Origin of the sequence: Duganella sp. CY15W (genome assembly GCF_009857555.1) — a bacterium.
Classification (GTDB): Bacteria; Pseudomonadota; Gammaproteobacteria; order Burkholderiales; family Burkholderiaceae_D; genus Rugamonas; species Rugamonas sacchari.
The window spans coordinates 510,004-622,118 of sequence record NZ_WWCQ01000003.1; the positions used below are offsets into that span (position 1 = coordinate 510,004).

A 112,115-nucleotide genomic window follows, 5' to 3' on the forward strand; every position below is an offset into this window, starting at 1 on the left:
TGTAAACGAATTTTTCCCATCCCCGATGAAGGAGAACTAAACATGGCAACCGCCGCAAAGAAACCAGCAGCCAAAAAAGCTGCACCAGCAAAGAAACCTGTAGCCGCTAAAGCCGCTGCCAAACCAGCAGCAAAAGCTGCCGCCAAACCAGCTGCCAAGCCAGCGGTTAAAAAAGCAGCTGCCAAGCCAGCCGCTAAACCAGCAGTGAAAAAAGCCGCTGCCAAGCCAGCAGCAAAAGCCGCCGCTAAACCAGTCGTGAAAAAAGCCGCCGCTAAACCAGCAGCCAAGCCAGCAGTGAAAAAAGCTGCCGCTAAACCAGCAGCGAAGAAAACCGTCGCCAAGGCAGCCGCCAAACCAGCAGTGAAAAAAGCTGCAGCCAAACCGGCAGTAAAGAAAACCACCGCTAAAGCAGCAGCGAAACCAGTCGCTAAAAAAGCCGCAGCCAAGCCAGTAGCGAAGAAAGCCGCTGCCAAACCAGCAGCGAAAAAAGTCGCCGCTAAAGCAGTCGCTAAACCAGTAGCGAAAAAAGCCGCCGCCAAGCCAGCAGCCAAGAAAGCCGCTCCAAAAGCAGCTGCTAAACCAGCCGCTAAACCAGCTGCCAAAAAAGCTGCGCCGAAAGCCGCTGCCAAGCCAGCAGCTAAAAAAGTAGCAGCCAAGCCAGCCGCTAAAGCAGCTGCCAAAAAACCAGCAGCTAAAACGGCAGCCAAACCGGCTGCAAAGGTAGCGGCTAAGCCAGCAGCAAAAAAGCCAGTTAAAGCAGCTGCGAAGCCTGCAGCTGCCAAGAAGCCAGCAGTAAAAAAAGCCGCTAAACCAGCTGCCAAGCCAGCCGCTAAACCAGCAGCTGCTCCAGCTGCCGCACCAGCAGTAGCTGCAGCACCAGCCGCTAAACCAGCAGCCAAGCCAGCCGTAAAAAAAGCCGCTCCTAAAAAAGCAGCTCCGAAGAAGGAAGCCGCTAAGCCAGCAGCTCCAGCCGCCGCCGCTCCAGCAGCGCCAGCAGCTCCAGCCGCCGCGCCAGCAGCAAAAACCGTACTGGCTCCGGCCGCCGCATGGCCGTTCCCAACCAGCACCCGTCCTTCCTAAGTCTTAAACGCTTAGAAGCCTGCTGAGGCAATGGCCGCTGTGTGAGACAATCACACAGCGGCTTTTTTATTGGAGGGGTTTCGTGCTGAGTATTCTTAAGTTGATTGTCGACGCCATCGCTACGCTGTTGGGCGCGGCCTTGTTGCTGCGTTTCTGGATGCAGGCGATCCGCGTGCGGCCACCGTCGTCGGTAGCGCAGTTCACTTTCCAACTGTCGGACTGGCTGGTGCGTCCGTTGCGCCGCATCGTGCCGGGCGTGGGCGGCTATGACTGGGCCAGCCTGATCGGCGCTTTCCTGATCGTGCTGGCGGCATCGTCGATCTATTTCCTGAATGGCTGGCCGGGACCGGCGGTCCTGCTGATGGCTTGCCAGCGCTTCCTGGAGTGGATTCTGTATGGCTTTATGGCCTTGCTGGTGATCGAGGCGATCTTCAGCTGGGTGAACCCGCATGCGCCGCTGGCGCCGTTCGTGCGCGCGCTGAACGAGCCTATCCTGCGGCCGCTGCGCCGCGTGGTGCCGCTGGTGGGGAATCTGGACCTGTCGCTGCTGGTGGCGCTGATCCTGCTGCAGATCGCGCAGCTGCTGTTGGGCATGGCCTTCGCTGGCCGTTAGGCTGACCGCAGCGCTAAAAACAAAGGCAGGCCTGTGGCCTGCCTTTTTACATTGCGCGGTTGAGCCAGGACTTATCCCCGGATGAAGCCGGGTCTGACCCCGTACGGGGTCAGACCCGTGTATGCCGTTGTGCGGGTTAGAAGCGGTAGCCGAACGCCGCTTCGAACTGGTCGGCGATCTGCGCCGCGGTGAAGCTGTGGTTCTGCGCGCCCTTGTGGGCGATCTTGATGGCGCCCAGCAGGCTGGCCAGACGGCCGGTGGTTTCCCAGTTCCAGCCCCGGGTGATGCCGAACAGCAGGCCAGCACGGTAGGCGTCGCCGCAACCGGTCGGGTCCAGCGCGGCGGTCACCGGCACGGCTGGGATGTCGATGCGCTGGCCCTTGGTGTGGATCTCCGAACCCTGCTCGCCACGGGTGACGATCAGCGCTTCCACGCGGCTGGCGATATCGGCCAGCGACAGGCCGGTACGTTCGATCAGCAGCTCGATCTCGTAATCATTGGTGGTGACGTAGGTGGCCTTGTCGATGAAATCGATGAGTTCTTCGCCATTGAACATCGGCAGCTGCTGGCCCGGGTCGAAGATGAACGGGATGTGCAGCTTGGACAGGTCTTCCGCATGCTTCTTCATGCCCAGATGGCCGTCCGGCGAGATGATGGCGATGCGCGCCGGTCCTGCCTTGGCGACCTCATTCTCATGCGCGTACGACATGGCGCCCGGGTGGAAGGCGTTGATCTGGTTGTTGTCCTGGTCGGCGGTGACGAAGCACTGGGCGTTGTAGGCATCCTGCTTGATGAGGATGTTGTCGGTGGCCAGGCCCAGTTTGCGGAAGCGCGCCATATACGCCGCGTTGTCCTGGCCCATGACGCCAACGATGCGCGGTTCGCCGCCCAGCATTTGAAGGTTGTAGGCGATGTTCGGCGCGCAGCCGCCGAATTCCGTCCGCATGGTCGGCGCCAGGAAGGAGACGTTCACCTTGTGCAGCTGGTCCGGCAGCAGGATGCTGTCAAAACGGTTGGGGAATTGCAGGATGGTGTCGATGGCGATCGAACCGCAAATCAAAGAAGTCTGGGTCATGATAGGTCTTTATGGATAGAAGACTGCGATGTGATAGCCGGATGCTTTCAGCTCGCGTAATTCAAAGTAAAGTTTAACGGCTTGTTCCGTATGTGGGGCAAAACCTTTGTCGAATGCCACGTCCTGGTGCAGATAATCGCGTGGCCCGAACACACGGCGTAGCACGCGTTTGTCCTTGTCGTCCTCCAGCGTCAGTTCAATCGACGGCCAGGCCTGCGCGGTGGCGCTCTGGTTGCGCAGCAGGGTGGTGAACGAGAAGGTGGTGTCGCTCAGGGTCTGCAGTTCACCCTGTTCGATGGTCAGGTCGTCGATCTGGGTTGGCAGTTCGATCTTGCAACCGAGCGTCTGGCAAGCCGCAGCCAGCGCCGGCTTCAGCGCGGGAACAGTGGCGGCGATTGAATTGCGGAAGGTGGTCACGGCTTGCATGAGCAGGGCGCCCACCAGCAGCACCGAGCCCAGGCTCATGGTGATGGTGGCGGCCTTGCCGAATTTCTGGCGCTGGCGGTCGCGTTTGACGAAACCCGGTTCTTCCGGCTCGGCGTGGGCTTCGTAGGCTGGCGCTTCTTCCGCCGTGGCGGTGTGCAGGTAGGCGTGGGCGCGCGCCGATTGCGCTTCGTTCAGGCCGGCGCTGGACAGCTGGACCAGCGCTTCTTCATCGACTTCATCAAGTTCGTCGTCGCGCTGCGGGCGGGATGGCGCAAGCGCCGGCTCTGGCTCCGGCTCGGCCGGTGCGGCTTCGGCTTCGCCGAGGAAGCTGGCCAGGTCGGCGTCGATGACGTGCGGCGTGGCGGCAGGCGGGGCCTCCGCGTCGCTGTCTTCGACTTCGTCGTCGGCGGAGAAGATAGCGGCATCGGCGGCCGCGAAGGCGTGGTCCAGCGCGGGACCGGCGCCGGCTTGCGGCTCGTCGAGCGGCGCCTCGTCCCAGGTCGGTTCGATGCGTCCGCCTGACATATTGGCGTAGGCGTCTTCCGTAATCGGTTGGCCGTCAGCGTCGTGCTGCACGTCGGCCAGGGTCTGTTCCATGGCTTGCAGTTCGGCCTCGAGCGCGGCTTCCAGTTCTTCTTCGCCCAGGCTTTCCAGGTCGTCCAGCACGGCATCGCTGGCGGGCACGGCGGCAATTTCCGGCTCGCTGCTGGCTTCCAGGTCGGGTTCGGATTCGATGTTCAGGTCGAGGTCGAACAGCGCTTCTGTATTGGGCGGCAGGGTCGCCAGTTCGGCCGGCAGCGGGATGGGCGCAGCGCTGGCGACCGCCTCGTCGTCGAGATCGATGTCGAATGCGGGGGGCGGTTCAAGTTCGGGTTCAAGCTCCGGTGCGGCGGGCTCGGGTATTGCGTCCAGTTCCAGCGCGGGTTCGGGGGCGGCGCTGGCCAGCACTGCTTCGGCGCGCGTGTCGAGCGCGGCCATTTGCTGGTCGAAGGGAATCGAGGCGGGGAGAGGGGCAGGCGGCTCCAGCAGGGCCGCGTTGCCATCAAAGACTTCATTGCAGGAGCCACAGCGCACTATGCCCCCACGTAATTTCAGCTGGTCATGTGCGACCCGAAATACCGTGTTGCAGTGGGGGCATTTTGTGGCGAGCGCCATTGCCAGGTTTAACGCGCAGCCGGAACGGTGTCGCTACCCAGGCGGCCATGCAGCGCCACCCAGCCTTCTTGCTCGGCCCAGACGCCCAGCTTGATGAACGGGGCGTAAGCGGCAGCCACTTCTTCGGCCTGGCGTGCCAGCACGCCGGACAGGATCAGCGCACCACCGTCGGCGACGCGGCCGGACAGCATCGGCGCCATCAGTTTCAGCGGGCTGGACAGGATGTTGGCCACCACGATGTCAAAGCGCTGCGTCGCGTGCTGCGACTCGGCGAAGGTATCGGGCAGGAAGTAGCTGATGTCGCAGTTGTTGCGGGTGGCATTGTCGGCTGCCGATTCGATCGCTTGCGGATCGATGTCCACGCCCACCACTTCGCCAGCGCCGGTCTTCTTGGCCACCATGGCCAGGATGCCGGAACCGCAGCCGTAGTCCAGCACGGTCTTGCCTGGCGCCGGATGCGCCTCCAGCCACTCCATGCACAGACGGGTGGTCGGGTGGCTGCCGGTGCCGAAGGCCAGGCCTGGGTCCAGTTCCAGAATCAGCGCATCCGGATTTGGCGCTTCGTGCCACGAAGGCACCACCCAGATGTTCTTGCCGATATGAATTGGCGCAAACTGCGATTGGGTCAGACGCACCCAATCCTGCTCCTCCACCTTGCGGGTGGTGAATTTCGGCAGGGTGGTCAGGCCGATCTGGCCGGCCGCAGCCGCGACGATCACCGCCTGGTCGTCATCTTCGTCGGTCAACGCGACAACGCGGCTGTGGTCCCATGCTGCTTCGGTAGGCTCCATGCCCGGCTCGCCGAACAGCGGTTTTTCCGCGTCGGTGCCTTCATCCGCGTCTTCCACGGAAACCGACAGGGCGCCCACATCCATCAGCGCCTCGGACAGGGCTTCGGCGTGGTCGCGCGCGATTTCGATGACGATTTCAGTCCAGCTCATTATTAAACCTTTGAATTAAGCTTTGTTACTCAAGCTCAGTTTGTGCAGATCTGGCATGTCAGCCAGCTTCTGCTCCAGATAGTGAATATTGGTGCCGCCTTCGATGAAGCGGGCATCAACCATCAGCTCGCGGTGCAGCGGGATGTTGGTCGAAATGCCTTCGACGACCATTTCCGACAGCGCGATCTGCATGCGGCGGATGGCCTGCTCGCGGGTGGCGCCATAGGAAATGACTTTGCCGATCATCGAATCATAGTGCGGTGGCACATAATAACCCGCATACGAGTGCGAGTCGACGCGCACGCCTGGACCGCCCGGCACGTGCCAGGAGGTGATGCGGCCTGGCGACGGCGTGAACTTGAACGGGTCTTCCGCATTGATGCGGCACTCGATGGCGTGGCCGGACAGCATGACGTCGCGCTGGCGGAAGCGCAGCTTCTCGCCGCAAGCGATGCGGATTTGTTCCTGCACGATGTCGATGCCGGTGATCATTTCGGTGACCGGGTGTTCCACCTGCACGCGGGTGTTCATCTCGATGAAGTAGAACTCGCCGTTTTCGTACAGGAACTCGAAGGTGCCCGCACCACGGTAGCCGATCTTGCGGCAGGCTTCGGCACAGCGCTCGCCGACTTTTTCAATCAGCTTGCGTGGAATGCCTGGCGCCGGCGCTTCCTCGATCACCTTCTGGTGGCGGCGCTGCATCGAGCAGTCGCGTTCGCCCAGCCAGACGGCGTTTTTGTGTTCGTCGGCGAGGATCTGGATTTCCACGTGGCGTGGATTTTCCAGGTACTTCTCCATATAGACTTCCGGATTGCCAAACGCAGTACCGGCTTCGGTCTTGGTCATCTGCACCGCGTTGATCAGCGCCGCCTCGGTATGCACTACGCGCATGCCGCGGCCGCCGCCACCGCCGGCCGCCTTGATGATGACCGGATAGCCAACTTTACGGGCAATTTGCACGATGGCTTTCGGATCGTCCGGCAGCGCGCCTTCCGAACCTGGTACGCATGGCACACCCGCCTTGATCATGGTCTGCTTGGCGGTCACTTTGTCGCCCATGGTGCGGATCGATTCCGAACGCGGGCCAATGAAGACAAAGCCGGATTTTTCCACGCGCTCGGCGAAGTCGGCGTTTTCCGACAGGAAGCCGTAGCCTGGGTGGATCGCTTCAGCATCGGTCACTTCAGCAGCGCTGATGATGGCCGGCATGTTCAGGTAGCTGAGCGACGACGGCGCAGGACCGATGCAAACGGATTCATCGGCCAACTTCACGTATTTGGCGTCTTTGTCTGCTTCCGAGTGGACCACGACCGTCTTGATACCCAGTTCGCGGCAAGCGCGCTGAATACGGAGGGCAATTTCGCCACGGTTGGCAATGAGGATTTTTTCAAACATGATAGGTTCGCTATGTCTGTGAGCGCCGATGATGGGCTGCGTCAGGTGAGGAGGGATTGCGGACCAAGCAGGCGCGCCCGTCGCCGATGGGGAGGGCGCTGGCCTGTCTTAGCCGATCACAAACAGCGGTTGGCCGAATTCGACCGGTTGGCCGTTCTCGACCAGGATCTGGGTGATGGTGCCGGACTTGTCGGCGTCGATCTCGTTCAGCAGCTTCATCGCTTCGATGATGCACAGGGTGTCGCCTTCCTTGACTACCGCGCCCACTTCCACAAAGGCTGCGGCGCCTGGCGCCGACGAGCGGTAGAAGGTGCCCACCATCGGCGATTTCACGATGTGGCCGGTCGGTTCAGCAGGGGCTGCTGCTGCGGCAGCCACCGGTGCGGCGGCTGGTGCGGCGCCAGCAGGCGCTGAATGGTATTGCGGGATGGCCTGCGGCTGCATCATCACCATTTGGTTTTGCGCCAGTGCGGACGACTTGACGATGCGGACTTTGCTCTCGCCTTCGGTCACTTCGAGCTCGGCGATGTCCGATTCTGCGACCAAATCAATCAAGGTCTTCAGCTTGCGTAGATCCATGTAACCCCCAGGAATGTCTTGTTTGTAAGATTATGCGGTGGCGCCTTGTGGGCGGAACCGGTCTAAATTGCGCGCAGATCGCGTAGGTTATCGCTTTTTAAGCACGAAGTCGATGGCAAACCGATATCCTTCGATACCCAGTCCGCAAATGGTCCCTATTGCAATCGCGCTAAGAAATGAGTGATGGCGAAACGACTCGCGCTGGTAAATATTCGAAATATGCACTTCCACAAACGGGATTGCCACCCCGGCCAGCGCATCGCGCAACGCGACGCTGGTGTGGGTCAGACCACCCGGATTGATGACGATGGCGTCCACGCCTTCCGCTCTGGCGGCATGGATGCGATCGATCAGTGCACCTTCGTGGTTGCTTTGGAAGCAGGACAAGCTCGCACCCGCTGCCTGGGCCTGTGCCTGGGCAGCTTGTTCGATGTCGGCCAAAGTGCTTGCGCCGTAGACCTCGGGCTCGCGCGTTCCCAGCAAATTCAGGTTGGGTCCGTTGAGCAGTAGGAGGTTTTTTGCCATGATTCCTGAGCCTTCTCCGCGAAAGATCCGCATTTTGACGCTAAGTGCAGACATTTGGCAAGAGAAAAAAACTTGTGAAACTACTTACAGAGTTGCTAAATCTTTGCGCAGCTCGTCAAATTTGAGTCGGCCCAGGTACGTCTTCTTGACCTGGCCATCGGCGCCGATCAGGACCGTGTAGGGCAGGCCGCCGCCGCTGTTGCCAAACTGGCGCGACAGCTCGGTGCCGCTCATGCCGGCCACGAAGACCGGATAGCTGATTTTGAATTTGTCGCTAAATTCGGCGATATTTGTTGGTGAATCAATACCAATTCCGATAACTTGCAGCTTCTTGCCTTCTTCTCCGGCGGCCAGCGCCGACAGTTCCGGCATCTCCTGCACGCACGGGCCACACCACGGCGCCCAGAAATTCACCAGCATGGCCTTGCCTTTATATTTGGCCAGCGCGGTCGACACCCCTTTTGCATCGGGCAGCGTCTGTTTATAGAGTTCCTGCACCGGACCGGTCACACCGGCTGGCTGGGTGGTGGTCAGCGGCGGCGTTTGCGGCGTATTTTGTTTTTGATAACCGACATAGGCGCCCGAGGCGGCAAATAGCAGGCCGACAACAATATAAGCTTTCAGGTGTTTTGGATTCATGGCGTTGGTGGATGGGTACTGTTAACTAATAGGGCGCGCACGGCGGTAATGTCGGCCCGGGCCAGTTTGCCGTCGCCGCGGGTTTTGACGGCGCCGCGCAAATCGTCCAGTTCATAAATGGCGGCGTGCACGCCTTCCTTGTGCCACATGAAGCTGACCGTCTCGACCACACCGTAACGCGGGCCTTTGAAATGGGGCGTTTCCGAAATGTCGATTTGTACATTCCGGTTCAGCAGGAAGATCTCAACCTCCTTGGCGCTGTCGGCAAACAGCTGCAGGTGGATGTCATCATGCGGGCCGGCAGTGCCATTTAATACGGCGCCAGTTAAATAGGGCTGAAATTTCTCCAGGCCTTCCATGATGTCCACCGCCAGCGTCCGCAGGCGGAACAGGCGGGCTGGCTGGGTGTTGGCATGGAATAACGATTGATAGAGGCGGACTTCGGCCTCGATCTGCGCATTGTCCGGCAGCAGGTTGAGCGGCGGCTGGGTGTCGCCGAGGATTTGCCTGGCCGCCTTGCGTTTGGCTGTGTTGTAGTCGGCTCCGTCTTCGGCGATCAGGCGCGCGGCGGCCGCCGCGATCTCGGCACGCAGGAGCTGGAGTTCTTCATTAACATTCGGCGTCATGGACGAGATAATACTCTGAACCGGGAAAAGCGCGGCGGGTCGGGTAAAATCGCGTATTCAGTCAGCTTGTCGTCTTTGTTTACTATGCACATTCACATCCTCGGTATTTGCGGTACCTTCATGGGCGGCCTGGCCGTCCTGGCCAAAGAAGCGGGCCATCGCGTCACCGGTTGCGACGCCAACGTTTATCCGCCGATGAGCACCCAGCTCGAAGCGCAGGGCATCGAACTGATTACTGGCTTTGGTCCGGAGCAGATCGGACTGCAGCCGGATTTGTACGTGATCGGCAATGTGGTCACGCGAGGCAATCCGCTGATCGAGGAAATCATGAACCGCGGCCTGCCGTACGTCTCCGGCCCGCAGTGGATCGGCGACCATATATTAAGAGACAAATGGGTGCTGGCCGTGGCCGGCACGCACGGCAAGACCACCACCTCCGCCATGCTGACCTGGATACTGGAAGACGCCGGCTACGCGCCCGGCTTCCTGATCGGCGGCGTGCCGATGAACTTTGGCGTCTCGGCGCGCATGCAGGGCGACAAGGATTCGATCTTCTTCGTGATCGAGGCGGACGAGTACGACACCGCCTTCTTCGACAAGCGCAGCAAGTTCGTGCACTACCACGCCAAGACCGCCATCCTGAACAACCTGGAATACGATCACGCTGACATCTTCCCTGATCTGGGCGCGATTGAAACCCAATTCCATCATCTGGTCCGCACCGTGCCGGGCATTGGCCGCGTCATCTATAACGGCGATGAAGACCCGCTGCAGCGCGTGCTCAAGCGCGGCTGCTGGAGCGAGAAGGAAAGCTTTGGCCGCAGCGAGGGTACGGATTGGGCGATGAACGAACACGATGACGGCACGTTCGACGTCATCTTCCAGGGCAAAGTGGAAGGCCGCGTGGCATGGCAGCTCACCGGCAAGCACAACCGCGCCAACGCGCTGGCGGCGATTGCTGCCGCGCGCCATGTGGGCGTACCGATTGCGCAGGCGGCCAAATCGCTGGCGGCGTTTGACAGCGTCAAGCGCCGCATGGAAGTGCGCGGCGTGGTCAACGACATCACCGTGTACGACGACTTCGCCCACCACCCGACCGCAATTGCCACCACCGTGGGCGGCCTGCGCCAGAAGGTTGGCGCCGCGACCCGCATCCTGGCGGTGCTGGAGCCGCGCTCCAACACCATGAAACTGGGCGCGATGAAAGACGCGCTGCCGGGCAGCCTGAAAGAGGCTGATCTGGTGTTTGGCTACGGCGTCGAAAAATCGCTGGGCTGGAGCGTGGGCGCGGCGCTGTCACCGCTGGGCGATATTGCCAGCGCTTACGAAGACATCGACACGCTGGTGGCCGCCATCGCCAAGGCCGCCCAGCCGGGTGACCATATTATTGTGATGAGCAACGGCGGCTTCGGCGGCATTCATGACAAGATACTGAAAGCGCTGGCCTGATGATTCTTTACCTCCACGGCTTTCGCTCTTCGCCGCAATCCATGAAGGCGCGCCTGGTCGGCGAGCGCATGGCGGCGCTGGGCCTGGCCGATCAACTGATCTGCCCGCAGCTGCCGGCCTCGCCCAGGCTGGCAATGGCACTGGCGCTCTCTCTAGTAGAAGGCATTCCGGCGCAGCAATTGAGCATCGTCGGCTCCTCGCTGGGCGGCTATTACGCCACCTGGCTGGCCGAACGCATCGGTTGCCGCGCGGTGCTGCTGAATCCTGCCGTGGTGCCAAGCCTGGACCTGGACCGGCACGTCGGCGTGACCACGCAATACCACTCTGACGAGCCGTTTGAATTCAAGCGCGAATATATTGATGAGCTGCGCGCACTGGAAGTCGCGCACATCAGCCATCCTGAGCGCTACTTCCTGATCGCCGCCACCGGTGACGAAGTGCTGGACTACCGCGACATGCTGCGTCACTATCAGGGCGCGCGCCAGCATGTGATTGAAGGCAGCGACCACGCGATTTCCGAATTCCCGCAATATCTGGATGCGATACTGGCCTTCTGCGGTATCGAGGCGCGGTCTTGAACGCGCGGCGTGGTGCCTCGCTGCGGCAGACGCAGTGGCAGCCGCATGTGCTGGCGGTGAACGCGCCGTCAGCCTATGTGCCGTGGCTGATGGAAGGTGGTTCGCTGACCGCACGCCTCAAGGCGCATAGCCAGGCTTTTCGCGTGCAGCGGCTGCATCAGCGCAGCGCGATATGCCTGACCGACGAGGCCGCAAGAATCGGCATGCATCGGCCGGGCCGGGTCTGGGAAAGGGATGTGCTGCTGAGATGTGATAATACGCCTGCGGTGTTTGCGCACACGGTGGTGCCGATGTCGGCCACGGCCACGGATTGGCCGCTGTTCAGTGCGCTGGGCGAGCGCTCGCTGGGCACCACGCTGTTTGGTGATCCGGTGGTCCGGCGTGGTGTGTTGGAATTTGCAAGATTGCGGGAAGGGCATCCTTTGGCGCAACGCGCGCGGGCGGCGCTGATCGCCAACGGCGTGGCGGCTCCGGACGCCCACATATTATATGCACGGCGCTGTCTCTATCAGCGCCGGCAAGGTACCCTGCTGGTGACGGAAGTGTTTCTGCCTTCTGTCCTGGAACTGATTAAAACGAGCACGAATAAACGATGAATGTATTTTTTGAAGAATCCGGCGATTTCAAGGTCGGCAGTGTGATGACGCAAGCGGGCGAGGCCTATCAGGTGGAGATGGCCAGCGGCAAGCGCACCAAGGTCAAGGCCAAGGATGTGCTGCTGCAGTTCGAGAAGCCGTCACCGGCCGATCTCATGGAGCAGGCCAAGGCGATTGCCGCCGACATCGACCTGGAATTCCTGTGGGAAGTCGCCGGCGAAGAAGAGTTTGGCTTTGCCGAACTGGGCGCGGAATACTTCGGCCATGCGCCGCAGCCGGCGGAAGCGGCCGGCCTGATCCTGAGCCTGCATTCGTCGCCGGTCTATTTCTACAAAAAAGGCCGTGGCCGCTACAAGGCCGCGCCCGAGCAATCGCTGCGCGCGGCGCTGGCCGGCATCGAGAAGAAGAAACAGCAGGCGCTGGTGCAAGCATCCTATGTGGACGAGCTCAAAGCCAACCAGCTGCCGGAGTCGATGCACAACATCGTCATGCAGCTGCTGTTCAAGCCGGACAAGAATTCCATCGAGTACAAGGCGCTGGACGCCGCGTGCACCGAGCTGCACACCAATCCGCAGCGCCTGATGCTGGCGGTCGGCGGCGTGCCGTCGGCCAAGGCGCTGCACATGGCCAAGTTCCTGTTCGAGAACTTCCCGAAAGGCGCGGGCTTCCCGGAGGTGCTGGTGCCGGTGCCGCCCACCAACCTGCCGCACGCGGACGTCAAGGCGTTCTCGATCGATGACGTGACCACCACCGAGATCGATGATGCGTTCTCGGTCACCCATCTGGCCGACGGCAACGTCAAGGTTGGCATTCACATTGCCGCGCCTGGCCTGGCCATCAAGCCCGATGACGCAGTGGACAAGCTGGCGCGCAGCCGCATGTCAACTGTCTACATGCCTGGCGATAAGATCACCATGCTGCCGGATAACGTGGTGGAGGCGTTCACGCTGGCCGAAGGCAAGACCTGCCCGGCGCTGTCGCTGTACGCCACGCTGAACCCGGCCGACTGGAGCGTCGTGGCCACGGAAACCCGCGCCGAGATGGTGCCGATCGCGCACAACCTGCGCCATAACGACCTCGACGACCTGGTCAACGAAGAAACCCTGGCCAGCGGCGTCGGCGAGTATCCGCACAAGGACGACCTGTGCCTGATCTGGAAGTGGGCGCAAGTGCTGGAAGCGGCGCGCATGGTCAAGCGCGAAGGCTTTGGCCTCAAGCCGGAACAGAACAACCGCGTCGATTACAACTTCTACGTGGAAGACGACGTCGTCAGCGTCACCCGCCGCAAGCGCGGCGCGCCGCTGGACAAGATCGTCGCCGAGCTGATGATCTTTGCCAACAGCAGCTGGGGTAAGATGATGCACGACAATGGCGTACCGGGTATCTACCGCAGCCAGGGCCGTGGCGTCGGCGGCTGGAACGCCAAGATGCAGGTCCGCATGCTGACCCACGCCGCGCCGCACGAAGGTCTGGGCGTGGACCAGTACGCATGGAGCACCTCGCCGCTGCGCCGCTATACCGACCTGGTCAACCAGTGGCAGATCCTGGCCTGCGCCGAGAAGGGCGTGATGGCGCCGTTTGTTGCGCACTTCAAGCACAAGGATGCGGAGCTGTTTGCGATCGTGTCGCAGTTTGATGCGGCGTACGCGGCCTATGCGGATCACCAGTCGAATATGGAACGCTACTGGTGCCTGCGCTGGCTGGGCCAGGAAAACGCCCGTCAGGTGGAGGCGGTGGTGCTCAAGGACGAAGTGCTGCGCCTGACCGATATTCCGCTCATCATCCGTCTGCCGGGCATGCCGTCGGTGGCGCGTGGCGCCCAGGTCAAGCTGGACATCCTGCGCTGGGACGAGGTGGATCTGACGGTGGAAGCGCGCATCCTGGAGATTCCGGCCGATGTGGCGGCCAGCGATGTGGACTTCGAAGAAGACGAGGTCGAAGACGCGCCGGAAGAAGCGGTCGATGCACCGGAAGTGGCGGTGGAAGCCACTGCCGAGTCAGCCGGCCAGCAGCCAGCGGCGGAATGACGTGTAAAATCAGTCCCATCTCTTTCGTCCGGCCATCGAGTGAAGTCTTTTAAAGAAAATCGCTTGCTGTACCTTGCCCTCGGCATTTCGCTGGTGGCCCACGGCGCCATGCTGGCGGTGCACTTTGCGGCGCCAGCGCCGACGCCGGCGCAAGCCACGGACCCGGGGCTGGAAGTGATCCTCGTCAACGCCAAGCACAACAAGGCGCCGCTCAAGGCGGACGCCGTGGCGCAGGCCAACCTGGACGGCGGCGGCACGGTCGACCAGGGGCGCTCCAAATCGCCGATGCCGGACATGCGCAAGACCGAGATGGGCGATAGCGTCAAGGCCAGCAAACGCCGCATCCGCGAGCTGGAAGAGCAGCAAAAGAATCTGCTGACCCAGGTGAAATCCAGCGCGTCGATAGAGGCGCCGCCGATCACCGAAAAAAACAAGCCCGATCCGACGCCGACCGGCGCCGATCTGCTGGAATCGAGCAAGGCCATTGCCCGCCGCGTGGCGGAGATCAGCGAGACTATCGAGGAACAGAACAAGCGGCCGAAGAAGACCACGATCACGCCCAGCACGCGCGAGGCTGGCTACGCCACGTATTACAAGACCATGCAAAAGCGTATCGAAGATTTCGGCACGCTCAACTTCCCGAATAACAACGGCCACAAGCTGTATGGCCAGCTGATGCTGTTGATCCCGGTGTTCCAGGATGGCACCATCTACGAGAAAGATGGCGGCATCAAGGTCGAGCGCAGCTCCGGCAATCCGGCGCTGGACGAGGCGGCCATACGCATCGTGCGGCGCTCGGCGCCGTTTGGTAAATTCCCGCCGAATATGCGCTCGAGCGACCGCGATGATTTGTGGGTCATCATCACCACCTTCAGATTCACCCGTGACGATAAATTACAAGCCGATTTAAGCGGCGGAGGACGTTAAGAATATGGACCGCTACTGCGTGTTCGGCAACCCGATTGCCCATAGCAAGTCGCCCGAAATCCACACCGCGTTTGCAGCGCAGACCGGACAGGAGCTGGAATACGAGCGCCGCCTGGCGCCGCTTGACGGCTTTGCCGATGCGGTGCGCGCCTTCATCGCGCAAGGCGGCAAGGGCGCCAATGTGACGGTGCCGTTCAAGCTGGAAGCCGTCAAGCTGGCGCAGGCGCTGACCATCCGCGCGCGCGCCGCAGGCGCCGTCAATACGCTGGTGTTCAGCGACGACGGCATCATCGGCGACAACACCGATGGCGCTGGCCTGGTGGCGGACATCGTCAACAATGCCGGCGTGCCGATCACGGGCAAACGCGTGCTGCTGCTGGGCGCGGGCGGCGCGGTGCGCGGCGTGGTGTTGCCGATCCTCGAGCATCGTCCGGCCAGACTGGTGATTGCCAACCGCACCGTGGCCAAGGCCGAAGAGCTGGTTGAGCAGTTTGCCGCGCTGGGCGGCGAGGGCGTGGTGTCGGCGTGCGGCTTTGCCGAGATTGAAGGCGACTACGACATCATCATCAACGGCACGGCAGCGAGCCTGAGCGCGGAGCTGCCGCCGATTTCGCCATCGGTATTTGCGCCTGGCGCTTTGGCGCTGGACATGATGTACGGCGCTTCCCCCACGGTATTCTTGCAGTTCGCGGGCCAGCACGGCGCACAGTTGCGTGACGGCCTGGGCATGCTGGTGGAGCAGGCGGCGGAAGCGTTCCAGCTGTGGCGCGGCGTGCAGCCAGCCACGGCCGATGTGCTGCACAATCTGCGGACCAGGCTATGAGCAGGATCGCGACCAAATCCGCCGGCAAATGGCGCTGGGTGAAGTGGGTCTTTATCCTGCCCATCCTGCTGGTGCTGGTGGTGCAGCTGTACTTCTTCCTGCAGATCTGGTGGTGGGTGGACCACAACCCCTCCATGACCAGCTTCATGCGCGAGCAGCAGGCGACGCTGCAGGAAAAAAATCCCAAGGCGAATATCCAGCAGATGTGGGTGCCGTACAACCGCATCTCGAATAACCTGAAGCGCGCCATCATCGCCTCCGAGGACGCCAACTTCTCCGACCACGACGGCGTGGACTGGGAAGCCATGCAGAAGGCCTACGAGAAGAACAACAAGAAGCACAAGGTGGTATCGGGTGGTTCGACCATCACCCAGCAGCTGGCCAAGAATCTGTTCCTGTCCGGCTCGCGCAGCTATGTGCGCAAGGGGCAGGAGCTGGTCATCACCTTCATGCTGGAGACGCTGATGGACAAGGAGCGCATCTTCGAGATCTACCTCAACGTGGTGGAATTCGGCACCGGCACCTTTGGCGCCGAGGCGGCGGCACGCCACTATTATGGCGTCAGCGCGGCCGGCCTGAGCGCCGTGCAGGCGGCGAAATTGGCGGTGATGCTGCCAAATCCGCGCTATTTCGACAAACATCGCGACTCCAACTATCTGGCCCGCCGGACCGCCGTGATCCTGCGCCGTATGGGCTCGGCGGATTTGCCCTAACAAGCTGGTCTCAGCCCGGCTTTGCGGGTACACTTGCGCTGTTTCCAAAGGCGCGTGTACTCATGATTAATGTTTTCGTTCTCCAGAATGGCCGGCTCAACCAGGTACCTATCGACACGCGCGAAGACCTGGAAAAGGCTGAACCGGTCTGGGTCGACCTGACCGACCCGACGGATGACGAACGGGCCTGGGTCAAGACGATTTATGGCGTGACCCTGCCGGGCGAAGACGAAGTCAAGGACATCGAAGCCTCGGCCCGTTACTACGAAGCGGAAAACGGCGACCTGCACCTGCGCACCGACTTCCTGCTGGAAGAAGAGGACGGCCCGTCGCGCATCGTCACGGTGGCCTTCATCCTGGCGCGCAAGATGCTGTTCTCGGTGCACACCGACGACCTGCCCGTGTTCCGCCTGGTACGCATGCGCGCGCGTTCGCGCCCCGGTTCGATCGTCGATTACATGGACGTGCTGCTGGACCTGTACGCCACCGATGCCGAGTACTCGGCCGACGCGCTGGAAGGCATCTACCAGAACCTGGAAGAAGTCAGCGGCCGCGTGCTGCAGAAAGAATTCACCGACCAGGACGCCGCTGCCGCGCTGAACGCCATCGCCCACGAGGAAGACTTGAATGGCCGTATCCGCCGCAACATGATGGATACGCGCCGCGCGGTCAGCTTTTTGATGCGCGGCCGCCTGCTCAATTCGGAACAGTTTGAAGAAGCGCGCCAGATTCTGCGCGATATCGAATCGCTGGACGGCCACACGTCCTTCCTGTTCGACAAGATCAACTTCCTGATGGACGCCACGGTGGGTTTCATCAACATTAACCAGAACAAGATCATCAAGATCTTCTCGGTGGCCAGCGTGGCCTTCCTGCCGCCGACGCTGATCGCGTCCATCTACGGCATGAACTTCAAGTGGCTGCCAGAACTGGAGTGGGACCTGGGCTACCCGCTGGCCCTGGTCATGATGCTGGCCAGCGCCATCGCCCCGTTCCTCTACTTCCGCCACCGCGGCTGGCTCAAATAATCAGACTGGCTGCGGGTTGAATTCCAGCGACAGGGTGCTGTAGTAGGGCGCCGCGTGCCATTGCTCATGCAGGGCCAGGGCGCGGTCGTAGAGCATTTCCTTGACATTCATTGCCAGCTGGCTGAAGTCGAACGGCGGCTTGTTGCGCGCGGCGCAGGCGGCTGCGGCGCCGGCCAGGAAAGCCGCTTCATCAAACGCGCCGGACCAGAGCTGCGCCTGCAAGCCTTCGACGATCGCTTCGGCCTGCACCGCCTCGGTTTGCACATGCGGATTACTCTTGTCGTGCACCGACTCCATGACGAACTGCGCATCGGCGCCGCGCGCGAGCAGGCTCAGAAAGCCATGGCGCAGCGGCAGCGCCGACTCCACCACGTAGTGCACCAGGTCGTGCGGTAAGATGCCCTGACGTGGCATCAGCGCGTCCGTGCAGCTGCCATTGTTGCGCACAAAGCGCAGCACATCGTACTTGTCGGTCCGGGACCGCTTTTCGGCTATCAGTTTCATAGCTGGCAATTATATATTAGGTAACTTTCACGAATGTAATATATTCGTCGTAATAATCTATTAGAATGGCGCTGGCTAAAAAAGCTCCCTCCTTTGATCTCCACGCGATACCTCCTGTCGCTTTGAGAAAGTAAATGCAATGAACAAGAAACGGCAATTTTTCCCCCGCCAGGTGGTGGAAGCCGGCGGTAACCGCTGGGACTGGGCCTTGCTGCCCATCGTGCTCGCGATCTTCGTGTTGATGGCTTATGGCAGCCAGCAGATGGCGCGTCCGTATGAACTGGGCCAGACCTTGCCGATGACGCTGGATCCCTGGTATCTGCCGTACTACCTGCTGCGCACCACGCTGCGCATGTTTATCGCCATGGGCGCGTCAGTGGTCTTCAGCTGTGTGTTTGCCGCGCTGACCACCAAGTACCGCACCGCGGAAAAGGTCATGGTGCCGATGCTCGACATCCTGCAATCGATACCGATCCTGGGCTTTTTGTCGATTACCGTGACGGCGTTCATCGCACTGTTCCCCGGGAATCTGCTGGGCGTGGAATGCGCTGCCGTGTTTGCGATCTTTACCTCGCAGGCGTGGAATATGGCGTTCTCCGCGTACCAGGGCTTCCGCACGGTGCCGGCCGAATTGTCGGAGGCGGCCAAGGTGTTTCAGCTGTCCGGCTGGCAGCGCTTCTGGCGCCTGGAACTGCCGTATGCCATGCCTGGCCTGCTGTGGAACATGATGATGTCGATGTCGGGCGGCTGGTTCTTCGTGGTGGCGTCGGAAGCCATCGTGGTGTCCAACCAGACCATCAAGCTGCCGGGCATGGGTTCCTACATCGCGCTGGCGATCGAACAGAGTAATCTGGGCGCGATTGGCTGGGCCATCTTTGCCATGCTGATCGCGGTGCTGCTGTATGACCAGCTGTTCTTCCGTCCACTGCTGGCGTGGGCCGACAAGTTCCGTTTCGAGGAAACCGGTAGCGATACTGCGCAGTCGTCGTGGCTGCTGACCTGGCTGCGCCGCACCGACCGCACGCAGCAACTGGTGGAATGGTTTGGCAACCAGCTGTCGCGCTCCATCGCCGTGTTCCGCCTGTCGCATGACGGCACCTCGATCCGCGCGCGCCGCGACCAGCCGTCGGTGGTGCCGCAACGGGTGTGGGATGCGGTGATTGCCGCCGTGGTGTTCTATGCCTTATGGAGTCTGGTGCACTTCATCCGCACCGAAGTCGGTTGGAGCGAGGTAGGGCATGTGCTCATGCTGGGCGTGTACACCATGCTGCGCGTGGTCGTGCTGCTGGCGCTGGCGGCGCTGGTGTGGGTACCGGTCGGAATCTGGATCGGCATGAACCCGCGCTGGGCATCGCGCACCCAGGCCGTGGCGCAGTTTTTGGCCGCATTCCCGGCCAACCTGGTGTTCCCGGTGGCGGTCATCATCATCGTGCGCTACCACCTGAATCCGGACATCTGGCTGTCGCCGCTGATGATCCTGGGCACCCAGTGGTACCTGCTGTTTAACGTGATTGCCGGCGCCTCGACGATACCGACCGAGCTGCGTCATGCCGCCAAAAACTTCGGCCTCACGGGCTGGCTCAAATGGCGCCGCTACCTGCTGCCAGCCATCTTCCCAAGCTTTGTGACGGGCGCGATTACCGCCTCGGGCGGCTCATGGAATGCCGCCATCGTCTCAGAGTTTGTGAGCTGGGGACCGACCACCTTGAAGGCGCATGGCATCGGCAGCTATATCGCCGAGATGACGGCCACTGGCGACTTCCCGCGTATCGCGCTGGGCATCGGCATCATGTGTATTTTCGTGATGGGCTTTAACCACTTCGTCTGGCGCCGTTTGTATACTTTGGCCGAAAGCCGGCTGCATTTCTAGGAACAGAATCATGAGCACTCCTATCGTTGAACTGAAAGCCGTCGGCAAGCATTTCCGTGGCGCCGATGGCTCCGCGCGCTCGGTGCTGGAAGGCGTGGACTTCACGCTGCGCGAAGGCGAGATCGTCGCGCTGCTGGGCCAATCGGGTTCCGGCAAGTCGACCATGCTGCGCATCATGGCGGGCCTGATCCAGGCCGATGAAGGCCAGGTGCTGTATCGCGGTATGCCTTTGTATGGCACGGCGCGCGGGATCCGCATGGTATTCCAGTCGTTCGCGCTGTTCCCGTGGCTGACGGTGCAGAAGAATGTGGAACTGGGCCTGGAAGCGCAGGGCATGCCGCCGGAAGAGCGCGCGCGCCGCGCCGAGAAGGTGATTGACCTGATCGGCCTGTCCGGCTTTGAAGGCGCGCTGCCGCGCGAGCTGTCGGGCGGTATGCGCCAGCGGGTCGGCATCGCCCGCGCGCTGGTGATGGAGCCGGAAGTGCTGCTCATGGACGAGGCGTTTTCGGCGCTGGACGTGCTGACCGGCGAACGCCTGCGCGAAGAAATCCTGGAGCTGTGGCAGTCCGGCCAGATCCCGACCAAGGCCATCCTGGTGGTGTCGCACAATATCGAAGAGGCGGTGATGATGGCCGACCGCGTGCTGATCTTCGCCAGTGATCCGGGCCGCGTGCGCGCCGAGCTGCCGATCTCCTTGCAGCAGCCGCGCAAGGCGGAGAGCGCGGAAGTGCGCCAGCTGATCGACAAGGTGTATGAACTGATGACCGCCAGCTCTGGCCGTCGCGGCAGCGGCGGTGGTCTGATCAGCGAGCGCGAAGTGAAGCTGCAACTGGGCGACCGCCTGCCGCAAGCCGATATCGCACACATGGAAGGTATCCTGGAGCTGCTGGCCGAAGAACCATTCCATGGCCGCGCCGACCTGCCGAAGATCGCCGAAGAAACCGAGTTGACTGACGCCGAATTGCTGGAAGTGCTGAACGCGCTGATCCTGCTGGGCTTTGCCTACCTGACCAACGGCGACATCCTGCTGACGGAGCTGGGCGGGCGTTATGTGAAAGCGGAGAACGCCGAGCGCCAGGCCATGTTCGGCAAACAGCTGCTGGAACACGTGCCGCTGATCGCCTACATCTGCCACGGCCTGGAACAGGACAAATCCGGCGATCTGCCGGAAGACCTGTTCCTCAAGCTGCTGCGCTTTACGCTCAGCGAAGAAGAGGCCGAGCGCGCACTGCGCGTGGCCATCGAGTGGGGCCGCTACGGCGACCTGTTCGAGTACAACTTCAACACCGGCGTGATTCAGCGTTCCGAAGAGGACGAAGAAGAACCTGACTGACGTCACTCCCGCTTTCGCGGGAATGACGGAGATTAAAGCTTGGCGAAGACGCGGCGGGCGGCGGCGATGGTTTCGTCGATGACGTCGTCGGTGTGCTGGGCGGAGACGAAGCCGGCTTCAAACGCCGCCGGCGCGAAGTACACGCCTTCATCGAGCATGCGGTGGAAGAAGACGTTGAAGCGTTCGCGGTCGCCGGCCATCATCTCGGCGTAGTTGTTCGGCGGCGTGACGCTGAAATACAGGCCGAACATGCCGCCCACCGAATCCGCGCAGAAGGCGATGTTGGCGTCTTTGGCCGCAGCCGTCAGGCCAGCCGCCAGGCGCGCTGCCGATGCGCTCAGTTTGTCGTAGAAGCCAGGCTCCTGGATCAGCTTGAGCGTGGTCATGCCCGCTGCCACTGCCACCGGATTGCCCGACAGCGTACCGGCCTGGTAGACCGCGCCCAGTGGCGCCATCTTGCTCATCAGCGCCGCGCTGCCGCCGAACGCTGCCACCGGCAGGCCGCCGCCGATCACTTTGCCCAGCGCCGTCAGGTCCGGCTTGATGCCATACAGTTCCTGCGCGCCGCCCAGCGCCACACGGAAGCCGCACATCACTTCATCGAAGATCAGCACTGCACCGTGTTTGGTGCACAGTGCGCGCAGCGCTTGCAGGAAGGCTTCCGAGGCCTTGATCAGATTCATATTGCCGGCCACCGGTTCCACGATGACGCACGCGATTTCGTCGCCGAAGTTGGCAAAGGCCTCTTCGATCTGCGCCACGTTGTTATAGTCCAGCACCAGCGTGTGCTTGACGAAGTCCTCCGGCACACCCGCCGACGTCGGGTTGCCGAAGGTGAGCAGGCCGCTGCCCGCCTTGACCAGCAGCGAATCCGCATGGCCGTGGTAGCAGCCTTCAAACTTGACGATCTTGTCGCGGCCCGTGGCGCCGCGCGCCAGGCGCAGCGCGCTCATGGTCGCTTCCGTGCCCGACGATACCAGGCGCACCTGCTCGATCGATGGCACCAGGCGCACGATTTCTTCCGCCATCTCGATTTCCGCTTCGGTCGGCGCACCAAACGACAGGCCGCGCGCAGCGGCTTCCTGCACCGCTTTCACCACGGTCGGATGGGCATGGCCGACAATCGCCGGCCCCCAGGAGCCGATGTAGTCGATATAGCGCTTGCCATCCGCGTCCCAGAAGTACGGGCCTTCGGCGCGGGTGATGAAACGCGGCGTGCCGCCCACCGAGCGGAAGGCGCGCACCGGCGAATTGACGCCGCCCGGCGTGGTTTTCTGGGCGCGTTCGAACAGCTGGTCGTTTTTGGAAATCGTAGTCATGATGGCATCTTCTTAATTTTTATTGCATGTCCTCGGCGGACTGCAAATGGAAAAAGCGGTTGGGCACAAATTTGCCCATCCCGTAGCGCTGCGCATGCGCCAGCGCGCCGACAGTGTACTCCTGTGCGGCCGCCACTGCTTCTGGGGCGTCGGCGCCGCGCGCCATGAAGGCGGTCATTGCTGCCGACAGCGTGCCGCCGGCGCCGATAAACGGCCCCGCCAGATGCTGCCAGGCGTCGTGGCTGATGACGCCATCGGCGCCGTACAAGGTATTGGCCAGCGTGTTGGGCGCCGCCGGATCGCCCGCATTGCCGGACGAGGTACCGGTGACCAGCACAAATTCGCAGCCCAGGGCCAGTAAATGCTCGACATCCGACTCCAGCGTGTCCTCGCCGGCCTCGCGCCACGTTTCCGCCAGGCGTCCCAGCTCAACTTGCGATAGCATGACCACCGTGGCCTGTGGAATCAGCAATTGGCGCAGGGCGGTCAGCAGGTCTTCCGCATCGTCTTCGGGCGGCTGCGGCAGGCGTGAACTGAAGGGGTCAAGCACCAGCGGGGCATCGGGATAATCGGACAGGATTTCGGCGATCGCGGCCACCTGCTCGATATTGGTGATGGCGCCGACCTTGAAGGCGGCCATGGTCATGTCTTCGAGCAGCACGCGGGCCTGGTCGGCCACCCAGTCCGGGTCGATGTCCTGGAGATCTTCAACGCCAGCGCTGTCGCCGATCAGCAACGCAGTGGTGACCGCTGTGCCGGTACAGGACAGGGCCGAAAAAACCGCCAGGTCGGCCTGGACACCGGAGGCGCCAGCCGGATCGGCAGCACCGAAGCTCAATATAAGAGGAGAAGTTTGGTTTTGCACGGCGGGTAGATTAAGATACCTAATTCAGCATTTTACTAGATTGAGGGTGGCAAAACGTGAGTAGCAACGAAACAACGCAGGAGTTCCAGACCTGGATGTGCCTGATCTGTGGCTGGATCTACGATGAAGCAGCCGGCCTGCCGGATGAAGGCATTGCTGCCGGCACCCGTTGGGCTGACGTCCCGATGAACTGGAGCTGCCCGGAATGCGGCGCCCGCAAGGACGATTTCGAGATGGTAGCCATCTGATTTTAACGCGCCGCCCGGCCTAGCGACTATGAACTCTGCTCTGAAAATCATGGTGATCGACGACAGCAGCACCATTCGTCGCTCCGCTGAGATCTTCCTGACCCAGGCCGGTTATCAGGTGGTGCTGGCCGAGGATGGCTTTGACGCCCTCGCCAAAATCAACGATCACCACCCGGCGCTGGTCTTCTGCGACATCCTCATGCCGCGCCTGGACGGCTATCAGACCTGCGCACTGATTAAAAAAAGCGCAAAATTCCATGCCACGCCCGTGTTGATGCTGTCCTCGAAGGATGGCCTGTTCGACCGCGCGCGGGGCAGCATGGTCGGCGCCGTTGCCTATCTGACCAAACCTTTTACCAAAGACAGCCTGCTGGCCGCGGTGCGCGAGCACACCGGCGGCGCTGCTGGAATACCAGAATAAGAAAGCCCCAGGGGGAAATATGGCCATACAACGCATTCTGATCGTCGATGATTCGCCCACGGAGCGCTATTACCTCAACGATATCCTGACCAGGAATGGCTACACCGTGACGGTGGCCGAAAGCGGTGAGGAAGCGCTCATCAAGATCAAGACCGACAAGCCGGAGCTGATCCTGATGGATGTGGTGATGCCGGGGGCGAACGGCTTCCAGGTCACGCGCTCCATCGCGCGCGACCCCGAGTTGAAGGATGTCCCCATCATTATCTGCTCCAGCAAAAACCAGGAGACTGACCGCATCTGGGGCCTGCGCCAGGGCGCCAGGGACTATCTGGTCAAGCCGGTGGATGCGGCTGAACTGCTGGCCAAGATCGCGGCCCTCGGCTAACGATGAGCGGCCCTACGCCAGGGACAGAACGCCGCAGCCGCCTGCGCCAGTACCAGGTGCAGCTGCTGGAGCGCATGCAGGCCGCCAAGACCGGCGCGCCGGAAGGCGGGCGTGAACTGGGTGTGCTGATCGGCGGGCATCAGTGCCTGCTGGACCTGACGCAGATCAGCGAGATCGTACCACTGCAGACCGCGACGCCAGTGCCGCTGACGCAGGACTGGTATCTGGGCCTGGTGAATATCCGCGGCCACCTGACCGGCGTGATCGACCTGGCGCGCTATCTGCAGCAGTCTGCGGGCGATGCCGCATTGTCGGAACGGCGGCTGATTACCTTTGCGCCCCCACTGGGCTTCAACTGCGCGCTGCTGGTGGAGCGCGTGCTGGGCCTGCGCAAGCTGGCTGACATGGAAGCGCTGCCGTCGGATGCGTTCCGCGACAGCGAAGGGCAACAATGGCGGCGCATCGACCTGGCGCAGCTGGTGCAGGAAGCAAGGTTTGTACAAGTAGGGCTGGTATAGCAGGCAAACACTAATCCGGAGAGGGTGTATGGCTTTTAAGGGTATTTTCTCGCGCGGCAGCCGGAATGCCGCCCAGGATGCGGCCGCGAACTCGGAGTTTGGCGATTCGCAGTTCCTGCACACCGCCGCCGCCGGCACGCCCGCGCCGCCGGCGTCCATGTCCACGCCCACGTCCGCAGCTGACGATAGCGACGCCGCGCCACTGCGCCTGCGCGATGCGCTGGGACGCCGCCGGCCGCCCGCTCCTGTCGAAACCGGTCCCGGATTCAAGCTGCCGCTGATCGGCCATCTGCCGGCACAACGCCAACTGAGCGTGCTGTCGACCGCACTGGCGGTCTCGCTGGGCCTGAGCGCCGTGTTCGTGGCCTTCAATACCATCCACAGCGCCAACCGCTCGGCGCAAACCCAGGTGGCCAGCGATGCGCTGATGCATTCGCAGCGCATCGGCAAGGCGGCGCCAAACGCGGTGCAGGGCAGCGTGGAGGGCTTCCGCCAGCTGGAGGAGAGCCGCAAGGAACTCAATAACGACATCAACCTGATGACGCGCGGCGGCCAGTACCAGGGCCGTTCCATCGGCGAGCCGCGCTCCGACATCGCCGTGGTGGTGGCTGCCGCGCGCAAGCAATGGACCGCAACCGATCTTGCTGCCGGCACCATCCTGACGCTCAAGGCGGACCTGAGCGGCATGGACAAGACGCTGCAAACGCTGAACGAAATGTCGCCCGATCTGCTGGTGCGTACCGAAGACATCATCGGCCTCAAAGTACAGCGAGGCGCCTCGGCGCGCGAGATCGCCGCGCTGGGCAAGCTGACCATGCTGACCCAGCGCATGAGCCGCAGCGCCAGTGAATTCCTCACCGCAGGCGGCATCAGCTCGGAAACCGCTTTCCAGCTGGGGCGTGATACCACGGTGTTCCGCAATACCATCGACGGCTTCCTGAGTGGCAGCGTGCCGCAAGGGCTGGCCGCCGTGCGCGAACCGGACCTGCGCGCCAAATTCACTGAGCTGCGGGGCGCTTTCGAGGAGTACCAGAAGCTGGTGACGGCCATCCTGGACAAGCTGGATAAATTCAACGCCGCCAAAGCGGCCGAACAGCTGATCTTCAACGATAACGAAGCACTGCGCCAGCGCCTCGGCGTTTTACAGCAGGCTTACCGCGAAAATCAGGACTCGCTCGACATCACCTTCTGGCTGATGGTGGCCGGCGGCATGATGACGCTGGTGACGGCCGCCGCGATTGGCCGCGTGCTGCTGATGGATTCACACAACCGCACGCGCGGCGCGGAACGCCGCCGCCAGGAAGCGGAAGCCATGCGCCAGCAGGCGCAGCGCCAGGAAGAGGAAGCCAAGTCGATGAACGACCAGAATCAGGCGGCGATCCTGCGCCTGATGAACGAGTTGCAGGAAGTGGCGGATGGCGATTTGACGGTGCAGGCCACGGTGTCCGAAGACATCACCGGCGCGATTGCCGATTCGGTCAACTACACGGTAGAGGAACTACGGGGCCTGGTGGGGCGTGTGACGGCGACAGCCGAACAGGTGACCAAGGCCTCCACGCACGCGCAAAGCATCTCCAGCGATCTGCTGTCGGCATCGCAGCAGCAGTCGCGCGAAATCCAGGATGCGTCGTCCACCGTGGTGACGATGGCCAACGAGATTACCGATGTGTCGCGCTCCGCCAGCGAATCGGCGGACGTGGCGCGCCAGTCGGTCGCTGCGGCGCAGCAGGGTTCGACGGCGGTGGAAAACGCCATCAAGGGCATGCACGAGATCCGCGAGCAGATTCAGGATACGTCCAAGCGCATCAAGCGGCTGGGCGAATCGTCGCAAGAGATTGGCGAGATCACCGAGCTGATTTCCGACATTACCGAACAGACCAACGTGCTGGCGCTGAACGCCGCGATTCAGGCTGCCTCCGCGGGGGAAGCGGGGCGCGGCTTCTCGGTGGTGGCGGAAGAGGTGCAGCGGCTGGCGGAGCGCTCGGCCGAAGCGGCCAAGCAGATCGGCGCGCTGGTGCGCACGATTCAGACCGACACCCACGACGCGGTGGCGGCGATGGAAAAATCCACGCAGGGCGTGGTGGAAGGCGCGCGCCTGTCCGACGCGGCTGGCGCGGCGCTGCATGATATTTCGCAGGTGTCCAACCGTCTGGCGGAGCTGATTTCCGGCATCGCGCAGGCGACCGGGCAGCAGGCCACGTCGGCATCCGGCGTGGCGCAGAACATTCAGCATATTCTCGCGGTGACGGAGCAGACCCAGGACGGCACGCAGCAAACCGCACAATCGATTCACAAGTTATCGGTGCTGGCGCAGGAGTTGAAGAACTCCGTGGCACGATTCCGCATCGCTTAAAGGCCGAGACCAAGCATGACCACAACTGATTTATCGACACCACAGCAGCCGCAATTCGACACTGGCCCTTTATCATGGGTGATGGTGGAAATTCGCGAGTCGCTGGCACGTTCGCGCACCGCGCTGTTTGAGGCGGGTGGACGGGCGCCGGAAGATCAGGCTACCCAGCTGCAGCATGCGAAGTCGCATTTGCATCAGGCCCATGGCGCCTTGCAGATGGTGGATGTGGATGGCGTCAGCCAGATGACGGCAGTGGCCGAGGCGGCGCTGGACGCCTTCAAGGCGGGGACGCTCAAGTGCAGCGCCGATAACGCACAGGCGGTGGCGCAGCTGTATCAGGCGCTGGTGGAGTATCTGGAAGAGCTGCTGCAAGGGGCGCCATCGCAGCCGGTGAAGCTGTTCCCTTACTACCGCGCCGTGCAGGAGATGCTGGGTGTGGAGCGCATCCACCCGGCGGATTTGTTCTATCCCGACCTGTCGCAGCCGGTGCATGTGCCAGCGGCCACCGATGCGTCCGATGCGTCCGATGCGTCCGCGCCGGACTACGCGGCCTTCCGCCAGCGCTTCGAGCGCGCGTTGCTGCCTTATATGAAATCGGCCGACGCTGCGCAGCAGCAGGAACTGGCGGCGCCGCTGCTGGACGCCGTCAAGCTGGTGGCCGATGCCCAGCAGGACGACGCGGCGCGCACGTTCTGGCTCACGATGCAGGGCTTTGCGGAGCTGGTGGCTGGCGGCCAGCTGGCTGGCGGTTTGTACGTGAAGCAGTTGTTCGGCTTGATCAATTTGCAGATCCGCCGTTTGAGCCAGGGGACAGCGGCGCAGCCGGAAGCGATACTGCGGGATGCCTTGTTCTTCATTGCGACCGCAGGCAGCGAATCGGCGTCGTCCATCGTGCAGCAGTTGCGTGGCGCGTTTGCGCTGGACGGCCTGGCGTCCACGGACTATGAAACGCGGCGCTACGGCCAGGTCGATACGGAAGCGCTGGAACGTGCCAAACACGGCATCGCGCAAGCCAAGACATACTGGGATCGCCTGGCGGCAGCGGAAATCGATCCAGCGCTGGATGCTTCGTTTGACGCTGCGCTGCATGACGTGGCGGCGGAGTGTGACAGGCTGAATCTGTCCGCGCTGGGCGCTTTGCTGCGCCAGTTGGCCGATGTGGCGCGCAAAGCCGTCTCCGCAGGCCGCAGCGAGGAGCTGGCGCTGGAAATGGCGACGGCCTTGCTGTTTGCGGAGCACGGCCTGCAGCACGTCCGTCATCTGCCGGATGATTTTGCGGCGCACGCCGATACCATAGGCGCGCGCTTGCTGGCGCTGGTGTCCGGTGAGACTCCACCGGAGCCGGCGAAGTGGCAAAAGGGTCTGGCGCATCAGATGCAGCAGGACGATACGGTCATCGCGCTGGCGATGGAGATGAAGACCGGCTTGCGCCAGGTGGAGAAGGGGCTGGATGATTATTATGCCGATCCGTCCAGACGTCCAGCGCTGCTGGAGCTGGAGCCGGTGCTGCATCAGCTGCAAGGTGCGCTGGCGGTGCTGGACCAGGAAGGTGCGATGCACGCCGCGCAGCATGTGAAGGCGATGGTGTCGGCATTGGCCCATGGCGAGGGTGATCCTTCTGCTGAGCCGAAGGCGCTGGATGACATTGCGCAGAACGTCGGCGCGCTGGGCTTCTTTGTGGATATGCTGGCGCAGAATGCGGCGGGTGCGCGCGAGCGATTTGTGTTCGATGCTGCACAAGGCACGTTCCGTTCGGTGCCGTTCAAGAAAATGGCGGCGTCGGACTCGATACCGGTACTGGATGAGCAGGTGCCGGCGCCCGCGCCGCTGTCGATGCCGGTCGAGACGCCGCCACCGGCCGCCAGCGACGCTGCGGTGGAGGCGGAGCTGCTGGAGATCTTTATCGCCGAGGCGCAAGAGGTGCTGGTGTTTGTGGATGCCACGCTGGCCAGGCCGCGCGTGGAGTCTGGCAGTGAAGAGAATCTGACCATGCTGCGGCGTTCCTTCCATACGCTGAAGGGCAGCGGACGTATGGTGGGCTTGAACCAGTTTGCCGATGCTGCTTACGCTATCGAGAAGGTGATGAATGTCTGGCTGGCAGAAGCACGGCCAGCGACCGATGCATTGTTTGATTTGCTCGACGCTGCGGCGCGTGAGATGTCGGCCTGGGTGGCGGAGCTGGTCGCCAACGGCATTTCGCACCGCAGCGCTGATGCCATCATTGACGCCGCCGCGCGGGTACAGGAAGGCGGCGAGCCAGCCTTGCCGCCAGCTGTTGAGGAAATTGAAGCCATCGCCGCGCCTGACGAACCAGTCGTCACTGAGCCAATCACGCCGCCTGTCGTCAGCCATGGCAATGTCATCGAGTTCCCGACTATCACGCCGCCAGCCGCGCCGCGTGACGACAACATTAAGCACATCGGCGATCTGGAAATTCCTCTGCCGCTGTACAACATCTACCTGCACGAATCCGATGACCTGGTGCGCAAGCTGGTGCAGGACTTCGGCGAATGGCGCCACGAGCCTCGCCGTCCGGTGAATCCGGACGCTTTGCAGGCCTCGCACACACTGGCGGGCACCTCCGGCACGGTTGGTTTCAACGTCCTGCGCGAACTGGCGCTGGCGCTGGAGTCCGCGCTGGAGGTGCTGTTGCCGCCAGCGCCGCATCTGGATCAGGTTCAACATGATCTGCTGGACTTCACCATGGAGCGCATCCGCCAGATGCTGCAAAGCTTCGCAGCAGGCGAATTGCCATCTGCGCAGCCGGAACTGATCGGCGCTTTGCATGGCTTGCGCGATGAGCTGATGGCGACGCCGCCTGCAGCCAGCAATGAGATCGAGGCGCGGCTTGATAGCCTGGTGGCTGAGACCATGGATGGTCTGAACGCTGCGCCGGAAGCACCGCAGGAATCCGCGCTGGATACGCTGTTCCGCGAGACCTACAACGCTATCAGTGGCACCGTGCCGGAATCGGAAGCGCCGGTCGCGCCGCCAGTGAAGAAAAAGCCGGAAGTGCATATCGATGACGGCATCGATGATTTGTTCAACGCCGCGTTTGACGATGCCTTTGCTGAGCCACCATTGAAGATCGCCGCGCCGCTCGCACCCGAGCCGGAGTTGGAGCCTGCAGCGCCAGCGCCTGCGCCAGTTGAAGCAGATCCGTTCGACGCTGGAACGGATTTCATCGCGCCTGCGCCAGTCATTGCGGACGCGGCGCCGCTCGAACCCGAGCCAGAGATCGAGCCGCCTGCCGAGCCGGCGGGCGCAGCACCGGTGGTCGAGCCAGACGCCGAGGTGATCGCGCTGGCACCGGCCGAGCCGGAAATCCTGACCGCAGCTCCCGCCGTCTTCCACGACGAACTGGATGCCGACCTGCTGCCAGTTTTCCTGGAAGAGGGCGCCGACCTGCTGCCACAGGTAGGCGAAGCATTGCGCGCCTGGCAGCACAATCCGGCCGATGTCTCGCAAGCCCAGAGCCTGCTGCGCCTGCTGCACACCGTCAAAGGCAGCGCGCGCATGGCGGGTGCGATGCGCCTCGGCCAGCATTGCCATGAAATCGAAACCCACATCGAAAACATGGTACATGCCGGCTCCGCAACGCCGCACGCTTTCGAAGAACTGCTGGCCCACTACGACCACGCGCTGCTGCTGTTCGAACAATTGCAACGCCCGGACACGCTGCTAACCGACGCACCGCCTGAGTCAATGGAGAGCGATGCAGCCGCCGCCCTACCTGCCGTACCGGCCGACGAAGCCCAGGCTAGCACCAAATCGCCATTGGTCCGCGTCCGCGCCGACATTCTTGACCGCCTGGTGAACCAGGCCGGTGAAGTGTCGATCTCACGCTCACGGTTGGAAAACGAAGTCGAAACCCTGCGCACCTCACTGAGCGACTTCTCCGACAACCTGGCCCGCTTGCGCCGCCAACTGCGTGAAATCGAAATGCAGGCCGAATCGCAGATCGCTTCGCGCATGTCGATTTCCACCGAACGTGAATTCGACCCACTGGAATTCGACCGCTTCACCCGTCTGCAAGAACTCACCCGCATGATGGCCGAAAGCGTCAACGACGTCGCCAGCTTCCACGAAAGCCTGACCCGCAGCGTCGATAACGCCCACGGCGACCTTACCCAGCAAGCCCGCCTGACGCGCGACCTGCAACGTGACCTGATGCGCGTGCGGATGGTGCCATTCGCCAGCATTGCCGAACGCCTGTTCCGCGTTGCCCGCCAAAGCGCCAAGGACGTGGACAAGCGCGTCAATCTCGATATCCGTGGCGGTTCGGTGGAGCTGGACCGCAGTGTGCTGGAACGCATGTCCGCACCGTTCGAACACCTGCTGCGCAACGCCATCGCCCACGGCGTGGAGTCGCGCCAGGGCCGCACTGCCGCAGGCAAGAATGAAATAGGCGAACTGCTGGTGCAGGTGGCGCAGGAAGGCAATGAAGTCGTGATTGAATTCAGCGATGACGGCGGCGGCCTGGATCTGGACCGCATCAAGGCCAAGGCCATCAGCGTCGGCCTGCTGCACGAGGGCGAGGACGCCAGCGATACGCAAATCGCCGACCTGATTTTCGAACCCGGCTTTTCCACCGCCGAGTCGCTGACCGAGCTGTCGGGGCGCGGCGTCGGCATGGATGTGGTGCAGTCGGAAGCGCAAGCGCTGGGTGGCCGCGTGGATATGTACTCGGAACGCGGCAAAGGTACGCGTTTTGCGATCCGCCTGCCGCTGACCTTGGCCGTCACGCAGGTCGTGCTGCTGGCCGCTGGCGGCAAGACCTACGCCCTGCCAGCGATTCTGGTTGAGCAGGTGGTGCAAATGAAGGAAGCTGCCCTCGGCGAAGCACGCGAGCAAGGCATGCAGTACCTGCCGACGCTGTTGGGCGATACCGCGCAGCCGCCGGTGCAGCGCTCAGCGCCGGTGATGATGCTTAAGAATGGCAACGAGCATCTGGCGCTGCAGGTGGATGAGGTGCTGGGCAATCGCGAGGTGGTCATCAAGAACATCGGCCCGCAGCTGTCGCGCATGGTCGGCATCGCCGGCGCCACGGTGCTTGGTACCGGCGACATTGTGCTGATCTTGAATCCGGTCGCGCTGGCGCAGCATCTGGCACACCATCCCGAAGTGAAGGCGCACTATGCGCAAGTGGCGGCGGACAGCCCTGCGGTGACGCCGCAAGTTGGCCGCACCATCATGGTGGTGGACGATTCGCTGACGGTGCGGCGCGTGACGCAGCGCCTGCTGGAGCGCGAAGGCTATCGCGTGCTGCTGGCCAAGGATGGCGTGGATGCGTTGGAGCAGCTGCAGGAAACCTCGCCGGACCTGATGCTGGTCGATATCGAAATGCCGCGCATGGACGGCTTCGATCTGACCCGCAATGTGCGCGGCGATGAACGCACCAGGCACATCCCCATCATCATGATTACCTCGCGCAGCGCGGACAAGCACCGCAACGTAGCGCTGGAATTGGGCGTGAATGCCTACTTCGGCAAGCCGTTCCAGGAGGATGTGCTGCTGGAGGCGATCAGCGGCTTGCTGCACCGCTGAACCCCGCACACCGAGACAGTCAGGGTCTGACCCTGTACGGGGTCAGACCCTTTCGGTTGCGGGTTTCTTCACTACCTCGTAGCGCTCAAGCGTGCGTTTGCGCGCTTCGTCGTGCTTGACGATGGGCGCGGGATAGCCTGGCGCCAGCATGCGCGGCGCCAGCCATGGCGCGTGGATTTCCTTGTTGCTCAACTCTTTCAGTTGCGGCAGGTAGCGGCGGATGAATTTCCCTTCGCCGTCAAACTTCTCCGACTGCGACACCGGATTGAAGATGCGGAAGTAGGGCTGTGCATCGCAGCCGGACGACGACGCCCACTGCCAGCCGCCGTTGTTGGACGCCAGATCAAAGTCGTTGAGGTGCAGCGCGAAATACGCTTCGCCGCGGCGCCAGTCGATGCCGAGGTCTTTGGTCAGGAAGCTGGCCACCACCATGCGCAAGCGGTTGTGCATCCAGCCGGTCTGGTTAATCTGCAGCATGGCCGCATCCACCAGCGGATAGCCGGTGCGGCCTTCGCACCACGCGGCGAACATCTGGTCCGCTTCCGGCCCGGTTTCCCATTCGATGGCGTCATAGGCGGGCTTGTAGGACGCGCCCACCACATGCGGATTGTGGAACAGGATCATGGCGTAGAACTCGCGCCAGATCAGTTCCGACAGCCAGACGGCCGCGCCTTCGCCGCCAGCGCCGCGTTCCTGCAGATCCACGATCGTGCGGACCAGATGGCGCACCGACAGCGTGCCAAAACGGAAGTGCACGGAGAGGTAGGATGGGCCTTTGACGGCCGGATAATCACGCGCCACATTGTAGTCGGCGATGCGCGATAAAAAATCTTCAAACAAGGCCGAGGCGCCCGACATGCCGGTCGGGATTTTCAGCTCGGCCAGGTTGCTCGGCTCGAAGCCCAGGTCCGCCAGTGTGGGCAGCGCCGGTGCGTGCGCTGGACGCGGCGCCAGGCGCGCCGCATGCGGTTCGATGTTGTACGGCGCCAGCACCGACGGATCGGCCGCCAGTTTCTTCAGCCACGCGTTCTTGTACGGCGTGAACACCGAGAACACGCCGCCGGTCTGCGACAGCACCTCGCTCTTTTCAAAAATCACCTGGTCCTTGTAGCTGGCGAACTGGCGGCCGGCGGCGCGCAGGCTGCGTTCCACCGTGGCGTCGCGTTCTATCGCTTGCGGCTCATAATCGTGGTTGCAGAACACCGCTTCCACGCCGAGTTCCGCCGCCAGCGCCGGGATTTCATGCACCGGATCGCCATGCCGCACGATGAGATGGCCGCCCATCTGCTCCAGCTCGGATGCCACTTCGGCAATGCTGGCGTGGATGAAGTCAACGCGGCGATCGCGGCGCGGCAGGGTGTCCAGGATCGTGGTGTCGTAGACAAAAACGCAATATACCTTGTCGCTTTCCAGCAGCGCCTGATGCAGGGCAACGTGGTCAAAAACACGCAGATCGCGGCGTAGCCATACGAGGGAAGAAGTCAGTTTCATTCGGTCTGTATCAATCTTGTGGGGGACGCAATCGTAGATCCGGCCCCAATTCAGTGTAAACTAGAGGGTAAACAGAGTTGCTAGCCGCGCGATACTACAGTAATTGTCAGCAGCACAGAGAGAACACGCACCCCAGCAGAGAGAGCAACTTGTATGAAGAAGAGCAAAATAGGCAAAACTCTACCTGTAGCCGGCTTGATGCAGGACGCCGACGATTCCCTGGAACCCATCGGCGCCGTCACGGCTTCTACCCTTAATCTCGCAAATCATTTCCTTATAGCAATGCCATCCATGCAGGATCCGGTCTTCGGCGGCACGGTGGTGTATGTTTGTGAGCACAATGAAAACGGTGTGTTGGGCGTGGTGATCAACAAGCCCACCGACATGACCATGCACACGCTGTTCGAACGCATCGACCTCAAGGTTGATCACGGCCTGGAAGGCCATGACGACGAACCGATCATGTTTGGCGGCCCGGTGCAGGATGACCGCGGCTTCGTGCTGCATACGCCTGGCCACCGCTATTCGTCCTCGCTGACGGTGACCAAGGACATCGCCTTCACCACGTCCATCGACGTGCTGGAAGCGGTGGCCGCCGGCGAAGGTCCGCCGCGCATGCTGGTCTCGATCGGCTACTCGGGCTGGAGCCCGGGCCAGCTGGAAGAAGAGATCAGCCGCAATGGCTGGCTGACAGTGGGCGCCGATCCGGAAATCCTGTTCAATATGCCGATTGAAGACCGCTACACGGCGGCCATGCGCCTGCTGGGTATCGATCCGCTGATGCTGACCTCCGAGGCGGGCCACGCGTAAATGAGCATAGAAACAGTCTTTGCTTTTGACTTCGGCGTAAAACGCATCGGTGTGGCCATGGGTAACACCATGCTGCTGCAGGCGGAGCCCCTCAAAGTCATCAACGCCATCGACAATGCCACGCGCTTTGCCGATATCCAGAAAATGCTCGACGAATGGAAGCCTGCCCGGCTGGTGGTCGGGCTGCCCATGCACCCGGACGGCGCAGAACACGAAATGACGGCGCGGGCGCGCCGTTTTGCTAATCAATTGAATGGCCGCTTTAACCTGCCGGTGGAGCTGGTCGACGAACGCTATTCCTCGGCCGTGATTTCGGCCAAACGCGGCGAGGTGATTGACGACCGCGCCGCCGCCATCATTCTGCAACAATACTTCGACTCCCTATGACCCTGAATCCCAACCAACTCGATGCCGAAGCGCTGTACGCGACGCTGCTGGCCGATGTGAAAGCCGGCCTGGCCGGCGTGCCGGATGTCGCGATTGTCGGCATCCACTCCGGCGGCGCCTGGATCGCTGAGCGCCTGGCGGCTGACCTGGGCCTGTCGGCGCGCTGCGGCGTGCTGGATGTGTCCTTCTACCGCGACGACTACGCCAAGAAGGGCCTGCCGGCCGAGGTCAAGCCGACCAACATCACCTTTGACGTCGCCGCCGCCAACATCCTGCTGGTGGACGACGTGCTGTACACCGGCCGCACCACGCGCGCCGCCATCAACGAGCTGTTTGACTACGGCCGCCCGGCGCGCATCATGCTGGCCGCGCTGGTTGACCGTGGCGAGCGCCAGCTGCCGGTCGCCGCCGATTTCGTCGCCGCCAAGGTCGCTGTGCCTGCGGGCCAGGCGCTGGTGCTCAAGCGCACCGATGATGACAAATTCACGCTAACTATCGAATAAGACCATGCTTAATCCGCAACTGAACAAACACGGCGAGCTGCAGCACTTGCTGTCGATTGAGGGACTGCCCAAGTCCATCCTCAATCACATTCTGGACACCGCCTCGTCCTTCGTCGGCATCTCCGACCGCGACGTGAAAAAAGTGCCGCTGATGCGCGGAAAATCGGTGTTCAACCTGTTCTTCGAGAACTCGACCCGTACCCGCACCACGTTTGAAATCGCCGCCAAGCGCCTGTCGGCGGACGTCATCAACCTGAACATCCAGGCTTCCTCGACCAGCAAGGGCGAGTCGCTGCTGGACACCATCGACAACCTGGCGGCGATGCACGCCGACATGTTCGTGGTGCGCCACGCGCAATCGGGCGCACCGTACCTGATCGCCAAGCACCTGATGGAGACCAAGCAGAATCACGTGCACGTGGTAAACGCGGGCGATGGCCGCCACGCGCACCCGACGCAAGGCCTGCTGGACATGTACACCATCCGCCACTACAAGAAGGACTTCACCAACCTGCGCGTGGCGATTGTCGGCGACATCCTGCACAGCCGCGTGGCCCGTTCGGACATCCACGCACTGACCTCGCTGGGCGTGCCGGAAGTGCGCGCGATCGGCCCGCACACGCTGCTGCCAGGTGGCCTGGAGCAGATGGGCGTGCGGACCTTTACCAATATGGATGAAGGCCTGAAAGACGTTGACGTCATCATCATGCTGCGCCTGCAGAATGAACGCATGAGCGGCGCGCTGCTGCCGTCGGCGGGCGAATACTTCAAGAGCTACGGCCTGACGCCGGAACGCCTGGCGCTGGCCAAGCCGGACGCCATCGTCATGCACCCGGGGCCGATGAACCGCGGCGTGGAGATCGACTCCGCCGTGGCAGACGGCGCGCAGGCAGTGATCCTGCCGCAGGTGACCTTTGGTATCGCAGTCCGTATGGCTGTCATGAGCATCGTCGCAGGAACGCAAGCATGAACGCATTGAATAAAAATATCCACATCAAGAACGGCCATGTGATCGATCCGGCCAACGGCATCGACGGCCTCAACGACCTTTATATCGCCGACGGCAAAGTGCTGGCGGTAGGCGCCGCACCGGCGGGTTTCACTGCGGACGAAACCATCGACGCCATCGGCCTGATCGTCTCGCCAGGTTTCGTCGACCTGTCGGCGCGCCTGCGCGAACCGGGCTTTGAATACAAGGCCACGCTGCAATCGGAAATGCAGGCGGCCATGCAAGGCGGCGTCACGAGCCTGATCTGCCCACCGGACACCGATCCGGTGCTGGACGAACCAGGCCTGGTTGAAATGCTCAAACACCGCGCGCGCCAGCTGAACCAGGCGCACGTGCACCCACTGGGCGCGCTGACGGTCGGCCTGAAAGGCCAGTCGCTGACCGAGATGGTTGAACTGACCGGCTCCGGCTGCATCGGCTTCTCGCAAGCGGAAGAACCGGTCACCGACACCAATGTACTGCTGCGCGCCATGCAGTACGCCAAGACCTTCGGCTACACCGTGTGGCTGCGTCCACAGGATGCGTACATCGGCCGTGGCGGCGTGGCCGCTTCCGGTCCGCTGGCGTCGCGCCTGGGCCTGTCCGGCGTGCCCGTGATGTCGGAGACCATCGCGCTGCACACCATCTTTGAACTGATGCGCGCCACCGGTGCGCGCGTGCACCTGTGCCGCATTTCGTCGTCCGCTGCGCTGGAGCTGATCCGCAACGCCAAGCAGGAAGGCCTGCTGGTCACCTGCGACGTCGGTGTCCACCACGTTCACCTGACGGACGCCGATATCGGCTTCTTCGATTCCAACGCGCGTTTCACGCCGCCATTCCGCAGCCAGCGCGACCGCGATGCGATCCGCCGGGGCCTGCTGGATGGCACCATCGACGCACTGTGTTCGGACCACACGCCAGTGGACGACGACGAAAAGCTGCTGCCATTTGCCGAAGCCTCGCCAGGCGCCACCGGCCTGGAACTGCTGCTGTCGCTGACGCTGAAATGGGCCGAGGACTACGCTGTGCAACAGGATACGGGAGCGCAGCGTCCACTGTCGCGCGCACTGGCCCGCATCACGTCGGAAGCCGCGCGTGTCGCTGGCCTGGCCGCTGGCACGCTGTCGGTTGGCGCGGTCGCGGACGTGGTGCTGTTCGACGCTGGCGCCCACTGGACGGTGGAAGCCTCCGCCCTGGCCAGCCAGGGCAAGCACACGCCGTTCCTGGGCTACAACCTGGCGGGCCAGGTGAAAACGACCATCGTGGCCGGCCACGTTGCTTACCAACGCTGATACGCCTGCATGAAACTGTCGACGATATTCCGCCTCGTGCGGGTGCTTTTGCACGTGTTTCAGGGCATGGCGATCTGCGCTACCGTGTTCCCATGGATCGGGCTGGAGAAACGCAACGCCCATATCCGCCGCTGGTCCACCAAGCTGCTCAAACTGTGCAATGTGACGGTGGAGCACGCGGCCGGTAGCGCACCGGTGCTGGACTGCTCCATGGTGGTGGCCAATCACGTGTCGTGGCTGGACATCTTTGTGGTGCACAGCCTTTATCCCAGCCATTTCGTGGCCAAGGCGGAGATCCGTTCCTGGCCGCTGGCGGGATGGTTGGCGGAGAAGGCGGGCACCGTGTTCATCTCACGCGGTAACCGCCGCGACCTGCGCCACATCTTCAAAGGGCTGGTCACCAGCCTGGAACAGGGCGAACGCGTGGCCTTCTTCCCGGAGGGGACCACTGCGGCGCAGGGCAGCCTGCTGCCGTTCCACGCCAATCTGTTTGAAGCGGCGATTGACGCCAAGGTGCCGGTGCAGCCATTTGCGCTGACCTATGAAGACGCTGGCGGCGGCTCGCATCCGTCGGTGGACTTCATCGGCGAAACCAGTTTTGCGGAAAGCATCGTGCTGATCCTGAATGGTCCGCCGGTGAAAGCCCGGCTGGCCATCCTGCCGCCGCTCAGCAGCGACGGCGCGCATCGCCGCGATCTGGCAGAAGCCTCGCACAAGGCCGTCGCCGCTGCGCTGGGCGTGCCCGTCGTAGCGCATTAACGGCGCCGTCATCATGCCGCAGCCATCCAACAACCTGAATCTTCTGAGGTCGCTGGATGTGCTGTTGGAGACGCGCAATCTCACCACCGCCGCCGAGATACTGGGGCTGACGCAGTCTGCGCTCAGCCGCCAGCTGGCGCAGCTGCGCCTTGAATATGGCGATCCCTTGCTGGTGCGGGAAGGGCAGCGCTTCCTGCTGACCCAGCGCGCGCAAGCCATGCGCGGTCCGCTCAAGGCCGTGCTGGCGGCGCTGCACTCGGTGCTCGATGGTCCGGGCTTTGAACCCGCCACCTGCACCCGCACGTTTGCCATCGCCGGTTCCGATTATCTGGCCGATCACATGCTGCCCGCGCTGGTGCAGGCCATGTGCGCGCAGGCGCCTGCGGCCAGCCTGAACTTCCGGCTATGGGAACCCGGCTACTACCGCCTGCTCAGCGATGAAGGCGTGGACCTGGTGGCCACCATTGCCGACCTGCTGCCCGAAAACCTGCATGGCCGCGCCATGGGCGAAGACCGCGCCGTGTGCCTGATGCGCGCCAGCCATCCGCTGGCGCAACAAACCCTGACGCTGGACGATTATGTACACGCCGCGCACCTGCGCATCAGCGGCGGCAGCGACCGGGATGGCATCATCGAACAGGCGCTGGCCAGGCTGGGCTTGCGGCGCGAGGTGCGTCTGACGGTGCCGTTTTTTTCGGCGGCGCTGCGCGTCGCCTGCAATCAGGACCTGCTCCTGACGGTGCCGGAGCACATGGCGATCCAGTTTGCCGCTGCCGCACCGCTGGTGTGGAAGCCGCTGCCGTTTGAGGTTCCCCCTTACCGCTACTGGCTGCTGTGGCATGTCCGTAACCACCACGATCCTGCACACCAGTGGTTCCGCCAACTGATGTTCGATGTCCTGCACCAGTTCGAGCACGGCGTCACCCACTTCAACGCCCACTGAGCGCAGCATGCGCGGCTTGCATACCGGGTATGCGGCCAACGCTGTTGATCTGCCCCTGCCGCATCCGTAGACTGGCCGCACTCAATAACGATGGGATGATCGATGAAGCGCCTGGAGATGGCTCTGTTATTTCTACTGGCGCCAGCATTCACGGACAAGGTTTGCAGACAGTTTATCTGGCGCGAGGGCGGACATGACCGCAGCGCCCGTTTTTTCAGCGGCTGAAACGGATGACAGCCGCTATTTCCTGGCCGGAGCGGATCTGCTGTCCGCCTATGGCCGCGCCTACCAGGTGATGGCGGCGCTTATGCCTTCTTTGCTGCTTTCACGCTGATCTGCTGGAATTCCGGGCACTGCACCTGCAGCAGGCTGCGGTCTTCCAGGCACACGGCGGACAACTGGCCGCCCCACACGCAGCCGCTATCGAGGCCGATCAGGTTCGGCTCCAGCTTCAGGCCCAGCGCCGACCAGTGGCCGAACACCACCGTGTCGCGCGCACTGCGGCGGCCTGGCACCTCGAACCATGGCATCAGGCCGGTCGATGGATCGGCCGTACCGCTTTCCTTCATCTTGAAATCCATCACCCCATCGGCGCTGCAGAAGCGCAGGCGCGTCATGGCGTTGATGATGCAGCGTAGCCGGTCCGGGCCCTGTAAATCATCCGACCACTGGGCCGGCTCGTTGCCATACATCTCGGCCAGGAATTCTGCGGCCTGCGCGCTGCGCAGCATGGTTTCCACCTCGCCTGCCAGTGCCACGGCCTGGGCGATGCTCCACTGCGGCAGCAGGCCGGCATGCACCAGCACATGCTGATCCACGCGGATGGCCAGTGGACGGTGGCGTATCCACTTGATCAGTTCATCGCGGTCGGGCGCATGCAGAATCTCCGCCAGCGTATCGGACTTGTGCTCAGGCCGGATGCCATAGGCCACGGCCAGCAGGTGCAGGTCGTGGTTGCCCAGCACGCTGTCGATGAGGCCGCCGCTGGCCATGGCCAGTTTGCGCACGTGGCGCAGCGTACTCAGCGAATCCGGGCCACGGTTGATTAAATCGCCCGCAAACAGGATGGCAGGCTCGGCCACGCCATCGGCAGCTGCGTGCGCGCGTATGCGGTCGAGTATCGCCAAAGCCTGCTCATGGCAGCCCTGCAAATCCCCGATTACATAGGTTTTCATAGTAATACTCGCTGGTTCGTTGCTTGGAAATCTGAAATACCCTGAATTTTCCCCGGATTAGGGGTACTTCACATAAAATCATACTTACGACTAATTTGACTCTTGCTGCGGGATACTAAATGATTTTTGTAACGGGTGGTGCTGGTTTTATCGGCTCGAATTTTGTCCTGGACTGGCTGGCTCAATCGGATGAGCCGGTGCTGAATTATGACAAACTGACCTACGCCGGCAATCTCAATAACCTGGCCTCGTTAAAGCAGGATGCGCGCCACACTTTTGTGCGCGGCGATATCTGCGACCAGGCCCAGGTACTGGCGCTGTTCCAGCAGCACAAGCCGCGCGCCGTGGTGCACTTCGCCGCTGAAAGCCACGTTGACCGCTCGATCCTGGGACCGGGCGAATTCATTGCAACCAATATCAACGGCACGTTCAGCATGCTGGAAGCGGCCCGTGCCTACTGGTCCGGCTTGCCCGAAGACGAGAAGGCGGCCTTCCGTTTCCTGCATGTGTCGACCGACGAAGTGTACGGCACGCTGGGACCGGACGATGCGCCGTTCAGCGAAACCACGGCGTTTGCGCCCAATAGCCCGTATTCGGCGTCCAAGGCCGCGTCCGACCACCTGGTGCGTTCCTACTTCCACACCTACGGCCTGCCGGTGCTGACCACCAACTGCTCCAACAACTACGGCCCGTACCACTTCCCGGAAAAACTGATCCCGCTGATTATCGCCAATGCGCAGGCCGGCAAGCCGCTGCCGATCTACGGCGATGGCCAGCAGGTGCGTGACTGGCTGTACGTCACCGACCACGCGGCCGCCATCCGCCGCGTGCTGGAAGCGGGTCGCCTGGGCGAGACTTACAACGTCGGCGGCTGGAACGAAATGGCCAACCTGGACGTGGTCCACACGCTGTGCGACATGCTGGACCAGCTCAAGCCGAAAGCCCAGGGCAGCTACCGCGACCAGATCACGTTTGTCAAAGACCGCCCTGGCCATGATCGCCGCTACGCGATTGATGCGCGCAAGCTGGAGCGCGAACTGGGCTGGAAACCGGCCGAGACCTTCCAGAGCGGCATTGCCAAGACCGTGCAGTGGTACCTGGACAACCAGGACTGGGTGGCCGATGTGCAGTCGGGCAGCTACGCCAAGTGGGTGGAAACCAATTACTTTAATCGCGAAGGCCAGTGATGAGCACTCTCAACAAACGCAAAGGCATTATCCTGGCTGGCGGCTCGGGCACGCGCCTGTATCCGGTGACGATGAGCGTCTCCAAGCAACTGCTGCCGATCTACGACAAGCCGATGATCTACCATCCGCTGACGGTGCTGATGCTGGCCGGGATGACCGACATCCTGCTGATCTCGACGCCGCAGGATACGCCTCGCTTCAAGGACTTGCTGGGTGACGGCAGCCAGTGGGGTATCAACATCAGCTACGCGGTGCAGCCGTCGCCGGATGGCCTGGCGCAAGCGTTCATCATCGGCAAGGAGTTTGTGGGCGACTCGCCGTCCGCGCTGATCCTGGGCGATAACATCTATTACGGCAACGACCTGGATGCGCTGCTGCGCCACGCCACCGAGCAGGCCGATGGCGCCACCGTGTTTGCCTACCATGTGCAGGATCCTGAGCGTTACGGCGTGGTGGAGTTTGACGAGCAGCGCACGGCGGTATCGATTGAAGAAAAACCGCAGCAGCCTAAATCGAACTATGCAGTGACCGGTTTGTACTTCTATGACAGCCAGGTGTGCGACATCGCCGCCAGCATCAAGCCGTCCGCGCGCGGCGAGCTGGAAATCACCGACGTCAACAAGGTCTATCTTGAAAAGGGGCAACTGAACGTGGAAGTGATGGGCCGCGGCATGGCCTGGCTGGACACCGGCACCCATGAATCGCTGCTGGAGGCGGGCCAGTTCATCGCCACCATCGAGAAGCGCCAGGGCCTGAAAGTGGCCTGCCCGGAAGAGATCGCCTACCGCAAGGGCTACATCAATGCCGAGCAGCTGCGCAAGCTGGCAGAACCGCTCAAGAAAAACCAGTATGGCCAATACCTGCTGCAGATTCTGGAAGATAAGGTCGTACCGCGATGAACGTGATTAAAACTCCGCTGGAAGGCTTGCTGGTGCTGGAGCCACGCGTGTTTGGCGACGACCGCGGTTTTTTCTTTGAAAGCTACAATGCCCGCCGCTTTACTGAGCTGACCGGGATTACCGCCGAGTTCGTGCAAGACAATCACTCGCGCTCCGTCAAGGGCGTGCTGCGTGGCCTGCATTATCAGATCCAGCAGGCGCAGGGCAAGCTGGTGCGTGCTACCGCCGGCGCCGTGTTTGATGTGGCGGTCGATATCCGTCAAGGCTCGCCGACGTTTGGCCAGTGGTTCGGCACCGAGCTGTCGGCCGAGAACAAGCGCCAGATGTGGATACCGCCAGGCTTTGCGCATGGCTTTGTAGTGACCTCCGACAGCGCCGAGTTCCTGTACAAAACCACCGACTACTGGGCGCCCGAACACGAGCGTGCCATCCTGTGGAATGATCCGGCCATCGGCATCCAGTGGCCCACGCTGGAGTCCGCGCCGCTGCTGTCCGGCAAAGACCAGGCCGCTGTGCTGCTGGCCAACGCCGAGGTCTTCGCATGAAGGTGCTGCTGACTGGCAGTACCGGCCAGGTCGGTTACGAACTGGCCCGCAGCCTGCAGGGCGTGGGCGAGGTGGTGGCGGTGGACCGCCAGGTTATGGACCTGTCCAACCTGGACCAGGTGCGCGAGGTGATCCGCAGTGTCAAACCCAAGCTCATCGTTAACCCTGCCGCTTACACGGCGGTAGACAAGGCCGAGAGCGAGCCTGAGCTGGCCCACCGTATCAATGCCGAAGCACCGGGCGTGATGGCGGAAGAGGCCAAAGCGCTGGGCGCGGCACTGGTGCATTACTCCACGGATTATGTCTTTGACGGCTCGCAGCCGTCGCCGCGCGTAGAAGACGATTCGGTCGGGCCGCTCAACGTCTACGGCGCAAGCAAGCTGGCGGGCGAGCAGGCGATTGCGGCAGCGGGCATACCGCACCTGATTTTCCGCACCAGCTGGGTATATGGCATGCGCGGCAAGAACTTCCTGCTGACCATGCTGCGCCTGGCCAGGGAGCGCGATGAACTGCGCGTGGTGGCCGACCAGCACGGCGCGCCAACCTGGAGCCGCACGATTGCCGATATCACGGCGCAAGTGCTGTCGCAGGCGCATGCCGGCGGCCGCGAATGGTGGGTGCAGAACAGTGGCATCTACCACCTGAGTGCCCAGGGCCAGACCAGCTGGCATGAATTCACCCAGGCCATCATCGAAGAGGCGGGCTTGAACTGCAAGGTCTTGCCGATTACCACGGCCGACTATCCGACGCCGGCCCGGCGTCCGCAGTATTCCGTGATGTCGTCAGAGCGCCTCATGGCACGTTTCTGCCATTTGCCTGATTGGAAAGAAGCGCTCCAGCTCTGCATGCGATGAGTTGTATCGATTGGTAAGCATACTCAACCGGGTAAGTTGCTACTGGTATGATGCCGGCGGACCGCAAAGCGCGGACCGCCGCACGCGATACGGTACAATGCCCTGTTGGTATGCAGACAATGCCTCGTGTTGCGATACAACGCAGAACTTAAAATAATATGTTTTCCTTCTTACTGAGCTTTATCGCTTCCGCGCTGCTTACCCTGTTGGTGATTAAAGAAGCGAGATTGCACGGTCCGGCGCTGGACTCCAATTTCGATGGCGTGCAAAAAGTGCATGTCCATAATGTGGCGCGGATTGGCGGTTTATCGATTTTCCTGGCGGTGGCGCTCAGTTCCGCTATTTCCATCTGGCGGGTGCCCGTCCTGAGCCAGTGGCTGTTATCGCTGCTGGCGTGTTCGGCCGTGGCTTTTATCGGCGGTATTGTCGAAGATTACACGGGCCGCGTGAGCGCCTTGCGCCGCCTGTTATTGACCATGGCGGCCGCCACACTCGGCTATTTTCTGCTGGACGCCCGGATTGACCGGCTGGACTGGGCATTTTCCGCCTGGACCCTGCCGTATATGTGGGTCACCTTGCCATTGACAGTGCTGGCGGTGGCCGGCATCGCCAATGCGGTGAATATTATCGATGGTTTTAACGGCCTGGCCAGCGTGGTATGTATTTGCATGCTGCTGTCGCTCGGGTATGTGGCCTTGCAGGTCAATGATATGTTTGTGCTGATTGCGGCGCTGATGGTGGCCGGCGCCACGGCCGGCTTCCTGATCTGGAATTATCCGGTCGGCCTGATTTTCCTGGGCGATGGCGGCGCCTACTTCATCGGCTTTATGCTCGGCGAGCTGGCCTTGTTGCTGGTCATGCGCAATCCGCAGGTATCGACCTGGTATGCCGCCTTGCTGCTGATTTATCCCGCTTTTGAGACGCTGTTTTCGGTCTATCGCCGGATGTTTGTGCGGGGTAAATCGCCTGCGATGCCGGACGGTATTCATTTGCACAGCCTGATTTTCCGCCGCGTGGTGCAATGGGCTGTCGGCCGCAAGGAAGCGCGGGCGCTGATCCGCCGTAATTCGCTGACCTCGCCCTATCTGTGGCTGTTTTCGCTGATGGCGGTAATCCCGGCGACGGTATTCTGGCGCCATACCTGGGTATTAATGGTGTCGTGCATCCTGTTCATCGGCAGTTATATCTGGATTTACGTGCGTATCGTCCGATTTAAAGCGCCGCGCTGGATGATACGTCACAAGAAACACTGAATCATTTAACAATGATGTAAACTATTCCCGCTGTGGTTTTAACTCTCATCACATAAAAAGGGAAATAAAAATGGATCTGTCGAATCTGTCGTCGGGCGAATTGCGCAAACTGCAGGAGCAATTGCAGCAGGAATTGAAAAAACGCGAAAGCCAGGACCTGGCCCGCGCGCGTGAAGAAATTCTGGCCATCGCCAAAAGCGTTGGCGTGTCGGTGCAGGACCTGGTTGGCGGCGTCGCACCACGCGTCAAAACCGGCAAGGTGGCGCCGCAATACCGCAATCCTGCCGATACCAGCCAGGAATGGACCGGCCGTGGCCGCCAGCCCAAGTGGGTCAAGGATTGGGTTGACGCTGGCAATGATGTTGCCGCTCTCAAGCTTTAATACTTTTAACGGATCTGATTAACAATGGTCTCTCTTTCCAAAACCATCTTCAAAGCCTACGACATTCGCGGCATCATCGATAACACCCTGGATGTGGGCGTTGCCCACCAGATCGGTGCCGCCTTCGGCCGTGCTGCACTGGCCAAGGGCGAGAAAAAAGTCGTGATCGGCCGCGATGGCCGCTTGTCCGGCCCGTCGCTGGCCAAGGCCCTGGCGGAAGGCTTGCAGTCCGCTGGCGTGGATGTGATCGACCTGGGCGTGGTTGCCACTCCGATGGTCTATTTCGGCACCAATGTGCTGGACGCTGCGTCCGGCATCATGGTGACCGGCAGCCACAATCCACCGGACTACAACGGCTTCAAGATGGTGTTGGCTGGCGAGGCCATTCACGGTGAGGCCATCACCGGCCTGTACGACAGCATCCTGCAACACGACGGTTCGTCGGCGGCGGTAACGGGCGCCTACAGCACCTACGACATCCGTGCGCAGTACCTGCAGCGCATCATTGGCGATGTGAAAATCGCCCGTCCGATCAAGATCGCAGTCGATTGCGGCAATGGCGTGGCGGGTGCGTTTGCCGGCGACCTGTATCGCGGCATGGGCTGCGAAGTGATTGAGCTGTTCTGCGAAGTGGACGGCACTTTCCCTAACCACCACCCGGATCCGGCACACCCGGAAAACCTGCAAGACCTGATCCGCTGCCTGCAAGAGACCGACGCGGAAATCGGCCTGGCGTTCGACGGCGACGGCGATCGTCTGGGCCTGGTGACCAAGGATGGCCAGATCATCTATCCAGACCGCCAGATGATGCTGTTTGCTGGCGATGTGCTGTCGCGTAATCCTGGCGCGGAAATCCTGTACGACGTTAAGTGCACCCGCCACCTGGCGCCGTACATCGAGCAAGCCGGCGGCAAACCGCTGATGTACAAGACCGGCCACTCGCTGGTGAAAGCCAAGCTGAAGGAAACCGGCTCGCCACTGGGCGGCGAAATGAGCGGTCACATTTTCTTCAAGGACCGCTGGTATGGTTTCGACGATGGCCTGTACGCCGGCGCGCGCATGCTGGAAATCCTGACCAAGGAACAAGATCCGTCGGCGTTGCTGAACGCACTGCCGCAGTCCGACAGCACCCCCGAGCTGCACCTGCATCTGAAAGAGGGCGAGAACTTCGCACTGATGGACAAGCTGCGCGCGGATGCTGAATTCCCGGGCCATGAGCGCATCATCACCATTGACGGCCTGCGTGTGGAATATGCCGACGGCTTCGGCCTGGCGCGTTCGTCCAACACCACGCCGGTGATTGTGATGCGCTTTGAGGCGGAAACGCCGGCTGCCCTGGAGCGCATCCAGGGCCAGTTCAAGAGCGTGATCCTGGCGGCCAAGCCAGACGCAGAACTGCCGTTCTAACACCATGGCGACGACGCAAGCGCGCGGCGGCAGGCCGCTGAACATTCTGCTGGTGCGCGTGTCGTCGCTGGGCGATGTGCTGCATAACATGCCCATGGTGGCCGACATCGCCCGCCATTTCCCGGACGCGCATATCGACTGGGTGGTGGAGGAGGGCTTTGTCAGCCTGGTACGCATGAATGCGCGCGTGCGTAAGGTGATTCCGTTTGCGCTGCGCCGCTGGCGCAAGAGCCTCGGCAAGGCGGAGACGCGTGCCGAGATCAAGGATTTCTTCCGTACCCTGCGCCAGCAGGAGTACGACTATGTATTCGATACGCAGGGTCTGCTCAAGACCGGCATCATCATGGGCGCGGCGCGGGTGGCAAAGGGCGGCCGCAAGGTCGGCCTGGCCAACGGCAGCGAAGGCTCGGGCTATGAGGGCATCTCGCGTATCTTTCATCATCTGAGTGTGCCGACCGATCCGCGTACGCATGCGGTGGCGCGCGGCCGCATTGTGGCTGGCGCAGCGCTGGGCTATGCGGTGGATACGCCGGCCGATTTCGGTTTGCCGGCGGTGCCGGACGATACCCCGCGTCCGGAATGGATGCCGGCATCGTATGCGGTGTTCTTCCACGGGACGGCGCGCGACGCCAAGAAGTGGGCGCCGGAAAACTGGATCGCGCTGGGCCGCGAACTGGCGCCAATGCCGGTGCTGCTGCCGTGGGGCTCGCCGAAAGAAAAGGCGGAAGCCGAACATCTGGCGGCCAGCCTGCCGAATGCGCGCGTGCTGCCCAAGCTGTCGATGGCCGATGCCATCACGGTCGCGCGCCGCGCTGACCTGGTGGTGGGCGTGGACACGGGCCTGGTGCACATCGCTGCCGCGTTCGTGCGGCCGACGGTGGAAATCTATGCCGATTCGCCGCGCTGGAAGACCGAAGGCAATTGGTCGCCGCGCATTATCAATCTGGGCGATCAGGGCACGCCGCCAGCGGTGGCGGACGTGCTGGCTGCGGCCCGGAGCTTGCTGGGCTAAACATGCGACTGTTTTATTCCGTGATGTGGTGGCTGGCCTTGCCGCTGGTGCTCGCGCGCCTGTGGCTGCGCGGCCGCAAGGAACCTGGCTATCGCCAGCATTGGGGCGAACGCCTCGGCTTGTATCGCCGCATCGGCGCATCCGGCCGCGCTGCTGCGCCGGTGCTCTGGGTTCACGCCGTTTCGGTTGGCGAAACGCGTGCAGCGGAGCCGCTGGTGGACGCTTTGCTGGCCGACTATCCGCAAAGCCGCATCATCCTCACCCACATGACGCCAACCGGCCGTGCTACTGGCAAAGCCTTGTTTGCCAAGCATGGCGACCGCCTGCTGCAATCCTATCTGCCGTACGACACCGGCAGCATGGTGTCGCGTTTCATCCGCCACTTCCGGCCGCAGGTCTGCATCCTGATGGAGACCGAAGTCTGGCCCAATCTGATTGCAGTGTGCGGCGCGAAAGGCGTGCCAGTGGTGCTGGCCAACGCCCGGCTGTCGGAACGCTCGCTGCGCAAGGCCACGCGCCTTGGCTCGCTGATGCAGAACGCTGCGCGCGGCATCGCGCTGGTCGCCGCGCAGACCGAAGCGGACGCCCAGCGCATCCGTTCGCTGGGCGTGCCGCGCGTTGAAGTCACGGGCAGCATCAAGTTTGATGTGGTGGTGCCGGACACCGCACTGGCCATCGGCGCCTCGCTGCGTGCCGCGATCGGCGAACGTCCGGTCCTGCTGTGCGCTTCCACGCGTGAAGGCGAAGAAGAACTGATCCTGCAAGCGTATGTGAGCGCCCCCTCCGCGCTGCCTGCTGCAACGCTGCTGCTGATTGTGCCGCGCCACCCGCAGCGCTTTGACGAAGTAGAAAAAATGATTGCCGCGCGTGGCCTGACCGTCGCGCGCCGCAGCCAGCTGGCGCTGGACGGCAGCGCCATGCCGCACAGCGTCGAGGTGCTGCTGGGCGATTCGATGGGCGAAATGTTCGCTTACTACTCGGCCTGCGACGTTGCTTTCGTCGGCGGCAGCCTGATGCCGCTGGGCGGCCAGAACCTGATCGAGCCGGCGGCACTGGGCAAGCCCGTGCTGATCGGCCAGCATACCTTCAACTTTGAACTGGTCACGGAAGACGCGCTGGCCGCAGGCGGCGCCCAACGCATCACCGACGCCGCCGACCTGATGTCTACCGCCGCCCTCCTGCTAAGCAACAGCACGCAACGCGCCACGATGGGCGACAATGCCCTGGCCTTCGCCAACCAGCACCGCGGCGCGACGCGCCGTACCTTGAGCTTACTAAAAGATCTGATTTGACTGAGCTAATCGTGTAACGACGCGAATGCATGACGTTTTCCAGGCGACTTTATGCTCATCAGCGCTGAGAAGCTGGAGGTGGTCACAAACTGTGACCACCTCGCCAGATTGAAGTTTGCCAAAAGCTTTCCATTTGCATTTACCGAACATGGAGCGATACAGGCAGCAAACATCCCATCGGCAGAACCTAAAAAACGGCCGATTGGCTTTGTCACGCCAAGCGAAAAGTAAGAAGCTGGCTCAATCGATGCGTCGTCCCAGCATTCGCAGCAGGGTGCCGTCCTTGTCGAGCAGGTGGTGTTTGAGTGCGGCTGCGGCGTGCAGGGCGATGAGGATAAGCAGCAGGTAGCCAAGCAGGCCGTGGGCTGCCTGGCCCAGATCAGACCACTGCTGGCTGAACGGGATCGCCTGGCCGTTGGCGTAGCGGCTGGGGAAAATCTCAAACGAGAAGATGCCAAAGCCGTTGCCGCTGGCGCCGGAGTAGATCATGCCGGTAATCGGCAGCACCACGGTCAGGATCAGCAGCACGATATGCGCTGCCACGGCGTTGTGGTGCTCCACCTTGGACATCGCGCGCACCGGCTGCGGCAGGCCGTTGCGCCAGCGCCAGGTGAGGCGTACCAGAATCACGGCAAACACCAGCAGGCCAAAGGATTTGTGGATGTGGTACAGGTGGAAGGATTCGGTTTCCACCATATAGATGCCAACTGCGATCAGGCCGAGTATGCCGAGCGCCACCAGCCAATGCAGCGCTACCGTAACCGCGCTGAATTTTTTGACTGTGTCCATGCTGTCTCCGTTATAAAAATCAGGAATTATGCAAACAGCACCGGCAGCTCCTGCGAACGTTTGCGCAGGAGGTTTTTGGCTTCTTCGTATTCGGGGTAGATCAGGCCGACGGTGTCCCAGAATTGCTGGCTGTGGTTCATCTCGAGGATGTGCGACAGTTCATGCGCCACCACGTAGTCGATCAGTGGCAGCGAGAAGTGGATCAGTTTCCAGTTCAGGCGGATCTTGCGGTCGGCGGTGCAGGAACCCCAGCGCGTGCCTGCCGACGACAGGCCAAACGAGTGGTACTGCACGCCCAGTCGTCCGGCATACAAGTCCAGGCGCTGCTCGAACAGTTCCTTGGCCTGCTGCTGGTACCACGCTTTCACGCGTTCCTTGAGCAGGTTCTCGCTGGCGCCGGGGACGAGTGTCATCCACAGCTCGTGTGTATTCGGATTGTAGATGCTGCGATTGCGGCCGCCGACCAGCAGGCGCAAGCTGATGTCCATGCCCAGATACGGCAGCTGGGCGCCGTCGATCCACTCGACAGGCGGCTTCTCCAGGCGCGCGGCGCGGCGTTCGCGGCGCTCTTTGAGCTTACTTAAAATCCAGTGCTGCTTGGTGCGGATGGCTTCATCGATCTCCGCGATGTTGACGCGCTTGGGCGCGGTCACGCGCAGGCCTTCGTCGTCGATCATGAATCCGATCGAGCGGCGCGTCGAACGGCGCAATTCGTATTCGAGGATAAATCCACCTACCATCAGCTGGCGGCGCGGTGCCTGATCGTTTGGTGGGGCAACGAGAGGGCGTCGCTTGACCGGTGCAGGCGCTTCTGGCGGTGCGACGTAAGGTGAGACGGGAGGTGTTTTCTGTGAAGGTGGAACGGACCATACCGGCGTGGTGTAAACCGGCCTGGGAGGCGGCGAGGCCTCCCTTCCGAACAAGTCCGGCTGGTTGGGATCAGGCGACGCCGGTTTGACCAGCGTGGCCAGATCATCTAACCAGCGTTGTAAGCGTGGGGCGAAATGACGCGCATTTCTGATTCGATCCAATTTTCCACCTGTTGCATCATGCCGTCCGGCGTCTGGCCTTCTGGCGAAATCGGCTTACCTATCGATACTGTAACAAGACCAGGGCGTTTGATGAAAGAGTTTTTTGGCCAGCATTCACCAGAATTATGCGCGATCGGCACCACCACCGAGCCGGTTTCAATTGCGAGGCGCGTGCCGCCGCTCTTGTACTTGCCCGCTTTGCCGACCGGGATGCGCGTCCCTTCCGGGAACATGATAATCCACAGGCCTTGCGCCAGACGGCGCTTGCCGTGACGGACCACTTCCTGGAAGGCGTTCTTGCCCTGCTTGCGGTCAATCGGGATCATGCGCAGCAGCGCCATCGCCCAGCCGAAGAAGGGAATGTACAGGATCTCTTTCTTGAACACGAACACCAGTGGACGCGGCATGTTCGGCAGCAGGAAAATGGTCTCCCACGCCGACTGGTGCTTGGACAGCACAATGGCCTGTGCGTCCGGCAGGTTTTCGCGGCCGCGCACTTCGTAGCGGATGCCGCAGATCACCCGCAGGCACCAGATGATGAACACATTCCAGCGCGAGGTGATGAAGAAGCGCTGGCGGTAAGGCAGCGGTGCGGCCAGGAAGCAGACGAGGGACCAGAGAACGGTCGACAACACCATGACGATGGTGAAGATCAGGGAACGCAGAAACAGAACGGGATGACGCAATGCAGACTCCAAAAACGGTTTAGCTGACGACGTGCAGTGCCGGCGGGGTGCTGGTTTTCAGCAGATGGGTGACCATCGCTGCCAGATCCGGGAACACCATGGTGCCTGGCGGGAGGCCGCCGGTGACCTGGGTTTTCTCGCCCTTGCCGGTGAGGACCAGATACGGCACGCAGCCGCTCACATAGCCCGCCTGCAGGTCGCGCAGCGAATCGCCGACCACCGGCACGCCTTTCAGGCTGATTTTATAGCGCTGCGAGATTTCTGTGAACATGCCGGGCTTGGGCTTGCGGCAGTCGCAGTTGTCCGCTGCCGCGTGCGGGCAGAAGAACACGGCGTCGATATCCGCGCCCACTTGCTGCGCCAGGTTGTGCATCTTCTGGTGGATCGCATTCAGCACGGTCATGTCGAAGAATTCGCGGGCGATGCCCGACTGGTTCGACGCCACGACGACCCGGTAGCCCGCCTGGTTCAGGCGGGCGATGGCTTCCAGCGAGCCGGGAACGGGGATCCACTCCGCAGGCGACTTGATGAAATCCGGCGAGTCGTGGTTGATGACGCCGTCGCGATCAAGAATGATCAGTTTCATGGACGGCGCACCCATTTAGGCCGCCAGCTTGGAGATGTCGGCCACGCGGTTCATCATCCCGTGCAGGGACGACAGCAGCGCCAGACGGTTGTTGCGCAGGGCGACATCTTCCGCCATGACCATCACGTCGTTGAAGAAGGCATCGACTTCTTCCTTCAGCTGGGCCAGGGTTTTCAGCGTGCCCGCGAAGTCGCCCTGGTTGAAGGCGGCGTCGATTTCCGGCAGCACGCGCACCACGGCGGCGTTCAGGTTGATCTCGGCGGTGTCCTGCAGCAGCGAGACGTTGACGCCGGTGTTGCCAGCGGCAGCCAGGGCTTCTTCGTTCTTCTTCAGGATGTTGGTGATGCGTTTGTTGGCGGCGGCAAGCGAGGCCGATTCCGGCAGCGCGGCGAAGGCTTGCACGGCTTCCAGGCGCTGCACGATGTCGTCCAGGCGGTCCGGGTTCTGTGCGGCCACGGCTTCGATCTCGTTGACCGAGAAGCCGCGTTCGCGCAGGATGCCGCGCAGGCGGTCCAGCATGAAGGCTGCAACGTCGGCCGATGGGTCTTTGAAGCCGGCGACGGCGCTGAACTGTTTTGCAGCGTCAGCCAGCAGGCCGGAGATCGACAGCGACAGACGCTTTTCGATCAGCATGCGCAGCACGCCCAGCGCGTGGCGGCGCAGTGCGAACGGGTCTTTGTCGCCGGTTGGCTGCAGGCCGATGGCCCAGATGCCGACCAGGGTTTCCAGCTTGTCGGCCAGTGCGACGGCGGTGCCGGTTACGGTCGATGGCAGGGCATCGCCAGCGAAGCGTGGCTGGTAGTGTTCCGATGCGGCCAGCGCGACGTCTTCTGGTTCGCCGTCGTTGCGGGCGTAGTAGGTGCCCATGATGCCTTGCAGCTCAGGGAACTCGCCCACCATGTCGGTCAGCAGGTCGGCTTTCGACAGGCGCGCGGCGCGTTCGGTCAGGGCCACGTCGGCATTCAGCTTGGCGGCGATGGCGCCGGCCAGTGCCGTCACGCGGTCGCTGCGCTCTGCCTGGGTGCCCAGCTTGTTGTGGTAGACCACGTTCTTGAGCAGCGGCAGGCGCGATTCCAGAGTCTTCTTCTTGTCCTGCTCGAAGAAGAATTTGGCGTCGGACAGGCGCGGACGTACCACGCGCTCGTTGCCGCCAACGATGGCGTCTGGCGTGTCGGTGGCGATGTTGGAGACGATCAGGAAGCGCGAACGCAGCTTGCCGCTGGTGTCGGTCAGCGCGAAGTATTTCTGGTTGGTCTGCATGGTCAGGATCAGGCATTCCTGCGGCACGGCCAGGAATTCGTCTTCGAATTTGCATTCGTAGACGACTGGCCATTCAACCAGCGCGGCCACTTCGTCCAGCAGGGCTTCCGGCATCAGCACCTGGTCGGCGCCGGCCTTGGCCAGCAGTTCGGCGCGGATCTGTTCCTTGCGCTCTTCGACAGAGGCCAGCACTTTGCCGTCGGCTTTCAGCGTGGCGGCGTAGGCATCGGCGTTGGCGATGGTGACGGCGCGTTTGCCTGGCGCGGTGAGGAAGCGGTGGCCTTCGGTGACGTTGGAACCGGTCAGGCCCAGCAAGGTCAATGGCAGTACGGTGTCGCCATGCAGGGCGATCAGCGCGTGGGCGGGACGCACGAATTGCACGGTGGCGCCGTCCGGACGCTGGTAGCTCATCACTTTAGGAATCGGCAGCTTGGCGACCGAGTCTTCCAGCGCGGCTTGCAGGCCGCCTTGCAGGGCGCTGCCTGCGGCGGTGTAGGTGTAGAAGAAGCTTTCGGCCTTGCCGTCCTGCGCGCGTTCCAGATCGGCCACGGTCAGGTCAGGGAAGCCCAGTGCGGCCAGTTTCTTGGCCAACGGCGGCGTGCCGTTGCCGTTCGCGTCCAGCGCGACCGATACCGGCAGCACTTTTTCGCGGATCGATTTGTCCGGCGATACAGCGCGCACCTTGGTGATGGTGACGGCCAGGCGGCGTGGCGTGGCGTAGGCGGTGGCGACGCTGTCGGCTTCCAGGAAGTCGCGCGATTTCAGGCCGTTGACGATGCCGTCCGCGAAAGCCTTCCCCAGTTTGGCGAGCGCCTTCGGCGGCAGTTCTTCGGTCAGCAGTTCGATGAGCAGAGTTTGAGTCATATCGTTTATATCGTTTATTTTGCAGCTGCGTCAGTTGCGACGGCGGCGGTCTTTGGCGCCATCGGGAAGCCCAGACGCTCACGCGAATCGTAGTAAGCCTGCGCCACGAGGCGCGACAGGGTGCGCACACGGCCGATGTAGGCAGCGCGCTCGGTCACGGAGATGGCGCCGCGCGCATCCAGCAGGTTGAAGCTGTGCGAAGCTTTCATGATCTGCTCATAGGCCGGCAGCGTCAGCTGCGCTTCGATCAGGCGCTTGGCTTCCGATTCGTGGTTGTTAAATTGCGCGAACAGCAGCTCGGTGTTGGAATGCTCAAAGTTGTAGGCCGATTGTTCCACTTCGTTCTGGTGGAACACGTCGCCGTATTTCAGCGTTTTCGTCTCGCCGTTTTCTTCCCAGGTGGTCCACACCAGGTCGTACATGTTTTCCACGCCCTGCAGGTACATGGCCAGGCGTTCGACGCCGTAGGTGATCTCGCCCAGCACCGGCTTGCAATCGAGGCCGCCGACTTGCTGGAAGTAGGTGAACTGTGTCACTTCCATGCCATTCAGCCAGACTTCCCAACCCAGGCCCCAGGCGCCCAGCGTCGGCGATTCCCAGTCGTCTTCCACGAAGCGCACGTCATTCTGCTTCAGGTCCAGACCCAGCGCTTCCAGCGAGCCCAGATACAGTTCGAGAATATTTTCCGGCGCCGGCTTCATCACCACCTGGTACTGGTAGTAGTGCTGGCCACGGTTCGGATTCTCGCCATAGCGGCCATCTTTCGGACGGCGCGATGGCTGGACGTAGGCGGCGCGCCAAGGCTCTGGACCGATCGCGCGCAGGAAGGTACCGGTGTGGAAGGTGCCGGCGCCGACTTCCATGTCGTATGGCTGGAGCAGGGCGCAGCCTTGCTTGTCCCAGTAGGTTTGCAAGGTCAGGATAATTTGTTGAAATGTCAGCATCTTGTAATCGTCGGTGGCATACCCTGGCGATGGCCGGCGGGCAGGCGGTTGCAGTTTCGCTAAAGCGATGATTTTAGCGGGTTAAGCGGCTTTTGGCTGATTTTTCGAGCGTTTTGCCCAAAACCACGCGCCGGACAGGGACAGTGCCAGCAGGACCAGGAACAGCTTATTGCCCCACAGGATATATGGGGTGCTGCCGGCCATGCCCTGCACCTTGGCGGCCAGCGTGCCGAAGGTATTCATCGGCAGCTGTTGTACCACCTTGCCTTCGCCATTGATGATGGCGGTGGCGCCGGTATTGGTTGCCCGCAGCATGGGGCGGCCGGTTTCCAGCGAGCGCATTTGCGAGATCTGCAAATGCTGCGGAATGGCGATGGTCTCGCCAAACCAGGCCAGGTTGGAGACGTTGAGCAGCATGGTGGCCGGTTTCTGGTCCTGCGCCGGGTGGTTGAGCTGGTCGGCGATCTCTTCGCCAAACAAGTCTTCGTAGCAGATGTTGGGCAGTACGCGCTGGTCCTTGATCGGGAACGCCGGCTGGATTTCGCGGCCGCTGGTCTGGTCGCCAAGCGGAATCGACATCAGGTTGACGAACCAGCGGAAGCCGTAGGGGATGAACTCGCCATACGGCACCAGATGGTGTTTGTCGTAGCGGTAGTAGCTCGAGCCCGTGGACGGAATGCCGATCACGCTGTTGAAGTAGGCGGTCTGGCTGTCGGCCAATGGAATGCCCAGTACCAGGTTGCTGCCGGTGCGGTTCATGAATTGCGCCAGGCCGGCCAAGTAATCCGGCGGCAGCTGCTGCGGCAGCATGACGATGGCGGTTTCCGGTGTGGCGATCAGGTCGGCCGGGGCTGCCGTGATGGCGTCCTGGTACAGCTTGATCGTTGACTGCACTTTGGCGCCGTTGAATTTCTCGTCCTGCGGAATATTCCCTTGCAGCAGGCGCACCGAGATCGGCTTGCCTTCCGGGTAGGTCCATTGCAGGAAGCTCAGGCCGACGCCGGCCACGCAGATGGCGATGATGAGGCCCGCCGCGCGCACGCGGGTGCGGTGCAGCAGCAACAGCAGCGCGCCGGCCAGCACCGCAGCCAGCCAGCCCAGGCCGTACATGCCGATGACCGGCGCGAAACCGGCCAGCGGGCTGTGGTTGTGGGCATAGCCGGACGACAGCCACGGGAAGCCCGTGAACAGCCAGCCGCGCACCCATTCAAACAGCGCCCAGATGGCCGGGAACACCAGCAGATTGGCGGCCGGCAGCGGCAGCGTCCAGCGCTTGCGCAGCCAGGCGGCGGTGGCCATGGCGCCGGCGCCGTACAGGCCCATCGCGGCGCCCAGCAGCAGCACGGCCAGCGCGGCCAGCGGCGCCGGCATGGCGCCGTAGGTATGCATGGATACGTACAGCCAGTGCACGCCCGCCACGGTCCAGCCGGTCACAAAGGCCCAGCCGATCAGCGCGGCAGCTTTGACGCTGCTGCTGCGCAGGACCTGGTAGAACAGCGTGGCGAGGCCGAGGATTTCCAGCGGCCACCAGCCGAATGGCGCAAAAGCAAACACGCACAGCGCGCCCGCCAGGCCGGTAATGATCATCCGGCCCTGGGTTGAGCGTTGCGGCTTGGGTGGATCGTTGGGATTGGCGCGGCGAAAGCGCATTATGCGTCGTCGCCGGTGGCGGGGGCAGGCGGCAGTTTTTCGACCGTCAACACGTGGATCTGGCGGGCGTCGGCGCGCAGCACTTCAAAGCGCAGGCCTTCGAAATCGAAGGTGTCGCCCTTGTGCGGCATGCGTCCCAGATGCTTGGCAACCAGGCCGCCGATGGTGTCGACGTCATCGTCCGGCAGGGCGGTGTCCAGCTCTTCGTTGAATTGCTCGATCTCGGTCAGCGCCTTGATGCGCCAGCGTGGACCGTGCTGGCCTTCGCGGATCGACAGGATGTTGTCTTCCTCTTCATCGAAATCGTATTCATCTTCGATGTCGCCGACGATTTGCTCCAGCACGTCTTCGATGGTGATGAGGCCGGCAACGCCGCTGTACTCGTCCACCACGATGGCCATGTGGTTGTGGTTGGCGCGGAAGTCGCGCAGCAGCACGTTCAGACGTTTGGATTCCGGAATGAAGATGGCGGGACGCAGCATGTCGCGCACGTCGAACGATTCTTCGGCGTAGTAGCGCAGCAGGTCCTTGGCCAGCAGGATGCCGATAACCTTGTCGCGCTCGCCTTCAATCGCAGGGAAGCGCGAGTGGGCCGTTTGCAGCACCAGCGGCAGCCATTCCTCGATTGGCTTGGAGATGTCGATGACGTCCATCTGCGAGCGCGGAATCATGATGTCGCGGGCGGACAGGTCGGATACCTGGAACACGCCTTCGATCATCGACAAGGCGTCGGCATCGATGAGGTTGCGTTCGTGGGCGTCGTGCAGAACTTCGAGCAGCTCCGATCGGTTTTCGGGCTCGGGGGAGATGAAGGCGGTCAGCCGTTCAAACAGTGACCTATGGGGTTTAGCGTCAGTCTTGACGCTACTAGAGTGCTCTTGCATAGCGGGCGTGAGCCGTTGTTTCGAAGAGGCATAGGATACACCAAATGGACGACAGGGGCGGTTTTTGTCAAAAAAACATGCACTCAGGTAGACGTATTTTCTCCCAGTAACTGCGCGCGCAGCCAGCGGTGGGCCGGGTCGTTGTCGCTGCGCGGATGCCAGGCAATCGACAGATCGAACTGGCCGGCGTCGAGCGGCAGGTCGATGATGTCGAGCTGACCGGTGTGGCAGGCCAGGAATTCCTGCGGCAGCGAGCAGACCAGGTCGGTGGCCGCCAGGATCGCCGGCACCAGGCCGTACTGGGACACGGACACCGCCACGTCGCGGCGGTAGCCCTGGGCTTCGATCAGCGCGTCCATGAAGCCGCGGAAGCCGCCTTCGTTGGAAACGATCACGTGGCGCAACTGGCAGTAGCCGGCCAGGTCCAGCGGGCCGGTGCCGCGCGGATGGCCTTTGCGCTGGGCCATGCGGTAGCGCGTCTGGGTGATGCGCCGGATGCGCAAGGCGTCCGGCGCAAAGCGCGGGCCACCGGCCAGCAAGTCGATCTCGCCGCGCTCCATCTGGCCGACGATGCGGTTGAGGTCGTGCGGGACGAAGGCCAGCTTCAGGTCCGGACCGCCGGCCTGGTCGATCTGGCGCAGCAGCGACATCATGACCATGGTGATGCTGTTGTCGTTGCCGGCGATGCGGAAGGTGCGCTTGGCGTTGCGCGGGTCGAACGGCGCCGGCGTCTGCGCGACCGCCTGGTTGAGGGCTTCCAGGGCGGCGCGCAAGGGCTGTTGCAAGGTCAGCGCGTAGGGCGTGGCCACCATGCCACGGCCGTTTTCAGCCGGCATCAGCAGTGGATCGCCGAACAGCGTGCGCAGGCGCGCCAGCTGGGCCGACAGCGCAGGCTGGCTCAGATGCAGGCGCTGGGCGGCGCGGCTGACGTTTTTTTCTTCCAGCAGCCGGTCCAGCGATACCAGCAGCGGCAGATCGGCGCCTCGTATATCCATCATGGTTATACCTTGAATATCAATAATCGATTTTACGTATACATGCTAGCGGGTTTTAATGGCGCTGTGTTCCACATTACTGAAGGACTTCCACCATGAAACGCCTCGTCTCCCTGCTGGCCAGCGCCATGATCTTCTCCGCCCACGCCGCCGCTCCCATGTCCACCACCACTGATAGCGGCGTGTACCGCATGCAGCTGGGCGATTTCCAGGTTTCGGCCTTGTCCGATGGCACGGTAACGCTGCCGATCGACAAGCTGCTGACGGATATCGCGCCAGCGGTGCTGGACAGCGCGCTGCAGCACGACAACCTCAAGCCGATGATGGAAATTTCAATTAACGCCTACCTGGTCAACACCGGCGGCAAGCTGGTCCTGATCGATACGGGCGCTGGTGATTCCTTCAAGCCGCCCGTGGTGGCGCGTGCCGGACGGCTGCAAGAACGCCTGCGCAATGCCGGCTACACGCCGGAGCAGGTGGATGCGGTGCTGCTGACGCACATCCATGGCGACCATTCGGGCGGGCTGTCGCTGAACGGCAAGGCGCTGTTCCCGAATGCGCAGGTGTATGTCGACCAGCGGGATGCAGCGTTCTGGCTCGACCAGCGCAACCGCGCCACGGCGGCTGGCCAGCAGCATGGTTTCGATGAGGCGCAGGCGATGCTGGGGCCTTACGTCAAGGCAGGCCGCCTCAAGACGTTTGATGGCGCTACCGAGATCGTGCCGGGCGTGCGGGCGCGTCCCGCCTACGGCCATACGCCGGGACACAGCTTGTATGAGGTGGAAAGCCATGGCCAGAAATTGCTGCTGATCGGCGACCTGCTGCATGCAGCGTCAGTGCAATTGCCGCATCCGGATGTCACCATCAAGTTCGATGTGGACAGCAGCCAGGCCCGTGTACAGCGCCGCTTGGCGCTGGCCGATGCGGCCAGGGAAGGTTACTGGATTGGTGCGGCGCATATTTCCTACCCTGGGCTCGGCCACATACAGGCCGATGGCAAGGATAGCTACCGCTGGGTGCCGGCCAACTACAGCGGCTGGTAAATCAAGAGAACCGTCAGGAACGCTCGGAGGCGTAGGGATCGGCGTAGCCCAGTTCGGCGAGGATCTCGGTTTCTATGCCTTCCATCTCTTCCGCTTCCTCATCGTCCATGTGGTCGTAGCCTTGTGCGTGCAGCACGCCGTGGACGATCAGGTGGGCCGTGTGTTCTTCCACGGTTTTCTTTTGTTCGGCCGCCTCCTTCTCCAGCACATCGGTGCACAGGATGATGTCGGCCTGGGTTGGCGCGTCTTCCGGCAGCTCCTCTTCGCTTTCGTTGTAGGCAAAAGTCAGCACGTTGGTGGCGTAGTCCTTGCCGCGGTATTCGCGGTTCAGCGCCTGGCCCTCTTCGGCAGCGACAAAGCGGATCGTCAGTTCGGCCGGCGCGAACAGCGCGGCCTGTATCCACTTGCGGATTTTGGGACGGGTAATGGTTTCCTGCAGGCGCGGATCTGCGTACTGCACCGACAGCGTCAGTTTATTTTTTGCGGACATTTTTGAGAGCCGTGGCTTTGAGTAAGGGAGCGATTTCCGCTTCGTGGTTGTGGGCGGTTTCGTAAGCGTCGACGATGCGCGCGACCAGCGGGTGGCGCACCACGTCTTCGCTGTTGAAGTGGCTGAAGGCGATGCCGCGCACTTCTTTCAGCACTTGGATCGCGTCCACCAGGCCGCTCTTCTGGTTCTTGTGCAGGTCCACCTGAGTGACGTCGCCCGTGACCACAGCCTTGCTGCCAAAGCCGATACGGGTCAGGAACATCTTCATCTGCTCGACGGTGGTGTTCTGCGCCTCGTCCAGAATCACGAACGCGTGGTTCAGCGTGCGGCCGCGCATATAGGCCAGCGGGGCGATTTCAATTACCTGTTTCTCGAACATTTTCTGCGTGCGGTCGAAGCCCAGCAGGTCGTACAGCGCGTCGTACAGCGGGCGCAGGTACGGGTCCACCTTCTGCGACATATCGCCCGGCAGGAAGCCCAGGCGTTCGCCCGCTTCCACCGCAGGGCGGGTCAGGATGATGCGTTTGACGGCGTCGCGTTCCAGTGCGTCCACCGCGCAGGCGACCGCCAGATAGGTCTTGCCGGTGCCCGCCGGGCCGACCCCAAAGCTGATGTCGTGTTCGAGGATGTTGCGCAGGTAGCGGATCTGGTGCGGCGTGCGGCCGCGCAGGTCGGCGCGGCGGGTTTTCAGTACCGGGCTGTTGATGTCGATTTCGACTGCCGGCACGGTTTCCACCTTGCGCGGCTTGGTGGACAGGGGCGCTGCGCCATCGGCGGCAGGCGCTTCCACGGCGGCCAGGCCGGCGTGCATGCTGGCGCGCTGTTCCACCAGTGCCAGTTGCACTTCTTCGATCGGCACGATCTTGTTGGCGATGGCGTAGAAGTGCTCGAGGATTTCCACCGCACGTTCGGCGTTGTGGCCGCTGACGATGAACTTCTCGCCACGGCGGAAAATGGTGACGTCCAGCGCCGCAGAAATCTGGCGCAGGTTCTCGTCGAGCGGGCCGCACAAGTGGGCCAGGCGCGCGTTATCAAGCGGCTCCGGGACGAAGTAGTGCGGCTGGACTGGAGTTTTGGTTTTCAATGGGATGTCTGGTGTGAGAAGGCCCGGTGAGGGCACAACTGATAGTTTATCGTATTTGCCGCCGCCAGTGCCGTTAGGGCTTGATTTTGGCGCTGTTTGCTCTACAGTAGAGATGTAGCCCTTCGGCAATTTCTATGGAGTTGCATCATGGCAGTCAACGTTACTTCCGCAGCGCGTCCCGACCCGGTGCAACATAATCTGCGGGAAACCCGCGCGGCCCGCACCGAGCAGCGCAGCCAGCAGGCGACGGACGCACGCCGTACCGAACAGAATGACCGTGCCGAGAATGGCGATGCCCAGATCCGGCAGCGCGTAAAGCAGAATACCGAAGCCTCGCGCAATGAAGCGCGCGGCAATGACGACGCCGCTGCGGCCCAGCGCCGTGACGCCCAGCAAGCGGATAAAAAGGCCGATACGCAGCGTCGCCAGAACGAGAAAACGCTGGGCCGCCACATCGACACCACCGCCTGATTTTTCCCTCCTCCTCCGCTGTAAAGCTGAACTTGCTTTGTGTAACAGTTTCCTACAAGTTCTTGCGTGCGACACACTCCATCCCCATGTGTTGAAATAGCATTGTTGCTAAGGTTTCTAGCCACTGATTGATGTCGAACAATCTTAGCGCGGTGTGCGCTGGTATCTTGCATGAATGGCAATCAGCTGCAGCAAAACTTTGTTGAAAGAATCTAAGTTTTGCTTAAGTTCGAACCAGCACTATTTGTTCACCCCAACCCAACGAGGAAAATCATGGCACATCATGCTCTCGCTTCCCAGGAAAGCTACAACCCCAACCACCTGCTGGATATCTTGCTTGGCAAGATGCAGCTGAAAAATGATGCCGCACTGTCGCGTCTGCTGGAAGTCGCGCCACCGGTCATCAGCAAAATCCGTCACCACCGTTTGCCGGTCGGCGCTTCGCTGCTGATCCGCATGCATGAAGTGACCGGCATGAGCATCCGCGACCTGCGCGACCTGATGGGCGATCGCCGCACCAAATACCGCCTGTCCGACGCCCAGGGTCGACCTAAGCCTGAAGACCGTCCAGGCGCAGACAAGGCTACGGCAGGAAGCGCGGCGCATCATTAATGCGCTCCTCGCGCAAGCACCTGCCGCATCGGGCATGACACCCGGTCCGGCAGGCAGCCACTCAGGTTAGCAGCACCATAGAAATTTCTTCATACTGCAACTCCGTTTCGCGGAACAATTGCAGATACACCTCTTCATCGAGGCCCAGTGCAGTCCACGCCACGGTGGACACCGGCGGCACCAGATCGTCCTGCACTTGCGCCAGATCGAGCGCGTGCACGATGGCATCGGCCACGTGAATAATCGCTGCCAGGAAACCAGCGCCCGGCGCTTCCGGGTCGTGATGGCCGCCGATGGCCAGCCGCATCGTATCGGAAAAATTCCAGTGCTCCGCTAACGCCAGGCCGGCGTCGACGTGATCGACGCCCAGCACGGTGCGCTCCGCTTCCAGCAGATAACAGTCATGCTGCTCGCGGTAGGCGATGGTTTCCGAATACTGGTTGGGGAAGCAGGACACCAGCACCAGGCGGCCGATGTCATGCAGCAGCCCGGCGGTGAAAGCGTAATCCTGGTTGAAGCGCAACTGGCGCGCCAGCACCTTGGCGCAGGCGGCCGTGGCGATCGAGTGACGCCAGAACGCCTTGTGGTCGAAACCGGGGCAATGGCCTTCGGCAAAGCAGCCGGTAATGGCCGCCGCGGTAATCAGGTTGCGCGTGGTCTGGAAACCCAGGAAGGTAATCGCCTGCTGGATGGTGGTCACCTTGACCTGCAAACCATACAGCGAGGAATTGGCCAGGCGCAGCGTCTTGGCCGTCAGCGCCTGGTCGTGCGAGACTTTTTTGGCCAGCACGGAGATATCCACATCATCCTGGTCGATGCTGTTGAGCAGTTCCATCACCACGACCGGCAACGAAGGCAGGTCGTCCAGCGTGCGGACCACGTCGTCGTAGCTCAGCGTATTACTCATGTTCCGGCGTCTCCTCTACACCCAGGCGATAGTCGGTGATAAAACGGCGCAAGGTGGCGGTCGCCCAGTCGCTGCCGCTGTCGGCATCGTTCTTGCGGAACAGCTGGGCGATGCGCGCCTCGTGATGCTGCAGCGTCGCGGCGACAATTTCCGGCGTCACTTCGTCCTTGAGGATGGGCAGCACGGCGATGCCATGGCGCGGCATCAGCGCCAGCATGGCTTCGGTCAGCGCCGTACCTTGCGGCAGCAGCACATTGCCCTGCACATCAAGCAGCACATCGGACAGGACCATCCCCGGCCGCACCTCCGCCAGCGTGAGTTGATGATAATTGCCTGCCATGCTGCCTCCTGATTGTTTCTTGAACCATATTTCCTGATATTACCATTGTCTTGCCAAGACGCAGTCCATACCGTACATTGGGACGTTGCCGTCAAATCCATGTCGTCGGGAGATTGCTAGATGTTTGGTATTCAAGGCCGCTTGACGCTGCTTTTTGTGGTCATCGTTACGCTGGTGCTGGGGATCTCGGGTACCTACGCCCAATACAGCCTCGGCCATGAACTGGAGGTCAGCAGCCAGCGTTTGCGCCAGGGCGTGCTGACGCGTCTGCAAACCAGCCTGCCGTCCGCGCTGTGGGATCTGGATAAAGCCAAGGTGGATAACATTGTGGCGGCCGAAATGATGCCGCCGGAGCTGGTCTCGATCCGCGTCTACGATACCTCGGTCGGCCTGTTTTCCGGCAAGCTGCGCAATGAGAACGGCACCATTACCTCGATTGAAAACGATGCGGCCGTGGGCGGTTCGCCGGTGGTGGCTGACCTCGCGTATCGCGATTCCGGCGCGGCCGGCGCTGCGCTCAAGCCGGTGATCGTGGGCCGCGTGGTGGTCAATTTCAGCCGCGCCCAGATCGACGCCACGCTGGCGGCCGAGGTGCGCCGCAAGGTGACCGAAGTGCTGCTGCTGGACCTGATCCTGGTGGCGGCGCTGGCGCTGTCGCTGCGCATCGTGTTCGATCCGCTCAAGCGCCTGCGCGATGGTCTGTTTGACCTGGCCACGCGCGGCAGCGATGAAGTGGAAGAGCTGCCGGACAGCCGCCACGATGAACTGGGCGAAGTGATCCGCGGCTTCAACGCCATCCAGCGCAAGGTGAAGTCGAATATCCAGCGCATCCGCGAGGCCGAGGATGAGGCGCGCAAATCGGCGCAAGCCACGGCCAAGGCCATGGACGATCTGCGCCGCACGCAGGAATCGCTGTTGCAGGCCGAGCGCCTGGCGTCACTGGGCGGCCTGGTGGCCGGCGTGGCGCACGAGATCAACACGCCGGTCGGCATCGCGCTGACCAGCGCCTCGGTGCTGATGGAAGCCACCGAGAAGGTGCAGGCCTCGGTCCAGGATGGCAATATCAAGAAGTCCGACATCACGCGCTACCTGGAGACGGCATCCGAAAGCACGCGCCTCATCATGAACAACGCCTACCGCGCGGCGCACCTGATTCACAGCTTCAAGCAGATCGCGGTGGACCAGGTCAGCGAGGCGCGCCGCCGCTTTGAGCTGCGCGACTATATCAATGAGGTGGTGTCCAGCCTGCAGCCCAAGCTCAAGAAGACGCGCATCACCGTCAGCATTGCCTGCCCGCCGGACATCATGCTGGACAGCTATCCGGGTGCGCTGGCCCAGGTCATCACCAACCTGACGCTGAACTGCGTCGAGCATGCGTTTGAGGTGGACGATGAGGGCCGCATCATGATTGGCGTCGCGCAGCAGGGCGACTGGATTGAAATGCAGGTGACCGACAACGGCAAGGGCATCCCGCCCGACATGCTGGACAAGGTATTCGATCCGTTTGTCACCACCCGGCGCGGACAGGGCGGTACCGGTCTGGGCCTGAACATCGTATTCAACCTGATCGCCAAGCAGTTTGGCGGCAGCATCTCGGTGTCCAGCGTGCTGGGGCAAGGCGCCAGTTTCGTGCTGCGCATGCCATGCGTGACGCCGGTCGATGACACCGCGCTGCATGCCGACAGCCGCCTGCACGTTTAATCACAGGAGATCGTATGCCCTTTGTCACGGGAGAATTTGAGGTTGCCATGAAACCGGAGTCGATGTCGGATGTGGCGGCGGAGAGCGGCATCGGCCGCATGTCGCTGGACAAGCATTACCACGGCCCCTTGCAAGCCGAAGGCAAGGGCGAAATGCTGGCGTATATGGACCGTGCGCTGGGCTCCGGCGTGTATGTGGCGATCGAGCGGGTGACGGGGACGCTGGATGGCCGCAGCGGCAGTTTTTTGCTGCACCACACGGGCGTCATGACGCGCGGCTCGCCGGGCCTGACGGTCGCGGTGGCGCCCGATTCCGGCAGCGAGCAGCTGGCAGGCCTGAGCGGTTCGCTGCACATCCGCATTGAAGGCGGCAAGCACTATTACGACTTTGAGTACGCGCTCTAGTCCATGGTGTGACATTCGGCCTGCCTGCAAATAAAAAATCCCGCAACCAGGCGGGATTTTTGCTGCAGTCGAACGAAGCTTATTCGTCAGAGAACTTTTCGGAAGACTGATGGCGGCGCGATGCAAAGCCCAGTACAACCAGGCCCAGCATCAACATAATAAAGGTTTGTGGTTCCGGCACCGGCGTGGCGGGATCGTTTTGAGATTGTTGTTTCGGGTCGGCCGGCGGTAAGGCATTTTGATCAGCCTCATTGGTCTTGGCGACAGGAGCGCTGATATCGCATGGCGCAGTGTCGTTGGCTTCGCAATGTGCGAGTACAATTGTCGCAGGTGCAACATTGTGATTGATAGCCGGTGCGGCAGGACTAGCCTGTACGGCGCCGGCAAGGCTTAAAGCAATTAAAGCTGTCGAGATCAAGGACAAAACTTTCACGATTTACACTCCTGGCGTTGCTTTGAACAGGATGTTAAGGTCAATCTAATACAGAAACGATAAATTTGCGGCGCGGTGCTGACGCACTTGCTACCGTTCTGATATTAAATCACAGTTCATAACATATTGCCATCTGTTTTTCTTTTGTGATAACGTAATTTTGCGTCGCAACAACACCCGCCGGCAGCTTGCCAGTGGCGCAGAAAATTTATACTCTTCAACCATTAAATTCTATGCACACTCGCGCGTTTCAGATGTTTTTCACATATACAGCACAAATTCGTTTGACTTCGGGCCTGCTGGCCGCCGTTCTGGCGACCGGCTGCGCCATTGGCGGCAAGACAGCAGCGACTTCTACACCACTATTGCCAAATAGTAACACTTCTCAGGTTTTGCTGCTGGGAGAAGTACATGACAATGCCCAAGGCCATAAGCTCCGGTATGAACTGTTGCGCCAGCGCGTGGAAGCGGGCTGGCAGCCGGCCATCGTCATGGAGCAGTTCGACCGTGAAAACCAGGACGTCCTGGATAAGGCACAAAAGAAATGCCTGGATGCACAGTGCGTAATCCAGGTAGCTGGCGGTGCGCGCTGGGATTGGCAATTGTATTATCCTGTGATTCAGCTGGCGCTGACGCACAATTTACCGTTGATCGCCGGCAACCTGTCGCGTGCCGATGCGTCGCGCGTGGTGCGCGATGGCGTGAAGTCGAGCTTTGATGCGAAGAGCGTCCAGGACTACAAGCTGGACCAGCCGCTGCCGGCGGCCATCCGCAGCGCCCAGCAGCAGGAGATCGTCACCGGCCACTGCAATATGCTGCCGGAGATGATGGTGGGCGGCATGGTTGACGCGCAGGTGGCACGTGACATCTGGATGGCCAAGCTGATTCGTGAACAGCGGCCGCGCGACGTCGTGCTCATCGCCGGCAATGGCCATGTGCGCAAGGACATCGGCGTCGGCTACTGGCTCAACCAAGTGGCGCCTGCGCTGACCGTGTACAGCGTCGGCTTTATCGAAGGCAGCGACAACGGTGGTCGCTACGACAGTATTCAGACACTGGCGGCGCAGCAGCGCGACGACCCGTGCAAACAGGTTAAAAAATGAAGACACGCTACCTCCCCGAAGCGCCGCAGCGCGCCGAGATCGACGCCATGCCGGGCGCGGTGATGCTGGAGTTCGGCGCCAACTGGTGCGGCCATTGCATGGCCGCGCAGGCGCCGCTGCAGCAGGCCTACGCCGGCCACGACAAGGTGAGCCACTACAAGGTCGAAGACGGTCCCGGCCGGCCGCTGGGACGCTCGTTCCGCGTCAAGCTGTGGCCGACCATGATCTTCCTGCGCGACGGTCAGGAAGTGGCGCGCCTGGTGCGGCCGTTGAACGCTGACGACATCTCTGCGGCATTTGCGCAAATAGACAGTTAGCCATACTTGGCAATCCTGCAAGGTGGTGTGTATGATGGCCCGCACACCAATAATCAGGAGCGCCAAGCATGAGCCAGCTTCATCCGGGATCGCCTAAAACCAATTCTGCGGCTACGGTGCTGTTTGCCAGCCTGATTGGCACCACGATTGAGTTCTTCGATTTCTACATCTACGCCACTGCTGCGGTGCTGGTGTTCCCCAAGCTGTTCTTTCCTGCCAGCGATCCCGCTGCGGCCACCCTGCAATCCCTCGCGACATTCGCCATTGCCTTCTTTGCCCGTCCGGTAGGTTCCGCCGTGTTCGGCCACTTCGGCGACCGCATCGGCCGCAAGGCGACGCTGGTGGCGGCGCTGCTGACCATGGGCATCTCGACCGTGGTGATCGGCATGCTGCCGACGTACGCCGCGATCGGCACGCTGGCGCCGGCATTGCTGGCGCTGTGCCGCTTTGGCCAGGGGCTGGGCCTGGGCGGCGAGTGGGGCGGTGCAGTGCTGCTGGCCACCGAAAACGCGCCACCGGGCAAGCGCGCCTGGTACGGCATGTTCCCGCAGCTGGGCGCGCCGATTGGCTTCTTCCTGTCGGGCGGCATCTTCCTGCTGCTGAGCCAGACGCTCAGCGATAGCGAGTTCTTCAGCTACGGCTGGCGGATTCCCTTCCTGGCCAGCTCGCTGCTGGTGATCGTGGGCCTGTACATCCGTCTCAAAATTCACGAAACGCCGGACTTCCAGAAAGTGCTGGACAAGAACGAGCGCGTCAAAGTGCCGGTCCTCACGGTCTGGCACGACCATGGCCGCGCGCTGTTCCTCGGCACCCTGATTGCGCTGGCGACCTTTGTGCTGTTCTACCTGATGACCGTGTTTGCGCTGAGCTGGGGCACCAGCGCGCTGAAATTCTCGCGCAAGGATTTCCTGATCCTGCAGCTGTTTGCCGTGGTGTTCTTCGCGCTGACGATTCCGTTCTCGGCCATCTGGGCCGACCGCAAGGGCCGCCGCAGCACGCTGATCTGGGTATCGGCCGCGATTGCCGTGTTTGGCCTGGCGATGGCGCCCATGTTCGGTTCCGGCAATGCGGTACAGGTCACCATCTTCCTGTCGGTGGGCCTGGGCCTGATGGGGCTGACCTACGGCCCTCTGGGCACCATCCTGTCCGAACTGTTCCCGGCCGAGGTGCGCTACACGGGCGCGTCGCTGACCTTCAACCTGGCCGGCATCCTGGGAGCGTCGCTGGCGCCGTACGCGGCGACCTGGCTGGCCACCAACTACGGTTTGCAATACGTCGGCTACTATCTGTCCGGCGCCGCGCTGATTAGCCTGGCAGCATTGCTTTTAGTCAAAACCAAATAAGTCATCGTACAACTTAGGCCCGCAAGCAGTGGATTCTGCTTGCTTCTGCCCATTTATGGTTGTACGATGACATACGACTAAGCATGATCTCGTGGAGACCGAGAGATCATCACATAAACAAAACATAAGTGATGCCATGAACCTGAGCGAGCCCGTCAATGCGCAAGCGGTGGCCCAGTCCGTCGGTAAATACCGCTGGACCATCTGTGCCCTGCTGTTTTTTGCTACCACCGTCAACTACCTGGACCGTCAGGTCCTGAGCCTGCTGGCGCCGGCCTTATCGGTCGAATTCGGCTGGAGTAACACCGACTACGCCAACATCGCTGCCGCCTTCCAGTTTGTCTACGCCATCTCGATGCTGTTTGCCGGCCGCGTGGTGGACAAGATCGGCACCAAGGCCGCCTACGTGGTGGCGATCACCATTTGGTCGCTGGGTGCGCTGATGCATGCGTTCTCGGTGCCGATGGGCCAGGCGGGCGTGGCGATCCTCGGCGTCTTTGGCGTCGCCGCCGTGCCCTCCATCGTCGGCTTCATGATTTCGCGCGCAGTACTGGCGGTAGGCGAGGCCGGCAATTTCCCGGCCGCGATCAAGGCCACGGCCGAATACTTCCCGAAAAAAGAACGCTCCTTCGCCACCGGTATTTTCAACTCCGGCGCCAACGTGGGCGCCATCCTGGCGCCGATTGCGGTGCCGGTGCTGGCGGCCATCTGGGGCTGGCAGGCGGCGTTCATCATGATCGGCATGCTGGGCTTCATCTGGATGAGCGTGTGGCTATGGCTGTACGACAAGCCGGAGCAGCAGAAGCGCCTGTCGTCCGCAGAGCTGGCCTATATCCGCAGCGACTCCATCGCCCCGGCCGAGAGCAGCGAAGCCGCGTCGATTGCCGCCGCGAAGAAAGTGTCGTGGCTGCAGTTGCTGAAATACCGCCAGACCTGGGCCTTCGCGTTCGGCAAATTCATGACCGACGGCGTGTGGTGGTTCTTCCTGTTCTGGCTGCCGACCTATCTGGCCGCGCAGTACGGCATGAAGGGGGAGGCCATCGTGCTGCCACTGGCGGTGTTGTACAGCATGACCATGGTCGGCTCGATTGGCGGCGGCTGGATGCCGAGCTACTTCATGTCGCGCGGCTATGCGCCCTATGACGGCCGCATGAAAGCCATGCTGGCGATTGCGTTCTTCCCGCTGGTGGTGCTGCTGGCGCAGCCACTGGGGGCGATCAGTTACTGGGTACCGGTGCTGCTGATCGGAGTCGGCGCCTCGGCGCACCAGGCCTGGTCGGCCAACATCTTCACCACCGTGTCCGACATGTTCCCGCAAAAATCGGTGGCGTCGGTGATCGGTATCGGCGGCATGGCCGGCGGCATCGGCGGCGTGCTGCTGACCAAGCTGGGTGGCTGGGTATTCGACTACTACAAATCGGTCAACAATATCGGCGCCGGCTACATGATCATGTTCACCATCTGCGCGCTGGCTTACCTGGCGGCCTGGCTGGTGATGAAGGCGCTGGTCCCGCGTCACAAGGAAATCACGGACCTGTGATGCGCTGCGTGCTCCTTGCCGGGTTGCTGGCGGCATCCGCTGCCGCCACAGCCGGCATTCGCGTGCAAGCCTACGGCGTCACGGCGGCCGGCCAGCCGGTGGAAAAAGTCGTGCTTGAAAATGCGCGCGGCATGAAGCTGGCGTATATCGACTACGGTGCGACGCTGGTGCAGGCCGACGTCGCCGGCCGCAACGGCCAGCGCCGCAACATCATCCTCAGTCTGCCCGACCTTGCCGCGTTTGAGCGTACGCGCGGCCGCTATGGCGCCATCATCGGCCGCTACGCAGGGCGCATCGCCAACGGCCGTTACACGCTGGACGGCAAGACCGTGCAGCTGCCGGTCAACAGCAAGGGCGTGGCAATTCACGGCGATCCGGCGCCGTGGGGAACGCGCGTGTGGCAGCGCCAGGACTTTGCCGATAAAGACTCGATAGGTTCGATCTACCGCCTGCACAGCGCGGACGGCGACCAGGGCTTCCCCGGCGCGATGGAGGTCAGCGTGACGTACCGGCTGCTGCGCAGGCGCGACGAGTTCCGCATCGAGTACCAGGCCACGACCAGTGCGCCGACGGTGCACAACTTCACCAATCACGTCTATTTCAACCTGGCCGGCGCCGCCGCCAATACGCTGGACAGCCACCGCTTCCAGATCGACGCCGACCGTTATCTGGAAACCGGCAAGCTGCGCATTCCCACCGGCGCCATGCCGCAGGTGCAAGGAACGCCGTTTGATTTCCGCCGCGCGGCCGGCGTCAGCGAGCGGCTGGCGGCCGTGCAGGGCTACGACCATAGCCTGCTGTTCTCCAAGCCGGCGGGCGCCTATGCGCAGGTGGCGGTCATCCGCGACCAGGCCAGCGGCCGGCGCATGGTCGTCAGCACCAGTGAACCCTCGGTGCAGTTTTACACCGTCAACGGCTTTGACGGCACGGAAGTGGGCAGCGAGGGCGTGGCCTATCAGCGCTATGGCGCCTTTGCGTTCGAAACCCAGCATTTGCCGGATAGCCCGAACCATGCCAGCTTCCCGGCTACAGCGTTGTATCCGGCGCAGGTATTCCGTTCCCGGACCAGTTTCAGCTTCGCCAGCGACTGACCGAACATGCCGTCATGATAAGATTGTCCCTTTGGCGCAGCAGCCCAAAGTATTACGACAGTCTGAAAAATGAAAAAAAACGTAGCAACCATCCGTGACGTGGCCGCCGCCGCCGGGGTATCGACTGCCACTGTCTCCAAGTTCGTCAACGGCGCGCAGCGCTTTTCGCCTGCGGTCGAAGCGACCATCACCGAAGTGATTGCAAGGCTGGGTTACCGTTCCAACCCGCTGGCCGCGTCCATGATTACCGGCCGCACCAAGAGCATCGGCCTGTCCGTGCTCGACGTCAGCAACCCCCATTTCACCAGCATCGTCAAGGGCGCCAACCGCGTGGCGCTGGCGCACGGCTATACGCTGCTGCTGGTCGATACGGAAGAAAATCCCGGCCGCGAGCGTCCATTGCTGGAAGCCCTGAGCCGCCGTGTGGACGGCATGATCGTATTCTCGCGCATGCTGGAAACGGAAATGGACTGGATGACGGAGCTGGGCAAGCCGCTGGTGTTCTTCGGCCGCCTGAATCGCCTCGAAATCCCGTGGGTCATCAGTGACGACCACCGTGGCGCCTACATGCTCACGCGCCATCTGGTGTCGCTGGGCCACAAGCGCATCGCCTATCTGGGTTTTCCGCCGTCGCGCCGCGACGAGGAACGTCTGGGCGGCATCCGCGAATGCCTGGCCGCGCATGGGCTGGAGCTGGAAACCCACCATGGCAGCGCGCCAACAGCGGCGGAAGGGGAGCGTATGTGCTCGTCCATCATGCTCGGCTCCCAGCATCCCGATGCGCTGATCTGCTACAACGACCTGATCGCGCTGGGATTCATGAAAGCCGCACAGTCGCTGGGCTTCAAGCTGCCGGAAGATATCTCGGTGGCCGGCTTCGACAATATTCAATACGGTTTATACACGTCGCCGGCATTGACTACGGTTGACCTGCAAAGTGAACGCATGGGCGCCGCGGCGATGGAAAAGCTGATTGCGACGATTGAAGGCAAGACACCGGCCACCACCACGGTGATCGAGCCGCAACTGATTTTGCGCGGCTCTACCATCAAACGCAGTTAGAAGTACTGGTTGACGTCCGGACGCGTTGCCAATGCCTTCTCAACGATGGCGGTCACGCGGGCACGGTCGGCGCCTTGCAACGGCTGGCGTGGGCGGCGCACGTTTTCGTTGCCGACACCGGCCAGCTGCTCCACCAGCTTCAGGTTCTGTACCAGCTTGGTCGACACGTCCAGGTGCATCAGCGGCATGAACCACTGGTACAGCTTGAGTGCTTCGTCCCAGCGTTTGGCTTTCATCAGTTTGTACAGGGCCACAGTCTCTTTCGGGAAGGCGACCACCAGGCCGGCCAGCAGGCCGTCCGCACCCACCGCCAGACCTTCGAACGACAGGTCATCCACGCCCATGAACAGCTGGTAGCGGTCGCCGACGGCGTTGCGCAGGTCGGTGATGCGGCGCACGTTGTCGGTCGATTCCTTGATGGCGACGATCCACTCGCAGTCGGCCAGTTCCTTGAAGTCTTCCGGCGTCAGGTCGACCTTGTACGACACCGGATTGTTGTAGACCATGATCGGCAGCTGCGCGGCCTTGGCGATCACGCGCAGATTGTCCATCGCTTCACGCGCATCGGCCGCGTACAGTACGGACGGCATCACCATCAAGCCTTGCACGCCCAGTTCATGCGCTTTCTCGACGAAGCGGCAGGCGGTGGCGGTGCGGGTTTCGCTGACATTCACCAGCACCGGCACGCGGCCGTTGGCGACGTTCAGCGCGGTCTTGGTCACTTCCAGTTTCTCATCGAAGGACAGGGTGCTGGCTTCGCCCAGCGAACCGCAGGTCAGCAGTGCGTGCACGCCGCTGTCGATCTGGAAGTTGAAGTGCTTCTCCATCGCGGCGTGGTCGAGATCCTCGTTCTCTTTGAATTTGGTGGTTACTGCGGGGAAGACGCCTTCCCATTTTGCTGCTGCCATGCTGTTCTCCTTTGTGTAAATAATTAGTCGATGATGCTGGAAATACGGGTGGGTGAAATCGGCATGCGTACCGCGTCCGGACGCCAGCCGTAAAGAATCTCTGTCGCGCCGCCGCAGATGCGGCCCTGGCATGGCCCCATGCCGCAGCGCGTTTGCAGCTTGGCGCTGCGCCAGCTGGTATGGGTGCGCAGGTCGCCATGGCAGACGTCTTCGCAGCGGCAGACGATGGTGTCATCACCGGCCAGCGTGCGCAGTTCGGGACGCAGCGTAAATGCACGCGCCAGGCGCGCGGCAAACTTCTGCCACGAGGCGCGGCTGGCGAATGCTTCCCTGGCCTGTTCCGCATGCCCGGCAGCGGCCAGGCCGGCAATGCGGCCTTCCGCCAGCGCCAGGTCGACACCGCCCACGCCCGTGCCTTCACCAGCGCAGTACACGTCCGCCAGCGTGGTGCGTTGCCATGCATCGACCTGCACCGCCATTTGACCGTTGTGCATGGTGGTGGCGCAGCCGAGGGCCTGTGCCAGTTCCAGATTGGGCAGCAGGCCATAGCCGCAAGCCAGATAATCGCATTGCAGGGTTTCCTGGTCGCGTTCCGTGCCGCGCTGGACCTGGATCGATTGCAGCGTGCCATCGCCGTGCGCGGAATGCACATAGCTGTTGCGCAGATAGGGCACTCCGCCCAGTTGCGCCATCAGTCGCAGCGCCTGCGCGATTTTCGATGGCGTGGCCACCAACCCGAGTGCGAAGCGCAGCAGCGCCGGCGTGGCGGCCTGCTCGATGATAGCGATGATCTGCGCGCCCTTGCCTTGCAGTGTGGCGGCCGCCGCCAGCAGCAGTGGGCCGCTGCCCGCAACGACAATCCGCTTGCCTTCCAGCGGATAGCCGCCCTTGGACAAGGCTTGCAGGCCACCTGCACCGGTGACGCCGGGCAGCGTCCAGCCAGGGAAGGGCAACAGGCGTTCGCGTGCGCCAGTCGCCAGTATCAGTTTTTTGTAATGCAGCGTGATGGAAGCGTCAGGCGTCTGCAGCAGCAGGTGGCCGGGCAGCGGCGCATACATCACACGGGTCTGCGGCATGAATTCGACATGCGCCGCGCTGCGCAGTGCTTGCCACAACTGCGGTGCGCGCTGGTCTGCCTGCAGATCGGGGCCGCCGCGCCATATCTGGCCGCCAGCCAGCGGATTGTCGTCGATGATGGCCACGTGTGCGCCTTGCGCCGCCGCCGCATGGGCGGCAGCCAGGCCTGCCGGGCCAGCGCCGACAACGACGATGTCGGCATACTTCATGGCTGCACCTCACCGGCAGTCACTACGTGCATGCCGTCGGCGCACAGCGTCTGGCACGACAGCTGATGCGGGCGGCCGTTGATCATCACGCGGCATTCCTGGCAGATGCCCATGCCGCACAAGGGCGCGCGCGTCGCACCGCTGACGGAGCGCCGGGTAACGCCGCTGCCTGCCATGGCGATCGCGGCGGCCACCGTAACGCCCGGTTCCACGCTGATACTCTGTGCGTTGATGCACAGCGTGATCTTGCCGTCATCCATGGAAGCGTCCTGGCAAATAGGGCACATAGGGGATGCGGGTTTTTTCCTTCTGTATTTGTCCTGCCAGCAGCTGCGCCGTGGCCAGCGAGGTGGTGATGCCCAAGCCTTCGTGACCGGTCGCCAGCCACAAACCGCGCCTTGCGCTGCTTGGCCCTATCAACGGCAAGCCATCCGGCGTGGCGGCGCGGAAGCCGGTCCAGGTGCGAAGCACATTCAATTCCTTGAGCTGCGGCGTGAAGCTGGCAGCATGGCGCAGCATGCGTTGCAGCATGGCCGGCTCCACCGCCGGATCGATTGTGTCGAACTGGCGGGAGGAGCCGATCAATATCTGTCCGGTAGGACGGGGCTGCAAATTGAAGGCCACCGAATCGCCGCTGGCGGCGTGCGCGCTTTTGATGTAGCCCAGCTCCACCAGCTGGTGCTTTACAAAACCGGGATAGCGGTCGGTGATGGCCAGGTGTCCTTTCTTGGCTTGTATCGGCAGCTCGGGCAGCAGCACGCTGGAGCGCACGCCTGCCGCCAGTACGATGTGCTGCGCCTGATGGCGCGTGCCGTCGCCCAGTACCACCGCATGGTCTTCAATCGCCGTGACCTGGGCGCGTTTGGTGATGGCGCCGCGCCGCATGGCACGGTCCAGCAGGATGCGCGTGGTCTTGGGCGGATAGACCAGACCGTCGCCGCGCACCAGCAGACCGCCGGCCAGGCCGGCACGTAGTTGCGGTTCGCGCGCATACAGCGCGGCGGGCGTCAGCACTTCGCACAGCAGGCCGTGGCCGCACAAGGTCTGCGCCTTGACCAGTGCCGCCTCCATTTCTTCTTCGTCAGCGGCGACCCAGATGGTGCCGCAGCCACTGTACTCATGGCGTTGCGGACGGTCGCCAACCAGGTCTTTCCACAGCGACAGCGAGTAGGCCGACAGCGCCAGTTCTGCCGCATTGTCATCCATGACCACCAGGTGGCCCATGCCGGCGGCAGTCGCGCCACCGCCGGCAATGTCCTGCTCAATGACCGCCACGCGCAGCCCACGCTCACTGAGCGCGTCTGCACAGGCAGCACCGACGATGCCGGCGCCAATGACGATCACTTCGGCATTATTCACCGTATGCCCCAGACGAATGGATCGCTCATGTCGAGGATCAGTTGCGCCTGCGCGTTGACCCACGCCTTGCCGCGGATGCTGGGCAGCAGCTGGCCATCGCGCACGCGGTACGACGCTTCAAACACGCTGCCGATCACGCTCTCCTGTTTCCATAATGCGCCTTCGGCCAGCTTGCCATCCGCCGCCAGGCAGGCCAGCTTGGCGCTGGTGCCGGTGCCGCAAGGCGAGCGGTCATAGGCCTTGCCGGGGCAGAGCACGAAGCTCTGGCTATCGGCGCCGGTGCGGGAATCGGCAAATAGTTCGATGTGGTCGATCACCGCGCCGTTGTCGCCAGTGATGCCCTGGTTGGCCAGTGCCTGCGCGACTGCCACGGTGTAATTGGTCAGCGCTTCCACATTGCGCACCTCCAGCGGCAAGCCATGGTCGGCAACCAGGAAGAACCAGTTGCCGCCGTAGGCGATGTCGCCGGTGACAGCGCCGATGCCCGGCACCTCGACCGTCACCGCAGCGCGGCTGCGGTAAGACGCCACATTGTCCACGGTGACGCTGCCGTCTGCATGCAGCTCCGCTTCCACCACGCCCACCGGCGTATCGATGCGGTGGCGTCCGGCTGCGATGCGGCCCATGAAGGCCAGCGACGCCACCAGGCCAATCGTGCCATGGCCGCACATGCCCAGATAGCCAACGTTGTTAAAGAAGATAACCCCGGCCACGCAATCCGGCGCATGCGGTTCGCACAGCAGAGCGCCGACCAGCACGTCAGAACCGCGCGGTTCGCACACCACCGCCGAGCGGAATTGATCGTGCGACTGGCGCAGCAGGGCCACGCGTTCGCTGAGGGGACCTGCGCCCAGTTCCGGGCCGCCGTCGATGACCAGACGGGTAGGTTCACCGCCGGTGTGGGAGTCGATGATGGAGATGGTTTTCATGCCATAAATCTTAGGCTTCCCCGTGTGCGCTGTCTTGCACCGTCTGCGCACGATGAATGACGAAATCTGCACAATCGTCAAAAAACAGCAGACGGCGGAAAAACGTGCTGGCACAATGTTTCGCATGCATACACAAAACCCCCATCATGACGACGCGCGCCGTGCAATGGCCGCAAACATCGCGAATGCCTTCTTTGCCGAGGGCTTGTTCGATGCGCTGCCGGATGTGGTTTTTTTCGTCAAGGATGTCGAGGGACGCTATGTCGTGGTCAATCAGACGCTGGTCCAGCGTTGCGGCCAGCGGCACAAGTCGGCGCTGATCGGCCGCACGCCGGCAGAGGTGTTCGCCCATCCGTTCGGCCAGACCTACCTGGCGCAGGACATGGCGGTGCTGGCCGGCGAGGCCGATATCGACGACCAGCTGGAATTACACCTGTACCCGAACCGCGACCCCGGCTGGTGCCTGACGCGCAAATCGGCGCTGCGCGACGCGCATGGCCGCATCATCGGCCTGACCGGCATTTCGCGCGACCTGGCGATGGCGGATAAAAAGAACCCGGCCTACCGTAAGGTGGCGGCGGCGGTGCATGTGATCCATGAACAATACGGCCAGCCCTTGCAGCTGCCGGAGCTGGCGCGCATCGCGAATATGTCGGTGGCGCAGATCGAGCGCTACTTCCTGCGCATCTTTCACCTGACGCCGCGCCAGATGATTATCCAGACCCGGGTCGATGCCGCCTCGCGCATGCTGAATGGCGACGCCAGCGTGGCCGAGATCGCACAAGCCTGTGGCTATGGCGACCATTCCGCATTCACACGCCAGTTCAAGGCCACCACGGGGCTGACGCCCACGCAGTATCGCCAGCTGGCCAAATAATCAGCCGCAAACCGGCCTTGAAACGGAAAAAGCCGTAAATCATTTATCATGATTTACGGCTTCCAGAATCTTGGTGGTGATAGCTGGACTTGAACCAGCGACCCCAGCATTATGAATGCTGTGCTCTAACCAACTGAGCTATATCACCTGCAACGCCCAGCATTATGGGGGTTGAGGCCTTCAGTGTCAAGGAACGTTCCCCACTTTTTTAAAAAAGTGACCGCTATCGTGCCCTTGTCGTCAAAACGTTGGCATCTTGGTATTCTGTGGTGTAGATATTTTTTTAACGGGGGAGGGCGGTATGACGACCAACATCTTTATCAATCTGCCGGTGAAGGATCTGCAAAAATCCATCAAGTTCTTTGCGCATCTCGGCTATAGCTTCAACCAGCACTACACCGACGACAGCGCCACTTGCATGATCGTTAGTGAGAACATTTATGTGATGCTGCTGACCGAAGCCCGTTTCAAAGACTTTACGCCCAAGGCGATCAGCGATGCGCACCAGTCAACCGAGGTGCTGGTGTGCCTGCAACTGGAATCGCGTGAAGCGGTGAGCAAGCTCGTCAGCAAGGCTATCGAGGCGGGCGGCCGCGCGTATAAAGATTCGCAGGACCACGGCTTCATGTATGGCCACGGCTTTGAAGACCTGGACGGCCATCTGTGGGAGCTGGTGCATATGAGCGGCGAGCCCCCTAAACATTAATCAGCGAGTGTGAAGATGAGATCCTTGTGCATGACGGTGGCGCTGCTCGTGAGCCTGGCATCGGCCCACGCGGCAGAGCCAACCGCGTTGAAAGGCCTGGGCGATGCGGAACTACGCAACGTCAATGTGCCGGCCGCGCCTGTCGCGACAGCAGCGAGAACCCGTTACGTACCGGCCAGGTTGCCATTCCTGCCGAGCTGGCTGAATGGCAGAGCTGCGGGTAGCGGGACGGTGGAAGATGGCCACAGTGTGCTGTTCCCGTTGCTTGGACTGATTACGGCCGATGTCTCGACCAAGGATGTCTACTTTGGCAGCAACCCGCAGTCGTTCAGCATGAACGCGGATGGTTCGATCTCCGTGCCGCTGCCGCAGACCGTGGGCGAACTGGATTTGCAAAATCTGCGCGTGAGCCCGGGCGACACGAATAACTTTGGCGGCGTGCAGATACGCGGCATTGATCTGAGCCGCACCGTTATCAATATCAGTCCGACGCGCTAGCGGATTATCCCAGCTTGCTGGTGATCTGCGCCAGCATGGTGCCGGCAGGATCAGGCCCCAGGCAGTCGATGGCGATACGCTCCGGCATGGAGCGCAGCCAGGTCAGCTGGCGCTTGGCCAGCTGGCGCGTGGCGATGATGCCAGTTTCGCGCATGGCAGCGTAGTCGATGGTCCCATCCAGATACTCCCAGGCCTGACGGTAGCCCACGCAGCGTATCGACGGCAGGCCCAGATGCAGGTCGCCGCGCTTGCGCAGGGCTTCCACTTCCGTCATCAGATTGCCGTTCGGGCTATCAGCCAGCATGATATCGAAGCGGCGCGCGATACGGTCGTGCAGCACGGCGCGGTCGGATGGTTCGAGCGCAAACGACAGCAGCTCAAATGGCAGCTCGGTTTTCTCGCGCAGTGCCAGCAATTCGGACATCGGTTTGCCGCTCAGCGTGTAGATCTCCAGCGCACGCTGGATGCGTTGCGAGTCGGCCGGCGCCAGGCGTGCGGCGGTTTCGGGATCGACGGCAGCCAGGCGCGCGTGCATGGCGGGCCAGCCCAGGCGGGCCGCTTCTTGATCGAGCGCGGCGCGGACTTCGGGATCGGCGCCGGGCAGGTCGTCCAGTCCATCCGCCAGGCCTTTGAAATACAGCATGGTGCCGCCAACCAGCAGCGGCAGCTTGCCACGTGCGCTGATCTCTTCCACCAGGCGCAACGTGTCCTTGCGAAACTGCGCGACGGAATAAGAGTCCAGCGGATCGATGATGTCGATCAGGTGATGCGGCACGGCGGCCAGTTCTTCGCGCGTTGGCTTGGCGGTGCCGATGTCCATGCCGCGATACACCAGTGCGGAATCGACCGAGATGATTTCGGACGGGATGCGTTCGGCGATAGCCAGTGCGGAAGCGGTCTTGCCCGATGCCGTCGGCCCCATGATGGCGACGGCCAGTGGTTTCGTGCTCATGTTATTGACCGCGCAGGAACAGCTTGTCGAGCGCGCCGATTTCCACTTGCACCCAGGTCGGACGGCCATGGTTGCACTGGTCGGCGCGTTCGGTGATTTCCATTTGGCGCAGCAGGGCATTCATCTCCTGCAGCGACAGAATGCGGTTGGCGCGCACCGCCGTATGGCAGGCGAGGGTGCCGAGCAGTTCGTTCTGACGCTCGATGAGCACACGTGAGCCGCCGAATTCGCGTACATCGCGCAGCACGTCGCGCGCCAGCGTTTGCGCATCGGCGTTTTTCAGCAGCACCGGTACAGAGCGGATCGCCAGCGTGGTGGGCGACAGGACGGCGATGTCGAAGCCCAGTGTCTGCAAGGTTTCCTTGTGTTCTTCGGCAGTACCCACTTCCACCGCATCGGCGTAGAAGGTGACGGGAATCAGCAGCGGCTGCACTTGCATTTCTTCGCCGGCCACGCGGCTGTCGAGTGCATTCTTGAGCTGTTCGTACAGGATGCGTTCGTGCGCCGCGTGCATGTCCACCAGCACCAGGCCTTTGGCGTTTTGCGCCAGCACGTAAATGCCGTGCAGCTGCGCCAGTGCGAAGCCGAGCGGGAATTCTTCCTGCGCCATCGCGGCGCCGGAGATGGTGAAGGAGCTGGCCTGCGGCAGCGACATATCGGATTCGGCGCGTGCGGGAGCGGCAGGGCGGTCGCTGTCGCGGAACATGGCGCCGTAGTTTTCCAGGCTTTGCGCAACGCCGCCTTCGGCGGTGAAGCGCGGCGGCGTGTAGCTGCTGCTGGCGCTAAAGCCGCTGTCCGCGCTGCGCGAGCCGAATGGCGATGGCGAGAAGGTTGGCGCATAGTCCGGCGCCAGCAGCGGGCCAAACGAGGTCTGCTCGCCGCGCCATACCGGTGTAGTGGCCAGGCTGTCGGCCGCAGGCAGTGGCGACGGTACGCTGCCGTGGGCGGTGGCCGAGGTCTGTGCCAGCGCGCGCTGCACGGCGTGGAACACGCACTGGTGCACGGCGCGGCCATCGCGGAAACGTACTTCAATTTTGGATGGGTGGACGTTGACGTCGACCAGCGCCGGGTCCATGTCCAGCGACAGCACGTATGACGGGAAACGGTCGCCGTGCAGCACGTCCTGGTAGGCCGCCTTGACGGCGTGGACCAGTACCTTATCGCGCACGAAGCGGCCGTTCACGTAGAAGAACTGGCCATCGGCGCGCGCCTTGGAGGCAGTCGGCAGGCCAACGAAGCCATGGATGCGCAGCGGGCCGACGGTTTCGTCGACGGGCAGGCGCGCTTCGGCAAAGCCGTCGCCGAGGATTTGCGCGCTGCGGCGGGCGATTTCGCTGACGTTCCAGTGGTCGACGGTGCGGCCGTTGTGGCTCAGCGAGAACGACACATCCGGCCGTGCCAGCGCGATGCGGCGGACCACTTCGGCGCAGTGGCCAAATTCGGTCTGCTCGGACTTGAGGAATTTGCGGCGGGCCGGGGTGTTGTAGTACAGGTCCTTGACGTCGATGGTGGTGCCCAAGGCGCCGGACGAGGGCGTCGGCGTGGCGTTGTGCGAACCTTCGATTTCCCAGGCGTGGGCGTCGTCGGCCGTGCGCGAGGTGATGGTGACCATGGCGACCGAGGCGATTGACGCCAGCGCCTCGCCACGGAAACCCAGCGTGCCGACGTTTTCCAGGTCGTGCAGCGACGAGATCTTGGACGTGGCGTGGCGGGCCAGGGCCAGCGGCATCTGCTCATGCGGGATGCCACGGCCGTTGTCGGTGATGCAGATGCGCTTGACGCCACCTTCCTCCAGCCGCACGTTGACCTGCGTGCCGCCCGCGTCCAGTGCATTCTCCAGCAGCTCCTTGACCACGGCCGACGGGCGTTCCACCACCTCGCCGGCGGCGATCTGGGAAATCAGCTGGTCAGGCAGGGCCTGGATGGGGCGTGGGGTGCGGGGAGAGGTATCTGGCGCGTTCATCACGAGATTATAACGTGTGCGGCACCGCCGGACCCCGCAACCCGCAGGCAAGGGGTCTGACCCCGTACGGGGTCAGACCCCAGCGGTTTGGGGTTACGGTTTTGGCTGCTCCCGCACCGGGATGGCGGTGTTGCACAGCTCAACGTAGTTGGCCGCGTATTTATTCCACGGGCCGCCGCGGTTGCGCTGCGCTTCAATCACTTTCTGATAAATAGCCGCGTCGCTGCGCATCACTTCCAGATGGCTGCGTTCCGCTTCCGGCACGTCGGACGCCAGTCGCACCGAGATAATCGGCGCGCGCGTCTCTTTCGGGCCGTAGAAGCCCATGGTGTCGCCGCCGCGCGGCAGGGTCGCCAGCAGCGGCATGCCGGACACCACGCGGCCCACCACGGTGATGTTGCGGTCCAGGTGGCGCGGCGCATGGCCGTTCACGGCATACAGCTCGGCGCCGCTGCCGCTGTCGGTTTCATTGTCGCGGCCGACGCCGACCATGCCGTAGCAGTGCGCCAGCCAGGTGGTCCTGGCTTTTGGGTCACGTCCCACCGGGAAGCCGTTGGAGTGGCCGATCTGGGGCGCGTAGCCGTCAAAGTCCTTCTGCAGCACGAAGTGCTTGTCGTTCGACATCGGCACGCTGAACTCGCCCGGCACCTTGGCCTTGGCCGAACCCAGCGATTTTGGATTGGTTTCACCATTCGGATCGCCCCACTGCGCCACATAGTTATCCTGCGAGCGGTTGACGGCCAGGCCGTCGTAGTAATGCTCTTTGGCCAGCGTCTTGATGTTGGCGACGGCTTGCGGCGCGAAATCCGGCGCCAGCTCGATCACCACACGGCCGCCCGGCAGCTCCATGTACAGCGTGTTGTTCACATCCAGCGGACGCCAGTCCGACGGCTGGGAAGTCTTGATGATCTCGCCGGCGCTGGGACGCACCGGCAAGTCGGCTGCGGTGGCGGCACTGACGGCCAGGGCCAGGGATAAAACGGGGAACGTGCGGGATAAAGCCATCCAAAGTCTCCTAGGTAATCAAACCCGCTTGCTGCGGGCGCTGCGGGGATTGTAAACTGCTTATCAACGGCCGGAAACTGCCGCCGCCGGGTCGCAGGTAGTGTATGATTCCGGCGCACACTTTATGGGAAGAATATGGATTTTATGCAATTTTTTGACATGATCCTTCATGTCGATAGAACACTGGAAGTGCTGATCCAACAATACGGAACGCTGATTTACGTGGTGCTGTTTGCCATCATCTTCTGCGAAACCGGCCTGGTGGTCCTGTTTTTCTTCCCTGGCGACACCCTGCTGTTCATTGCCGGCGCCCTGTGCGCGGTGGGCGAAATGAATTTGCCGCTGCTGATGTTCCTGCTTAGTACCGCAGCGATTACCGGCAACACGGTCAACTACTGGATCGGCGAGAAGGTGGGGCAGAAAGTCTTCACGCATGATTACCGCTGGCTCAACAAGGAAGCGCTCAAGCGCACCCACGATTTCTTTGAAAAACACGGCGGCAAGACCATCGTGCTGGCGCGCTTCGTGCCGGTGGTGCGGACGTTCGCGCCGTTCGTGGCCGGCGTGTCGGACATGACCCATGCCCGCTTCCAGCTGTATAACTTCACCGGCGCTATCCTGTGGGTGGTGCTGCTGACCACCGCTGGCTACTTCTTCGGCAACATCCCTATCGTGCGCGACCACCTGACCGAGATCGTGCTGGTCGGCGTTGGCGTGGCTGTGGTGCCGATGGCGCTGGGTGGTGTGTATAAACTGTCGCGCCGTCTGCAGCGCCGCTGAAACCCGCATGAATGCACGCTGCGCGGCCGCCGCAGCGTGTTTATTTTGAAATTTCTTGACCTCGCGCGGCCGTCTCCTCTCAAGTTTTTCCCAAAAGCATCCGTATACCAGACTGTAATTGTCAATTCTGGATACCCATGCGCTCTTTTGTCCTCCCTCTGATTGCCTGCTGCTGCGTGATTTCCGCAGCCAGTGGCGCAAACGATCCGTTGATTTCGCCATCGACGAAATCGGCGCCGGGTGGTTCGTCGGGCGCGTCGTCCTCGTCGTCCGGCAGCGCGTCCTCATCCTCGGGATCAAGCCGCAAGCTCAGTGAACGCGAACGTGAGGCGCAGGCCGAAGCCGACTTGTCGGCGCGGATTCAGGAGCGGCTGGCCATCATGCGCGCTAACCAGCAGGCCCGCGTGGCAGCGGCGGCCAAGGCCAAGAAGGAGGCGGCAAGCAAAGCTGCGGTGGAAGCGGCCAAGCCCAAGGTGTACAGCAATGTCTGGTCGTATGAAGGCGAAACCGGCCCCGCCAACTGGGGCAAGATCAATCCGGCCTGGGCCAAGTGCGGCACCGGCAACCGCCAGTCGCCGATCGATATTCGCGACGGCATGAAGGTGGATCTGGAGCAGATTACGTTTGACTACCACCCGTCCTCGTTCAATGTGACGGACAACGGCCGTACGGTGCAGGTGATGGTCGGCAGCGGCAACTTCATCACGGTGGGCAACCGCATGTATGAGCTGATCCAGTTCCACTTCCACCGGCCGTCGGAGGAGCGCGTCAACGGCAAGGGCTATGAAATGGTGATGCACCTGGTGCACAAGGATGGCGAAGGCCGTCTGGCGGTGCTGGCGCTGCTGCTGGAGCGCGGCAAGTCGCAGCCGGCGATCCAGACCGTGTGGAACAACCTGCCGCTGGAGAAGTACGACACGGCCGCGCCGTCGTCGCTGCTGGACCCGATGGAGCTGCTGCCGGCACGCCGCGACTACTTCACGTATATGGGGTCGCTGACCACGCCGCCGTGCACCGAAGGCGTGCTGTGGCTGGTGATGAAGGAGCCGGTGCAGGCCTCACCTGCCCAGATGGCGCTATTCAGCCGCCTGTATCCGCTCAATGCGCGTCCGACGCAGCCGGGCTCCGGCCGCATCATCAAAGAGTCGAATTAAAGCGCGATCTTGTGTTTGCCGGCCCAGGTGGCGCCGGCTGCCAGCGGCTGCTGGTCGATGCGCGCCGGCTCGATGCAGACGAAGCGCTGATATTCTTCATCCGCCAGGTCCACCAGCGCCGCCGCATCGGCCTGGCCCGGATTCCATACCACCCACTCACTGAATCCCTGCTGCTCCAGGCGCAGCGTGGCGTCGGCCGTGTTGAGCGTGACGGCCGGCGTGGACTGATACAGCCGGTCGTGCTTCTCGGTGAAATGCAGCGCGGGATACTCCTGCGTGCGCGTGTTCAGGTGATGGTCAGTGTACTGCTGGTGCTGCAGGCCGCTGATGCTGGTCGCGTCCAGATGGCCGACGTCGTAGTAGGTGTGCAGCGCCACGCCAAACGGGAAAGCCTGTTCGCCCGTGTTGCGCACGGTGTAGTCGATCTCCAGCGCGTCGCCGTGCAGCGTAAAACGTAAGCCCAATGCAAACGCGTACGGCCAGGCTTGCTGGTGCTCGGGCGACAGGTCGCCTGGCGTCAGTGCGAATTCCAGATAGGAGCTGCCGCCATCGCCGCCGCTGCCGGCCAGGCGCCAGGTGCTGACGCGCGCGAAGCCGTGGCGCAGACCGGGACCACGGACATTAAACTGCGGGAAGATCACGGGCACACCGCCGCGTATGGCCTTGCTGCCGTCCAGCGGGGTTTGCGAACTGACGAACAGGCGCTCCTTGCCATCCCCGGTTTTCCAGGACAGCAGGTGTGCGCCAAACAGCGACACGGTGATCTGCGCGCCATCGGCGGCGGTCAGGTGGACGGCTGGCAGGGCGCCGTATGCGGTGTTGGTGACTACAGCCATGTCTCTTCCATGTTAAGTGAGCCGGTTCTTTGCCAGCGGTGGATTCTTTGCGAAGTAGCGGCGGATGCCGGTGACAATGGCATCGGCCAGCTTGTTCTGGTAGCTCTCGTCGAGCAGCTTGGCTTCTTCTTCCGGATTGGAGATGAAGGCCGTCTCGATCAGGATCGACGGAATGTCCGGCGCCTTCAGCACCGCAAAGCCGGCCTGCTCGACCGAGCCTTTGTGCAGGCGGTTGATGCCGCCGATCTCGCCCAGCACCGAGCGTCCCAGCTTCATGCTGTCATTGATCTGCGCGGTGGTGGAGAGGTCGAACAGCACGCTGGCCAGCTGCTTGTCGTGGCTTTTGACGTTGACGCCGCCGATGGTGTCGGCCAGGTTTTCCTTGTCCGCCAGCCAGCGCGCGGCCGAGGAGGTCGCGCCTTTTTCCGACAGCACGAACACGGACGAACCGCGTGCGCTTGGCTGCACGAAGGCGTCCGCGTGGATGGAGACGAACAAATCCGCCTGCACCTTGCGGGCTTTTTCCACGCGCGTGCCGAGCGGGACGAAGTAGTCGCCATCACGCGTCAGCATCACGCGCATATTCGGGATGTCCTCCAGCCTGGCCTTTAGGCGCTTGGCGATGGACAGCACGATATCCTTCTCGCGGCTGCCGTTCTTGCCGGACGCGCCCGGGTCCTCGCCGCCATGGCCGGGGTCCAGCGCAATGGTAATCATGCGTACCAGCTTGCCGTTCTTGTCGACCTTTTCAGCGGCCCGGGTCTGGGCTTCGGCGGTTTTGAGTTCGCTCTTGAGCTCCTCGCGCGGTTCCGCCTTGAGGTCGGGCTTGAGCTGTTCCAGCTGTTCTTTCGGTGGCGGCGCTGGCGTGGCGGCTGCGGTCTTGTCGTCGCTGGACCAGTCGCCCTTTTCAATCATGGCGGCGATCGGATCGGCGGCCTTGACGGGATACAGGTCAAAGATCAGGCGGTGCTTGTAGTTGCCGGCCGGCGGCAGCGTGAACACCTGCGGTTTGACCTCTTCCTTGAGGTCGAACACCAGCCGTACCACGTTCGGACGGTTCTGGCCCACGCGCACCTGCTTGATGTACGGGTCGTTGGACTGGATCTTGGCGACCAGGCTTTTCAGCGTCGGGTTCAGTTCCAGGCCTTCGATGTCGACCACCATGCGCTCCGGGTCCTTGACGATGAAGTGCGTGGCTTTGAGGTCGGTGTCGTTTTCCAGCGTGACGCGGGTGTAGTCCTCGGCCGGCCAGACGCGCACCGCCAGAATTTGCGCAGCGTAGGCGCGCAGCGGGGCAATGACGGAAAGCAGCAGGGTGGCGCCGGCCTTCAGGACGGTGCGGCGGCTCACATGTTGGGAGCGAATTTGAGGCGTTGAAGGCATGAGTTACCCAAGGCGGTAGACGCCTGCAATTCTACATCACGGCCGTGACCGGCCACAGTCAAAAACACGTTCAGATCAGGCGGCGGCAGCACACCTTCGGCCTTTTCAGGCCATTCGACGATACAGATGTTGTCGCCGTTGAAGTCCTCGCGGAAGCCCGCGTCGAGGAATTCTTCGGGACTACCCATGCGGTACAGGTCGAAGTGGATCACGCCGACGGCACGGCCGTCGAGCTGGATGCTGTAGGGTTCCGACAGCGTGTAAGTCGGACTTTTGACGGTGCCGCTATGGCCCGCCGCGTGCAGCAGCGCGCGCGTGAGGGCGGTTTTGCCGGCGCCCAGGTCGCCGTGCAGGTGAATCGCCAGGCCGGGCAGCATGGCGCGCGCCAGCGCGGCGCCAAGGGCGGCGGTACCTTCTTCGTCGTGGAGATGGGCTGTGAAGTGCTGCATCAATTAAAATGTCATGTTGGTTGGATCGCCAGCCATTTTAACCGCTAGCTACGCCGAGATGTCCCTGTCTGAAACCAATTTAGCCGAACTTGCCCTCAGCATCAAGCGCTGGGGTGTGGAGCTGGGCTTTGCCGAAATCCGCATCACCGACGTCGACCTGAGTCACGCCGAAGCCGGCCTGCAGGCCTGGCTGGACGCGGGCATGCACGGCGAAATGGACTATATGGCCAGCCACGGCATGCTGCGCGCCCGTCCTGCTGAGCTGGTGCCGGGCACCGTCCGCGTGGTCAGCGCCCGCATGAACTATCTGCCGAGGGACACGCAAACCAGCGGTGAACACGACTGGCGCGCGCGCGAGGCGGCCCGCCTGGCCGATCCCGATGCGGCCGTGATCTCCGTGTATGCGCGTGGCCGCGACTATCACAAGGTGCTGCGCGCACGGCTGCAGCAGCTGGCCGACAAGGTAAAGGCGGAGATCGGCGAGTTCGGCTACCGCGTGTTCACTGATTCGGCGCCGGTGATGGAACTGCCGCTGGCGGAGAAGGCGGGGCTGGGCTGGCGCGGCAAGCATACCTTGCTGCTGTCGCGGACTGCCGGGTCGATGTTTTTCATGGGCGAGTTCCTGGTCGATCTGCCGTTGCCGATTGATGAGCCGACCGGCGCGCACTGCGGCCAGTGCTCGTCGTGCATCACGGCTTGTCCGACGCAAGCCATCCTCGGACCGGGCAGGCTGGATGCGCGGCGCTGCATTTCCTACCTGACCATCGAGCTGAAAAACGCCATTCCGCTGGAGATGCGGCCGCTGATCGGCAACCGCGTCTACGGCTGCGATGACTGCCAGACCGCCTGCCCATGGAACAAGTTCGCCCAGCCGGCCGTGCTGCCGGACTTTGACGAGCGCCATGGCCTGGGCCAGGCGTCGATGGTGGAACTGTTTGCGTGGACTGACGAAGAATTCAACCGCAAGATGGAAGGCAGCCCGATACGCCGCATCGGCCATGAACGCTGGCTGCGCAATATTGCGGTGGGCCTGGGCAATGCCGCAGCGGCTGGCGCCAAAGGCGATGCGGCGATTGTCGCGGCGCTGGCAGCGCGCCGCGAACATCCGTCAGAACTGGTGCGCGAGCATGTGGAATGGGCGCTGGCCCAGCACCGTAGCGCTGCTTAGCGGCTGGCCGCGCGGCGTAGCAGGAACACGGCAGCAGCAGACCACAGCACCAGCGTCACCACCGAGCCCTCGACACCGTAGGCGCCGCCCGTCAGCCATTCCGGGCCGGGCAGCGACACTTGCAGCCAGCCGCGCGCCGCATGGCCCGAAACAGGCACGGAGAAAAAGCCGTCATACAGAAAGTTCCAGCCGAAGTGCACGCCGATGGACAGCCAGATGCGGCGCGTTTGCAGATAGCAGGCGCTCAGCGTCAGGCCAGCCACGCCGGTAATCAGGATCGCCAGCACGCTGACGTGCTCATTCTGCATATGCGCCAGCGCGAAAGCCAGGAAGGACACCACCAACGCGGTGCGCGTGCCCCAGCGCTGCTCGACGATGCGGAACAGCACCGCGCGGAACAGCAGCTCTTCAAAGCAGGCCACCATGATTTGCTCGGGCAGGGATTTCAGCAGGAATGTCCAGTCGGCGCTGCTGCCAGTCACAATGAACGCACCAGCGGCGGCCAGCACGCCCGCCACGCCCAGACCCAGCGCCGCGCCGATCGCCACGCCGCGTGCCGCTTCACGCGTCGCGCCGGCGGATGCCAGCTCGGTCCCTTCGCGCTTCTCCAGGCGCTGCGTGAACAGGCGGTAGCCGGCCAGGCTCATGGTGGCCGCCAGCAGGAACGGCCACACCACGCGTTCAGGCTTGGGCACGATTTCGGACAGCATCAACGTCAGCATCATGGGCAGCATGACGGCAACCACGCCAAGTACGATACGCACCACCGGATGGCTGAACAGGCGGGCGCGGAAAGTTGGGACAGGTGACACGATCTGCTGGGCGATGCTCATGACGTCTCCTTGTTGCTGTTGGTTGCGGCGCGCGCAGTGCGGATGCGCTCACCAAAAGATTCAGTTCGCAGTGCAGCGATGGCCTGAGCCAGCGCCTCTGAGAGCGGGTAGGGCAGGTCGCGGTCCAGGCTATCCGCCGCTGCGCGCGTGGCTTGCCAGCACTGGCGCAGCTGCGGCAGCAGGTGTTCGCCGTGGGCGCTCAGGCGGACCAGCTTCTGGCGCGCATCGCGTACGCCGGGCGAGGCATCCAGCAAGCCTTCCCTGAGCATCAGCGCGACGGTTTGCGTGGCGGCCGGCTGGGTAATGCCGGCCGCTTCGGCGATCTGGCCGATGGTGCGCGGCTCGCCGCTTTCCAGCGCCCGCATCACGGGCGTATAACGCGGACGATAGGCGAGGCCGGCGTCCTCGTAGGCCGCGCCGACGGCGCCATCGAGCAGGTCGATCAGGTGGCGCAATTGGGTTCCCAGTCCTTGTCTCATGATTTAAATGTAACACGATGCATAAGTGCTTATGCAATTATTTTTGATTTCATTTGTATAATGGTCACAAATCGAGGGGAACATTTTGTCCAAATCTGACGCTCAAGGGCCGCCCGCCTATCGGGAATTGTCGCCCTGGCGCCTGTGGCGCGAAGGCAGCCGCCGCCAGAAAATCTGCCTGTTTGGCGGCTGGCTGGTCTTGCTCATGCTGTGCGCCGCGCTCGGTGTAGGCATGGTGATCTGGCGCTGGTCCGGCCTGCCGATTGCCTTTGGCGGCGTCACCGTCTACCTCACGATCTACCCGCCGCTGCTGATTTGCCTGCTGCTTACGCTCACGCTGGGCTGGTGGTGGGGCGCGATTCCCGCTTACTGCGCCACCTTCTCGCTGGCCGTTTATGCCGGCATGCCGCTGCCGTGGGCGCTGCTGTTTGCACTGGCCAATCCGCTGGGCTTTGCGATTCTGGTAATCGGCTATCAGGCGATTGCCATGCGGCGCGATCTGCGCGCGCTGAATGCGCTGCTGTTTTATGTGCAGCAGTCGTTTGTCGCTTGCGTGTTCAGTTCCAGCGGGGCGCTGATCTGGAGTTATACCAATCACTTTGAACGCGCGGCCTTGCTGCCGATCTGGCAGGGCTGGTGGCTGGGCGCCTTTTTGCAAAGCGTGTTGATCGTCGGGCCGTTGATGGCGCTGCTGTGGCCACGTGCCGAGCGCTGGCTGTCCGCGCATCCGCAACTCATGCGTGACACGCATACGCGCTCGCGCCAGTCGCTGCTGGGCCTCCTGGCGTCGGTGGCGCTGGGGGTGCTGTTCTATGGCTTCGTCACCATCGGCCTGGCCGAAGGACAGGTGGACAAGGAGGCGATGCGCCAGACCATGTGGATTTTCTACTGGGTGTTTGTGGCGATTGTGCTGTTCATGGCCTTCTTCGGCTACCAGCTGTTTGTACACTGGCAGAAAACCCAGGATCATCTGCTGGCCGAACTGCACCGCGCAAACGCAGAGTTGCAGACGCTGGCGACCACCGATGCGCTGACTGGTTTGCTGAATCGCCGCGCAGCCGACCGGCGCCTGTCGGCAGAGTGGCAGCGCACCCGCCGCACGCGCCGCCATGCGGCCATGGTGCTGCTGGATATCGACCACTTCAAACAGATCAACGACCAGTATGGCCATCCGGCCGGCGATGCTGCCTTGCGCCGCCTGTCAGCGGTGATTCAGTCCGTGATGCGGCAGGTGGACTTTGCCGCGCGCTATGGCGGCGAGGAGTTCCTGATTGTGCTGCCCGACACGGACCAGCAGGGCGCGTTTGCGTTTGCCGAACGTCTGCGCGTGGAGGTGGCCGCATCGCCCGTGGTGCATGAAGAGGATAGCTTCAACATGCAGATCAGCCTGGGCGTGGCGATTGCGCGCGAGGACGAAGCCAGTCATGAGCGCTGGGTCAGCCGCGCCGACCGAGCCTTGTACCGCGCCAAACAGGGTGGCCGCAATCGCACCGCAGTCGATGACGCCGGTGTTGAGAAGCAGGCTTGAGTCGGCTACACTCGTCGGGTCTTTTTATAGAGAGGCCCAAGCAATGCAAACTTCAATTAGATTCATGGCGCTGGTGGTCGGCGCATCGTTTTCCCTGGCCGCGCAGGCGATAAGCTTTGATGATTGGGCCGACAAGGTCGCCAACGCCAAGGTGCGCAGCGATCCTGAGCAGGCCACGCAGAAGCAGTACTTCGACGCCAAAGAGCAGGATGCGCTGGACCGCAAGCTGACGCCGAACACGGTGGTGTTCCGCGCGGCGGAAGTGGCCAGCGCCAAGAAGTCGCTGGTGGAGCTGGACAAAATCAATCAAGCCAAACTGACGCCGCAGCAGCGCGCCAGCGCCGCCACCATCGCCTGGAGTTTGCAGGGCACGGTCGATGCGTATGCCTACCGTGACTATAACTTTGTGTTCAACCAGTTCACCGGCCTGCATGTGCAGATCGTGAATTTCCTGTCGCAGCAGCATCCGATACGCAATCGCCGCGATATCGAAAACTACCTGGTGCGCCTGAAAGCCGTCGCCGGCAAGATGGATACCGGCATCGTGCAGGCGCGCGGCGCCGCAGGCAAGGGCATTCTGATGCCGACCTTTATCACGCAGGCTTCCATCGGCCAGCTGGACCGCTTCCTGGACGGCACGCCGGAAAACAATGTGTTTGTGGCTTCGCTGGTGCAGCGCATGGGCAGCGTGAAGGATGTGCCGGCGGACGACCAGGCCAAATTTGCTGCCGAGGCGACGGCCATCGTCAAGCAATCCATCATTCCGGTGTTCCAGCGTACGCGCACGCTGTTGCAGGAGCAGCTGCCGCGCACGAATAACGATGCGGGCCTGTGGCGCCTGCCGAATGGCGACAAGGCCTATGCGGTGGTGCTGCGCCAGATGACATCGACCGATTACACGCCGCAGCAGATCCACGAGATCGGCCAGCAGGAAGTGGCGCGCATCGAGAAGGAGATGAATGGCCTGCTGGTGTCCATCGGTTATACCGACGGCAGCATCAAGGACCGCATGGCCAAGCTGGAGCAAGACCAGCAGCCGAAAGAAGCGGACCCGCGCCCCCAACTGCTGGCACGCTATGACGAGATCCTGCGCGATGCGGAGGCGCGCGCCAAAGACCTGTTTGACATCGTGCCGAAAGCGCCGGTGGTGGTGAAGCGCGAACCGCTGTTCACCGAGAAGACGGCGGCGGCCCACTACACGGGACCCGCCAAGGATGGCACGCGTCCGGGCATCTTCTGGGCGCCGCTGCCGGGGCCGGATTTCCGCATCGTCGGCATGCGTACGCTGGTGTATCACGAAGGCGTGCCGGGCCACCACTTCCAGGTCGCGCTGCAGCAGGAAAATACTGGCCTGCCGCGCTATCGCCGCGACCGCGTGTTTGGCGTCGGCTCCGCGTATGGCGAAGGCTGGGCGCTGTATGCCGAGCAGCTGGCAGCGGAGAATGGCTGGTACGGCAATGACGTCGTCGGCCGTCTGGGGCAGCTGGATGCGGAACTGTTCCGCGCACGCCGCCTGGTGGTGGACACCGGCCTGCACGCGATGAAGTGGACGCGCCAGCAAGGCATCGACTACGGCATTCCACCGGCGGAAGTGGACCGTTATGTGGTGATGCCTGGCCAGGCCTGTGCCTACAAGATCGGCATGATGCGCATTCTGGAGCTGCGTGCCAAAGCGCAGAAAGCGCTGGGCGACAAGTTCAACATCAAGGCCTTCCACAACACCGTCCTGGAAACCGGCAACGTCCCGCTGTCCGTGCTGGAAAAAGTCGTGGACGAGTGGATCGCTATGCAGAAGGGCTGATACGGCAGCGCTGCCCCGTCTGGCGAAACTGTCAGGCGGGGCGTCGCTGGCCTTGCCTATGCCGTTGGCCGGGAATTCCCGGCTGAGAAAGTTTGACCTCTTTTAATGCCGGGCCAGTTCGGCGATGACGTGTTTCAGCGGCGTTGTTCCTGCGCGTTCTACCGCGCGGGGATCGCTCTTGATGTCGATGTGCGCAGAGTTGAGGCTGCGGGTCATTTCGATGAAACCGGCCAGTGCGGCTGCTGAGAAACCGGCACCGGCCAGCGCCTGGGGCCAGGCTGCTTCCGGTACGACTGCCACGTCTACCGGTTTCCCGAGCGTGGCGGCAATGATGGCGGCGACATCGTCCGGCGCATAGTCTTCCGGCCCCGAGAGCGTGACGATGCTGGTATTCGTGCTTTCTTCTTGCAGCAAGGCCGCCGCAATGCTGCCCACATCCGCTGTCGCCACCATCGCCAGACGGCGTTGTGACGGCGCCAGGAACGTCGGCAACGTGCCGCTGCCAATGGCCGCGCCCACCAGCGGCGTCCAGTTCTCCATGAAATAAGCCGCGCGCAGGAAGACCGTGGGAATACCCGTATCGCCCAAACGCTGTTCGAACATGCGGTTCATCCCGATCCAGCCCGTTCCGCTTGCGTGGTCGGCGCCGATCGAGGATAGCGCCACCAGCCGGGGTATCTGCGCTGCCAGCGCGGCGCGTGCGGTGGTATCGGCAATCAGGCCGGCCAGCGCGAACAGGTCTTCGCGCTGATAGTGCTGCGGGCTGACGACGTAAGCGCCCCGGGCCTGGCTGAGCGCACTGGTCAGCGCGGCCAGGTCTGTCAGGTCGGCCACGGCGACCTGGGCGCCGCGTTCAGCCCAAGGCTGGCCCTTGGCGGGATCGCGCACCACGACACGCACAGGATGGCCGGCGCGTAACAGCGCATCGGCGGCAGAGGCGCCGGTGCGGCCGGTCACGCCGAAGACGACGTAGGGAAGGGAAGCAGTCATATAAAAATCTCCTATTCAGATGAAACTGAATGGTGCATGATTGTCGGATATACACCAATGGCATGAAAGTCATAGTCAACATGCACCCAGTGGATTTATCTAACCTCGACCTCAATCTGTTGAAACTGTTTGAGGCCCTGGTTCGGGAACGCAGCGTCACCCAGGCGGGGTTGCGCCTGGGCCTGAGCCAGCCGGCCGCCAGCCGCGCATTGGGGCGGTTGCGCGCGATGCTGGGAGATCGCCTGCTGGTTCGCGGCAAGCTTGGTCTGGAACTGACGCCGCGCGGCGAGATGCTGGCCGGGCCGGTGACCAGATTGCTGGAGGATGTACGCGGCATCGTTTCGCCGGCGGTGTTCGATCCCGCCGCGGCAACGGGGCGTTTCACGATTGCCGCGCATGACCACCTGAGCCTGACGGTGCTTGCCGGTTTGATCGCCCGCTTCGAGCACCAGGCGCCGGCGCTGAGCCTTCATATCGCGCAACCTGCCGGCGACAATGTGCGGCTGATCGAGCAGGGCGGCGCAGACCTGGCGCTGGGGATTTTCAACACCCTGCCCGGCAGCCTCCATCGCCGTGGCTTATACGACGATGACCTGGTCTGTGTGGTCAGGTCCGGCCATGCCTGTGTGGCGGGCGGACTGGGGCTGGAGCGTTATGTGGGCTTGCGTCATGTCGCCGTGACCATTTCCGGCGTCGGCGAGAGTGCGGTCGATGTCGCGCTGTCGGCGCAGGGACGCACGCGCCATGTCGCTGTGCGCGTGCCGCACTTCCTTGCGGCGGCGATGCTGGTGGCGGACAGTGACATGATCCTCACCTTGCCAGGCCGCCTGGCGCGGCTGCTTGCGCAGCAGCTTCCGCTTGCATTGCTGGAGGTGCCGCTACAGCTTGCGCCCCTGTCGCCGGCGATGATCTGGCACGAACGCGTCCACCGGGACCCGGCCCATGTGTGGGTACGGCAACAACTGGTTGATGTCGTCGCGTCATTCAACCATGTCAGCTAGAGAGACACCATGAGATTACGAACCCCGTCACTACTCTTCATTGCCATGCTGTGCTGGTATGCCGTGAACGCTACCGCTGGCAGTACCGAAGAAGCCCGGCTGGCACAGGGCACCGGCAAGCCAGCAGGAAAGAACTGCGAACTGTTGATGCCGCCAGCCGGTGCGGGGGAGGAAAGCGGACATGGCTATCTGGTGCAGGTCTGGCCACGGGCAAAAGACATTGATGCACACTACTCCGGTTGCCAGGCCGTGTTCTGGACTACTGCCAGCCAGCCGCCGCGGCTTGCCTGGCTGGTGGAGGTGCTCAACGGCGACCCGCTACGCCGCTGGTCTGCTGATCCGGCCCTGCGGGATATTTCTCAATGCGTCTATGCGCGTGGCGTGTTGATGAAGGGCTCGCCTGATCTCTGTCCAGTTCCGCCCGAACTGCTCATGCCGTCACAAGCAGCCGGGTGCGTCACTGCTCCCAATCCGGCTGCGCATTGCGATTATGATGTGGAATATTGAGCGGGCCTGGCACGATTGCCGGCGTTTGCCAACAACGAAACCTTGAAACGACACATGACCATGACAGAAATCGTGACGTATCGGCAGGCCAATGCTGACGACATCCCTGCAATGTCCACAATCCGGCTTGCCGTCCGCGAGAATGTGCTGTCCAACCCCGCCAGGATAACGCGGCAAATGTACCTGGATTATCTTGATGCTCTCGGCCGAGGCTGGGTTGCTGAGATCGGTGGTGAGATCGTCGGTTTTTCGTACGCGGATAAAACAGACTCGTCGATCTGGGCGCTGTTTATATCGCCAGACCACGAAGGCAAAGGACTGGCAAAACAATTGCTGAACCTGGCAACGCGCTGGCTCTTCGATCAGGGCAACAGCTGCATCCGCCTGAGTACCGGAACAGGAACCCGGGCTGACCAGTTCTACGCCTTGCAGGGATGGGCGAGGGAACGGGTTGAGGGTAACGATGCCTTTTACGTGCTGGTCGCCTGACGACCGGACCAGTGGCTGCATCGCCTTTCCAGACATGCTGATTGGAGCTTACTTCCCATGCAAACATTGACGAATCGTCTCCGCTACCTGCGCAGCCGCGAGGCCTTGGCCGCAGTGGCTCTGCCAGCAGTTATTGTATGGAAGTGGTGGGGCGAAGGTGGCGAGATTGCCTGGGGAATGCGCGCCGCAGCGCTGAGCTTGCTGGTGTATATCCTCGTACAAGGGACGCTGTATTGGCATCTCAAGCTGCGGTCGATTACGGGGCAGGCAGCGCTGCCTGCGTATTTTTCTCAGGTCTTCCGCAGTTTTAAATGGTCCAACCTCATGCTCGCCGGCGGTCTGCTGGTGCTCCTGTTTTTGCCGGAGTGGCCGCCGCTGTCGGACACTGATTTGCGATGGACCGTCGGCCTGTTGCTAGGCGCCTTGCTGGAACAGATTAACTACTACCATTACCAACTGATGTATGACACACGGGCGGCGTTCGATCATTTACGGCGTCATGGCCGGCTGCGCAAAGCCGCCCTTGGCATCGATATGGCCAGGGCTCGCCTGACACGCATCGCGGACGGTTGCGAGAGGTGATGACGCCTATTTCAGCAGGCCGGCCAGTTCGACGGCGGTTTTGACCTGCATCTTGTCGAAGATGTGGGCGCGATGGACTTCCACCGTCCGCATGCTGATGCCGAGCTGGTCGGCGACGACCTTGTTCATTTTGCCGGCCAGGATCAGATCCAGCACTTCACGCTCGCGCACCGACAGCGTTGCCAGGCGCGCGTGGACGGCGGCGCTCTCGCTGGCTCGGCGCGAGTTGGCCAGCGCTTCCTGCACGCGGTCCATGAGCTGGTTGTCGTTGAAGGGTTTCTCGAAGAAGTCGAAGGCGCCGCGTTTCAGCGTATCCACTGCCATCGGCACATCGCCATGGCCGGTCAGGAAGATGACAGGCATGCGCTGCACCAGGCCGCGCGTGAGTAGCTGGTCGAACACGGCAACGCCGTTCATGTCGGGCATGCGCACGTCAAGCAGCACGCAGTCGCCGTTGACGTCGAACTCACTGCCGATCTGCGCCAGAAACTGTAAGCCCGATTCATAGGCGCGTGCCGGGATTGCCCGCGACGTGGCCAGCCAGCTCAGCGCGTCGCGTACGACCGCTTCATCATCGACAATATGCAGCATTCTTTTATGTCTCCTGTTCCGTTACCGCCAGCACGGCTGGCAGCACGAACGTAAATATGGTCCCGCCCTGCGGGTTGGCGCGGAAGGACAGTGCGCCGCCGTGGAATTCTATCGCAGTCCGGCAGATATTGAGTCCCATGCCCATGCCTTCGGCCTTGGTGGAGAAGAACGGCGAGAACAGGCGCTGCGCCACTTCTTCCGGAATCCCGTGGCCCTGGTCGATCACCGCCACGCTGACTTGGCCGCTGTCCTTGTCATATTCCGCCACCACGCGCAGTACGCGCTGCGCTGGCGGCACGTGCTGCATGGCTTCGATGGCGTTGCGGGTCAGGTTGAGCAGCACCTGCTCGATCATCACCCGGTCCGCGCGCACGGGCGGCAGATCGTCCGACAGCTCCGTACGGAACGCAACGTAGCTCTGGCGGGCCTGCAGCTCGATCAGTGCGCGTATGCCGTCCAGCAGCGAGGGGATGGCGACTTCCTGCCGCAGCGGTTCGCGCTTCTTCACAAATTCGTGCACGCTGCGGATGATCTGGCCCGCGCGCTGCGCCTGGGCGCTGGCCTGTTCCAGCGCCGGTTTCAGGATCGTGCAATCCACCTCGCCGCCACGGTCCAGTACATTCAGCGCGCCGGTGGTGTAGCTGGAAATCGCGGCCAGTGGCTGATTAAGCTCGTGCGCCAGCATCGAGGCGATTTCGCCCATTGTGGCCAGGCGTGCCGACGCCTGCAGCTTTTCCTGCTGCTGGCGGTTCAGTTCTTCAATGCGCTTGCGGTCGGAAATGTCGAGGATGGAGCCCATCCATCCGGTCTGCTTGCCGTGGTTGTCCACCAGCGGCGCTTCAAACACCAGTACCGGTACGCGCTCGCCGTTGGGGCGCTGGAAGATGGTTTCAAACTGCGGCGTCACCTTGCCCGCCAGGACAGACGCAAAGCGCGCTTCATATTCCGTCATCGCCTCCGGCGCCCAGTAGGGCATGGGCGGCAGCTTGCCGACGATTTCCTCGGCCGGATAGCCGACGATCTGGCAGAACGCCGGATTCACATAGGTGATGCGGCCTTCCAGGTCGCGCGCGCGCAGGCCGGTGACCAGCGAGTTTTCCATCGCCGTGCGGAACGACATCTGCTGGCGCAGCGCGCCTTCTGCGGCCAGGCGCCGCGAGATATGGCCCCACAGGGCCAGCAGGCTCCATAACAATCCCAGCGACAGCACGATCACCGAACCGACCAGCAGGTTGGGCAGCAGCTGCGGCTCGCTCTTGACGCTGTCCGTCACCAGCGTGACCGAGGCGCCCGGCAGATCCAGCGCGCGCTTGTGCGTATAGACGCCATGGCCCGGGCCGGCGGCCGCGCGGCGTGCCAGCACTTTATCGTCGCGGTCCACCAGCGAGACCTGGTTGTCCTGCGCGAACCACCACGGCACCATTTCATCGAGCAGCGCCGAGGTCTGATAGGTGGCCACCAGCGAGCCCAGATACTCGTCGCCCCGGAACAGCGGTACGTGATAGTCCATCAGCACGGCCGCTGGCGCCGCCGACTGGTTTGGCGTCTGCGCTTCCGGCTGGGTGTACATGGGCCGGCGGGTTTTGCGCGTGATGTCGGCGGTGGCTTTGGAGGACGGCGATAGTTCGACCGGCGTCGCCAGCGGATCGCTGCTGCCGGCCAGCTGGCCGTCCGGCCTGAGCCACACCACGCGCAGCAGTTCATGGCCGTTTTTGAGCAGGCGCGCCATGCGCTCATGCAGCAGGGCGGGCGACAAATGGCCGGTGCTGATTTCCACGCCCAGGCTGCGCAGGCTCTCCTCGTCACGTCCCAGCTGGAAGCGGATGGTTTGCTCGACCCACAGGGTATCGGCAATCAGCTGCTCCTGGCGCTCGTTGCTCTCCATCTGGCGTGCCTGCCAGGGCAGCCAGATCAGGATGGCCAGGAAAAACAACACCAGCACGATGGGCAGCAGCCAGCGCAGCGAGGTGCTGGGGTAGGGACGGCGACGTGAAACAGGCGCGGTAGAATGGGCAGAGGTCATGGGCGGTCAGCGTAGCGCGTCAGGATGATGCAGCCATTGTGGTTATCCACACTTGTCAGTGTTGCGGCAATTCATAAGAATCGTTCACAATAGAACAATAGTGTAACTTTAAACCCGTCAGGAGACTTCATGAAACTGAAATCCGTTCTGCTCGTCCTGAGCGCCGCCTTGAGCTTCAATGCGTACGCTCAAGCGCCTATCGTCATCAAATTCAGCCACGTGGTGGCAACCGACACGCCAAAAGGCCAGGCCGCAGAGCGTTTCAAACAGCTGGCCGAAAAGGCAACCAATGGCCGCGTGAAGGTCGAGGTGTATCCGAACAGCCAGCTGTACAAGGACAAGGAAGAACTGGAAGCGCTGCAACTGGGCGCGGTACAGATGCTGGCGCCATCGCTGGCCAAATTCGGCCCGCTGGGCGTGAAAGAGTTTGAAGCGTTCGACCTGCCTTACATCTTCCCGTCGAAGACCGCGCTGTATAACGTGACCGAAGGCGAAATCGGCAAGTCGCTGCTGAAAAAGCTGGAACCAAAAGGCATTACCGGCCTGGCGTTCTGGGATAACGGCTTCAAGGTGATGTCGGCCAACAAGCCGCTGCGTGCACCAGCCGATTTCAAAGGCCTGAAAATGCGTATCCAGTCGTCCAAAGTGCTGGACGCGCAGATGCGTGCACTGGGCGCCAACCCGCAGGTGCTGGCCTTCTCCGAGGTGTACCAGGCGCTGCAGACCGGCGTGGTGGACGGCACCGAGAATCCGCCATCGAATATGTACACCCAGAAGATGCATGAAGTGCAGAAGTATGTGACGGTGTCCAATCACGGCTATCTGGGCTATGCGGTGATCGTCAACAAGAAGTTCTGGGACGGCCTGCCGGCCGATATCCGCGTGGCGCTGGACAAGGCCATGAAAGAGGCAACTACCTTCGAGAAAGCCATCGCCCAGCGTGACAATGATATGGCGCTGGATGCGATCAAAAAAGCCGGCAAGACCGAAATCTACACGCTCAGCGTGAAAGAGCAGGCGGACTGGCGCAAGGCCCTGCTGCCGGTGCAGCAGCAGATGGAAAGCCGTATCGGCAAGGACCTGATTTCGGCGATCAACAAGGAAGCCGCCAAGTAAGCCAGGCTGCGGTACGCCAGGTTCTGCCTGGCGTATTATTTATTTTATAAGTGCTAATATTGCAACTCCATCTCAACCCGAAGGAGTTGCAGTATGCGGAAAATTTCCTCCGTCCTGGCCGTCGCGCTGGGACTCGTCTTCTCTCAGGCTGCCAGTGCGCAGTCCACTTCCTGCAGTGTCAATTGTTTCAGCAAACGCTGGGTGTATGTGCCCGTCAATTTGAGCGGCAAGGCGCTGACCGACAATCCAGACTACGTCAAAGTGCTCAAGGTGATCGAGGCTGCCAAGCTGAATGGCTATAACGGCATTGCGCTCGATTCCGGCGGCAGCGGCATCTTTGCCACCATGCTTACCAGCGCCGGGCCGTATCCCAACTTCTACACCAACTACCAGTCGGTGGTGCAAAAGGCGCAGGAAGCCGGCATTGAGCTGATCCCGGTGGGCGGCGGTCCGGAAGTGCCGGCCTTCCTCGACCCGTCGCAGATTGAGGCTTTGCCGGTACAGGATCTGCCGTTTGTGGCGAATGGCGGCGCGGCCAAAGCGGTGGGCACGTCGATCGTGACCGATAGCAGCTTCGAAAACCACGATGTCCTGTGGGGCAGGGATACCGCTTCTGTCGATTACGACAACACGGTGGCACACAGCGGCTTGAACTCGATGAAGTTCGTTGAGAATGCAACCTCCAGCGGTAACAATCTGGCGCGGCTGATGCGCCGCTTTGACGGCTTGCGGCCGCATACGTCGTACCGCATGTCGTTCTGGGTTAAAACGGATAACTATAGTTCGCCGCTGCGCATCCAGATTTATGATCCGCTGGTGAAATCGCCCATTTACGTCAACCGTACTGCCGGCGCGGGTTTCGGCTGGGGCACGGCCGCCAACGGCAACTGGAATGACAACCCCAACCTGATCGCCAAAACGCAGGACTGGACGCGCTACGATCTTGATTTCAACACGGCGAATTACTCGACAGTGCGGTTGTATATGGGAACGTGGGCCAATGGCACCGCAGGCGGTAAAGCGTGGATTGATGATCTGGACATCCGCGAAATCGGCCTGGCCCACACCATCCGCCGCGCTTCACTGCCGGTGAAGGTGACGTCGGCGGATGGCAATACGGTCTACACCGAAAACGCCGACTATGTGATCAAGCCCGAAGCGCTGGGTATTCCTGGTGGCAGCCGCATCCAGCCGAATCAGCAGCTCAAGGTATCGTACTACCAGTCCGCCATGAACCTGACGGCGCGCTATGGCACGGCTGCGACGTCGTGCGGCAGCTACTTCTTCGATCAGCAGAAAGCCTTGTTTGACAAGATCAGCGCCTTATTCAAGCGGCCAACGAAATACTTCCTGTATTACGACGAGATGCGGGTGCTGAACTGGGATCCCGCGTGCGCGCAGCAGACGGCTGGCGCCTACTTGTCCAACCAGATCTACACGCTGCAGAACACCTTGACCAGCGCCTATCCGAATCTGGAACTGTACATCTGGCACGATATGTTTGACCCCAACGGCAACGCCACCAACCCGTACTACGCCGTCAATGGGGATCTCGCCGGTTCGTGGGAAGGCTTGAAGCCATCGACTGTCATCATGAACTGGACCGACACCACGGTAGCCGGGCGCACGACGTCGTTGAAGTTCTTTAGCGATAAGGCCTTCAAGCAGATGATCGCGGTCTACTACGACGATCCTTCGCTGAACAAAGTAGATGAGTGGCTAAAGGCGCTGGACGATGCGCAGACGCAGAACGTTAGCGGTGTGGACGGTTTCATGTACACCACGTGGACCGGCAACTATGACGACCTGGCCAAGGTGGCCAATAAAATCAAGGCGCGCGCACCGGGGCGCTGGCCCCAATAAACCAACCCCGCCAGGCGGCGGGGTTGGTCTGGATTACATCAAGCCCATCGCTTTGGGCAGCCACAGCGACAGCCCTGGCCAGTAGGTCACGATCACCAGGAACACCAGCATCGTCAGCAGCCATGGCATCACCGCCACGGTCAGCTCGGAGATGCTCATTTTCGAGATGCCGCTGGCGACATACAGGTTCAGGCCCACCGGCGGGTGGCACAGGCCCACTTCCATGTTCGCATCGATCATGATGCCGAAGTGGACGGCGTCGATGCCCAGGCGGATTGCCGCCGGGTGCAGGATCGGCGCCATCACCAGGATGATGGACGACGGCTCCATCACGTTACCGGCCAACAGCAGCAGGATGTTGGTGAAGAACAGGAAGCCGGCCTGGCCCAGATCCTTGTTCAGGATCCAGTCCGCCATCGCCTGCGGGATGTTTTCGTGCGCCATCAGGAACGAGAACAGCACGGCATTGGTGATGATGTACAGCAGCATGGCCGACAGCGCCGCCGATTTCTTCAGCACTTCCGGCGTTTTCGACAGCGGCATGTCGCGGTAGACGAACACCGAAATCACGAACGCGTAGACGGCGCTCATGGCCGCCGCTTCGGTCGGGGTGAAGATGCCTTTGGTGATACCGCCAATGATAATCACCACCAGCATCAGGCCCCACACGCTCTTGCGGAACGCGGTCCAGCGCTGCGTCCAGCTGGCCTTGTGCATGCGTGGGTAGCCATTTTTCTTGGCCAGCACCCAGGTGGTGCCGCACAACATCACGGTCAGCAGAATGCCCGGGAACAGGCCGGCCAGGAACAGCGCGCCGATCGAGGTGTTGGTGGAAATCGCGTAAATCACTTTCGGGATCGATGGCAGCATCAGGATGCCCAGCGAGCCGGCGGTAATAATCACGCCCGCACCAAAGTGCTTGGGATAGCCCTGCTTGATCATGGCGGGCAGGATGATGGAGCCAATCGCCACCACGGTTGCCACCGACGAGCCGCACACCAGCGCAAACATGGCGCAGGCAATGATGCCGGCCAGTGCCAGGCCGCCGTGCCAGTGGCCGATCAGGCTGGTGGCAAAGGCGATCATGCGTTTGGCGACGCCGCCGTGGGTCAGGAAGTTACCGGCCAGGATGAACAGCGGAATGGCCATGATCTCGAACTTCTCGATGCCGGTGAACAGCTTGAGCGCCACCGCCTCGATCGGCACTTCGGTCAGCAGGTACATGAACATCAGCACCGTCAGGCCGAGCGCGATGGAGACGGGAATACCGGTCAGCATCAGCAGGATCAGCAGCGCAAACACGATGCCGACCTTGCCGCCCATGATGCACACGCCGAGCAGGATGCCGGCCAGGATGGCCAGGATGGTGCCGGCTTTCTTTTTGGTCCAGGGCTGGACGCCCTGCATGGCTGCGGCGCCGCTCATCGTGCACCTCCGTGGGCTGGCTGGGACGGGGCGGCGGCGAACAATTCGTCATGGTCGTCGTCGCTCAGGCCGTCGACGTGGGATTCGTCATGGCGCGGCAGTTCGCCGTGGCGCAGGAAGGTCCAGCTGACCTGCATGAAGCGGAAGCACATCAGGTAGGAGGCCCAGGGCACGGCGGAGTACACCAGCCAGGTTGGCCATTCGAGGTCGGGCGTGGTCGGGCCTTCCGGCACGTCGCTGGTGTCGCGGCCGAGCAGGGTGTAGACCGCGTGGTGCATGCCGTTTTCCCAGACGAAGGTCAGGCCCAGCGTGCCGATGATGCCGGTGAACAGCATGCCGCAGACCAGGGCCAGCAGCACGGTGAAGCGGCGCCATTCGGGCGGCATGCGGTTGACCAGCACGTCGACGCCGACGTGGACGCCTTTGCGCACGCCGTAGGCCGCGCCGAACTTGGCCATCCAGACGAACATGATGATGGCCAGTTCCTGCGCCCATTCAAAGTGCAGCGACAGCAGGAAGTCCTGCACGCCAGGTATCGGCATGCCGGTGCCGTAGCGGTGGACGACGGAAAGGAAAATGATGAGAGTGGCTCCTCCCATCAGGAAGGTGATGATCCACTCTTCCAGATGATCGAGTATTTTGATGAACATATCGTGTCTCTAGGTTTTTATTGGCGCTGGGAAAATCCAGCATGGTAATAAATTATCTGCGAGTTGGAAATGTGGCAATGAGGGGTACTACTAAGGTGCGAGCACGGGCATACCACAACTTTTTTCATTTGCGTCGATTTGTTTATATCTAAAATACTCAGCTGTGGCCGACTTAAAAAAGTTGAGAAAAAGCTTAAGGGATACGTTATGATGGCGTCGCTCTTGGGGATACGTGCATAACGATATGCGGCCCGGTAGCAAAGAATTGTAAGTGGGGAGTGTGTAGAGAAACGGTAATTAATACCGACAAGATATCGAGGAGACACACGTTTTACAGAATGTCGCTGTTATGAGCCCTGAAGGCCGCCACAAGTGTGCTACGGGGACAGGCAAGCGACCGGGAACGTGAAGCAGGATTTGAAAACGCACCGAAGGGTGCGTTTTTTTTTGCCCCGGCGATTTACAATGCCAGGCGATGTGGTTTTTTGGCTGTAGCGGGTATGCAACATAATGGTGCATGTAAGCAACTAGGTTATCAGTGAAGTACTTTTTCGGTGCATGCAACTGTGATGAAAATACAACAGGGTAGTGAGCTGTTTTCCGCTGTCGTGGCCTTGCCCTTCGGGAAACTGGGCATCCGCACGGCGCATGGGGTGATTGTCGAGATAAGTTATCTGCCGCCCCATTTTGATGCAAAGGCGCCGCAGGACGCGGTGGCCGAACTGGCCGCCTATCAGGTCGAGCAGTATTGCGCGGATGCGGATTACCAGTTCACGCTGCCGCTCAAGCGCGTCGGCACGGAATTCCAGCAGAAGGTGTGGGATGCGCTGTGTTCGATCCCACGCGGCAGCACGCGCACCTATGGCGAGCTGGCCCGGCACCTGGGCTCGGCGCCGCGCGCGGTAGGGCAGGCGTGTGGCGCCAACTGGTTCCCGGTGGTGGTGCCTTGCCACCGGGTGACGTCGTCCACGGGCCTAGGCGGCTTTTCCAATAGCGATGACCCGAATGGCTACCTGCTGGGCATCAAGCGCTGGCTGCTGGCGCATGAAGGATCGAGCGAATACGCATGGCAGCAGACAACCTTGCTCTGATCGACGAGTTCTGCGACGGCCTGTGGCTGGAGGACGGGCTGTCCAAGAACACGCTGGAAGCCTACCGGCGCGACATGCGCCTGTTTGCCACCTGGCTGGAGAAGAAGCGGCCGGACGTGGCCGGCCTGCTGGCCGTGGCAGCGCACGATATCGAAAGCTATATCGCCGCGCGCCATGCGCAGGGCAAGGCGACCTCGTCCAACCGGCGGCTGTCGGTGATCAAGCGTTTTTACCAGATGCTGCTGCGGCAGCGGCGCATTCATGACGATCCCAGCCTGAAACTGGTGTCGGCCAAGCAGCCGCAGCGCTTTGTGCATACGCTGAGCGAGGCGCAGGTGGAGGCGCTGCTGGCGGCGCCCGACGTCGCCACGCCGCTGGGTCTGCGCGACCGCACCATGCTGGAACTGATGTATGCGAGCGGTCTGCGCGTGTCCGAGCTGGTCGACCTCAAGCTGCTGGAGCTGAGCATGAATGACGGCGTGTTGCGCGTGACCGGCAAGGGCGCCAAGACGCGGCTGGTGCCGTTCGGCCAGCAGGCGCGGGTGTGGATTGCGCGCTATCTGAAGGAGGCGCGTGGCATCATCCTCAACGGCCAGCAGGACGATGCGCTGTTCGTCACGGGCCGCGGCTCGGCCATGACGCGGCAGATGTTCTGGGTCTTGATTAAAAAACATGCTTTAAAAGCAGGCATCACAGCGCCGCTGTCGCCGCACACCCTGCGCCACGCGTTTGCCACGCATTTGCTGAACCATGGCGCCGATTTGCGTGTTGTGCAATTGCTATTAGGTCATTCCGATATTTCAACGACGCAGATTTATACCCACGTGGCGCGCGAGCGCCTGAAGCATTTGCATGCGCAACATCATCCTCGCGGCTAGAAAACTTGGTTCATAATGATGACTACGCAGTGCAACCCTTTTAAAGAGGTGGCAAATGGCCAAGACGAATTTCGCGTACGAGAAGCGGCAGCGTGAATTGGAAAAGAAACGTAAGCAGGAAGAAAAAGCCCGACGCAAGGCCGACCTGAAAAACAATCCCGACCTCGCCGAGGAGAGCGAGGCCGATGTCGCGGAGGGCGAACCCTCCGGGCTGGAAGCCGCCGACGATTAAGCCACTTCGGCGGCGGGTTTTTTGACTTCGTGCAGGGCTGATTCGGCTTCGTGCTCGTCTTCGTGGTTGCCCTTGAAGAAGCGCGCGCAGCGTTTGCCCAGGTTATCCAGATAGGTGTAGGCCACCGGCACCACGACCAGCGTCAGCAGGGTCGAGGTCAGCACACCACCGATCACCGCGCGGCCCATCGGCGCTTGCGTTTCGCCGCCGTCGCCCAGACCAATCGCCATCGGCAGCATGCCGAACACCATCGCCAGCGTGGTCATCAGGATAGGCCGCAGACGCACCTGGCCGGCGCGCATGATGGCGTCGTGCTGATTCAGGCCTTCCTTCTGCGCGTGATTGGTGAAGTCCACCAGCAGGATCGCGTTCTTGGTCACCAGACCCATCAGCATAATGAAGCCGATCACCGAGAAGATGTTGAGCGTGCTGCCCGTCACCAGCAGCGCCACCAGCACACCGATCAGCGACAGCGGCAGCGACATCATGATGGCCACCGGCTGCAGGAAGCTGCCGAACTGCGAGGCCAGCACCAGGTAGATGAAGATGACTGCGATGCCCAGCGCGACCATCGCCGAGCCCATGCTTTCTTCCATGTCCTGCGCATTGCCGCCGACGTCGAAACGCACGCCGGGCGGCAGCTCGATTTCCTTCATGGCTTTCTTCACATCGCTGTCGACGTCGCCGCCTGGACGGCCTTCGACACCGGCATACACCGCCACGCGGCGTTGCAGCGCCTGGCGTTTCAGCACCTGCGGGCTGAAGGCTGGAACGAATTCCACCACCTGGCGCAGCGGCACCATGAGCGGACGGCCATCCGCTCCCAGCTTGCTGGAGGCCAGCGACAGGTCGGCCAGGTCGGCCACTTTCTGGCGGCCGGATTTCGGCAGCTGCACGTTGACGTCATAGTTCTGGCCATCCGACGCCAGGAAGTGCGAGGTGGTATCGCCCGCCACGAAGGGCCGCAGGGCGGCGCCGATCTGCTGCGTGGTCAGCCCCAGGTCGCTGGCCAGCTCGTTGTTGATCTTGATGTTGGTCGACGGGTTGGCGCCTTCCTGGCTGTATTCCAGATCGGCGATGCCTTTAATCTTGCGCATCTTGTCCATGAGGCGGTGGGCGACGTCGTCCAGCTTGCCCTCATCCGTGCCCAGGATCGCAATGAAGATCGGTTTGAAGCCCACCGTCAGCGTAATGCCGGCGATCTTGCCCAGGCGCGCGCGGATCGCGGTTTCCATGTCTTTCTGCGAGCGGCGCGCGTGCACTTTGCGGTCCTGCAGTTTCATGATGAGCTGCGAGGTGTTGCGGCCATCGTAGGTGCCGACCACCGCCACCACGGTATCGATTTCCGGGAACTCCTTGAGCGCCGCTTCCACCTGGCGTACCTTGTTGTCGCTGTATTCCAGGCTGGAGCCGACCGGGGTTTTCATGAGCAGGTTGATCTGGCCGACGTCCTGGTCTGGCATCATCTCGCCGCCGATCATCGGCACCAGCAGGATGCTGCCGCCGAACAGGGCGAAGGCGGAGATCAGCGTCAGTTTTTTCCAGCGCAGCGCGAAGTCCAGCACACGGCCGTAGACCTTGTGCAGCCAGTCGACGCCGCCTTCCAGCCAGTGCATAAAGCTGCCCAGCCACGGCACGTATTTGAAGCGGTTCTTGACCGGGTCCGGCCACACCGAGGACAGCATCGGATCCAGCGTAAAGCTGACGAACAGCGAGACCAGCACCGCCACCGCCACCGTCACGCCAAACTGCAGGAAGAAGCGGCCGATGATGCCCTGCATGAAGGCCACCGGCACGAACACGGCGACAATCGCAAAGGTGGTGGCCATCACGGCCAGGCCGATTTCATTGGTGCCGTCTTCGGCCGCCTTGAAGTGGTTCTTGCCCATGCCGAGGTGGCGCACGATGTTTTCGCGCACCACGATGGCATCGTCAATCAGCAGGCCGATACACAGCGACAGCGCCATCAGCGTCATGAAGTTGAGCGTGTAGCCAAAGGCTTTCATGGCGATGAAGCTGGCCATCACGGCGATCGGCAGCGTCAGGCCGGTGATGATGGTCGAGCGCCACGAGTGCAGGAAGAAGAACACGATGACCATGGTCAGCACCGCGCCTTCGATGATGGTTTCCTTGACGTTATCGAGCTGGCTTTGCACGCGCAGCGATTCGTCGTTGAGCACCTTGACGTGGATGTCGGCCGGCAGCGTTTTGCCCAGATCGGCCGCAGCCTTCTGGATGCGCTTGCCCACTTCCACCACGTTGGCGTCCTGCATCTTGATGATGTCCAGCGTCACGGCGCGCTGGCCGTTGATGCGCGAGATCGACAGCTCTTCCTGCGCGCCATCCACCACCGTCGCCACCTGTTCCAGATAGACCGGGCCGTTGGCGCGGCGTGCGACGATGATCTTGTTGAAGTCGCGCGGGTCTTTCATCTTGCCTTCCACGCGCACCAGACGCTCGCTGGCGCCCAGGGCGATGAAGCCGGCCGGCAGGTTGGCGTTGGTGTTCTGGATGGCGTTCATGACTTCATCGACGCCGACCGCCTGCGCGTTCAGATCGTTGGGACGCAGCTGGATCAGGATCTGGCGCGAGGTCATGCCGTTGATGCGTACCTGGCCCACCCCGGCCACGCCCTGGAAGCGCTTGGCGATGAGCTGGTCGGCCATGGTGGACAGGTCGCGGATCGAGGTGTTGTCGGCGGTGATGCCGATTTGCGCCATCGGCCGCGCATTCTCGCCCTCGAAGCGGATGATGAACGGGTCCTTGGCTTCACGCGGGAAGCGAGGCCGCACCTGGGCTACCTTGTCGCGCAGGTCCTGCATGGCGCGGTCCATATTGGTGGTCAGCTCGAATTCGATGTAGACGCCGGAACGGCCTTCCCACGAATTGGAGCGCAGCGTCTTGATGCCGCTGACGGAGTTGACCGCTTCCTCGATCGGCCGCGTGATGTCGTTTTCCACCGCCTCCGGCGAAGCGCCCGGATACTGCACCTCGATACCGGCGCCGGGGATGTCGATATTGGGCATGGCTTCCAGGCCCAGTCCCTTGTACGAGAACAGGCCCAGCACCATCAGCGCCACCATCACCATGGTGGCAAACACAGGATTGCGCAGGCTGACTTTAGTGATCCACATAATCAGCCTTTCGCCGGCTCTGCCGATTGGGCCTGCTTGGCGGCGGGCGCGTCATGCACGCCGGCCGGCAGTTTGACGGCGGTGCCGGGTTTCAGGCTGTCCAGGCGCGAGACGATGACGTTGGCGCCGGCGTCCAGGCCTTCCACCACTTCGGCATAGCCTTCGTCGTCATTGCGCAGGCCCAGTTTGACGGGCTGTGCGAGCAGCTTGCCCTGTTCGACTTTGTAGACCATCGGCTTGTCCTTGTCGCCACGCACGGCGGCCAGCGGCACGATAGGCGCAACGCTGGAACGGTCGGTGACGATGCTGCCCTTGGCGAACATGCCGGCGCGCAGCGCGCTGTCGTCGTTCTTGACGGCGATGTAGACCAGCATGTGGCGCGAGCCGGCTTCTGTCGCCGGATTGATGCGTGCCACGCTGCCGTGGAAGTCGCGCTGGGCAAAGCCGTCCACATGGAACTTGACGTCCTGGCCGACCTTGATGCGCGGGATTTCCGAGGCGGGGATCTGTGCTTCCAGGATCAGCTCGGACAGGTTGACGATGCTGTACACCGGCATGTCCAGCGCCAGCTTTTCGCCGGCCTGCACATGGCGTTTGCTGATGACGCCACTGATGGGCGCCTTGATGACGCCATCGTTGAGCGCAATGCGGGCGATGTCCACCATCGCCGCGGCCGACTTGACGGCGGCGCGCGCCAGATCGACCGTGTTCTGGGTCGAGTCGAAGGCGTTTTGCGAAATGTATTTTTGCTTGAGCAGGGCCTGGCTGTTGGTTTCGTTCTTGGTGGCCAGGGCCAGCTTGGCTTGCGCCTCGTCCAGCATGGCCTGCTGCTGTTGCAGGCGCGCGCGCAGGTCGGCCTGGTCGATGCGGGCCAGTACCTGGCCGGCCGTGACGGCCATGCCTTCCTGCAGCGTGGTGGCTTCCACCACGCCCGACACCTTGGACTTGATGGTGGCTGAACTCAGGGGCGCCAGCGAGCCGGATAAGGGCAAGCTGACCGCCAATGACCGTGAGGCGACGGCGGCGATATCGCCGGTCGACAATTCAAATATGTCTTTCTTTGCCTTGGCCGCTGCGGCAGGCGCGGCGGCGGGCGCCGCAGCTTGCTGGTTGTGCAACACGGTCCAGCCGCCGCCAGCGATGGCCACCACGACCAACGCCGCCAGTGGCAGGCGCCAGCGTTTGCTGCGCACAGTGGGTTGTGAGATTGGGGGCAAGGTTTCTAGTTTCATATCGTTCTTCTGGCCTGAGGTGGTTTGCGCATGGTGTCACTTTAGGAGTT

Annotated in this window: 111 protein-coding genes and 1 tRNA gene (1 of these 112 running past the window's edge); 63 read left to right on the forward strand and 49 right to left on the reverse strand. The window is 62.2% G+C overall.

Annotation, left to right across the window (positions count from 1 at the left end):
- A protein-coding gene (locus GTP58_RS31105; RefSeq protein ID WP_202413747.1) for a hypothetical protein crosses the window boundary here: on the reverse strand, positions 1–899 show its 5' portion. It extends 76 nt beyond the left edge of the window; only the first 899 of its 975 coding nucleotides appear in the window; it begins with the start codon at positions 897–899; its stop codon lies off the left edge, out of view.
- Between the two features lie 281 nt (positions 900–1,180).
- Here GTP58_RS31105 and GTP58_RS17275 point away from each other — a divergent pair, with 281 nt between their 5' ends.
- The gene (locus GTP58_RS17275) at positions 1,181–1,693 is read left to right on the forward strand and encodes a YggT family protein (RefSeq protein ID WP_072786167.1); all 513 of its coding nucleotides are present in this window, start codon (positions 1,181–1,183) and stop codon (positions 1,691–1,693) included.
- Between the two features lie 136 nt (positions 1,694–1,829).
- Here GTP58_RS17275 and GTP58_RS17280 read toward each other — a convergent pair whose 3' ends face one another.
- The 8 genes from GTP58_RS17280 to GTP58_RS17315 form a co-directional block, all read right to left on the reverse strand.
- Positions 1,830–2,768 (reverse strand): carbohydrate kinase family protein, encoded by a 939-nt coding sequence (locus GTP58_RS17280; RefSeq protein WP_161078505.1) that lies wholly within the window; start codon positions 2,766–2,768, stop codon positions 1,830–1,832.
- A 9-nt stretch (positions 2,769–2,777) separates the two neighbouring features.
- Positions 2,778–4,349 (reverse strand): DUF3426 domain-containing protein, encoded by a 1,572-nt coding sequence (locus tag GTP58_RS17285; RefSeq protein WP_161078506.1) that lies wholly within the window; start codon positions 4,347–4,349, stop codon positions 2,778–2,780.
- An 8-nt stretch (positions 4,350–4,357) separates the two neighbouring features.
- Positions 4,358–5,290, reverse strand: a complete 933-nt coding sequence (gene prmA / locus GTP58_RS17290) for a 50S ribosomal protein L11 methyltransferase (RefSeq protein ID WP_072790586.1) — start codon at positions 5,288–5,290, stop codon at positions 4,358–4,360.
- 15 nt (positions 5,291–5,305) lie between these two features.
- The gene (accC, locus tag GTP58_RS17295) at positions 5,306–6,685 is read right to left on the reverse strand and encodes an acetyl-CoA carboxylase biotin carboxylase subunit (protein WP_072790589.1); all 1,380 of its coding nucleotides are present in this window, start codon (positions 6,683–6,685) and stop codon (positions 5,306–5,308) included.
- Between the two features lie 108 nt (positions 6,686–6,793).
- Positions 6,794–7,264 (reverse strand): acetyl-CoA carboxylase biotin carboxyl carrier protein, encoded by a 471-nt coding sequence (gene accB / locus GTP58_RS17300; protein WP_161078507.1) that lies wholly within the window; start codon positions 7,262–7,264, stop codon positions 6,794–6,796.
- Positions 7,265–7,351: 87 nt separating this feature from the next.
- The gene (gene aroQ, locus GTP58_RS17305) at positions 7,352–7,789 is read right to left on the reverse strand and encodes a type II 3-dehydroquinate dehydratase (RefSeq protein ID WP_072790595.1); all 438 of its coding nucleotides are present in this window, start codon (positions 7,787–7,789) and stop codon (positions 7,352–7,354) included.
- Between the two features lie 84 nt (positions 7,790–7,873).
- Complete coding sequence (locus GTP58_RS17310; protein WP_161078508.1) at positions 7,874–8,428, reverse strand: TlpA disulfide reductase family protein; 555 nt, start codon at positions 8,426–8,428, stop codon at positions 7,874–7,876.
- Positions 8,425–9,054 (reverse strand): hypothetical protein, encoded by a 630-nt coding sequence (locus tag GTP58_RS17315; protein WP_072790602.1) that lies wholly within the window; start codon positions 9,052–9,054, stop codon positions 8,425–8,427. The genes GTP58_RS17310 and GTP58_RS17315 overlap by 4 nt, the downstream gene beginning before the upstream one ends.
- A gap of 84 nt (positions 9,055–9,138) precedes the next feature.
- Between GTP58_RS17315 and mpl the strand changes: the two genes are divergently transcribed.
- From mpl to corA, 8 genes are all read left to right on the forward strand, one after another.
- Positions 9,139–10,503, forward strand: coding sequence for a UDP-N-acetylmuramate:L-alanyl-gamma-D-glutamyl-meso-diaminopimelate ligase (mpl, locus tag GTP58_RS17320; protein ID WP_161078509.1), 1,365 nt, complete (start codon positions 9,139–9,141; stop codon positions 10,501–10,503).
- Positions 10,503–11,081, forward strand: a complete 579-nt coding sequence (locus GTP58_RS17325; protein ID WP_161078510.1) for a YqiA/YcfP family alpha/beta fold hydrolase — start codon at positions 10,503–10,505, stop codon at positions 11,079–11,081. Before mpl ends, GTP58_RS17325 begins: the two co-directional genes overlap by 1 nt.
- A complete protein-coding gene (locus GTP58_RS17330) occupies positions 11,078–11,677 on the forward strand; it encodes a chorismate lyase (protein ID WP_229215618.1) in 600 nt (199 codons plus the stop codon). Before GTP58_RS17325 ends, GTP58_RS17330 begins: the two co-directional genes overlap by 4 nt.
- Positions 11,674–13,704 carry a ribonuclease catalytic domain-containing protein gene (locus GTP58_RS17335; RefSeq protein WP_161078511.1) on the forward strand — a complete coding sequence of 677 codons (2,031 nt, stop codon included), beginning with the start codon at positions 11,674–11,676 and terminating at the stop codon, positions 13,702–13,704. The genes GTP58_RS17330 and GTP58_RS17335 overlap by 4 nt, the downstream gene beginning before the upstream one ends.
- Before the next feature lie 39 nt (positions 13,705–13,743).
- Positions 13,744–14,631, forward strand: a complete 888-nt coding sequence (locus tag GTP58_RS17340; protein ID WP_161078512.1) for a TonB C-terminal domain-containing protein — start codon at positions 13,744–13,746, stop codon at positions 14,629–14,631.
- 4 nt (positions 14,632–14,635) lie between these two features.
- On the forward strand, positions 14,636–15,454 hold the full coding sequence (gene aroE, locus GTP58_RS17345) for a shikimate dehydrogenase (protein ID WP_161078513.1): 819 nt from the start codon (positions 14,636–14,638) through the stop codon (positions 15,452–15,454).
- Positions 15,451–16,167 (forward strand): monofunctional biosynthetic peptidoglycan transglycosylase, encoded by a 717-nt coding sequence (gene mtgA / locus GTP58_RS17350; RefSeq protein WP_202413749.1) that lies wholly within the window; start codon positions 15,451–15,453, stop codon positions 16,165–16,167. The genes aroE and mtgA overlap by 4 nt, the downstream gene beginning before the upstream one ends.
- Before the next feature lie 62 nt (positions 16,168–16,229).
- On the forward strand, positions 16,230–17,195 hold the full coding sequence (gene corA / locus GTP58_RS17355) for a magnesium/cobalt transporter CorA (protein WP_072790620.1): 966 nt from the start codon (positions 16,230–16,232) through the stop codon (positions 17,193–17,195).
- Here corA and GTP58_RS17360 read toward each other — a convergent pair whose 3' ends face one another.
- The gene (locus GTP58_RS17360; protein ID WP_161078514.1) at positions 17,196–17,699 is read right to left on the reverse strand and encodes a hypothetical protein; all 504 of its coding nucleotides are present in this window, start codon (positions 17,697–17,699) and stop codon (positions 17,196–17,198) included.
- A gap of 139 nt (positions 17,700–17,838) precedes the next feature.
- Here GTP58_RS17360 and GTP58_RS17365 point away from each other — a divergent pair, with 139 nt between their 5' ends.
- Both GTP58_RS17365 and GTP58_RS17370 read left to right on the forward strand, forming a co-directional pair.
- Positions 17,839–19,569 (forward strand): ABC transporter permease subunit, encoded by a 1,731-nt coding sequence (locus tag GTP58_RS17365; protein ID WP_161078515.1) that lies wholly within the window; start codon positions 17,839–17,841, stop codon positions 19,567–19,569.
- Positions 19,570–19,579: 10 nt separating this feature from the next.
- On the forward strand, positions 19,580–20,902 hold the full coding sequence (locus GTP58_RS17370) for a nitrate/sulfonate/bicarbonate ABC transporter ATP-binding protein (protein ID WP_161078516.1): 1,323 nt from the start codon (positions 19,580–19,582) through the stop codon (positions 20,900–20,902).
- 32 nt (positions 20,903–20,934) lie between these two features.
- Here the strand turns inward: GTP58_RS17370 and hemL are convergent, their stop codons facing one another.
- Both hemL and GTP58_RS17380 read right to left on the reverse strand, forming a co-directional pair.
- The gene (gene hemL, locus GTP58_RS17375; protein WP_161078517.1) at positions 20,935–22,221 is read right to left on the reverse strand and encodes a glutamate-1-semialdehyde 2,1-aminomutase; all 1,287 of its coding nucleotides are present in this window, start codon (positions 22,219–22,221) and stop codon (positions 20,935–20,937) included.
- Positions 22,222–22,240: 19 nt separating this feature from the next.
- Positions 22,241–23,086, reverse strand: coding sequence for a bifunctional hydroxymethylpyrimidine kinase/phosphomethylpyrimidine kinase (locus tag GTP58_RS17380; RefSeq protein ID WP_161078518.1), 846 nt, complete (start codon positions 23,084–23,086; stop codon positions 22,241–22,243).
- A 95-nt stretch (positions 23,087–23,181) separates the two neighbouring features.
- Here GTP58_RS17380 and GTP58_RS17385 point away from each other — a divergent pair, with 95 nt between their 5' ends.
- Genes GTP58_RS17385 through GTP58_RS17410 form a run of 6 tightly spaced genes read left to right on the forward strand, consistent with a single transcriptional unit; the run spans position 23,182 to position 32,558 of the window.
- A complete protein-coding gene (locus tag GTP58_RS17385) occupies positions 23,182–23,334 on the forward strand; it encodes a rubredoxin (RefSeq protein WP_072790635.1) in 153 nt (50 codons plus the stop codon).
- A gap of 28 nt (positions 23,335–23,362) precedes the next feature.
- Positions 23,363–23,755, forward strand: a complete 393-nt coding sequence (locus GTP58_RS17390; protein ID WP_072790638.1) for a PleD family two-component system response regulator — start codon at positions 23,363–23,365, stop codon at positions 23,753–23,755.
- Between the two features lie 19 nt (positions 23,756–23,774).
- Complete coding sequence (locus tag GTP58_RS17395) at positions 23,775–24,140, forward strand: PleD family two-component system response regulator (protein WP_072790641.1); 366 nt, start codon at positions 23,775–23,777, stop codon at positions 24,138–24,140.
- 2 nt (positions 24,141–24,142) lie between these two features.
- The gene (locus tag GTP58_RS17400; RefSeq protein WP_161078519.1) at positions 24,143–24,658 is read left to right on the forward strand and encodes a chemotaxis protein CheW; all 516 of its coding nucleotides are present in this window, start codon (positions 24,143–24,145) and stop codon (positions 24,656–24,658) included.
- A gap of 28 nt (positions 24,659–24,686) precedes the next feature.
- Positions 24,687–27,011 (forward strand): methyl-accepting chemotaxis protein, encoded by a 2,325-nt coding sequence (locus tag GTP58_RS17405; protein ID WP_161078520.1) that lies wholly within the window; start codon positions 24,687–24,689, stop codon positions 27,009–27,011.
- 15 nt (positions 27,012–27,026) lie between these two features.
- Positions 27,027–32,558 carry an Hpt domain-containing protein gene (locus GTP58_RS17410; protein WP_161078521.1) on the forward strand — a complete coding sequence of 1,844 codons (5,532 nt, stop codon included), beginning with the start codon at positions 27,027–27,029 and terminating at the stop codon, positions 32,556–32,558.
- A gap of 42 nt (positions 32,559–32,600) precedes the next feature.
- Here GTP58_RS17410 and GTP58_RS17415 read toward each other — a convergent pair whose 3' ends face one another.
- Positions 32,601–34,049, reverse strand: coding sequence for a deoxyribodipyrimidine photo-lyase (locus GTP58_RS17415; protein WP_161078522.1), 1,449 nt, complete (start codon positions 34,047–34,049; stop codon positions 32,601–32,603).
- A 198-nt stretch (positions 34,050–34,247) separates the two neighbouring features.
- Between GTP58_RS17415 and GTP58_RS17420 the strand changes: the two genes are divergently transcribed.
- The 8 genes from GTP58_RS17420 (at position 34,248) to GTP58_RS17455 (ending at position 40,065) form a co-directional block, all read left to right on the forward strand.
- Positions 34,248–34,859, forward strand: a complete 612-nt coding sequence (locus GTP58_RS17420; protein ID WP_161078914.1) for a YqgE/AlgH family protein — start codon at positions 34,248–34,250, stop codon at positions 34,857–34,859.
- Positions 34,860–35,246 carry a Holliday junction resolvase RuvX gene (ruvX, locus tag GTP58_RS17425; RefSeq protein WP_202413750.1) on the forward strand — a complete coding sequence of 129 codons (387 nt, stop codon included), beginning with the start codon at positions 34,860–34,862 and terminating at the stop codon, positions 35,244–35,246.
- A complete protein-coding gene (pyrR, locus tag GTP58_RS17430; RefSeq protein ID WP_072790652.1) occupies positions 35,243–35,749 on the forward strand; it encodes a bifunctional pyr operon transcriptional regulator/uracil phosphoribosyltransferase PyrR in 507 nt (168 codons plus the stop codon). The genes ruvX and pyrR overlap by 4 nt, the downstream gene beginning before the upstream one ends.
- Positions 35,750–35,753: 4 nt before the next feature.
- Complete coding sequence (locus tag GTP58_RS17435; protein ID WP_072790654.1) at positions 35,754–36,719, forward strand: aspartate carbamoyltransferase catalytic subunit; 966 nt, start codon at positions 35,754–35,756, stop codon at positions 36,717–36,719.
- Complete coding sequence (locus GTP58_RS17440) at positions 36,716–38,029, forward strand: dihydroorotase (protein WP_161078523.1); 1,314 nt, start codon at positions 36,716–36,718, stop codon at positions 38,027–38,029. Before GTP58_RS17435 ends, GTP58_RS17440 begins: the two co-directional genes overlap by 4 nt.
- 9 nt (positions 38,030–38,038) lie before the next feature.
- Positions 38,039–38,788 (forward strand): 1-acyl-sn-glycerol-3-phosphate acyltransferase, encoded by a 750-nt coding sequence (locus GTP58_RS17445; RefSeq protein ID WP_161078524.1) that lies wholly within the window; start codon positions 38,039–38,041, stop codon positions 38,786–38,788.
- A gap of 13 nt (positions 38,789–38,801) precedes the next feature.
- Positions 38,802–39,731: a LysR family transcriptional regulator gene (locus tag GTP58_RS17450; protein ID WP_161078525.1), complete on the forward strand. Its 930-nt coding sequence runs from the start codon at positions 38,802–38,804 to the stop codon at positions 39,729–39,731.
- Between the two features lie 193 nt (positions 39,732–39,924).
- Complete coding sequence (locus GTP58_RS17455; RefSeq protein ID WP_161078526.1) at positions 39,925–40,065, forward strand: hypothetical protein; 141 nt, start codon at positions 39,925–39,927, stop codon at positions 40,063–40,065.
- On the opposite strand, the gene GTP58_RS17460 is transcribed toward GTP58_RS17455, so the two are convergent.
- Positions 40,037–40,906, reverse strand: coding sequence for a symmetrical bis(5'-nucleosyl)-tetraphosphatase (locus GTP58_RS17460; RefSeq protein WP_161078527.1), 870 nt, complete (start codon positions 40,904–40,906; stop codon positions 40,037–40,039). The two genes, GTP58_RS17455 and GTP58_RS17460, sit on opposite strands and share 29 nt — an antisense overlap.
- Before the next feature lie 119 nt (positions 40,907–41,025).
- On the opposite strand from GTP58_RS17460, the gene rfbB reads away from it, so the two are divergent.
- The 10 genes from rfbB (at position 41,026) to GTP58_RS17510 (ending at position 49,968) form a co-directional block, all read left to right on the forward strand.
- Positions 41,026–42,093: a dTDP-glucose 4,6-dehydratase gene (rfbB, locus tag GTP58_RS17465; protein WP_161078528.1), complete on the forward strand. Its 1,068-nt coding sequence runs from the start codon at positions 41,026–41,028 to the stop codon at positions 42,091–42,093.
- Entirely contained in the window at positions 42,093–42,992 is a 900-nt protein-coding gene (gene rfbA / locus GTP58_RS17470; protein WP_161078529.1) for a glucose-1-phosphate thymidylyltransferase RfbA, read from the forward strand. Before rfbB ends, rfbA begins: the two co-directional genes overlap by 1 nt.
- A complete protein-coding gene (gene rfbC / locus GTP58_RS17475) occupies positions 42,989–43,537 on the forward strand; it encodes a dTDP-4-dehydrorhamnose 3,5-epimerase (RefSeq protein ID WP_161078530.1) in 549 nt (182 codons plus the stop codon). The genes rfbA and rfbC overlap by 4 nt, the downstream gene beginning before the upstream one ends.
- Positions 43,534–44,391 (forward strand): dTDP-4-dehydrorhamnose reductase, encoded by an 858-nt coding sequence (rfbD, locus tag GTP58_RS17480; protein WP_161078531.1) that lies wholly within the window; start codon positions 43,534–43,536, stop codon positions 44,389–44,391. Before rfbC ends, rfbD begins: the two co-directional genes overlap by 4 nt.
- 158 nt (positions 44,392–44,549) lie before the next feature.
- The gene (locus GTP58_RS17485; protein WP_072788569.1) at positions 44,550–45,644 is read left to right on the forward strand and encodes a glycosyltransferase family 4 protein; all 1,095 of its coding nucleotides are present in this window, start codon (positions 44,550–44,552) and stop codon (positions 45,642–45,644) included.
- 70 nt (positions 45,645–45,714) lie between these two features.
- Entirely contained in the window at positions 45,715–46,026 is a 312-nt protein-coding gene (locus GTP58_RS17490) for an H-NS family nucleoid-associated regulatory protein (protein WP_161078532.1), read from the forward strand.
- 24 nt (positions 46,027–46,050) lie between these two features.
- A complete protein-coding gene (locus GTP58_RS17495) occupies positions 46,051–47,433 on the forward strand; it encodes a phosphomannomutase/phosphoglucomutase (protein ID WP_161078533.1) in 1,383 nt (460 codons plus the stop codon).
- A gap of 4 nt (positions 47,434–47,437) precedes the next feature.
- Positions 47,438–48,445, forward strand: a complete 1,008-nt coding sequence (gene waaC / locus GTP58_RS17500; RefSeq protein ID WP_161078534.1) for a lipopolysaccharide heptosyltransferase I — start codon at positions 47,438–47,440, stop codon at positions 48,443–48,445.
- 2 nt (positions 48,446–48,447) lie between these two features.
- Entirely contained in the window at positions 48,448–49,737 is a 1,290-nt protein-coding gene (gene waaA, locus GTP58_RS17505; RefSeq protein ID WP_161078535.1) for a lipid IV(A) 3-deoxy-D-manno-octulosonic acid transferase, read from the forward strand.
- Positions 49,738–49,788: 51 nt separating this feature from the next.
- The gene (locus GTP58_RS17510; RefSeq protein WP_229215619.1) at positions 49,789–49,968 is read left to right on the forward strand and encodes a hypothetical protein; all 180 of its coding nucleotides are present in this window, start codon (positions 49,789–49,791) and stop codon (positions 49,966–49,968) included.
- 9 nt (positions 49,969–49,977) lie between these two features.
- Here GTP58_RS17510 and GTP58_RS17515 read toward each other — a convergent pair whose 3' ends face one another.
- From GTP58_RS17515 to GTP58_RS17555, 9 genes are all read right to left on the reverse strand, one after another.
- Positions 49,978–50,526 (reverse strand): cytochrome b, encoded by a 549-nt coding sequence (locus GTP58_RS17515; protein ID WP_161078536.1) that lies wholly within the window; start codon positions 50,524–50,526, stop codon positions 49,978–49,980.
- A 26-nt stretch (positions 50,527–50,552) separates the two neighbouring features.
- Positions 50,553–51,497, reverse strand: a complete 945-nt coding sequence (locus GTP58_RS17520; protein ID WP_373924758.1) for a YgjP-like metallopeptidase domain-containing protein — start codon at positions 51,495–51,497, stop codon at positions 50,553–50,555.
- 5 nt (positions 51,498–51,502) lie between these two features.
- Positions 51,503–52,243, reverse strand: coding sequence for a 1-acyl-sn-glycerol-3-phosphate acyltransferase (locus GTP58_RS17525; RefSeq protein ID WP_161078537.1), 741 nt, complete (start codon positions 52,241–52,243; stop codon positions 51,503–51,505).
- A 19-nt stretch (positions 52,244–52,262) separates the two neighbouring features.
- Entirely contained in the window at positions 52,263–52,829 is a 567-nt protein-coding gene (gene gmhB / locus GTP58_RS17530; protein WP_072788872.1) for a D-glycero-beta-D-manno-heptose 1,7-bisphosphate 7-phosphatase, read from the reverse strand.
- A 15-nt stretch (positions 52,830–52,844) separates the two neighbouring features.
- The gene (gene glyS, locus GTP58_RS17535) at positions 52,845–54,953 is read right to left on the reverse strand and encodes a glycine--tRNA ligase subunit beta (RefSeq protein ID WP_161078538.1); all 2,109 of its coding nucleotides are present in this window, start codon (positions 54,951–54,953) and stop codon (positions 52,845–52,847) included.
- A gap of 14 nt (positions 54,954–54,967) precedes the next feature.
- Positions 54,968–55,897 carry a glycine--tRNA ligase subunit alpha gene (gene glyQ / locus GTP58_RS17540; protein WP_161078539.1) on the reverse strand — a complete coding sequence of 310 codons (930 nt, stop codon included), beginning with the start codon at positions 55,895–55,897 and terminating at the stop codon, positions 54,968–54,970.
- 81 nt (positions 55,898–55,978) lie between these two features.
- Complete coding sequence (lnt, locus tag GTP58_RS17545) at positions 55,979–57,547, reverse strand: apolipoprotein N-acyltransferase (protein ID WP_161078540.1); 1,569 nt, start codon at positions 57,545–57,547, stop codon at positions 55,979–55,981.
- Positions 57,547–58,431, reverse strand: a complete 885-nt coding sequence (locus tag GTP58_RS17550) for an HlyC/CorC family transporter (protein ID WP_072788590.1) — start codon at positions 58,429–58,431, stop codon at positions 57,547–57,549. Before GTP58_RS17550 ends, lnt begins: the two co-directional genes overlap by 1 nt.
- Before the next feature lie 83 nt (positions 58,432–58,514).
- Entirely contained in the window at positions 58,515–59,429 is a 915-nt protein-coding gene (locus tag GTP58_RS17555) for a LysR family transcriptional regulator (RefSeq protein WP_161078541.1), read from the reverse strand.
- Positions 59,430–59,521: 92 nt separating this feature from the next.
- On the opposite strand from GTP58_RS17555, the gene GTP58_RS17560 reads away from it, so the two are divergent.
- Complete coding sequence (locus tag GTP58_RS17560) at positions 59,522–60,469, forward strand: MBL fold metallo-hydrolase (RefSeq protein ID WP_161078542.1); 948 nt, start codon at positions 59,522–59,524, stop codon at positions 60,467–60,469.
- Between the two features lie 13 nt (positions 60,470–60,482).
- Here the strand turns inward: GTP58_RS17560 and ybeY are convergent, their stop codons facing one another.
- Positions 60,483–60,959, reverse strand: coding sequence for an rRNA maturation RNase YbeY (gene ybeY / locus GTP58_RS17565; RefSeq protein ID WP_161078543.1), 477 nt, complete (start codon positions 60,957–60,959; stop codon positions 60,483–60,485).
- Positions 60,943–62,043, reverse strand: coding sequence for a PhoH family protein (locus GTP58_RS17570; protein ID WP_161078544.1), 1,101 nt, complete (start codon positions 62,041–62,043; stop codon positions 60,943–60,945). Before GTP58_RS17570 ends, ybeY begins: the two co-directional genes overlap by 17 nt.
- 147 nt (positions 62,044–62,190) lie before the next feature.
- Between GTP58_RS17570 and GTP58_RS17575 the strand changes: the two genes are divergently transcribed.
- Together GTP58_RS17575 and GTP58_RS17580 are read left to right on the forward strand one after the other, a co-directional pair.
- Complete coding sequence (locus GTP58_RS17575; RefSeq protein ID WP_072788598.1) at positions 62,191–62,514, forward strand: hypothetical protein; 324 nt, start codon at positions 62,191–62,193, stop codon at positions 62,512–62,514.
- 273 nt (positions 62,515–62,787) lie between these two features.
- Complete coding sequence (locus tag GTP58_RS17580) at positions 62,788–63,126, forward strand: hypothetical protein (protein ID WP_072788600.1); 339 nt, start codon at positions 62,788–62,790, stop codon at positions 63,124–63,126.
- A gap of 61 nt (positions 63,127–63,187) precedes the next feature.
- Here GTP58_RS17580 and GTP58_RS17585 read toward each other — a convergent pair whose 3' ends face one another.
- Both GTP58_RS17585 and GTP58_RS17590 read right to left on the reverse strand, forming a co-directional pair.
- The gene (locus tag GTP58_RS17585; protein ID WP_072788603.1) at positions 63,188–64,033 is read right to left on the reverse strand and encodes an HDOD domain-containing protein; all 846 of its coding nucleotides are present in this window, start codon (positions 64,031–64,033) and stop codon (positions 63,188–63,190) included.
- A complete protein-coding gene (locus tag GTP58_RS17590; RefSeq protein ID WP_072788605.1) occupies positions 64,026–64,373 on the reverse strand; it encodes a hypothetical protein in 348 nt (115 codons plus the stop codon). The genes GTP58_RS17585 and GTP58_RS17590 overlap by 8 nt, the downstream gene beginning before the upstream one ends.
- A 120-nt stretch (positions 64,374–64,493) precedes the next feature.
- On the opposite strand from GTP58_RS17590, the gene GTP58_RS17595 reads away from it, so the two are divergent.
- Together GTP58_RS17595 and GTP58_RS17600 are read left to right on the forward strand one after the other, a co-directional pair.
- Positions 64,494–66,074: a sensor histidine kinase gene (locus GTP58_RS17595; protein ID WP_072788606.1), complete on the forward strand. Its 1,581-nt coding sequence runs from the start codon at positions 64,494–64,496 to the stop codon at positions 66,072–66,074.
- 14 nt (positions 66,075–66,088) lie between these two features.
- The gene (locus GTP58_RS17600) at positions 66,089–66,478 is read left to right on the forward strand and encodes a DUF3224 domain-containing protein (RefSeq protein ID WP_161078545.1); all 390 of its coding nucleotides are present in this window, start codon (positions 66,089–66,091) and stop codon (positions 66,476–66,478) included.
- Positions 66,479–66,557: 79 nt separating this feature from the next.
- On the opposite strand, the gene GTP58_RS17605 is transcribed toward GTP58_RS17600, so the two are convergent.
- Positions 66,558–66,911: a PEP-CTERM sorting domain-containing protein gene (locus tag GTP58_RS17605; protein ID WP_161078546.1), complete on the reverse strand. Its 354-nt coding sequence runs from the start codon at positions 66,909–66,911 to the stop codon at positions 66,558–66,560.
- 254 nt (positions 66,912–67,165) lie between these two features.
- Between GTP58_RS17605 and GTP58_RS17610 the strand changes: the two genes are divergently transcribed.
- From GTP58_RS17610 to GTP58_RS17635, 6 genes are all read left to right on the forward strand, one after another.
- Positions 67,166–68,014: a ChaN family lipoprotein gene (locus GTP58_RS17610; protein ID WP_161078547.1), complete on the forward strand. Its 849-nt coding sequence runs from the start codon at positions 67,166–67,168 to the stop codon at positions 68,012–68,014.
- Complete coding sequence (locus GTP58_RS17615; RefSeq protein ID WP_072788612.1) at positions 68,011–68,331, forward strand: thioredoxin family protein; 321 nt, start codon at positions 68,011–68,013, stop codon at positions 68,329–68,331. The genes GTP58_RS17610 and GTP58_RS17615 overlap by 4 nt, the downstream gene beginning before the upstream one ends.
- A gap of 68 nt (positions 68,332–68,399) precedes the next feature.
- A complete protein-coding gene (locus GTP58_RS17620) occupies positions 68,400–69,674 on the forward strand; it encodes an MFS transporter (protein ID WP_161078548.1) in 1,275 nt (424 codons plus the stop codon).
- A 136-nt stretch (positions 69,675–69,810) separates the two neighbouring features.
- Positions 69,811–71,214, forward strand: a complete 1,404-nt coding sequence (locus GTP58_RS17625) for an MFS transporter (RefSeq protein WP_161078549.1) — start codon at positions 69,811–69,813, stop codon at positions 71,212–71,214.
- Positions 71,214–72,305 (forward strand): aldose epimerase family protein, encoded by a 1,092-nt coding sequence (locus GTP58_RS17630; protein WP_161078550.1) that lies wholly within the window; start codon positions 71,214–71,216, stop codon positions 72,303–72,305. Before GTP58_RS17625 ends, GTP58_RS17630 begins: the two co-directional genes overlap by 1 nt.
- Before the next feature lie 69 nt (positions 72,306–72,374).
- Positions 72,375–73,367 (forward strand): LacI family DNA-binding transcriptional regulator, encoded by a 993-nt coding sequence (locus tag GTP58_RS17635; RefSeq protein ID WP_161078551.1) that lies wholly within the window; start codon positions 72,375–72,377, stop codon positions 73,365–73,367.
- On the opposite strand, the gene GTP58_RS17640 is transcribed toward GTP58_RS17635, so the two are convergent.
- From GTP58_RS17640 to GTP58_RS17660, 5 genes are read right to left on the reverse strand one after another with little or no spacing between them, the layout of a single operon-like run.
- Positions 73,364–74,275: a dihydrodipicolinate synthase family protein gene (locus tag GTP58_RS17640; protein WP_161078552.1), complete on the reverse strand. Its 912-nt coding sequence runs from the start codon at positions 74,273–74,275 to the stop codon at positions 73,364–73,366. The genes GTP58_RS17635 and GTP58_RS17640 overlap by 4 nt on opposite strands.
- Positions 74,276–74,298: 23 nt before the next feature.
- Complete coding sequence (locus tag GTP58_RS17645) at positions 74,299–75,561, reverse strand: FAD-dependent oxidoreductase (RefSeq protein ID WP_161078553.1); 1,263 nt, start codon at positions 75,559–75,561, stop codon at positions 74,299–74,301.
- Positions 75,558–75,821, reverse strand: coding sequence for a (2Fe-2S)-binding protein (locus GTP58_RS17650; protein WP_161078554.1), 264 nt, complete (start codon positions 75,819–75,821; stop codon positions 75,558–75,560). The genes GTP58_RS17645 and GTP58_RS17650 overlap by 4 nt, the downstream gene beginning before the upstream one ends.
- Positions 75,814–76,920, reverse strand: a complete 1,107-nt coding sequence (locus GTP58_RS17655) for an FAD-binding oxidoreductase (RefSeq protein ID WP_084560329.1) — start codon at positions 76,918–76,920, stop codon at positions 75,814–75,816. The genes GTP58_RS17650 and GTP58_RS17655 overlap by 8 nt, the downstream gene beginning before the upstream one ends.
- Positions 76,917–77,849 (reverse strand): 4-hydroxyproline epimerase, encoded by a 933-nt coding sequence (locus GTP58_RS17660; protein ID WP_161078555.1) that lies wholly within the window; start codon positions 77,847–77,849, stop codon positions 76,917–76,919. Before GTP58_RS17660 ends, GTP58_RS17655 begins: the two co-directional genes overlap by 4 nt.
- Before the next feature lie 124 nt (positions 77,850–77,973).
- Here GTP58_RS17660 and GTP58_RS17665 point away from each other — a divergent pair, with 124 nt between their 5' ends.
- Positions 77,974–78,726 carry an AraC family transcriptional regulator gene (locus tag GTP58_RS17665; protein ID WP_229215621.1) on the forward strand — a complete coding sequence of 251 codons (753 nt, stop codon included), beginning with the start codon at positions 77,974–77,976 and terminating at the stop codon, positions 78,724–78,726.
- A gap of 71 nt (positions 78,727–78,797) precedes the next feature.
- On the opposite strand, the gene GTP58_RS17670 is transcribed toward GTP58_RS17665, so the two are convergent.
- Positions 78,798–78,874 (reverse strand) — tRNA-Met (locus tag GTP58_RS17670).
- Positions 78,875–79,027: 153 nt separating this feature from the next.
- Here GTP58_RS17670 and GTP58_RS17675 point away from each other — a divergent pair.
- Positions 79,028–79,432 carry a VOC family protein gene (locus GTP58_RS17675; RefSeq protein WP_161078557.1) on the forward strand — a complete coding sequence of 135 codons (405 nt, stop codon included), beginning with the start codon at positions 79,028–79,030 and terminating at the stop codon, positions 79,430–79,432.
- A 15-nt stretch (positions 79,433–79,447) separates the two neighbouring features.
- Positions 79,448–79,930 carry a hypothetical protein gene (locus GTP58_RS17680; protein WP_229215622.1) on the forward strand — a complete coding sequence of 161 codons (483 nt, stop codon included), beginning with the start codon at positions 79,448–79,450 and terminating at the stop codon, positions 79,928–79,930.
- Between the two features lie 4 nt (positions 79,931–79,934).
- On the opposite strand, the gene miaA is transcribed toward GTP58_RS17680, so the two are convergent.
- The 3 genes from miaA to GTP58_RS17695 form a co-directional block, all read right to left on the reverse strand.
- Positions 79,935–80,882 carry a tRNA (adenosine(37)-N6)-dimethylallyltransferase MiaA gene (gene miaA, locus GTP58_RS17685; RefSeq protein ID WP_161078558.1) on the reverse strand — a complete coding sequence of 316 codons (948 nt, stop codon included), beginning with the start codon at positions 80,880–80,882 and terminating at the stop codon, positions 79,935–79,937.
- A gap of 1 nt (position 80,883) precedes the next feature.
- Positions 80,884–82,845, reverse strand: a complete 1,962-nt coding sequence (mutL, locus tag GTP58_RS17690) for a DNA mismatch repair endonuclease MutL (RefSeq protein WP_072788637.1) — start codon at positions 82,843–82,845, stop codon at positions 80,884–80,886.
- A 93-nt stretch (positions 82,846–82,938) separates the two neighbouring features.
- Positions 82,939–83,850 carry a peptidylprolyl isomerase gene (locus tag GTP58_RS17695; RefSeq protein ID WP_161078559.1) on the reverse strand — a complete coding sequence of 304 codons (912 nt, stop codon included), beginning with the start codon at positions 83,848–83,850 and terminating at the stop codon, positions 82,939–82,941.
- Positions 83,851–83,985: 135 nt separating this feature from the next.
- On the opposite strand from GTP58_RS17695, the gene GTP58_RS17700 reads away from it, so the two are divergent.
- Together GTP58_RS17700 and GTP58_RS17705 are read left to right on the forward strand one after the other, a co-directional pair.
- A complete protein-coding gene (locus GTP58_RS17700) occupies positions 83,986–84,630 on the forward strand; it encodes a VTT domain-containing protein (RefSeq protein WP_072788641.1) in 645 nt (214 codons plus the stop codon).
- Positions 84,631–84,767: 137 nt separating this feature from the next.
- Complete coding sequence (locus GTP58_RS17705; protein ID WP_161078560.1) at positions 84,768–85,784, forward strand: carbonic anhydrase; 1,017 nt, start codon at positions 84,768–84,770, stop codon at positions 85,782–85,784.
- Here GTP58_RS17705 and GTP58_RS17710 read toward each other — a convergent pair.
- The 3 genes from GTP58_RS17710 to tsaE are packed head-to-tail and all read right to left on the reverse strand — an operon-like array spanning position 85,781 to position 88,452.
- On the reverse strand, positions 85,781–86,620 hold the full coding sequence (locus tag GTP58_RS17710) for a D-hexose-6-phosphate mutarotase (protein WP_161078561.1): 840 nt from the start codon (positions 86,618–86,620) through the stop codon (positions 85,781–85,783). The genes GTP58_RS17705 and GTP58_RS17710 overlap by 4 nt on opposite strands.
- 12 nt (positions 86,621–86,632) lie before the next feature.
- Positions 86,633–88,003 (reverse strand): N-acetylmuramoyl-L-alanine amidase, encoded by a 1,371-nt coding sequence (locus GTP58_RS17715; RefSeq protein WP_161078562.1) that lies wholly within the window; start codon positions 88,001–88,003, stop codon positions 86,633–86,635.
- Complete coding sequence (gene tsaE, locus GTP58_RS17720) at positions 87,967–88,452, reverse strand: tRNA (adenosine(37)-N6)-threonylcarbamoyltransferase complex ATPase subunit type 1 TsaE (protein WP_161078563.1); 486 nt, start codon at positions 88,450–88,452, stop codon at positions 87,967–87,969. The genes GTP58_RS17715 and tsaE overlap by 37 nt, the downstream gene beginning before the upstream one ends.
- A gap of 58 nt (positions 88,453–88,510) precedes the next feature.
- Here tsaE and queG point away from each other — a divergent pair, with 58 nt between their 5' ends.
- Positions 88,511–89,620, forward strand: coding sequence for a tRNA epoxyqueuosine(34) reductase QueG (gene queG / locus GTP58_RS17725; protein ID WP_161078564.1), 1,110 nt, complete (start codon positions 88,511–88,513; stop codon positions 89,618–89,620).
- Here the strand turns inward: queG and GTP58_RS17730 are convergent.
- Positions 89,617–90,453 carry a CPBP family intramembrane glutamic endopeptidase gene (locus GTP58_RS17730; RefSeq protein ID WP_161078565.1) on the reverse strand — a complete coding sequence of 279 codons (837 nt, stop codon included), beginning with the start codon at positions 90,451–90,453 and terminating at the stop codon, positions 89,617–89,619. The genes queG and GTP58_RS17730 overlap by 4 nt on opposite strands.
- A complete protein-coding gene (locus GTP58_RS17735; protein WP_161078566.1) occupies positions 90,450–90,932 on the reverse strand; it encodes a MarR family winged helix-turn-helix transcriptional regulator in 483 nt (160 codons plus the stop codon). Before GTP58_RS17735 ends, GTP58_RS17730 begins: the two co-directional genes overlap by 4 nt.
- Positions 90,933–91,017: 85 nt before the next feature.
- Between GTP58_RS17735 and GTP58_RS17740 the strand changes: the two genes are divergently transcribed.
- Positions 91,018–92,460 (forward strand): diguanylate cyclase, encoded by a 1,443-nt coding sequence (locus GTP58_RS17740; RefSeq protein ID WP_229215623.1) that lies wholly within the window; start codon positions 91,018–91,020, stop codon positions 92,458–92,460.
- Positions 92,461–92,503: 43 nt separating this feature from the next.
- Entirely contained in the window at positions 92,504–94,261 is a 1,758-nt protein-coding gene (locus GTP58_RS17745) for a DUF885 family protein (RefSeq protein ID WP_161078567.1), read from the forward strand.
- A gap of 102 nt (positions 94,262–94,363) precedes the next feature.
- Here GTP58_RS17745 and GTP58_RS17750 read toward each other — a convergent pair whose 3' ends face one another.
- Positions 94,364–95,251 carry an NmrA family NAD(P)-binding protein gene (locus GTP58_RS17750; protein WP_161078568.1) on the reverse strand — a complete coding sequence of 296 codons (888 nt, stop codon included), beginning with the start codon at positions 95,249–95,251 and terminating at the stop codon, positions 94,364–94,366.
- A gap of 62 nt (positions 95,252–95,313) precedes the next feature.
- On the opposite strand from GTP58_RS17750, the gene GTP58_RS17755 reads away from it, so the two are divergent.
- The 4 genes from GTP58_RS17755 to GTP58_RS17770 are packed head-to-tail and all read left to right on the forward strand — an operon-like array spanning position 95,314 to position 97,830.
- Positions 95,314–96,252, forward strand: coding sequence for a LysR family transcriptional regulator (locus GTP58_RS17755; RefSeq protein ID WP_229215624.1), 939 nt, complete (start codon positions 95,314–95,316; stop codon positions 96,250–96,252).
- A 9-nt stretch (positions 96,253–96,261) separates the two neighbouring features.
- Complete coding sequence (locus GTP58_RS17760; RefSeq protein ID WP_161078570.1) at positions 96,262–96,759, forward strand: hypothetical protein; 498 nt, start codon at positions 96,262–96,264, stop codon at positions 96,757–96,759.
- A gap of 54 nt (positions 96,760–96,813) precedes the next feature.
- The gene (locus GTP58_RS17765) at positions 96,814–97,248 is read left to right on the forward strand and encodes a GNAT family N-acetyltransferase (protein ID WP_161078571.1); all 435 of its coding nucleotides are present in this window, start codon (positions 96,814–96,816) and stop codon (positions 97,246–97,248) included.
- A 57-nt stretch (positions 97,249–97,305) separates the two neighbouring features.
- Entirely contained in the window at positions 97,306–97,830 is a 525-nt protein-coding gene (locus GTP58_RS17770; RefSeq protein WP_161078572.1) for a hypothetical protein, read from the forward strand.
- 6 nt (positions 97,831–97,836) lie between these two features.
- On the opposite strand, the gene GTP58_RS17775 is transcribed toward GTP58_RS17770, so the two are convergent.
- Entirely contained in the window at positions 97,837–98,421 is a 585-nt protein-coding gene (locus GTP58_RS17775) for a response regulator transcription factor (RefSeq protein ID WP_072788672.1), read from the reverse strand.
- A 4-nt stretch (positions 98,422–98,425) separates the two neighbouring features.
- Positions 98,426–100,444, reverse strand: a complete 2,019-nt coding sequence (locus GTP58_RS17780; RefSeq protein ID WP_161078573.1) for a nitrogen regulation protein NR(II) — start codon at positions 100,442–100,444, stop codon at positions 98,426–98,428.
- A 129-nt stretch (positions 100,445–100,573) separates the two neighbouring features.
- On the opposite strand from GTP58_RS17780, the gene GTP58_RS17785 reads away from it, so the two are divergent.
- Together GTP58_RS17785 and GTP58_RS17790 are read left to right on the forward strand one after the other, a co-directional pair.
- Complete coding sequence (locus GTP58_RS17785) at positions 100,574–101,560, forward strand: TRAP transporter substrate-binding protein (RefSeq protein ID WP_161078574.1); 987 nt, start codon at positions 100,574–100,576, stop codon at positions 101,558–101,560.
- Positions 101,561–101,653: 93 nt separating this feature from the next.
- On the forward strand, positions 101,654–103,423 hold the full coding sequence (locus tag GTP58_RS17790; protein ID WP_161078575.1) for a hypothetical protein: 1,770 nt from the start codon (positions 101,654–101,656) through the stop codon (positions 103,421–103,423).
- A gap of 33 nt (positions 103,424–103,456) precedes the next feature.
- On the opposite strand, the gene GTP58_RS17795 is transcribed toward GTP58_RS17790, so the two are convergent.
- Together GTP58_RS17795 and GTP58_RS17800 are read right to left on the reverse strand one after the other, a co-directional pair.
- Complete coding sequence (locus GTP58_RS17795; protein ID WP_072788889.1) at positions 103,457–104,746, reverse strand: TRAP transporter large permease; 1,290 nt, start codon at positions 104,744–104,746, stop codon at positions 103,457–103,459.
- Between the two features lie 98 nt (positions 104,747–104,844).
- Entirely contained in the window at positions 104,845–105,492 is a 648-nt protein-coding gene (locus GTP58_RS17800; protein WP_208861931.1) for a TRAP transporter small permease, read from the reverse strand.
- 575 nt (positions 105,493–106,067) lie between these two features.
- On the opposite strand from GTP58_RS17800, the gene GTP58_RS17805 reads away from it, so the two are divergent.
- The 3 genes from GTP58_RS17805 to GTP58_RS31110 are packed head-to-tail and all read left to right on the forward strand — an operon-like array spanning position 106,068 to position 107,699.
- Positions 106,068–106,589 carry a methylated-DNA--[protein]-cysteine S-methyltransferase gene (locus GTP58_RS17805; RefSeq protein ID WP_161078576.1) on the forward strand — a complete coding sequence of 174 codons (522 nt, stop codon included), beginning with the start codon at positions 106,068–106,070 and terminating at the stop codon, positions 106,587–106,589.
- Positions 106,565–107,467: a site-specific tyrosine recombinase XerD gene (xerD, locus tag GTP58_RS17810; protein WP_072788685.1), complete on the forward strand. Its 903-nt coding sequence runs from the start codon at positions 106,565–106,567 to the stop codon at positions 107,465–107,467. The genes GTP58_RS17805 and xerD overlap by 25 nt, the downstream gene beginning before the upstream one ends.
- 55 nt (positions 107,468–107,522) lie before the next feature.
- Positions 107,523–107,699, forward strand: coding sequence for a hypothetical protein (locus tag GTP58_RS31110; RefSeq protein ID WP_202413751.1), 177 nt, complete (start codon positions 107,523–107,525; stop codon positions 107,697–107,699).
- Here the strand turns inward: GTP58_RS31110 and GTP58_RS17815 are convergent.
- Together GTP58_RS17815 and GTP58_RS17820 are read right to left on the reverse strand one after the other, a co-directional pair.
- Positions 107,696–110,833: an efflux RND transporter permease subunit gene (locus GTP58_RS17815; protein ID WP_161078577.1), complete on the reverse strand. Its 3,138-nt coding sequence runs from the start codon at positions 110,831–110,833 to the stop codon at positions 107,696–107,698. The genes GTP58_RS31110 and GTP58_RS17815 overlap by 4 nt on opposite strands.
- Positions 110,834–110,835: 2 nt before the next feature.
- Positions 110,836–112,065, reverse strand: a complete 1,230-nt coding sequence (locus GTP58_RS17820) for an efflux RND transporter periplasmic adaptor subunit (RefSeq protein WP_161078578.1) — start codon at positions 112,063–112,065, stop codon at positions 110,836–110,838.
- Between the last annotated feature and the right edge of the window lie 50 nt (positions 112,066–112,115).

Bases quoted from the DNA above. Each gene is read 5' to 3' on its own strand.
- GTP58_RS17280 (WP_161078505.1), bottom strand. From the start codon at position 2,768: ATGACCCAGACTTCTTTGATTTGCGGTTCGATCGCCATCGACACCATC.
- GTP58_RS17285 (WP_161078506.1), bottom strand. From the start codon at position 4,349: ATGGCGCTCGCCACAAAATGCCCCCACTGCAACACGGTATTTCGGGTC.
- prmA (WP_072790586.1), bottom strand. From the start codon at position 5,290: ATGAGCTGGACTGAAATCGTCATCGAAATCGCGCGCGACCACGCCGAA.
- accC (WP_072790589.1), bottom strand. From the start codon at position 6,685: ATGTTTGAAAAAATCCTCATTGCCAACCGTGGCGAAATTGCCCTCCGT.
- accB (WP_161078507.1), bottom strand. From the start codon at position 7,264: ATGGATCTACGCAAGCTGAAGACCTTGATTGATTTGGTCGCAGAATCG.
- aroQ (WP_072790595.1), bottom strand. From the start codon at position 7,789: ATGGCAAAAAACCTCCTACTGCTCAACGGACCCAACCTGAATTTGCTG.
- GTP58_RS17310 (WP_161078508.1), bottom strand. From the start codon at position 8,428: ATGAATCCAAAACACCTGAAAGCTTATATTGTTGTCGGCCTGCTATTT.
- GTP58_RS17315 (WP_072790602.1), bottom strand. From the start codon at position 9,054: ATGACGCCGAATGTTAATGAAGAACTCCAGCTCCTGCGTGCCGAGATC.
- mpl (WP_161078509.1), top strand. From the start codon at position 9,139: ATGCACATTCACATCCTCGGTATTTGCGGTACCTTCATGGGCGGCCTG.
- GTP58_RS17325 (WP_161078510.1), top strand. From the start codon at position 10,503: ATGATTCTTTACCTCCACGGCTTTCGCTCTTCGCCGCAATCCATGAAG.
- GTP58_RS17335 (WP_161078511.1), top strand. From the start codon at position 11,674: ATGAATGTATTTTTTGAAGAATCCGGCGATTTCAAGGTCGGCAGTGTG.
- aroE (WP_161078513.1), top strand. From the start codon at position 14,636: ATGGACCGCTACTGCGTGTTCGGCAACCCGATTGCCCATAGCAAGTCG.
- mtgA (WP_202413749.1), top strand. From the start codon at position 15,451: ATGAGCAGGATCGCGACCAAATCCGCCGGCAAATGGCGCTGGGTGAAG.
- corA (WP_072790620.1), top strand. From the start codon at position 16,230: ATGATTAATGTTTTCGTTCTCCAGAATGGCCGGCTCAACCAGGTACCT.
- GTP58_RS17360 (WP_161078514.1), bottom strand. From the start codon at position 17,699: ATGAAACTGATAGCCGAAAAGCGGTCCCGGACCGACAAGTACGATGTG.
- GTP58_RS17365 (WP_161078515.1), top strand. From the start codon at position 17,839: ATGAACAAGAAACGGCAATTTTTCCCCCGCCAGGTGGTGGAAGCCGGC.
- GTP58_RS17370 (WP_161078516.1), top strand. From the start codon at position 19,580: ATGAGCACTCCTATCGTTGAACTGAAAGCCGTCGGCAAGCATTTCCGT.
- hemL (WP_161078517.1), bottom strand. From the start codon at position 22,221: ATGACTACGATTTCCAAAAACGACCAGCTGTTCGAACGCGCCCAGAAA.
- GTP58_RS17385 (WP_072790635.1), top strand. From the start codon at position 23,182: ATGTGCCTGATCTGTGGCTGGATCTACGATGAAGCAGCCGGCCTGCCG.
- GTP58_RS17390 (WP_072790638.1), top strand. From the start codon at position 23,363: ATGAACTCTGCTCTGAAAATCATGGTGATCGACGACAGCAGCACCATT.
- GTP58_RS17395 (WP_072790641.1), top strand. From the start codon at position 23,775: ATGGCCATACAACGCATTCTGATCGTCGATGATTCGCCCACGGAGCGC.
- GTP58_RS17400 (WP_161078519.1), top strand. From the start codon at position 24,143: ATGAGCGGCCCTACGCCAGGGACAGAACGCCGCAGCCGCCTGCGCCAG.
- GTP58_RS17405 (WP_161078520.1), top strand. From the start codon at position 24,687: ATGGCTTTTAAGGGTATTTTCTCGCGCGGCAGCCGGAATGCCGCCCAG.
- GTP58_RS17410 (WP_161078521.1), top strand. From the start codon at position 27,027: ATGACCACAACTGATTTATCGACACCACAGCAGCCGCAATTCGACACT.
- GTP58_RS17415 (WP_161078522.1), bottom strand. From the start codon at position 34,049: ATGAAACTGACTTCTTCCCTCGTATGGCTACGCCGCGATCTGCGTGTT.
- GTP58_RS17420 (WP_161078914.1), top strand. From the start codon at position 34,248: ATGCAGGACGCCGACGATTCCCTGGAACCCATCGGCGCCGTCACGGCT.
- ruvX (WP_202413750.1), top strand. From the start codon at position 34,860: ATGAGCATAGAAACAGTCTTTGCTTTTGACTTCGGCGTAAAACGCATC.
- pyrR (WP_072790652.1), top strand. From the start codon at position 35,243: ATGACCCTGAATCCCAACCAACTCGATGCCGAAGCGCTGTACGCGACG.
- GTP58_RS17435 (WP_072790654.1), top strand. From the start codon at position 35,754: ATGCTTAATCCGCAACTGAACAAACACGGCGAGCTGCAGCACTTGCTG.
- GTP58_RS17440 (WP_161078523.1), top strand. From the start codon at position 36,716: ATGAACGCATTGAATAAAAATATCCACATCAAGAACGGCCATGTGATC.
- GTP58_RS17445 (WP_161078524.1), top strand. From the start codon at position 38,039: ATGAAACTGTCGACGATATTCCGCCTCGTGCGGGTGCTTTTGCACGTG.
- GTP58_RS17450 (WP_161078525.1), top strand. From the start codon at position 38,802: ATGCCGCAGCCATCCAACAACCTGAATCTTCTGAGGTCGCTGGATGTG.
- GTP58_RS17455 (WP_161078526.1), top strand. From the start codon at position 39,925: ATGACCGCAGCGCCCGTTTTTTCAGCGGCTGAAACGGATGACAGCCGC.
- GTP58_RS17460 (WP_161078527.1), bottom strand. From the start codon at position 40,906: ATGAAAACCTATGTAATCGGGGATTTGCAGGGCTGCCATGAGCAGGCT.
- rfbB (WP_161078528.1), top strand. From the start codon at position 41,026: ATGATTTTTGTAACGGGTGGTGCTGGTTTTATCGGCTCGAATTTTGTC.
- rfbA (WP_161078529.1), top strand. From the start codon at position 42,093: ATGAGCACTCTCAACAAACGCAAAGGCATTATCCTGGCTGGCGGCTCG.
- rfbC (WP_161078530.1), top strand. From the start codon at position 42,989: ATGAACGTGATTAAAACTCCGCTGGAAGGCTTGCTGGTGCTGGAGCCA.
- rfbD (WP_161078531.1), top strand. From the start codon at position 43,534: ATGAAGGTGCTGCTGACTGGCAGTACCGGCCAGGTCGGTTACGAACTG.
- GTP58_RS17485 (WP_072788569.1), top strand. From the start codon at position 44,550: ATGTTTTCCTTCTTACTGAGCTTTATCGCTTCCGCGCTGCTTACCCTG.
- GTP58_RS17490 (WP_161078532.1), top strand. From the start codon at position 45,715: ATGGATCTGTCGAATCTGTCGTCGGGCGAATTGCGCAAACTGCAGGAG.
- GTP58_RS17495 (WP_161078533.1), top strand. From the start codon at position 46,051: ATGGTCTCTCTTTCCAAAACCATCTTCAAAGCCTACGACATTCGCGGC.
- waaC (WP_161078534.1), top strand. From the start codon at position 47,438: ATGGCGACGACGCAAGCGCGCGGCGGCAGGCCGCTGAACATTCTGCTG.
- waaA (WP_161078535.1), top strand. From the start codon at position 48,448: ATGCGACTGTTTTATTCCGTGATGTGGTGGCTGGCCTTGCCGCTGGTG.
- GTP58_RS17510 (WP_229215619.1), top strand. From the start codon at position 49,789: ATGCTCATCAGCGCTGAGAAGCTGGAGGTGGTCACAAACTGTGACCAC.
- GTP58_RS17515 (WP_161078536.1), bottom strand. From the start codon at position 50,526: ATGGACACAGTCAAAAAATTCAGCGCGGTTACGGTAGCGCTGCATTGG.
- gmhB (WP_072788872.1), bottom strand. From the start codon at position 52,829: ATGAAACTGATCATTCTTGATCGCGACGGCGTCATCAACCACGACTCG.
- glyS (WP_161078538.1), bottom strand. From the start codon at position 54,953: ATGACTCAAACTCTGCTCATCGAACTGCTGACCGAAGAACTGCCGCCG.
- glyQ (WP_161078539.1), bottom strand. From the start codon at position 55,897: ATGCTGACATTTCAACAAATTATCCTGACCTTGCAAACCTACTGGGAC.
- lnt (WP_161078540.1), bottom strand. From the start codon at position 57,547: ATGCGCTTTCGCCGCGCCAATCCCAACGATCCACCCAAGCCGCAACGC.
- GTP58_RS17550 (WP_072788590.1), bottom strand. From the start codon at position 58,431: ATGCAAGAGCACTCTAGTAGCGTCAAGACTGACGCTAAACCCCATAGG.
- GTP58_RS17555 (WP_161078541.1), bottom strand. From the start codon at position 59,429: ATGATGGATATACGAGGCGCCGATCTGCCGCTGCTGGTATCGCTGGAC.
- GTP58_RS17560 (WP_161078542.1), top strand. From the start codon at position 59,522: ATGAAACGCCTCGTCTCCCTGCTGGCCAGCGCCATGATCTTCTCCGCC.
- ybeY (WP_161078543.1), bottom strand. From the start codon at position 60,959: ATGTCCGCAAAAAATAAACTGACGCTGTCGGTGCAGTACGCAGATCCG.
- GTP58_RS17575 (WP_072788598.1), top strand. From the start codon at position 62,191: ATGGCAGTCAACGTTACTTCCGCAGCGCGTCCCGACCCGGTGCAACAT.
- GTP58_RS17580 (WP_072788600.1), top strand. From the start codon at position 62,788: ATGGCACATCATGCTCTCGCTTCCCAGGAAAGCTACAACCCCAACCAC.
- GTP58_RS17585 (WP_072788603.1), bottom strand. From the start codon at position 64,033: ATGAGTAATACGCTGAGCTACGACGACGTGGTCCGCACGCTGGACGAC.
- GTP58_RS17590 (WP_072788605.1), bottom strand. From the start codon at position 64,373: ATGGCAGGCAATTATCATCAACTCACGCTGGCGGAGGTGCGGCCGGGG.
- GTP58_RS17595 (WP_072788606.1), top strand. From the start codon at position 64,494: ATGTTTGGTATTCAAGGCCGCTTGACGCTGCTTTTTGTGGTCATCGTT.
- GTP58_RS17600 (WP_161078545.1), top strand. From the start codon at position 66,089: ATGCCCTTTGTCACGGGAGAATTTGAGGTTGCCATGAAACCGGAGTCG.
- GTP58_RS17610 (WP_161078547.1), top strand. From the start codon at position 67,166: ATGTTTTTCACATATACAGCACAAATTCGTTTGACTTCGGGCCTGCTG.
- GTP58_RS17615 (WP_072788612.1), top strand. From the start codon at position 68,011: ATGAAGACACGCTACCTCCCCGAAGCGCCGCAGCGCGCCGAGATCGAC.
- GTP58_RS17620 (WP_161078548.1), top strand. From the start codon at position 68,400: ATGAGCCAGCTTCATCCGGGATCGCCTAAAACCAATTCTGCGGCTACG.
- GTP58_RS17625 (WP_161078549.1), top strand. From the start codon at position 69,811: ATGAACCTGAGCGAGCCCGTCAATGCGCAAGCGGTGGCCCAGTCCGTC.
- GTP58_RS17630 (WP_161078550.1), top strand. From the start codon at position 71,214: ATGCGCTGCGTGCTCCTTGCCGGGTTGCTGGCGGCATCCGCTGCCGCC.
- GTP58_RS17635 (WP_161078551.1), top strand. From the start codon at position 72,375: ATGAAAAAAAACGTAGCAACCATCCGTGACGTGGCCGCCGCCGCCGGG.
- GTP58_RS17640 (WP_161078552.1), bottom strand. From the start codon at position 74,275: ATGGCAGCAGCAAAATGGGAAGGCGTCTTCCCCGCAGTAACCACCAAA.
- GTP58_RS17645 (WP_161078553.1), bottom strand. From the start codon at position 75,561: ATGAAGTATGCCGACATCGTCGTTGTCGGCGCTGGCCCGGCAGGCCTG.
- GTP58_RS17650 (WP_161078554.1), bottom strand. From the start codon at position 75,821: ATGGATGACGGCAAGATCACGCTGTGCATCAACGCACAGAGTATCAGC.
- GTP58_RS17660 (WP_161078555.1), bottom strand. From the start codon at position 77,849: ATGAAAACCATCTCCATCATCGACTCCCACACCGGCGGTGAACCTACC.
- GTP58_RS17665 (WP_229215621.1), top strand. From the start codon at position 77,974: ATGCATACACAAAACCCCCATCATGACGACGCGCGCCGTGCAATGGCC.
- GTP58_RS17675 (WP_161078557.1), top strand. From the start codon at position 79,028: ATGACGACCAACATCTTTATCAATCTGCCGGTGAAGGATCTGCAAAAA.
- GTP58_RS17680 (WP_229215622.1), top strand. From the start codon at position 79,448: ATGAGATCCTTGTGCATGACGGTGGCGCTGCTCGTGAGCCTGGCATCG.
- miaA (WP_161078558.1), bottom strand. From the start codon at position 80,882: ATGAGCACGAAACCACTGGCCGTCGCCATCATGGGGCCGACGGCATCG.
- mutL (WP_072788637.1), bottom strand. From the start codon at position 82,845: ATGAACGCGCCAGATACCTCTCCCCGCACCCCACGCCCCATCCAGGCC.
- GTP58_RS17695 (WP_161078559.1), bottom strand. From the start codon at position 83,850: ATGGCTTTATCCCGCACGTTCCCCGTTTTATCCCTGGCCCTGGCCGTC.
- GTP58_RS17700 (WP_072788641.1), top strand. From the start codon at position 83,986: ATGGATTTTATGCAATTTTTTGACATGATCCTTCATGTCGATAGAACA.
- GTP58_RS17705 (WP_161078560.1), top strand. From the start codon at position 84,768: ATGCGCTCTTTTGTCCTCCCTCTGATTGCCTGCTGCTGCGTGATTTCC.
- GTP58_RS17710 (WP_161078561.1), bottom strand. From the start codon at position 86,620: ATGGCTGTAGTCACCAACACCGCATACGGCGCCCTGCCAGCCGTCCAC.
- GTP58_RS17715 (WP_161078562.1), bottom strand. From the start codon at position 88,003: ATGCCTTCAACGCCTCAAATTCGCTCCCAACATGTGAGCCGCCGCACC.
- tsaE (WP_161078563.1), bottom strand. From the start codon at position 88,452: ATGCAGCACTTCACAGCCCATCTCCACGACGAAGAAGGTACCGCCGCC.
- queG (WP_161078564.1), top strand. From the start codon at position 88,511: ATGTCCCTGTCTGAAACCAATTTAGCCGAACTTGCCCTCAGCATCAAG.
- GTP58_RS17730 (WP_161078565.1), bottom strand. From the start codon at position 90,453: ATGAGCATCGCCCAGCAGATCGTGTCACCTGTCCCAACTTTCCGCGCC.
- GTP58_RS17735 (WP_161078566.1), bottom strand. From the start codon at position 90,932: ATGAGACAAGGACTGGGAACCCAATTGCGCCACCTGATCGACCTGCTC.
- GTP58_RS17745 (WP_161078567.1), top strand. From the start codon at position 92,504: ATGCAAACTTCAATTAGATTCATGGCGCTGGTGGTCGGCGCATCGTTT.
- GTP58_RS17750 (WP_161078568.1), bottom strand. From the start codon at position 95,251: ATGACTGCTTCCCTTCCCTACGTCGTCTTCGGCGTGACCGGCCGCACC.
- GTP58_RS17755 (WP_229215624.1), top strand. From the start codon at position 95,314: ATGAAAGTCATAGTCAACATGCACCCAGTGGATTTATCTAACCTCGAC.
- GTP58_RS17760 (WP_161078570.1), top strand. From the start codon at position 96,262: ATGAGATTACGAACCCCGTCACTACTCTTCATTGCCATGCTGTGCTGG.
- GTP58_RS17765 (WP_161078571.1), top strand. From the start codon at position 96,814: ATGACCATGACAGAAATCGTGACGTATCGGCAGGCCAATGCTGACGAC.
- GTP58_RS17770 (WP_161078572.1), top strand. From the start codon at position 97,306: ATGCAAACATTGACGAATCGTCTCCGCTACCTGCGCAGCCGCGAGGCC.
- GTP58_RS17775 (WP_072788672.1), bottom strand. From the start codon at position 98,421: ATGCTGCATATTGTCGATGATGAAGCGGTCGTACGCGACGCGCTGAGC.
- GTP58_RS17780 (WP_161078573.1), bottom strand. From the start codon at position 100,444: ATGACCTCTGCCCATTCTACCGCGCCTGTTTCACGTCGCCGTCCCTAC.
- GTP58_RS17785 (WP_161078574.1), top strand. From the start codon at position 100,574: ATGAAACTGAAATCCGTTCTGCTCGTCCTGAGCGCCGCCTTGAGCTTC.
- GTP58_RS17790 (WP_161078575.1), top strand. From the start codon at position 101,654: ATGCGGAAAATTTCCTCCGTCCTGGCCGTCGCGCTGGGACTCGTCTTC.
- GTP58_RS17795 (WP_072788889.1), bottom strand. From the start codon at position 104,746: ATGGGCGGCAAGGTCGGCATCGTGTTTGCGCTGCTGATCCTGCTGATG.
- GTP58_RS17805 (WP_161078576.1), top strand. From the start codon at position 106,068: ATGAAAATACAACAGGGTAGTGAGCTGTTTTCCGCTGTCGTGGCCTTG.
- xerD (WP_072788685.1), top strand. From the start codon at position 106,565: ATGGCAGCAGACAACCTTGCTCTGATCGACGAGTTCTGCGACGGCCTG.
- GTP58_RS31110 (WP_202413751.1), top strand. From the start codon at position 107,523: ATGGCCAAGACGAATTTCGCGTACGAGAAGCGGCAGCGTGAATTGGAA.
- GTP58_RS17815 (WP_161078577.1), bottom strand. From the start codon at position 110,833: ATGTGGATCACTAAAGTCAGCCTGCGCAATCCTGTGTTTGCCACCATG.
- GTP58_RS17820 (WP_161078578.1), bottom strand. From the start codon at position 112,065: ATGAAACTAGAAACCTTGCCCCCAATCTCACAACCCACTGTGCGCAGC.